At 69.7% G+C, this 111,705-nt stretch carries 101 protein-coding genes and 1 riboswitch (1 of these 102 only partly in view); of the genes, 47 read left to right on the plus strand and 54 right to left on the minus strand.

Annotation, left to right across the window (positions count from 1 at the left end):
* Positions 1–179: 179 nt before the first annotated feature.
* The 4 genes from obgE to rplU all read right to left on the minus strand — a co-directional run bounded on the left by obgE (position 180) and on the right by rplU (position 2,703).
* Positions 180–1,214, minus strand: a complete 1,035-nt coding sequence (gene obgE, locus J2S75_RS20270) for a GTPase ObgE (RefSeq protein ID WP_244450156.1) — start codon at positions 1,212–1,214, stop codon at positions 180–182.
* A 65-nt stretch (positions 1,215–1,279) separates the two neighbouring features.
* Entirely contained in the window at positions 1,280–1,951 is a 672-nt protein-coding gene (locus tag J2S75_RS20275) for a GNAT family N-acetyltransferase (RefSeq protein WP_307022692.1), read from the minus strand.
* Positions 1,952–2,095: 144 nt separating this feature from the next.
* Positions 2,096–2,365 (minus strand): 50S ribosomal protein L27, encoded by a 270-nt coding sequence (gene rpmA, locus J2S75_RS20280; protein ID WP_244450154.1) that lies wholly within the window; start codon positions 2,363–2,365, stop codon positions 2,096–2,098.
* Positions 2,366–2,394: 29 nt separating this feature from the next.
* Positions 2,395–2,703: a 50S ribosomal protein L21 gene (gene rplU, locus J2S75_RS20285; protein WP_307022695.1), complete on the minus strand. Its 309-nt coding sequence runs from the start codon at positions 2,701–2,703 to the stop codon at positions 2,395–2,397.
* A 274-nt stretch (positions 2,704–2,977) separates the two neighbouring features.
* Here rplU and J2S75_RS20290 point away from each other — a divergent pair, with 274 nt between their 5' ends.
* Positions 2,978–4,216 (plus strand): CaiB/BaiF CoA transferase family protein, encoded by a 1,239-nt coding sequence (locus J2S75_RS20290; protein WP_307022697.1) that lies wholly within the window; start codon positions 2,978–2,980, stop codon positions 4,214–4,216.
* 63 nt (positions 4,217–4,279) lie between these two features.
* Here the strand turns inward: J2S75_RS20290 and J2S75_RS20295 are convergent, their stop codons facing one another.
* From J2S75_RS20295 to ccoN, 15 genes are all read right to left on the minus strand, one after another.
* Positions 4,280–5,239, minus strand: a complete 960-nt coding sequence (locus J2S75_RS20295) for a hydroxymethylglutaryl-CoA lyase (RefSeq protein ID WP_307022699.1) — start codon at positions 5,237–5,239, stop codon at positions 4,280–4,282.
* Entirely contained in the window at positions 5,236–6,492 is a 1,257-nt protein-coding gene (locus tag J2S75_RS20300) for a CaiB/BaiF CoA transferase family protein (RefSeq protein WP_307022701.1), read from the minus strand. The genes J2S75_RS20295 and J2S75_RS20300 overlap by 4 nt, the downstream gene beginning before the upstream one ends.
* Before the next feature lie 124 nt (positions 6,493–6,616).
* On the minus strand, positions 6,617–7,294 hold the full coding sequence (locus J2S75_RS20305) for an energy-coupling factor ABC transporter permease (protein ID WP_307022703.1): 678 nt from the start codon (positions 7,292–7,294) through the stop codon (positions 6,617–6,619).
* Between the two features lie 35 nt (positions 7,295–7,329).
* A riboswitch (cobalamin riboswitch) is annotated at positions 7,330–7,562 on the minus strand.
* A gap of 29 nt (positions 7,563–7,591) precedes the next feature.
* Positions 7,592–8,437: a Crp/Fnr family transcriptional regulator gene (locus J2S75_RS20310; RefSeq protein ID WP_307022706.1), complete on the minus strand. Its 846-nt coding sequence runs from the start codon at positions 8,435–8,437 to the stop codon at positions 7,592–7,594.
* A 54-nt stretch (positions 8,438–8,491) separates the two neighbouring features.
* On the minus strand, positions 8,492–8,974 hold the full coding sequence (locus J2S75_RS20315) for a hypothetical protein (protein WP_307022708.1): 483 nt from the start codon (positions 8,972–8,974) through the stop codon (positions 8,492–8,494).
* Positions 8,975–9,199: 225 nt separating this feature from the next.
* Positions 9,200–9,892 carry a sulfite exporter TauE/SafE family protein gene (locus J2S75_RS20320; protein WP_307022710.1) on the minus strand — a complete coding sequence of 231 codons (693 nt, stop codon included), beginning with the start codon at positions 9,890–9,892 and terminating at the stop codon, positions 9,200–9,202.
* A 7-nt stretch (positions 9,893–9,899) separates the two neighbouring features.
* Positions 9,900–10,643, minus strand: coding sequence for a hypothetical protein (locus tag J2S75_RS20325; RefSeq protein WP_307022712.1), 744 nt, complete (start codon positions 10,641–10,643; stop codon positions 9,900–9,902).
* On the minus strand, positions 10,640–10,798 hold the full coding sequence (ccoS, locus tag J2S75_RS20330) for a cbb3-type cytochrome oxidase assembly protein CcoS (RefSeq protein ID WP_018388272.1): 159 nt from the start codon (positions 10,796–10,798) through the stop codon (positions 10,640–10,642). The genes J2S75_RS20325 and ccoS overlap by 4 nt, the downstream gene beginning before the upstream one ends.
* Positions 10,798–13,008 (minus strand): heavy metal translocating P-type ATPase, encoded by a 2,211-nt coding sequence (locus J2S75_RS20335; RefSeq protein WP_307022714.1) that lies wholly within the window; start codon positions 13,006–13,008, stop codon positions 10,798–10,800. The genes ccoS and J2S75_RS20335 overlap by 1 nt, the downstream gene beginning before the upstream one ends.
* On the minus strand, positions 13,005–13,481 hold the full coding sequence (locus tag J2S75_RS20340; protein ID WP_307022716.1) for a FixH family protein: 477 nt from the start codon (positions 13,479–13,481) through the stop codon (positions 13,005–13,007). Before J2S75_RS20340 ends, J2S75_RS20335 begins: the two co-directional genes overlap by 4 nt.
* Positions 13,478–14,992, minus strand: a complete 1,515-nt coding sequence (locus tag J2S75_RS20345; RefSeq protein WP_307022717.1) for a 4Fe-4S dicluster domain-containing protein — start codon at positions 14,990–14,992, stop codon at positions 13,478–13,480. The genes J2S75_RS20340 and J2S75_RS20345 overlap by 4 nt, the downstream gene beginning before the upstream one ends.
* Entirely contained in the window at positions 14,992–15,861 is an 870-nt protein-coding gene (gene ccoP / locus J2S75_RS20350; protein ID WP_307022719.1) for a cytochrome-c oxidase, cbb3-type subunit III, read from the minus strand. The genes J2S75_RS20345 and ccoP overlap by 1 nt, the downstream gene beginning before the upstream one ends.
* Complete coding sequence (locus tag J2S75_RS20355) at positions 15,848–16,015, minus strand: cbb3-type cytochrome c oxidase subunit 3 (protein ID WP_307022721.1); 168 nt, start codon at positions 16,013–16,015, stop codon at positions 15,848–15,850. The genes ccoP and J2S75_RS20355 overlap by 14 nt, the downstream gene beginning before the upstream one ends.
* On the minus strand, positions 16,012–16,755 hold the full coding sequence (gene ccoO, locus J2S75_RS20360; protein WP_307022724.1) for a cytochrome-c oxidase, cbb3-type subunit II: 744 nt from the start codon (positions 16,753–16,755) through the stop codon (positions 16,012–16,014). The genes J2S75_RS20355 and ccoO overlap by 4 nt, the downstream gene beginning before the upstream one ends.
* Positions 16,756–16,766: 11 nt before the next feature.
* Complete coding sequence (gene ccoN / locus J2S75_RS20365; RefSeq protein WP_307022726.1) at positions 16,767–18,242, minus strand: cytochrome-c oxidase, cbb3-type subunit I; 1,476 nt, start codon at positions 18,240–18,242, stop codon at positions 16,767–16,769.
* Between the two features lie 136 nt (positions 18,243–18,378).
* Between ccoN and J2S75_RS20370 the strand changes: the two genes are divergently transcribed.
* From J2S75_RS20370 to J2S75_RS20385, 4 genes are all read left to right on the plus strand, one after another.
* On the plus strand, positions 18,379–18,636 hold the full coding sequence (locus J2S75_RS20370; RefSeq protein WP_307022728.1) for a hypothetical protein: 258 nt from the start codon (positions 18,379–18,381) through the stop codon (positions 18,634–18,636).
* Between the two features lie 15 nt (positions 18,637–18,651).
* Entirely contained in the window at positions 18,652–18,999 is a 348-nt protein-coding gene (locus J2S75_RS20375) for a hypothetical protein (protein ID WP_307022730.1), read from the plus strand.
* Positions 19,000–19,313: 314 nt separating this feature from the next.
* On the plus strand, positions 19,314–20,594 hold the full coding sequence (locus J2S75_RS20380; protein ID WP_307022733.1) for an ATP-binding protein: 1,281 nt from the start codon (positions 19,314–19,316) through the stop codon (positions 20,592–20,594).
* Positions 20,591–21,133 (plus strand): response regulator transcription factor, encoded by a 543-nt coding sequence (locus tag J2S75_RS20385; RefSeq protein WP_307022735.1) that lies wholly within the window; start codon positions 20,591–20,593, stop codon positions 21,131–21,133. The genes J2S75_RS20380 and J2S75_RS20385 overlap by 4 nt, the downstream gene beginning before the upstream one ends.
* A gap of 19 nt (positions 21,134–21,152) precedes the next feature.
* On the opposite strand, the gene J2S75_RS20390 is transcribed toward J2S75_RS20385, so the two are convergent.
* Genes J2S75_RS20390 through J2S75_RS20400 form a run of 3 tightly spaced genes read right to left on the minus strand, consistent with a single transcriptional unit; the run spans position 21,153 to position 24,547 of the window.
* The gene (locus J2S75_RS20390) at positions 21,153–22,406 is read right to left on the minus strand and encodes an SAM-dependent methyltransferase (RefSeq protein WP_307022737.1); all 1,254 of its coding nucleotides are present in this window, start codon (positions 22,404–22,406) and stop codon (positions 21,153–21,155) included.
* Between the two features lie 12 nt (positions 22,407–22,418).
* Positions 22,419–23,201, minus strand: coding sequence for a DUF1365 domain-containing protein (locus tag J2S75_RS20395; RefSeq protein WP_307022739.1), 783 nt, complete (start codon positions 23,199–23,201; stop codon positions 22,419–22,421).
* The gene (locus tag J2S75_RS20400; protein ID WP_307022741.1) at positions 23,201–24,547 is read right to left on the minus strand and encodes an NAD(P)/FAD-dependent oxidoreductase; all 1,347 of its coding nucleotides are present in this window, start codon (positions 24,545–24,547) and stop codon (positions 23,201–23,203) included. Before J2S75_RS20400 ends, J2S75_RS20395 begins: the two co-directional genes overlap by 1 nt.
* Positions 24,548–24,753: 206 nt before the next feature.
* On the opposite strand from J2S75_RS20400, the gene J2S75_RS20405 reads away from it, so the two are divergent.
* Genes J2S75_RS20405 through J2S75_RS20420 form a run of 4 tightly spaced genes read left to right on the plus strand, consistent with a single transcriptional unit; the run spans position 24,754 to position 27,687 of the window.
* A complete protein-coding gene (locus J2S75_RS20405) occupies positions 24,754–25,317 on the plus strand; it encodes a sigma-70 family RNA polymerase sigma factor (protein ID WP_307022743.1) in 564 nt (187 codons plus the stop codon).
* On the plus strand, positions 25,314–26,000 hold the full coding sequence (locus J2S75_RS20410; RefSeq protein WP_307022745.1) for a ChrR family anti-sigma-E factor: 687 nt from the start codon (positions 25,314–25,316) through the stop codon (positions 25,998–26,000). The genes J2S75_RS20405 and J2S75_RS20410 overlap by 4 nt, the downstream gene beginning before the upstream one ends.
* A gap of 2 nt (positions 26,001–26,002) precedes the next feature.
* Positions 26,003–26,884 (plus strand): alpha/beta hydrolase, encoded by an 882-nt coding sequence (locus J2S75_RS20415; RefSeq protein WP_307022747.1) that lies wholly within the window; start codon positions 26,003–26,005, stop codon positions 26,882–26,884.
* A complete protein-coding gene (locus J2S75_RS20420) occupies positions 26,881–27,687 on the plus strand; it encodes a DUF1295 domain-containing protein (RefSeq protein ID WP_307022749.1) in 807 nt (268 codons plus the stop codon). Before J2S75_RS20415 ends, J2S75_RS20420 begins: the two co-directional genes overlap by 4 nt.
* On the opposite strand, the gene J2S75_RS20425 is transcribed toward J2S75_RS20420, so the two are convergent.
* Positions 27,677–28,078, minus strand: a complete 402-nt coding sequence (locus tag J2S75_RS20425; RefSeq protein ID WP_307022751.1) for a DUF2177 family protein — start codon at positions 28,076–28,078, stop codon at positions 27,677–27,679. The two genes, J2S75_RS20420 and J2S75_RS20425, sit on opposite strands and share 11 nt — an antisense overlap.
* Before the next feature lie 168 nt (positions 28,079–28,246).
* Here J2S75_RS20425 and J2S75_RS20430 point away from each other — a divergent pair, with 168 nt between their 5' ends.
* The 4 genes from J2S75_RS20430 (at position 28,247) to J2S75_RS20445 (ending at position 33,017) form a co-directional block, all read left to right on the plus strand.
* A complete protein-coding gene (locus tag J2S75_RS20430; protein ID WP_244450126.1) occupies positions 28,247–28,744 on the plus strand; it encodes a YciE/YciF ferroxidase family protein in 498 nt (165 codons plus the stop codon).
* A gap of 107 nt (positions 28,745–28,851) precedes the next feature.
* Positions 28,852–29,007: a hypothetical protein gene (locus J2S75_RS20435; protein ID WP_307022755.1), complete on the plus strand. Its 156-nt coding sequence runs from the start codon at positions 28,852–28,854 to the stop codon at positions 29,005–29,007.
* Positions 29,008–29,182: 175 nt separating this feature from the next.
* On the plus strand, positions 29,183–31,519 hold the full coding sequence (locus J2S75_RS20440; protein WP_307022757.1) for a glucose/quinate/shikimate family membrane-bound PQQ-dependent dehydrogenase: 2,337 nt from the start codon (positions 29,183–29,185) through the stop codon (positions 31,517–31,519).
* Positions 31,520–31,646: 127 nt separating this feature from the next.
* Positions 31,647–33,017 carry an NAD(P)/FAD-dependent oxidoreductase gene (locus J2S75_RS20445; RefSeq protein WP_307022759.1) on the plus strand — a complete coding sequence of 457 codons (1,371 nt, stop codon included), beginning with the start codon at positions 31,647–31,649 and terminating at the stop codon, positions 33,015–33,017.
* Positions 33,018–33,029: 12 nt separating this feature from the next.
* On the opposite strand, the gene J2S75_RS20450 is transcribed toward J2S75_RS20445, so the two are convergent.
* Positions 33,030–33,305: a hypothetical protein gene (locus tag J2S75_RS20450; protein ID WP_307022761.1), complete on the minus strand. Its 276-nt coding sequence runs from the start codon at positions 33,303–33,305 to the stop codon at positions 33,030–33,032.
* A 273-nt stretch (positions 33,306–33,578) separates the two neighbouring features.
* On the opposite strand from J2S75_RS20450, the gene J2S75_RS20455 reads away from it, so the two are divergent.
* Entirely contained in the window at positions 33,579–33,857 is a 279-nt protein-coding gene (locus tag J2S75_RS20455; protein WP_307022762.1) for a hypothetical protein, read from the plus strand.
* Between the two features lie 78 nt (positions 33,858–33,935).
* On the opposite strand, the gene J2S75_RS20460 is transcribed toward J2S75_RS20455, so the two are convergent.
* Positions 33,936–34,688: an outer membrane protein gene (locus J2S75_RS20460; protein WP_307022764.1), complete on the minus strand. Its 753-nt coding sequence runs from the start codon at positions 34,686–34,688 to the stop codon at positions 33,936–33,938.
* A gap of 360 nt (positions 34,689–35,048) precedes the next feature.
* On the opposite strand from J2S75_RS20460, the gene J2S75_RS20465 reads away from it, so the two are divergent.
* Positions 35,049–36,377, plus strand: coding sequence for an NAD(P)/FAD-dependent oxidoreductase (locus J2S75_RS20465; protein WP_307022765.1), 1,329 nt, complete (start codon positions 35,049–35,051; stop codon positions 36,375–36,377).
* A 45-nt stretch (positions 36,378–36,422) separates the two neighbouring features.
* On the plus strand, positions 36,423–37,718 hold the full coding sequence (locus tag J2S75_RS20470; protein WP_307022768.1) for an NAD(P)/FAD-dependent oxidoreductase: 1,296 nt from the start codon (positions 36,423–36,425) through the stop codon (positions 37,716–37,718).
* 42 nt (positions 37,719–37,760) lie between these two features.
* Here J2S75_RS20470 and J2S75_RS20475 read toward each other — a convergent pair whose 3' ends face one another.
* From J2S75_RS20475 to J2S75_RS20490, 4 genes are all read right to left on the minus strand, one after another.
* Complete coding sequence (locus J2S75_RS20475) at positions 37,761–38,588, minus strand: ABC transporter permease (RefSeq protein WP_307022927.1); 828 nt, start codon at positions 38,586–38,588, stop codon at positions 37,761–37,763.
* A gap of 5 nt (positions 38,589–38,593) precedes the next feature.
* Positions 38,594–39,850, minus strand: coding sequence for an ABC transporter permease (locus J2S75_RS20480; protein ID WP_307022770.1), 1,257 nt, complete (start codon positions 39,848–39,850; stop codon positions 38,594–38,596).
* A 167-nt stretch (positions 39,851–40,017) separates the two neighbouring features.
* Positions 40,018–41,064, minus strand: a complete 1,047-nt coding sequence (locus J2S75_RS20485) for an ABC transporter substrate-binding protein (protein ID WP_307022772.1) — start codon at positions 41,062–41,064, stop codon at positions 40,018–40,020.
* A gap of 61 nt (positions 41,065–41,125) precedes the next feature.
* A complete protein-coding gene (locus J2S75_RS20490; RefSeq protein ID WP_307022773.1) occupies positions 41,126–42,229 on the minus strand; it encodes an ABC transporter ATP-binding protein in 1,104 nt (367 codons plus the stop codon).
* Positions 42,230–42,938: 709 nt separating this feature from the next.
* On the opposite strand from J2S75_RS20490, the gene atzF reads away from it, so the two are divergent.
* On the plus strand, positions 42,939–44,705 hold the full coding sequence (gene atzF, locus J2S75_RS20495) for an allophanate hydrolase (RefSeq protein ID WP_307022775.1): 1,767 nt from the start codon (positions 42,939–42,941) through the stop codon (positions 44,703–44,705).
* A 17-nt stretch (positions 44,706–44,722) separates the two neighbouring features.
* Here the strand turns inward: atzF and J2S75_RS20500 are convergent, their stop codons facing one another.
* Complete coding sequence (locus J2S75_RS20500) at positions 44,723–46,165, minus strand: mannose-1-phosphate guanylyltransferase/mannose-6-phosphate isomerase (protein WP_307022777.1); 1,443 nt, start codon at positions 46,163–46,165, stop codon at positions 44,723–44,725.
* Between the two features lie 181 nt (positions 46,166–46,346).
* Between J2S75_RS20500 and J2S75_RS20505 the strand changes: the two genes are divergently transcribed.
* Entirely contained in the window at positions 46,347–47,705 is a 1,359-nt protein-coding gene (locus J2S75_RS20505; RefSeq protein ID WP_307022779.1) for a phosphohexomutase domain-containing protein, read from the plus strand.
* Between the two features lie 19 nt (positions 47,706–47,724).
* Here J2S75_RS20505 and J2S75_RS20510 read toward each other — a convergent pair whose 3' ends face one another.
* The 6 genes from J2S75_RS20510 to mdoH all read right to left on the minus strand — a co-directional run bounded on the left by J2S75_RS20510 (position 47,725) and on the right by mdoH (position 53,719).
* Positions 47,725–48,480, minus strand: coding sequence for a DUF2243 domain-containing protein (locus J2S75_RS20510; RefSeq protein WP_307022781.1), 756 nt, complete (start codon positions 48,478–48,480; stop codon positions 47,725–47,727).
* A 67-nt stretch (positions 48,481–48,547) separates the two neighbouring features.
* Positions 48,548–49,468: an alpha/beta hydrolase family protein gene (locus tag J2S75_RS20515; RefSeq protein WP_307022784.1), complete on the minus strand. Its 921-nt coding sequence runs from the start codon at positions 49,466–49,468 to the stop codon at positions 48,548–48,550.
* 182 nt (positions 49,469–49,650) lie between these two features.
* Positions 49,651–49,854: a hypothetical protein gene (locus J2S75_RS20520; protein ID WP_307022786.1), complete on the minus strand. Its 204-nt coding sequence runs from the start codon at positions 49,852–49,854 to the stop codon at positions 49,651–49,653.
* 151 nt (positions 49,855–50,005) lie between these two features.
* Positions 50,006–50,575, minus strand: coding sequence for a hypothetical protein (locus tag J2S75_RS20525; RefSeq protein ID WP_307022788.1), 570 nt, complete (start codon positions 50,573–50,575; stop codon positions 50,006–50,008).
* Positions 50,576–50,646: 71 nt separating this feature from the next.
* Complete coding sequence (locus tag J2S75_RS20530; RefSeq protein ID WP_307022790.1) at positions 50,647–51,708, minus strand: rhamnan synthesis F family protein; 1,062 nt, start codon at positions 51,706–51,708, stop codon at positions 50,647–50,649.
* Between the two features lie 190 nt (positions 51,709–51,898).
* Positions 51,899–53,719, minus strand: coding sequence for a glucans biosynthesis glucosyltransferase MdoH (mdoH, locus tag J2S75_RS20535; RefSeq protein ID WP_307022792.1), 1,821 nt, complete (start codon positions 53,717–53,719; stop codon positions 51,899–51,901).
* A 148-nt stretch (positions 53,720–53,867) separates the two neighbouring features.
* On the opposite strand from mdoH, the gene J2S75_RS20540 reads away from it, so the two are divergent.
* Genes J2S75_RS20540 through J2S75_RS20555 form a run of 4 tightly spaced genes read left to right on the plus strand, consistent with a single transcriptional unit; the run spans position 53,868 to position 57,150 of the window.
* The gene (locus J2S75_RS20540) at positions 53,868–54,851 is read left to right on the plus strand and encodes a zinc-dependent alcohol dehydrogenase (protein WP_307022794.1); all 984 of its coding nucleotides are present in this window, start codon (positions 53,868–53,870) and stop codon (positions 54,849–54,851) included.
* A gap of 8 nt (positions 54,852–54,859) precedes the next feature.
* Positions 54,860–55,261 (plus strand): 6-pyruvoyl trahydropterin synthase family protein, encoded by a 402-nt coding sequence (locus tag J2S75_RS20545; protein WP_307022796.1) that lies wholly within the window; start codon positions 54,860–54,862, stop codon positions 55,259–55,261.
* A gap of 9 nt (positions 55,262–55,270) precedes the next feature.
* A complete protein-coding gene (locus J2S75_RS20550; RefSeq protein ID WP_307022798.1) occupies positions 55,271–56,317 on the plus strand; it encodes a glycosyltransferase family 4 protein in 1,047 nt (348 codons plus the stop codon).
* Positions 56,314–57,150 (plus strand): methyltransferase domain-containing protein, encoded by an 837-nt coding sequence (locus tag J2S75_RS20555; RefSeq protein ID WP_307022800.1) that lies wholly within the window; start codon positions 56,314–56,316, stop codon positions 57,148–57,150. The genes J2S75_RS20550 and J2S75_RS20555 overlap by 4 nt, the downstream gene beginning before the upstream one ends.
* Positions 57,151–57,164: 14 nt before the next feature.
* Here J2S75_RS20555 and J2S75_RS20560 read toward each other — a convergent pair whose 3' ends face one another.
* Positions 57,165–57,734: a cytochrome b gene (locus J2S75_RS20560; RefSeq protein ID WP_307022802.1), complete on the minus strand. Its 570-nt coding sequence runs from the start codon at positions 57,732–57,734 to the stop codon at positions 57,165–57,167.
* Complete coding sequence (locus J2S75_RS20565) at positions 57,706–58,446, minus strand: RibD family protein (protein WP_307022804.1); 741 nt, start codon at positions 58,444–58,446, stop codon at positions 57,706–57,708. The genes J2S75_RS20560 and J2S75_RS20565 overlap by 29 nt, the downstream gene beginning before the upstream one ends.
* A 132-nt stretch (positions 58,447–58,578) precedes the next feature.
* On the opposite strand from J2S75_RS20565, the gene ribA reads away from it, so the two are divergent.
* From ribA to J2S75_RS20610, 9 genes are all read left to right on the plus strand, one after another.
* Positions 58,579–59,748, plus strand: coding sequence for a GTP cyclohydrolase II RibA (ribA, locus tag J2S75_RS20570; RefSeq protein ID WP_307022806.1), 1,170 nt, complete (start codon positions 58,579–58,581; stop codon positions 59,746–59,748).
* 163 nt (positions 59,749–59,911) lie between these two features.
* Positions 59,912–60,613, plus strand: coding sequence for an FCD domain-containing protein (locus J2S75_RS20575; RefSeq protein WP_307022808.1), 702 nt, complete (start codon positions 59,912–59,914; stop codon positions 60,611–60,613).
* 150 nt (positions 60,614–60,763) lie between these two features.
* Entirely contained in the window at positions 60,764–61,723 is a 960-nt protein-coding gene (locus tag J2S75_RS20580; RefSeq protein WP_307022810.1) for a tripartite tricarboxylate transporter substrate binding protein, read from the plus strand.
* Between the two features lie 153 nt (positions 61,724–61,876).
* Positions 61,877–62,365: a tripartite tricarboxylate transporter TctB family protein gene (locus tag J2S75_RS20585; RefSeq protein ID WP_307022812.1), complete on the plus strand. Its 489-nt coding sequence runs from the start codon at positions 61,877–61,879 to the stop codon at positions 62,363–62,365.
* Positions 62,362–63,858 carry a tripartite tricarboxylate transporter permease gene (locus J2S75_RS20590; RefSeq protein ID WP_307022813.1) on the plus strand — a complete coding sequence of 499 codons (1,497 nt, stop codon included), beginning with the start codon at positions 62,362–62,364 and terminating at the stop codon, positions 63,856–63,858. Before J2S75_RS20585 ends, J2S75_RS20590 begins: the two co-directional genes overlap by 4 nt.
* Positions 63,855–65,225 carry an MmgE/PrpD family protein gene (locus J2S75_RS20595; protein ID WP_307022815.1) on the plus strand — a complete coding sequence of 457 codons (1,371 nt, stop codon included), beginning with the start codon at positions 63,855–63,857 and terminating at the stop codon, positions 65,223–65,225. The genes J2S75_RS20590 and J2S75_RS20595 overlap by 4 nt, the downstream gene beginning before the upstream one ends.
* Positions 65,222–65,989, plus strand: coding sequence for an SDR family NAD(P)-dependent oxidoreductase (locus J2S75_RS20600; protein ID WP_307022817.1), 768 nt, complete (start codon positions 65,222–65,224; stop codon positions 65,987–65,989). Before J2S75_RS20595 ends, J2S75_RS20600 begins: the two co-directional genes overlap by 4 nt.
* Before the next feature lie 36 nt (positions 65,990–66,025).
* Positions 66,026–66,781 (plus strand): sulfite exporter TauE/SafE family protein, encoded by a 756-nt coding sequence (locus tag J2S75_RS20605; protein ID WP_307022819.1) that lies wholly within the window; start codon positions 66,026–66,028, stop codon positions 66,779–66,781.
* A gap of 101 nt (positions 66,782–66,882) precedes the next feature.
* Positions 66,883–68,406: an MFS transporter gene (locus J2S75_RS20610; RefSeq protein ID WP_307022821.1), complete on the plus strand. Its 1,524-nt coding sequence runs from the start codon at positions 66,883–66,885 to the stop codon at positions 68,404–68,406.
* An 18-nt stretch (positions 68,407–68,424) separates the two neighbouring features.
* Here J2S75_RS20610 and argE read toward each other — a convergent pair whose 3' ends face one another.
* Positions 68,425–69,579 (minus strand): acetylornithine deacetylase, encoded by a 1,155-nt coding sequence (gene argE / locus J2S75_RS20615; RefSeq protein WP_307022823.1) that lies wholly within the window; start codon positions 69,577–69,579, stop codon positions 68,425–68,427.
* Positions 69,580–69,688: 109 nt separating this feature from the next.
* Positions 69,689–70,888 (minus strand): aromatic ring-hydroxylating oxygenase subunit alpha, encoded by a 1,200-nt coding sequence (locus tag J2S75_RS20620; protein WP_307022824.1) that lies wholly within the window; start codon positions 70,886–70,888, stop codon positions 69,689–69,691.
* A 139-nt stretch (positions 70,889–71,027) separates the two neighbouring features.
* Between J2S75_RS20620 and J2S75_RS20625 the strand changes: the two genes are divergently transcribed.
* Positions 71,028–71,996, plus strand: a complete 969-nt coding sequence (locus J2S75_RS20625; RefSeq protein ID WP_307022826.1) for a LysR family transcriptional regulator — start codon at positions 71,028–71,030, stop codon at positions 71,994–71,996.
* Positions 71,993–73,243, plus strand: coding sequence for a Zn-dependent hydrolase (locus tag J2S75_RS20630; RefSeq protein WP_307022828.1), 1,251 nt, complete (start codon positions 71,993–71,995; stop codon positions 73,241–73,243). The genes J2S75_RS20625 and J2S75_RS20630 overlap by 4 nt, the downstream gene beginning before the upstream one ends.
* A gap of 178 nt (positions 73,244–73,421) precedes the next feature.
* Here the strand turns inward: J2S75_RS20630 and J2S75_RS20635 are convergent, their stop codons facing one another.
* The 4 genes from J2S75_RS20635 to J2S75_RS20650 form a co-directional block, all read right to left on the minus strand.
* The gene (locus J2S75_RS20635; RefSeq protein ID WP_307022830.1) at positions 73,422–74,153 is read right to left on the minus strand and encodes an ROK family protein; all 732 of its coding nucleotides are present in this window, start codon (positions 74,151–74,153) and stop codon (positions 73,422–73,424) included.
* Entirely contained in the window at positions 74,150–76,657 is a 2,508-nt protein-coding gene (locus tag J2S75_RS20640) for a glucan 1,4-alpha-glucosidase (protein WP_307022832.1), read from the minus strand. Before J2S75_RS20640 ends, J2S75_RS20635 begins: the two co-directional genes overlap by 4 nt.
* Positions 76,658–76,812: 155 nt before the next feature.
* Positions 76,813–79,644: an autotransporter domain-containing protein gene (locus J2S75_RS20645; protein ID WP_307022834.1), complete on the minus strand. Its 2,832-nt coding sequence runs from the start codon at positions 79,642–79,644 to the stop codon at positions 76,813–76,815.
* Between the two features lie 55 nt (positions 79,645–79,699).
* Complete coding sequence (locus J2S75_RS20650) at positions 79,700–80,737, minus strand: LacI family DNA-binding transcriptional regulator (protein WP_307022836.1); 1,038 nt, start codon at positions 80,735–80,737, stop codon at positions 79,700–79,702.
* Positions 80,738–80,901: 164 nt separating this feature from the next.
* Between J2S75_RS20650 and J2S75_RS20655 the strand changes: the two genes are divergently transcribed.
* The 9 genes from J2S75_RS20655 to xth all read left to right on the plus strand — a co-directional run bounded on the left by J2S75_RS20655 (position 80,902) and on the right by xth (position 90,949).
* Positions 80,902–81,960 (plus strand): sugar phosphate isomerase/epimerase family protein, encoded by a 1,059-nt coding sequence (locus tag J2S75_RS20655; protein ID WP_307022838.1) that lies wholly within the window; start codon positions 80,902–80,904, stop codon positions 81,958–81,960.
* Positions 81,957–83,108 carry a Gfo/Idh/MocA family protein gene (locus J2S75_RS20660; RefSeq protein WP_307022840.1) on the plus strand — a complete coding sequence of 384 codons (1,152 nt, stop codon included), beginning with the start codon at positions 81,957–81,959 and terminating at the stop codon, positions 83,106–83,108. Before J2S75_RS20655 ends, J2S75_RS20660 begins: the two co-directional genes overlap by 4 nt.
* Complete coding sequence (locus J2S75_RS20665) at positions 83,105–84,634, plus strand: sugar ABC transporter ATP-binding protein (protein ID WP_307022842.1); 1,530 nt, start codon at positions 83,105–83,107, stop codon at positions 84,632–84,634. The genes J2S75_RS20660 and J2S75_RS20665 overlap by 4 nt, the downstream gene beginning before the upstream one ends.
* Positions 84,627–85,637, plus strand: a complete 1,011-nt coding sequence (locus tag J2S75_RS20670; protein ID WP_307022844.1) for an ABC transporter permease — start codon at positions 84,627–84,629, stop codon at positions 85,635–85,637. The genes J2S75_RS20665 and J2S75_RS20670 overlap by 8 nt, the downstream gene beginning before the upstream one ends.
* Positions 85,638–85,663: 26 nt before the next feature.
* Complete coding sequence (locus tag J2S75_RS20675) at positions 85,664–86,629, plus strand: ABC transporter substrate-binding protein (RefSeq protein ID WP_307022846.1); 966 nt, start codon at positions 85,664–85,666, stop codon at positions 86,627–86,629.
* A 63-nt stretch (positions 86,630–86,692) separates the two neighbouring features.
* A complete protein-coding gene (locus J2S75_RS20680; RefSeq protein ID WP_307022848.1) occupies positions 86,693–87,253 on the plus strand; it encodes a DNA-3-methyladenine glycosylase in 561 nt (186 codons plus the stop codon).
* A 131-nt stretch (positions 87,254–87,384) separates the two neighbouring features.
* Positions 87,385–89,496 (plus strand): catalase, encoded by a 2,112-nt coding sequence (katE, locus tag J2S75_RS20685; RefSeq protein ID WP_307022850.1) that lies wholly within the window; start codon positions 87,385–87,387, stop codon positions 89,494–89,496.
* Between the two features lie 12 nt (positions 89,497–89,508).
* Positions 89,509–90,117, plus strand: coding sequence for a cysteine hydrolase family protein (locus tag J2S75_RS20690; RefSeq protein ID WP_307022852.1), 609 nt, complete (start codon positions 89,509–89,511; stop codon positions 90,115–90,117).
* A gap of 25 nt (positions 90,118–90,142) precedes the next feature.
* Complete coding sequence (gene xth / locus J2S75_RS20695) at positions 90,143–90,949, plus strand: exodeoxyribonuclease III (protein ID WP_307022854.1); 807 nt, start codon at positions 90,143–90,145, stop codon at positions 90,947–90,949.
* A gap of 6 nt (positions 90,950–90,955) precedes the next feature.
* On the opposite strand, the gene J2S75_RS20700 is transcribed toward xth, so the two are convergent.
* Genes J2S75_RS20700 through J2S75_RS20720 form a run of 5 tightly spaced genes read right to left on the minus strand, consistent with a single transcriptional unit; the run spans position 90,956 to position 94,418 of the window.
* Entirely contained in the window at positions 90,956–92,209 is a 1,254-nt protein-coding gene (locus tag J2S75_RS20700; protein ID WP_307022856.1) for an RNA polymerase sigma factor, read from the minus strand.
* The gene (locus tag J2S75_RS20705; RefSeq protein ID WP_307022858.1) at positions 92,206–92,577 is read right to left on the minus strand and encodes a YciI family protein; all 372 of its coding nucleotides are present in this window, start codon (positions 92,575–92,577) and stop codon (positions 92,206–92,208) included. Before J2S75_RS20705 ends, J2S75_RS20700 begins: the two co-directional genes overlap by 4 nt.
* Positions 92,578–92,602: 25 nt before the next feature.
* The gene (locus tag J2S75_RS20710; RefSeq protein ID WP_307022860.1) at positions 92,603–92,899 is read right to left on the minus strand and encodes a ubiquitin family protein; all 297 of its coding nucleotides are present in this window, start codon (positions 92,897–92,899) and stop codon (positions 92,603–92,605) included.
* A 5-nt stretch (positions 92,900–92,904) separates the two neighbouring features.
* Entirely contained in the window at positions 92,905–93,990 is a 1,086-nt protein-coding gene (locus J2S75_RS20715) for a WD40/YVTN/BNR-like repeat-containing protein (RefSeq protein ID WP_307022862.1), read from the minus strand.
* Positions 93,991–94,001: 11 nt separating this feature from the next.
* Positions 94,002–94,418 carry a VOC family protein gene (locus J2S75_RS20720; protein ID WP_307022864.1) on the minus strand — a complete coding sequence of 139 codons (417 nt, stop codon included), beginning with the start codon at positions 94,416–94,418 and terminating at the stop codon, positions 94,002–94,004.
* 153 nt (positions 94,419–94,571) lie between these two features.
* On the opposite strand from J2S75_RS20720, the gene J2S75_RS20725 reads away from it, so the two are divergent.
* Positions 94,572–95,015, plus strand: coding sequence for an SRPBCC family protein (locus J2S75_RS20725; protein ID WP_307022866.1), 444 nt, complete (start codon positions 94,572–94,574; stop codon positions 95,013–95,015).
* A 7-nt stretch (positions 95,016–95,022) separates the two neighbouring features.
* Here the strand turns inward: J2S75_RS20725 and J2S75_RS20730 are convergent, their stop codons facing one another.
* Together J2S75_RS20730 and J2S75_RS20735 are read right to left on the minus strand one after the other, a co-directional pair.
* On the minus strand, positions 95,023–95,661 hold the full coding sequence (locus tag J2S75_RS20730; RefSeq protein WP_307022868.1) for an NrsF family protein: 639 nt from the start codon (positions 95,659–95,661) through the stop codon (positions 95,023–95,025).
* Between the two features lies 1 nt (position 95,662).
* Positions 95,663–96,199: a sigma-70 family RNA polymerase sigma factor gene (locus J2S75_RS20735; protein WP_307022870.1), complete on the minus strand. Its 537-nt coding sequence runs from the start codon at positions 96,197–96,199 to the stop codon at positions 95,663–95,665.
* Positions 96,200–96,382: 183 nt separating this feature from the next.
* Here J2S75_RS20735 and J2S75_RS20740 point away from each other — a divergent pair, with 183 nt between their 5' ends.
* From J2S75_RS20740 to J2S75_RS20755, 4 genes are all read left to right on the plus strand, one after another.
* Complete coding sequence (locus J2S75_RS20740; RefSeq protein WP_244450065.1) at positions 96,383–96,670, plus strand: BufA1 family periplasmic bufferin-type metallophore; 288 nt, start codon at positions 96,383–96,385, stop codon at positions 96,668–96,670.
* 81 nt (positions 96,671–96,751) lie between these two features.
* Positions 96,752–97,627, plus strand: coding sequence for an MNIO family bufferin maturase (gene bufB, locus J2S75_RS20745; protein WP_307022872.1), 876 nt, complete (start codon positions 96,752–96,754; stop codon positions 97,625–97,627).
* A 3-nt stretch (positions 97,628–97,630) separates the two neighbouring features.
* The gene (locus tag J2S75_RS20750; protein WP_307022874.1) at positions 97,631–98,401 is read left to right on the plus strand and encodes an HvfC/BufC N-terminal domain-containing protein; all 771 of its coding nucleotides are present in this window, start codon (positions 97,631–97,633) and stop codon (positions 98,399–98,401) included.
* Positions 98,398–98,922 (plus strand): DoxX family protein, encoded by a 525-nt coding sequence (locus J2S75_RS20755; RefSeq protein WP_307022876.1) that lies wholly within the window; start codon positions 98,398–98,400, stop codon positions 98,920–98,922. Before J2S75_RS20750 ends, J2S75_RS20755 begins: the two co-directional genes overlap by 4 nt.
* Positions 98,923–98,934: 12 nt before the next feature.
* Here J2S75_RS20755 and J2S75_RS20760 read toward each other — a convergent pair whose 3' ends face one another.
* The 3 genes in view from J2S75_RS20760 to J2S75_RS20770 are tightly spaced (each overlapping or abutting the next) and all read right to left on the minus strand, a layout consistent with a single transcriptional unit that may run on beyond the window.
* The gene (locus J2S75_RS20760; protein WP_307022877.1) at positions 98,935–107,880 is read right to left on the minus strand and encodes a type I polyketide synthase; all 8,946 of its coding nucleotides are present in this window, start codon (positions 107,878–107,880) and stop codon (positions 98,935–98,937) included.
* Positions 107,867–110,011, minus strand: coding sequence for an AMP-binding protein (locus J2S75_RS20765; protein WP_307022879.1), 2,145 nt, complete (start codon positions 110,009–110,011; stop codon positions 107,867–107,869). The genes J2S75_RS20760 and J2S75_RS20765 overlap by 14 nt, the downstream gene beginning before the upstream one ends.
* On the minus strand, positions 110,008–111,705 hold the 3' portion of the coding sequence (locus J2S75_RS20770) for an ATP-binding cassette domain-containing protein (RefSeq protein WP_307022881.1). Its footprint extends 1,080 nt past the window's final position; the window shows 1,698 of its 2,778 coding nt (coding positions 1,081–2,778); the start codon falls outside the window, past its right edge; it ends in the stop codon at positions 110,008–110,010. The genes J2S75_RS20765 and J2S75_RS20770 overlap by 4 nt, the downstream gene beginning before the upstream one ends.

The following is a 111,705-nucleotide window of genomic DNA, read 5'->3' on the forward strand; positions in this document are numbered from 1 at the left end:
CCCCCCCCCCCCCCCCCCCCCCCCCCCCCCCCCCCCCCCCCCCCCCCCCCCCCCCCCCCCCCCCCCCCCCCCCCCCCCCCCCCCCCCCCCCCCCCAGGCCGCACAGGGCCGGCGCGCCGAGGGCCGGCGCGCAGCCCCCTCACCCCCAACCCTCTCCCCCGAGGGGAGAGGGAGCGGCGTCACGGGCGCCAGGGCTCCGGCACCACCTTGTCGGCCTCTTCCGCGCGGCCCTCGTCGATGATGCCGAGCAGCGCGCGCAGCGCCTCGCGCACGCCATCGCCGGTGGCGGCGGACAGCGCCAGCGGCTTCTTCTTCGCCGCGCGCTTCAGCCGGTCCATCTGCGCCTTCAGCGTCTCGGCGTCGAGCGAATCGATCTTGGTGAGGGCGACGATCTCCGGCTTGTCCTCAAGGCCGGCGCCATAGGCGTCGAGCTCGGCGCGCACGGTCTTGTAGGCCTTGCCGGCATGCTCGCTGGTGCCGTCGACGAGGTGCAGCAGCACGCGGCAGCGCTCGATATGGGCGAGGAAGCGGTCGCCGAGGCCGACGCCCTCATGCGCGCCCTCGATCAGGCCGGGAATGTCGGCGAGGACGAATTCGCGCCCGTCGACCTTTACCACGCCAAGGCCGGGGTGCAGCGTGGTGAAGGGATAGTCCGCCACCTTGGGCTTGGCGGCGGTGGTGGCGGCGAGGAAGGTCGACTTGCCGGCATTGGGCAGGCCGACGAGGCCTGCATCGGCGATCAGCTTGAGGCGCAGGATGATCCAGCGCTCCTCGCCCTCCTGGCCGGGATTGGCGCGGCGCGGGGCCTGGTTGGTCGAGGTCTGGAAATGCGCGTTGCCGAAGCCGCCATTGCCGCCCTTGAGGAAGCGGATGCGCTGGCCGACCTCGGTCAGATCGGCCAGAACGGTCTCACCGTCCTCCTCAAGAACCTCGGTGCCCGCCGGCACTTTTAGCACAACATCGTCGCCTTTGGCCCCGGCGCGGTTCTTTCCCATGCCGTAGCCGCCCTTTTTGGCTTTGAAGTGCTGTTGGTAGCGATAGTCGATGAGCGTGTTGAGCCCATCGACACACTCGATCCAAACATCCCCCCCCCTCCCCCCGTCGCCGCCGTCGGGGCCGCCGAACTCGATGAACTTCTCGCGCCGGAACGAGAGGCAGCCCGCGCCGCCATCGCCGGCGCGGACATAAATCTTGGCCTGGTCAAGAAACTTCATTGGTACGGCTCAACGTTGCGGACACCCACGGGGCGGGAGCCCTCCAAGACTAACAAAAGGCCGGCTCAATGCCGAACGGCTTCGAGCTCGTGCAACCGCGCCGGCTGGGTGGCACCCCAGGCACGCAGCGAGGTCCAAAGCCGCCGTTCCAGCCGGAAGCGATCGACCGGCACCGAGGCGCCGATCGCCCGCACCCGGGCCAGGCCGACGCCGGTCCACTGGAAGCCGCACTTCTCCAGCACGCCGCGCGAAGCCGGATTGACGACCCGGGCGGAGGCGGTGAGCGCCGTAAGCCGGCGGTCGCCGAAGGCGTGATCGATCAGCGCCCGCACGGCCTCGGTAGCGATCCCGTGGTCCCAATAGGGCTCGCCGAGCCAGTAGCCGATTTCCGGCACGTCCTCTTCGCGGCGGTTGAAGCCGCACATGCCGACCGGAATGGCCGGCCCAAAGGCCGGCTGCCCCGGCAGGCGCAGCGCCGCTTCGTTCTTGAGGAAGATGGCGAAGGTCGCCGCTTCCGGTCCACCCGGCAGATTGGCCACGAAGGAGGCCGCGTCCGCCATGCCGTAGGGATGGGGGATGTTCGCCGTCATCTCCGCCACCTTTCGGTTGTCGGCGAGCTCGGCGATCCACGTCATGTCCTCGATCCGGGGCACGCGCAGCAGGAGGCGGCCGGTTTCGAGGACGGCGGTACTGCTCTCGACAAGAGGTGACCCGAGGGTCGCTTCGACAATGGTCATCTGAGGGCTCCTGGGACCGGAACGACGAAGGGGAGGCGGTTTCCTCGCCTCCCCTGTCGGGTACCCCGGGTGTCCGTCACGGACGTTCGGGAAATCCTTCCGGTCGGGCGAGACCGGCGGGATTTCCAAGAACCCTCACCGGCTTTATTCGGCGGCCTCGGCGGCCGGAATGACGGATACGTAAGTGCGGGAATTCGCTTTGGCTCGGAACTCGACTCGGCCGTCAATCAGCGCAAAGAGGGTATGGTCTTTGCCCATGCCGACATTGGTGCCGGGATGCCAGGTGGTGCCGCGCTGACGCACGATGATGTTGCCGGCCACGACCTTCTCGCTGCCGAACTTCTTCACGCCAAGACGGCGACCGGCCGAGTCGCGACCGTTGCGGGAGGAACCGCCTGCCTTCTTATGAGCCATGTTGCTCTCCTATTTCCTAGCTGGCGGTCTCAGGCGCCGGTAATCGAGGTCACGCGGACGACGGTGAAGTCCTGCCGGTGGCCGATCTTGCGACGCGAATTCTGACGACGACGCTTCTTGAAGGCAATGACCTTCGCGCCGCGGGTGTGCTTGACAACCTCAAGGGTCACGGAAGCGCCATCCACGAGGGGAGCGCCGACCTTCGGGCTGTCGCCGCCGAGCATGAGCACCGGCAGGGTCACGGAGGCGCCAGCCTCGGCTTCGATCTTGCCGACGGTGACGAGGGCATCGGGGGCAACGCGATACTGCTTGCCACCCGTCTTGATGACCGCGAACATGTTTTGTCCTTTCGTTCGATGCCGGCCTCCGGCGTTGCCGCCTGGACCGGCTTCTTTCGGTCGGTTGAAGAAACGCAGGGGACACAGCATCCCACCACGCAGGCGCGGTCCTTACAAAGCGAGCCCTCCGCTGTCAAGGAAAAGCGCCTCTCGCCGGGTGGCGACAGGCCTGCGTAGCCCTCCCGCCACAGTGTCCGGGAGCCCGCAGGCCAATGGCGCAACCAAGGCGGCGCGGCTATCGTGCGCGCCCCGCGCCCAGCCCGAGGATGCTTGCATGACCGATGCCGCCGCCCCTTCGCCGTCCGCTCAGGCTCTCTGCGGCATCCGCGTGCTCGATCTGTCACGCGTCCTCGCCGGCCCGTGGGCGACGCAAGCCCTGGGTGATCTCGGCGCCGAGGTGATCAAGATCGAAAAGCCCGGTGAGGGCGACGACACGCGCGGCTGGGGCCCGCCCTGGCTGGCGGATGGTGAGGGCAACCCGACACGCGAGAGCGCCTATTTTCTCGCCGCCAACCGCAACAAGCGCTCGGTGACCATCGACATGGCGCGACCCGAAGGCCAGGCGCTGATCCATGCTCTGGCGCGCGAGAGCGACGTGCTGGTCGAGAATTTCAAGGTCGGCGGCCTGAAGCGCTACGGCCTCGATTATGACAGCCTCGCCGCGCTGAACCCGCGCCTCATCTATTGCTCCATCACCGGCTTCGGTCAGGACGGGCCGGAGGCGGGACGGGCCGGCTACGACTTCATGATCCAGGGCATGTCCGGCCTGATGTCGGTGACCGGCAGCCCGGAGACCGAGCCGCAGAAGGTCGGCGTCGCCCTGGTCGACATCCTCACCGGCCTGAACGCCACCATCGCCATACTCGCGGCGCTGGAGCAGCGCCACCGGAGCGGGCGCGGGCAGAGGATCGACATCGCGTTGTTCGATGTTGCGGTGGCGAGCCTCGCCAACCAGGCGCTGAACTTCCTTGTCGGCGGCACCGCGCCGCGCCGGCTCGGCAACGCCCACCCGAACATCGTGCCCTATCAGGCGTTCGAGACGGCCGACGGCCACCTCATCCTTGCGGTCGGCAACGACGCGCAGTTCGCCCGCTTCTGCCGCCTCGCCGACCTCGCGGTACTGGCGCAGGACGCGCGCTACGCCACCAATCGCGAACGGGTGGCGCATCGCGACACCCTCGTGCCATTGATCGCGGAGGCGCTGAAACGGCAGAGCACGGCCGAATGGCTCGCCATGCTGGACACCGCCGGCATTCCCGCCGGGCCGATCAACACCATCGCCCAGGCCTTCGCCGAACCGCAGGCGCTGGCGCGGGGGCTGGCGATGAACCTTCCCCACCCGCTCGGCGGCACCGCATCAGGGGTGCGCAGCCCGCTGCGGCTGGCGGATTCGCCGATGGACGGCGCTACCGCCCCGCCCTGGCTCGGTCAACATACGGATGAGGTGCTCGCAACGCGGCTCGGCCTATCACCGGCCGAGCGGGAGGCGCTGCGAGCGTCCGGAATCATCTGATACCGGGCGCGGGCCTTCGGCCAGGGCCACCAATGTGGGGCGTGCCCATCATGGCGGGCTCTCCTACTGCGCCGCGCCAAGATGCGCCGGCACGGGATGAAGGTCACTGCTGCGGCCCGCCTTGGCCACCTGGCCGGGAATGTCGTGGCCCACCAGCGCCGGCAGGCTTCGCGCCAGCGCCAGCAGGGCAGCGAGGTCGACATCCGTCGCGACACCCATCTCGCCCAGCATATGGGCGAGGTCTTCGGTCGAGATGTTGCCGGTCGCCCCGGGCGCGAAGGGGCAGCCGCCAATGCCGCCAAGCGACGCATCGAAACGGTCCGCGCCCGCCTCCAACGCGCTCAGGACATTGGCGAGGCCCATGCCGCGCGTATTGTGAAAATGCAGCGTCAGCGGCACGCCGGGGAAGCGCGCGCGGAAGGCCGAGACCAGCGCGCCGACTTGACGGGGATTGGCCATGCCCGTGGTATCGGCCAGCGTCAGCGAATGCAGGCCCGCCTCGAGCAGGGCCTCCGAGAGGTCAAGCACCTTCTCGGAGGACTGCCACCCCTCGAACGGGCAGCCGAAGGCGGTGGCGATAGAACCGTTGAGCGTCGCCCTGGTGCCAGCCGCCGCAGCGACGATGCGGCGGAAGCCCTCCAGCGACTGCGCCGGCGTCATCCGCATATTGGCGAGGTTGTGCGTTTCGCTCACGGAAAGCACGAGGTTCAGCTCGTCCATCCCCGCCTCCAGCGCCGCCTCCGCACCGCGTAGATTGGGCACCAGCGCGACATAGGTCACATCGGGCCTGCGGGTGATGGCACGCGCCACCTCGCGCGCATCGGCGAGGTTCGGCACCGCCTTGGGCGAGACGAAGGATGTCACCTCGATCTTGGCGACGCCGGTCTGGGACAGCGCGTCGATCAGGGCCACCTTATCCTCGGTCGGCAGGAAGCGCGGCTCGATCTGCAATCCGTCGCGGGTCACCACTTCCTGGAGGAAGACGCGCGGCGGAAAGCCGGCGCTGCAAGCCGGGGCGTTCACGGCGCATCTCCGCCGACCTCAACGGGCTCCCCGGCCGCGGCCACGGCGCCGCTCGCGACCAGCGCGGCAATCTCCTCGGCCCCATAACCCAACGCCGCCAGAACCGGCGCGGTGTGTTCGCCAAGCCGAGGACCCAGCCAGTTGACCGCGCCGGGTGTGGCGGAAAGCTTGGGCACGATGCCGGGCATCTTCACCTTCAGCCCGTCCGGCAAGGTGGAAGGCAGGATCATGTCGCGGGCGAGATATTGCGGGTCGCTCACAATGTCGGCGACCGAATAGATGCGCCCGTTCGGCACTTCGGCGCGGTCCAGCGCAGCGGTCACCTCATCGAGCGAGTGCCGGCGGGTCCAGGCGGTGATGGCGCCGTCGATCTCCTCGACATGGCGCACGCGCCCGTCATTGGAGGCGAGGCGCGGGTCGCCGGCGAGATCGTCGCGGCCGATCGCGCCCATCAGCCGGCGGAAGATGCCGTCGCCATTACCGGCGACGATGACATAGGTGCCTTCCTTGGTGGGGTAGGAATTCGACGGCGCGATGCCCGGCAGCGCGCCGCCCGAGCGGGAGCGCACGAAGTCGAAGACATCATATTCCGGGACGAGGCTCTCCATCATGTTGAAGACGCTTTCGAACAGCGACACGTCCACCACCTGCCCCGTGCCGCGCCCGGACTTGATGTGGAGCAGTGCCATCAGCGCCCCCATCACCGCGTGCAGCGCGGCCAGCGAGTCGCCGATGCTGATGCCGGTGCGGGCCGGCGGGCGGTCCGGCTCGCCTGTCGTGAAGCGCATGCCGCCCATCGCCTCGCCCACCGCCCCGAAGCCGGGCCGCTCGCGATAGGGCCCATCCTGGCCGAAGCCGGAGATTCGCACCATGACGAGATTGGGGTTGATCGCCTTCAGCGCGTCCCAGCCGAGCCCCCAGCGCTCCAGCGTGCCCGGCCGGAAATTCTCGATCAGCACATCCGCCTCGCGCACCAGGCGGCGCACCACCTCCTGCCCCTCGGGCAGGCGCATATTGATGGCGACGGACTTCTTGTTGCGCGACTGCAGGTACCACCACAGCGAGGTGCCCTCGTGCAGCTTGCGCCATTTGCGCAAGGGGTCGCCCTCACCCGGCGCCTCGACCTTGACCACCTCGGCGCCGAACTCCGCCATCAGCCGGGCGGCGAAGGGAGCGGCGATCAGATTGCCGAGCTCGATCACCCGGATACCGCTGAGCGGGCCCTCGGCGGGACCGGATTGCGACGCTTCCATGTCAGGCGCTCCTCACACGTCGTTTTTTCGATCTATCGACCGAAAGGACGCGAGGGTCCACCCTTCCTCGACGTGAACCACCGATAGAAATGCCGGGCGGCATGGCGCCACCCGGCCTGGAGCGTCACGCCGGATCGTAAAGGCGCCGCTCGAACAGCGGCGTCCCGCGCAGCCCGCTAAGCGCCTTGGCGGCGGCGAGCACCGCGAGGTCAACCAGAGGTTCCACAATGATAACAAGCATATAGGCGGCACCGAAGGAAACGATCGACGACGCGTTTTCCACCGTGAATCCGTGGCCGTAAAAGGCCCAGAACGCCACCCAGGCCACGATTCCCGCCTGATAGGTGGTGGAAAGCGCCAGCGCCTGCCGGTACTTCAGCTCCACATAGGGCGTGTTCGGCGCGACCAGTCGGGTGGACAGTGAGGCCAGTGCGAACAGTGGGACCAGCAGCGTGGTGACGTTCATGCCGTATTGCGGCAGATCGAACGGCGCGAAGAAAACGCCCTGGATCGCCAGCCCCGCCGCCAGCCCGATCGCCGCCGGCGCCACGCCGAAGATGAGGAACAGCGTCGAGCCGAGGATGAGATGCACCTCGGACACGCCCACCGGATGATGCGGCAGCACTTCGAAGAAGCAGAAAACGAGCGCCGTGGTGGCGAGGCTGCGGGCCGCGAGCGAGACGAGGCCGCGCTGGGCCACCGCCTCGGCGGCGAGCTTCAGCGTATAGGCGCCCGCGCCGGCCGCCGTCACATAGCTGAGCCAGATCTTTCCTTCGGCCACCAGGCCGGGTTCGATATGCATGATGTTCTCCTGTGCCGTCTCACCCGACGGCGCGCATGGGGTTCCTCCTCCTGGCCGGTCTCCTGACTCGCGGGTCACGGCATGCCTTCCGCCTTCCCGGACGGGCCCGAAGGCGCGTTCCAGTGGCTCGATGGAAGGCCGCTCGCCGCTCACAGTCGCGGGGGCGGTCGGGGCTTCGGGCGCGCAACCTTGCGGCGCAACGCCCTTCCCCGTTCCCGTTTCATCCGCGAGGGCTGGCCTCGCGGACACCATGAGGAATCGATGGGTGCATCGACCCGCGCATAGAACAGCGGGCGCTCACGGCGCGCAAGTCGCGGCGTTGGCGGAAGGCACAGGCCGGGAGGCCGGGCGCCCCGCCGGACGCCCCGCCGGACGCCCCTTGGCGGCATAGAGCGCCTCCACCTTGCGCGCGCCGACGGCGACGCGCGCGAGCGCGGCGGGGTCTTCAAGCACCAGCCGCCCCTCCCGGCCGAACGCGATCAGCCCCTCTTCGCGCAGGCGGCTCATGCAGCGGCTCACCGTCTCCAGCGTGAGGCCGAGCCAGTCGGCGAGGTCGCCCCGGCCGAGATGCAGGGGAAAGCCGACCGCCGGCCCGCGCGCCGCGCCGGCCTGCGCGAACTGCGCCGCGAGGTCGAGCAGTGCCGCCGCCACGCGCTCGCCCGCGCTCTGCCGGCCGAGCCGCGTGACGTGGCCGAGCGCCCGCACCAGCAGCAGTTCCTGGTTTTCCGCCCGCAGCCGGCGGCAGAGCTCGGGAGGCGCCTCCACCGGCTCAAGCTCCGTGGGCGCCAGCGTCACCGCCGTTCCCTCCAGCCGGGCGAGCACCGCCGCATCGAGGAGACGGCCGGGACCGAGAATGTCGAGGATCTGCCGCCGCTCGGCATCGAGCTGGCGCATCAGCGCCAGGCAGCCCTTGCCCACCCGGTAGAGCGGGGCCGCGTCCGCCGCCGGGGCGGGAAGGCCGACGGTGAGGCCCGTCGCCCAGGAAAGCGCTGGGCTGGCGGCACGCGGGCCGGCAGGCGATGGCAGCGGCACCCCGACGCCGAACGACGCCGGCTCCAAGGCTGGAAGGGGGCTGATCGGCGGCGCACTGATCGGCAACGGGCCGAGGGGCCGGGAGTCGACGGGAAGCGGGCTCATATACATGGAGGCACTCCGGCAAGGGGCCGGAAGCCCCTCAGGCGGGCCGTTCCGGCAGCGTCACAGCACTGGCAGGCGCCCGCCTGCCGCGAACAGGGCGGCACGGCCGGGCGCCGGCGGCCCGCGCGAGGAGAGGCGAGGAAGCGGGTCCGGCGTCGCGCGCCGGGCATCGGGCGCGATCGCCTGCACCAGCCGGCGGAAGAAAGCGCGCCTGAACAGACCCTCCGCCGGCCCCGGAAGGGCAGCGATGGCCTGGAGGCGGCAGGCCTCGCAGCTGGGGCGGTGAAGGGCGGTGAGCGGCGTGCCGGCCTCGCCCGCCCCGGTGAGGCAGAGATCGGGCACCGTGCCATCGGGCAGCGTGTACTGGGCGAGGTCGATCCCCTGCCCGGCCGGGCCCGCCACCGGCGGGCGGTGCAGGGCGAGCGCCAGCATCAGCGCCAGCGCGCACAGCAGCCGCAACCCGATTCCGCCGCCGCGCGTGACCGAGGACCGCAGGGGCAGGCCGGCGATCAGGCGGTCAGGGCGGAGATTCGGCTGTGCCATGGCGGCCCATGCGAGAGCAGAAGGCGCGACGGTACAGGCCCGGCGCGCAGGGCGAAGTCTAGAGCACGCGCCGATCAGCTTGCATCGCAAGCTGATCGGATAACGCGTCCTCTATCTTAGAGTTAGAGGGCGATTTACCGATCAGATTGGTTCAATCTGATCGGATCGCACTCTAGCACCGGGCCACGGCGCCGACAGTGGACAAGACGTCCTATCGCCGGCGCGTCAGCTCAGGCACAGCGCCTGCCACGCCGCCTCCGGCAGCAGCGCGCTGACCGTGGCGAGCATGAGAAGGCCGGTGCCGGCCAGCATGCGCAGGCGCGGCGCCCGCGCGCCATGGCGCAGGCTGGCGACGCCAAAAGCGGTGGCGGTAACGGCCGGCAGCGTGCCCAGCCCGAAGCCGGCCATGACCAGCGCCCCGCCCCCGCCGCTGCCGGCGAGCATGGCATAGAACAGCGCGCCATAGACCATGCCGCAGGGCAGCAGCCCCCAGGCGAGGCCGGAGAGGAAAGGACGCGCCGCCCCCGCCGCGCCGCCCCCCGACGCCCCCCGGAGCCACCGGGTGAGGGGAGCGGCGAGCCGGTCCACCGCCGTCAGCGGCGGGGCGAGGCCGAGCAGCGACAGGCCGATCCAGCCCAGCGCCACCGATGCCGCCCAGCGCAGCACGAGATGGGCGGCGCCGTGGTCGAACGCGCCGTAGAAGGCCGAGCCGACCACGCCGAGAAACCCGCCGGCCGCGACATAGGCGGCAATGCGGCCGGCCTGCGCGACCAGCAGCACGCGGGCGCGGGCACCCACGCCACGCCCCGGCTCGAAGGCGAGCAGCAGGCCGGAGGCGATGCCCCCGCACATGCCGGCGCAGTGCAGGCTGGAAGCGAGGCCCAGCAGCAGGCCGCCGAGAAAGCTGAGATCGACCATTTCCGCTTCAGTGCGCTGCCGCCCCCGCCGTGGCGGCTTCCCTCTCGGGAGAAACCGCCGCGAGGGAAGGGGCGGCGACGGAAAGGGCGGGAACGGGTGCCGCCGCCACTTGTGCCGACACGGGCACTGAGGCGGGCCCGTCCTCGGGTTCGCGGCTCGATTCCACCGCCAGCATCATCAGCGCGCAGATCAGCACCGGCACAGCGGCGAGCGCGACATAGAACGCCACCTGAATGCCGCCGAGGATGCAGCCAAGAACGAGAAGCAGCAGCGCATTGACCGCCGTCATCGGCAGATTGCCCGCCGCCAGCAGCCCGCCCAGCAGCGCCCACAATGTGCCGGCACGCCGCTGCAGCGCCGCGACGGCCGGCAGTTGCGGCGGGTTCAGCCGCCCCAATGTGCGCTGCCACGCCAGCAGCAGCAGGCTGGCGCCGATCGTCACCAGGGCGGCCGGCGGCAGCAGCACGAGGCCGAGCAGTGGACGCAGGACCGCAACCAGAGGCGCGGCGGCGCGGGCGAGCCGCGCCGAGAGCGGCGTCACATGCCGCGCCAGCGCCGGCCCCAGCACGAAGGCCGCCAGCAGCGCCGATAGCACCCCCGCCCCGGCCAGCGCCCCGGCCCAGCCGCCGAGGAAGCCACCCAGCGCGGCGGCGAGCGCCATGTTGAGCAGAAACGGCACGGCGCGCGGCATCGGCGCCGGACGAAGCGGCGCGGGGTCACGCAGGCAAGCAGGCGGAACGGGACGGGTCATGGAGCGGCCTCCGGGGAATCATCGTCGAGCAGGACACGGGCGGCGGCGCCGTCGAGATCGTCATACTGGCCGGCGCGCAGCGTCCAGAAGAACGCGGCGAGACCGAGCGTGCCGAGCGCGAGGGCGATGGGGACGAGAAACAGCAGCACGTCCATCAGCCCCGCTCCCGGTCGGGCGCCCCGGCCCGCAGCGCGTTGAGCGTGACGGTGAGCGAGGACGCCGCCATGGCGATGGCGGCGCCGAGCGGCGTCACCAGCCCCAGCACCGCGACGGGGATCAGCGCCATGTTGTAGAGCGCGGCGAGGATGAGGTTCTGAAGGATGAGGCCTCGCGCCCGCCGCGCCGTCCGCCAGGCCACCGGCAGCGCCGCGAGATCGCCCGAAGGCAGCACCAGATCGGCGGCGCTCTGGCTGGCGGGGGCGCCATGGGCGAAGCTGGCGGAGACGAAGGCGCCGGCCAGCGCCGGGGCATCGTTCAGCCCGTCGCCGGCCATCAGCACGCGCCGTCCCACGGCCCGCAACGCCTCCAGCCGCGCCAGCTTGTCCCCGGGCCGCCGGTCGGCCTGCCACTCACCGATGCCGACCGCCGCGGCGAGGCGGGCGACCGCGCCGGGGCGATCGCCGGAGAGCAGGGTCGCCGGCACGCCGGCGGCGGCAAAGGCCGCCACCACCCGCGCCGCCTCCGGGCGCGGGGCATCCTTGATGAGGAAGCGGACTGGTCGATGGCCGGGGCGGGTGAGCCAGACCTCGCTCGTCGCCGCGTCCAGCGGGGCGAGGCCGCAGAAGGCGGCGCGGCCGAGGCGGACCTCGCCGCCGTCGCACGGCGCCCGAAGACCCTCGCCGGGAATCTCCTCCACGCCCGCGAGCGGGCGTGCCTGCGGATGGCCCGCACGCAGCGCCCGCGCCACGGGATGCCGGCTTGCCGCCGCCAGTGCGGCGGCGAGGCGGATCGCCTCCGCGTCGTCCGGCCAGCTTGTGACGGTGGGCGCGCCTGACGTCAGCGTGCCGGTCTTGTCGAAGACGACATGGTCGATGCGGGCGAGGCGCTCCAGCGCATCCCCCGCGCGCAGCAGGATTCCGCGCTTCAGCAGGGCGCCGGTCGCCACCACCTGCACCGCCGGCACGGCGAGGCCGATGGCGCAGGGGCAGGCAATGATGAGCACGCTCACCGCGTGCAGCAGCGCGGCAGCAAAGCCGGCATCGGTCAAGAGCCACCAGCCGCAGAGCGTCGCCAGCGCGACGCCATGGATGACCGGCGTCCAGATGCGCGCCACGCGGTCGGCCAGCGCCACGGCAGAGCCGCGCGTGCGCTCGGCCCGCTCGACCAGACGGACGATATCGGCGAGATGGCTGTCCGCGACGCCGGCGCTGGCGCGGATGCGCAGCGGCGCGGTGAGGGCGACGCTGCCGGCGAGCACCAGGGCCCCCGGCGCCACCGCCTGCGGCCGGCTCTCGCCGGTGACGATGCCGACATCGAGGTCGGTTTTCCCTTCAAGCACAGTGCCATCGACCGGCACGCGCTCGCCGGCGCGCACCAGCACCACCATGCCGGACCGGATCGCGGAGGCCGGCAGCACCTCGACCGTGCCGTCCTCCCGGCACACCGCCGCGCCCTGCGCCTTGAGCATCAACAGCCGCTCCACCGCGCGGCGGGAACGGGCGCGGACGCGGAAATCGAGGGTGCGTCCCACCAGCAGCACGAAGAGCAGCGCGGTCGCGCTGTCGAAATAGACATCGCGGCCCTGGCGGGCGAGTTCGATCAGGCTGATGAGGACGGTGAGGAGGAGGCTCAGCGCGATGGGAACATCGATGTTGCTGCGCCCCGCCCGCAGCGCCCGCAGCGCCGAGCGGAAAAAGGGGCGCCCGGCGACCGCCACCGCCGGCACGGTGACGAGGGCGGCGAGCCACTGGAACAGCGCCTGCGTGCCCGGCGCCATGTCCTGCGCCTGCCCGGCCCAGACGGCGAGCGAGAGCATCATCACATTGGAGGAGGCGAAGGCTGAGATGGCCAGCGCGCGCAGCCATTCGCGCCCGGTGTCGCTGTCCAGACGGGCGAGATGCGCGGGGTCGAACGGCGCCACCTTGTAGCCCAGCGCTTCCACCGCCCCGGCCAGCGCATCCGCATGGCGCGCCTCGCCCTGCCATTCCAAGCTGAGCCGGCGCAAAGCGAGGTTGAGCCGGGCGCCGGTGACGCAGGGATCGGCGGTCAGCCGGCCCTCAATGGCGCCGATGCAGGCGGCGCAATGGGCGCCCTCCACCAGCAGGTGCAGCCGCCGGCTCGTTCCCTCGCTCTCGACGAAACCGTGGACGGAGCGCGGGCCGGACGCCTCCTCGACCGCGGCACCGGGCGCATAGGCGAGGCTCACGGCGCCACCTCCAGCGTCGCGATGCGCTCGGAGGTCGCGCCGGCCTGCGTCAGGGTGAGGCGGATCGCCCAGTCGCCGGCCAGCGGCAGGCGAAGCGGCGCCTCGAAGCGGCCGGGGCCGACCTCGTGCAGGGCGATGGGCACGAGCTGGGGAAAGCGCGTGGCGCGCTCGGCGGTGGCGACGAGCCGGTCTGGAGTCAGCGGCGCGCCGTTCGCCCCGGCGATCTCCACGCCGAGGGTGCCGGCGAGCGCCTCGCTCGGCACGAAGGCGAGCCGTGCGGTCCAGTCCGGCGCCCGCGCCGCAGCGTAGCGGCCGGCGGACGGGCGGGGATCGGTGACGAGGCCGGAAAAGCTGCGATTGGCCAGCAGCACGAACCAGAGCTGCAACGCGGCCAGCGCGATGAAGAACAGCACGAAGCCGGCCGGAATCCAGGCATCCCGGCGCCGGCGCGGCGAGGTGTCGGGGCGGCTCACCGCTCCGGTCCCCAGAAATAGCTCGGCAGCCGGGCGAGTTCGGCGCCGCTATCGGGATCGGTCAGCACGATTGCGATGTCGTGGCGCCCGGACGGCACGTCGGCGCGCGGCAGCTGCACCAGCAGGCGTTCGTCGAGGCTGCGGTCCGGGCCGATGGCGATGCGAAGCACTGGCGCGGGCGCGCCTTCCTGCGTGCCGAGCCGCAGCTGCGCCCCCTCCAGCCCTTCGACCCGCAGCGCCACCTCCGCCAGCCCGGCGCGGCGATGGGCGAGGCGCAGCGCATAGTCATTGCGCACGCTGCCATCCGAGAGCTGGACGAAGGGCGGGTTGCGCTGCGGCTCGGCATGGGCGCTCACCGGCGGCAGCGTCGCCATGCCATAGCCGGAAAAGCCGAGCGCCAGCAGCGCGGCGAGGCCGAAGGCCAGCGCCTTGGGCCGCAGCCAGTCCACGCGCGGCGGCGCGAGCAACGGCCGGAGCGGCGCGCTTTCCACATCGAAGCGGATCAGCCCTTCGGGCCGGTCGAGCTTCACCATCACCTCATTGCAGGCGTCGATGCACAGGCCGCAGCCAATGCAGCCCATTTGCAGGCCGCGCCTGATATCGACCCCGGTCGGGCAGACGGTGACGCAGCGCGTGCAGTCGATGCAGTCGCCGCGCAGCGAGGGGAAGGGTTCCGGCGCGGAGAAGGCCACCGCCTCTGCCACCAGCCCCATCAGGCGCGGCGCGGCGGGCGCCGGCCCTGTCGGTTGCGGCTCACCGAAGCCCTGCCCGGCGAGATCGGGGCGCAGCGGCGTGCGCCGGCGCCCGCGCGGCTCGCCGCGCCCGTGCTGATAGGTGACGACGAGGCTCTGCCGGTCGAGCAATGCCGCCTGGAAGCGCGGCCACGGGCACATGTGCAGGCATACGCGTTCGCGGGCATAGGCGGCGAGCAGCCAGGTGGTGCCGGTAAGCACCAGCACCGTGGCATAGGCGGTGGCGGGCGCCTGCCCGGCCAGCAGACGCCCCGGCAGGGTGGGCGCATCGATGAAATAGGCGGTGAAGCCGATGCCGGTCGCCAGCGCGATCAGCAGCCATGCCACGGTGCGCAGCCGCCGCTCCGCCGCCCCCTTTCCGACAAGGCGGACGATCAGCCGGTCGACAGCGAAGAACAGGTCCGACCACACGGTTTGCGGGCAGGCAAAGCCGCACCAGACCCGCCCGGCGAGCGTGGTGGCGAAGAACAGCGCCATGGCGCCGAACACCATCATCCCCGCCGCAATCGGCAGATCCTGCGGCCAGAATTCCAGGCCGAACACCATGAGCCGCCGGCCCGGCAGATCGAACAGCACCGCCTGCCCCGGCAGGCCGGGGCCGCGCTCCCAGCGCAGCCAGGGCGTGAGGAAATAGAGGCCGAGCAGGACCACGGTGAGCGCGGTCTTGAGGCGGCGGAAGCGGCCGCGCACCGCATGGGGAATGTCCGGCCGGGCAATGGCGCGGGAGGGGGCGAGACCTTGCAGCGTAGTCGCCGGCATCAGCGTTCTCCCCCGCCCAGCGAATGGACATAGAGCGCCAGCATGCGGATCGTGTCGTCGTCCAGCTTGCCGGCAAAGGCTGGCATCACGCCCATGCGCGGATTGGCGATCTGGTGCCGGATGGCGTCCCTGGTGCCGCCATAGAGCCAGATCGCGTCATTGAGCCGGGGGGCGCCCATGTCGCGACTGCCCTCGCCCGCCGCGCCATGGCAGGCGGCGCAATTGGCCGCGTACAGTTCCGCCCCCGGCAGGCGCGCGCGGGACGCCGCCGCCGAGGGATCGGAAAGGGTAAGTACATAGGCGGCAATGGAATCGATCTCGCCGGCGGACAGCATCTCGCCGAAGGCCGGCATCAGGCTCTGGCGGGTCTCGTCATGGCCGGAGCGGATGCCATAGCGCACGGTCTGGCGAATGTCGGCCAGCGAGCCGCCCCACAGCCAGTCATCGTCCACCAGCGCCGGAAACTGACCGATCTGCCCACCGGCGCCGACGCCGTGGCAGGGGGCGCAGTTCTCGTTGAAGGCGGCGCGCCCGCCGGCAATGGCGAAGCGGCGCAGATCGGCGTTCGCCTCCACCTGTTCCAGCGGTGTGTCGGTGAGCAGGCTACGCCAACCTGCCTGCGCCGCGCGGGCCTGCACCATTTCTTCCGCCAGCTGGCCATGGCTGGTCCATCCCAGCCGGCCCTTGAAGATGCCGGTCGTGGTGGCGAAGGAGGGGTACAGCCACATATAGAGCACCGCGACGAGGCACGAGCCGAGGAACACCGTGACCCACCAGTGGGGGATGGGAGTATTCAGCTCTTTGATCCCGTCCCACTCATGGCCGGTGGTGTGATAGCCAGTGAGGGAATCGCGTTCAGGCGCGGCCATCGCGGTCCTCCTCGAAGGCGAAGGGAATACGGGCGTGGCGGTCCATCTGCGCGCGGCTGCCGGGCCGGAACACTTGCCAGAGCAGGGCGACGAACAGCAGCACGGCGGCGACCAGCCAGTATTTCAGCGCGAAGACGATGAGAGCCTCGCTCATGGCTGGCCGCTCCCCGTCACGCGGCCGGCGGGGAACTCCGCCAGCGTGCCCAGCACCTGCAGATAGGCGATCAGCGCGTCCATCTCGGTGATGCGGCCGGGCTGGCCGTCGAAATCGCCGAGCCGGGCCTTGGGGTAGCGGGCGAGCAGCCCCTCCGCATCCTCCCCGCTCGCCTGCGCGCGGATATCGGCGGCGACCTGCGCGATCATGTCCGGCGAGTAGGGCACGCCGACCGCGCGCAGCGCCCGCATATGCGCGCCGAAGCCCTCCACGTCGATGTCGCGGTCTTTCAGGAAGGCATAGGCCGGCATGATCGACACCGGCACCACGCTGCGCGGGTCTTCCATATGGGCGAGGTGCCAGGCGTTGGAATATTTCGAGCCGACGCGGGCGAGGTCGGGCCCGGTGCGCTTGGAGCCCCAGAGGAAGGGGTGATCGTACATGCTCTCGGCGGCGACCGAGTAATGGCCGTAGCGCTCCACCTCGTCGCGGAACGGGCGGATCTGCTGGCTGTGGCAGGTGTAGCAGCCCTCGCGGGTGTAGACATTGCGGCCGATCTGTTCGAGCGGCGAATAGGGCCGCATGCCGGGGACCGGCTGCACCGTGGTCTCCAGCTTGAACAGCGGCACGATCTCCACCAGCCCGCCGATCAGCACGACGAGCAGGGTCAGCACGAAGAGCAGTGTGGTGGAGCGCTCGATGATCGCGTGGCCGGTGGGGTTCTCAGCGTTCGTTGCCATCTCCGCCTCCCTCACGACGCCGGCGTCGGCGCGGCCTGCGGCGCGCGGGCGGGATCGGGCTGGCGCAGCGGCTGGCGCAGCGTCATGGCGAAATTGACCGCCATCAGCACCCCGCCGGTGAGGTAGAGCACCCCGCCGATCAGGCGGATCACGTAATAGGGGTGCAGCATGGCGACGCTGTCGGCGAAGGAGTACTGCAGGAAGCCGAAGGCGTCATAGGCGCGCCACATCAGCCCCTGCGCGATGCCGGCGACCCACATGGCGGTGATGTAGAGAACGATGGCGATGGAGGCGATCCAGAAGTGCCATTCCACCAGCCGGTGCGACCAGAGCGGGCGCCGCCACAGCCGCGGCACCATGTAGTACAGCGCGCCGAAGCAGATGAAGGCGACCCAGCCCAGCGCGCCGGAATGGACATGGCCGACCGTCCAGTCGGTGTAATGGCTGAGCGAATTGACCGATTTCAACGCCATCAGCGGCCCCTCGAAGGTCGCCATGCCGTAGAAGGCGACGGCGACGACGAGGAAGCGCAGGATCGGGTCGGTGCGCAGTTTCCCCCACGCCCCCGAGAGCGTCATGATGCCGTTGATCATGCCGCCCCAGGAGGGCATCCACAGCATGATCGAGAACGCCATGCCGAGCGTCTGCGTCCAGTCGGGCAGCGAGGTGTAGTGCAGATGGTGCGGGCCGGCCCAGATATAAAGGAAGATCAGCGCCCAGAAATGTACGATGGACAGACGGTAGGAATAGATCGGCCGTTCCGCCTGCTTCGGCACGAAATAATACATGATGCCGATGAAGCCGGCGGTGAGGAAGAAGCCGACGATGTTGTGGCCGTACCACCACTGCACCATCGCATCCTGCACGCCGGAGAACGCCGAATAGCTCTTGGCGCCGACAAGGGAAACCGGCATCGCCAGATTGTTGACGAGGTGCAGCACCGCGACGGTGATGATGAAGGCGAGAAAGAACCAGTTGGCGACATAGATGTGCGGCTCGCGCCGGCGCATCAGCGTGCCGACGAAGATGGCGAGATAGGCGAGCCACACCACCGCCAGCCACAGGTCGGCATACCATTCCGGCTCGGCATATTCGCGGCTCTGGGTGATGCCGAGGACATAGCCGGAGAGCGCGATGACCAGGAACGCCTGGTAGCCCCAGAACAGGAAATTGGCGAGGCGCGGCCCGCCCCACAGCCCGATTTGGCAGGTGCGCTGCACCACATAGAGCGAGGTGGCGATCAGCGCATTGCCGCCGAAGGCGAAGACGACGCCTGAGGTGTGCACCGGCCGCAGCCGGCCGAAGGTGACATATGCGCCGAGATTGAGCTGGGGATAGGCGAGCTGCGCCGCCACCATCACCCCGGCGGAAAAGCCGAACAGCGCCCACAGCACCGTCGCCACGGTAAAGCGGCGGACGATGGCGTCGTTGTAACCGGGAATGGTGTGCGCGCGGATCGACGGCGCCAGGGAGAGAGCCGCATCCATGTCAGCTATCCCCTTCCAAGCATGTATTAATTAATTCGATAAAGTACAATGATTCTCTTTTTACGCATGAATATTGACTTATCGAAATATAACGTGAAATCATTTCGTCGCTTCTACGTATTACGGGAGAGCCGATATGACGAATGTCCATTTCCTTCTGCTGGCCGGTGCCCTCATCGCCGGTGCCTATGCCGCGCTGGGCCCGCGCGGGGAGACGGTGGGCTGGGCGATCGGCCTCGGCCATGGCGGCCTCGCGCTCCTCGCCCTGGCCGGATTCGCGGCCGCCGACGACCGTGGCTTCGCCGTTTTCACCGCGCTGCTGGCGGTCTATGCTGGCGGCATGTGCGCGGCCGAGGCCATCGGGCTGATGCGCCGGCCGGCCGCACGAACCTGAACGGGGAACGGCCCCATGCCCCTGCTCGTGCGCTTCCTCCTCCGTCACGCGCTGATCGGCGTCGGTCTCGGCGCGCTGTTCGTCGGCGCGCTGGTGCTGCTCGATGTCGGCCGGCTCGGCACGCTGGCCGGGCAGTCCGCCTCCGGCCTCATTGCGCTGACCGTGCTCACCTGCGCCGTCGGCATCACCTTCGGCAGCGTGCAGATGGGATTTGCCATCATGCTGATGGGCGAGGATGAGGACACGCCGCGCAAGGGCCGCCCGGCGCGCACCGGAAATCGGCTGGTGAAGCTGGCGCGGGTGCGGGTTGCCGCCCGCAGCGGCACCGACACGCACAGGTCGATCCGCGCCCCTTTCGCCTGATGCGCATGTATTTTGCGGACCGCGAAGGTTTTTCGTGCCGGTCGGGGACAGGCAATACATCAGCATTCCTCAAACTTGCGCTACTTGAGCGCACGAGGTCTTTGCCGCGCCGTCATCGAGACCGGCGCGTCCATGGGTTTCGTAGAACTACTTAACAGTGGACCGCCGCCTGCGCCCTTGGACAGAATGCCCAATCGGCCTCAAGGCGCACTCGCTCTAGAAGCCGCAGAAGGGTAATTCTGTGCCCGCGTCGCGCGCCGGCGGCGGGCAATGCCGCGGACGGCGCTGCAGAGGCGCGGCAGGAGGCGTGAGGATTGGTTTCCGATACGAGCGGCGATGCCAGCGACAGGAAAAACCTGCTGCTGCTGATCCAGCTGCGCTGGATCGCGGCGATCGGGCAGCTTGCCACCATCTGGTTCGTCCATGCCGTACTCGCCATTGCCCTGCCGCTGGCGGAGATGCTGGCCGTCGTCGCCTTTCTCGTCGGGCTCAATCTCGTCAGCCTGCTGCGCTACCGCCACCGCGACCGGGTGACCAATACCGAGCTGTTCCTCGAACTGCTGCTGGATGTGGGCGCGCTCACCGTGCAGCTCTCTCTCAGCGGCGGAGCGCTGAACCCGTTCATCTCGCTGTTTCTGCTGCAGGTCATTCTCGGCGCCATCCTGCTGGAGGCGTGGTCGGTGTGGACGCTGGTGGCGATCACCAGCACCTGCTTCGTCGGCCTCACCGCCTTCCACCGCGACATCAACATGCCGCACAGCCATGTGGGCGGGTTCTGGAACCTGCACATACAGGGCATGTTCATCTGCTTCCTGCTCTCCGCCTGCCTGCTGGTGGCGTTCATCACCCGCATCACCGCCAATCTGCGTCGGCGCGACGCAAGGCTGGCCGAGCTGCGCCAGCAATCGGCGGAAGAGGAGCATGTGGTGCGCATGGGGCTGCTCGCCTCCGGCGCGGCGCATGAGCTGGGCACGCCGCTCTCCACGCTTTCGGTCATTCTCAATGACTGGGAGAAGATGCCGGCGCTCACCCGCGACGGCGAGCTGGCGCAGGATCTGGCGGACATGCAGGCGCAGCTCGCGCGCTGCAAGGCGATCGTCACCGGCATTCTGCTCTCCTCCGGCGAGGCGCGCGGCGAAGGCACGATCCGCACCGGCGTGCGGGCCTTTCTCGACGAGACGGTGGCGGACTGGCAGGCGCTGCGCGCGCCGGCCGCCTTCGCCTATGACAATGGCTTCGCCCCGGACGAGCCGGTCATTTCCGATCTCGCGCTGAAGCAGGTGATCGTCAATGTGCTGGACAATGCGCTGGAAGCCTCCCCCGACTGGGTAGGCGTGGTGGCGCGCCGGCAGGGCGCGACGCTGTGCCTGGAAGTGACCGATCGCGGTCCCGGCTTTCCCGCCGACATCGCGGCGGCGCCCGGCAAGCCCTACCGTTCCACCAAGGGGCGGGCCGGCGCCGGACTCGGCCTGTTCCTCGTCGTCAATGTGCTGCGCCGGCTGGGCGGCGCGCTGGACATCGCCGCGCCCGCCGGCGGCGGCGCGCAGGTGCGGCTGACCCTGCCGCTGGCCGGGCTTTCGGGAGGCCGGCCGTGAGCGTGGCGCGGCCCATCCGGCCGCTGCTGATCGTGGAGGACGACGCCACCTTCGCCCGCACGCTCAAGCGCTCCTTCGAGCGGCGCGGCTATGAGGTGGCGAGCTGCGCCGGGCTGGAGGAGATGGCGCCCCTGCTGATCGCCGCCCGGCCCGCCTTTGCCGTGGTCGATCTCAAGCTCGCCGGCGAATCCGGGCTCGACTGCGTGAAGGCATTGCACGCCCATGACCCCGGCATGCGGATCGTCGTGCTCACCGGCTTCGCCAGCATCGCCACGGCGGTGGAAGCGATCAAGCTCGGCGCCTGCCACTACCTGCCCAAGCCCGCCAATGCCGACGACATCGAGAAGGCGTTCGAGCGCACCGAGGGCGATGTGTCGGTGCCGCTGGACGGGCGCCCCACCTCGCTGAAAAGTCTCGAATGGGAACGCATCCACGAGACGCTTGTCGAGACGGACTTCAACATTTCCGAGACCGCGCGCCGGCTCGGCATGCACCGGCGCACCTTGGCGCGCAAGCTGGAGAAGCGGCCGGTGCGGTGAGGCCGCCGGGCCGGAAGGTTCAGCCCTTCAGCCGGTACAGCCCGACATCGATGGCGCCGGCGCGGAAGCCGCCTTCGCAATAGGCGAGGTAATAGTCCCACAGCCGCCGGAACGCCTCATCAAAGCCGAGCGGTTCGATGCGCGGCCAGGCGTCGAGGAAGCGGGAGCGCCATTCGGCGAGCGTCTGCGCATAGCCGAGGCCGAAGCACTGGGTTTCCACCAGTTCCAGCCCGGCATGCGCGGCGTGCTCGGCTATATGGCTCTTGGTCGGCAGCATGCCGCCGGGAAAGATGTGGCGCTGGATGAAATCGGTGTTGCGGCGATAGGCCTCGAAACGGTCCTCGGCGATGGTGATGACCTGCAGCACCGCCGTCCCGCCCTCATTCAGGCAGGAACGCAGCTTGGCGAAATAGGTCCGCCAATACGCCTCCCCCACCGCTTCCAGCATTTCGATGGAGACGATGCGGTCATAGCGCGCGCTCACATCGCGGTAATCCTGCAGCCTGAGATCGGTGCGCCCGTCGAGCGCCGGGTCGGCGGCAATACTCGCCTGCGCATAGGCGAGCTGTTCGCGCGACAAGGTGATGCCGGTGACGCGCGCGCCCGCGCGCGCCAGCGCGGCGGCGAGCGCACCCCAGCCGCAGCCGATTTCCAGCACGCTCTGGCCGGGCTGCACCTCCAGCATAGCGACGATGCGGGCGAGGCGTTCCTGCTGCGCCTCCTCCAGCGTCTGGCCGGGGGCGACACCAATCGCCGACGAATAGCTCATGCCCGCATCGAGCCATTCCCGGTAGAATTCATTGCCGAGATCGTAATGGAAGGAGATGTTTCGGCGGCTGCCGGTACGGGAATTGCGGCGCAGCCCATGGCGCAGCCGGTTCCACAGCCGGACCGGGGCGAGCGCGTCGATGCGCCCGGCGAGAACGGGCAGATTATGGGCGGCAAGCTCGATGAGCGCCGGCAGGTCCGGGCTCGACCAGTCGCCGGCGATGAAGGCGTCGGAAAAGGCGATGTCGCCACCTGTCACCAGCCGGCGCACCGCCCGCCAGCGGTGCAGCACCAGCGTCGCCTCCGGTCCCGGACGGGCGCCCCGCCCCACCAGCCGCCGTCCTTCCGGCGTCACCACGGTCAGCGTGCCGATCGCAAGCTCGCCGATGAGACGCGCCAGCGCCGCCTCGCGCCAGCCAGTGCGGCCGGCCCGCGCGGCCGGCGCCTCATGCGCATGGGAGAGTTCGGTGGACGGATCGGCGAAGATGTCGGCGTCACGCGGCATGCGGCTCTTTCCTCAGTGTCGGTGCGCGGGCGAAACGGTGACCGGCGCGTCGGGCGCCTTGGGACGCGGGCGCAGGCCGATGCCCTTGGCCCAGATGAACAACGCTTCCCAATGGATGCCGGCGATCACCTTCAGCGTCAGCAGCGGATAGGCCAGTGCCGCGCGCAGCAGTTCGCGATCGTTCAGCGGGCGGCGGGTGGCGCTGTGCACCGCGCTCAGCACCGGCCCTTCGGCATCGCTGGCGAGAATGGCAATGCGCAGATCCTCGCCCGGCGGATGAATGCGGAAGGCATAGGTCAGGCCCATATCCATGAAGGGCGAGACATAGAAGCGCTTCTCCGCTTTCTGCCGCAGTGGCGTTCCCTCCCCCGGGGCGACGGGGATGAGATAGGAGTGGCGCTGGCCGAAGGTGTTGTTCACCTCATAGAGCAGCGCCAGCAGCGAGCCGTCGCGGCGGTGGCAGAAATACACGCTCAGCGGGTTGAAGGCGTAGCCGGCGAGGCGCGGCAGGGTCAGAAGGCGGATGGGCCCGCCATCGGGTTCGAGCCCTGCCGCGACGAGCAGGCGTTCCACCTGCGCCTTCAGCGGGCCGGCGGCGGGGTCGGCATAGTCGCGGTCGTGGAAGCTGAACAGGTTGAAGCGCCCGCGCGAGAACAGCCGCAGCCGGCGGTTGAGCCCGTCGATCTCGTCGAGGTCGAGCAGCAGGGAGAACAGGCGATAGGCCAGCCGGTGCCGGCGCGGCTTCAGCCGCACATGCATCACCTCGCCGGCATACAGCGCCGAGGCCCCGTCCATCACACCAGCTCCGCCAGAGCGGACGGGGCATAGCCGGGGGGAAGGGCGATGCGGCCGGATTCGTCCGCCACCGTCCAGGGGCGCCGTATCCCGCCCAGCGCTTCCGCCACCGCCAGCCCCGCCTGCAACCCGTCCTCGTGAAATCCCGCGCCGAAATAAGCCCCACAATACCATACACCGCCCTCGCCCTGCAGCGACCAGAGGCGCTTCTGCGCCGCCATGGCGCCGGTGTCGAACAGCGGGTGCTCATAGGAGGCGCGGTAGTGGACCGAAGCCTCGGCCGGCGGCTCCACCGGGTTGAGGGTGACGAAGAGCGGGCGGTCGGCGGGCAGGTTCTGCAGGCAGTTCATCCAGTAGGTGACGCAGAGCTTGGGGTCGGCGCGGCGGTCCGCGAGGTAGTTCCACGCCGCCCACGCCGCCCGGCGCCGCGGCATCAGGCTGGCATCCGCGTGCAGAATGGCTTCGTTGCGGCTGTAATGGAACGCGCCGAGCACGTCCCGCTCGCGCGCCGTCGGCCCGTCCAGCAGCGCCAGCGCCTGGTCGGCATGGGTGGCGATGACCACATGGTCGAAGCGCCGCACAACGCCGGAGGCGTCGGTGACGCTCACCCCCCTGGCGCCGCGCGTCACCGCCCGCACCGGGCCACCCGTCACTACCGCGCCGCCGAAATCCGCGCGCAGGCGGGCGACATAGCGCCGGCTGCCGCCGGTCACCGTGCGCCAGATCGGCCGGTCGGCCAGCTGGAGCAGGCCGTGATTGGCGCAGAAGCGGACAAAGGCCGCGACGGGATAGCGCCCGACCTCGGCCGCCGGGGTCGACCAGATCGCCGCCGCCATGGGGTAGAGGTGATCGTCGCGGAACGCCGCGCCATAGCGGTGGGCGTCGAGATAGGCGTCGAGGCTTTCCTCCCCCATGGTGGCGAGGTCGCGCGGCGCGCTGCGGTAGAACCGCAGCAGGTCGGCGAGCATGGAGGCGAAGCGCGGCGAGGCGAGATTGCGCGGCTGGGCGAACAGGCCGCGCAGATTGGCGCCGGAATATTCCAGCCGCCCGCCATCCAGCGACACGGCGAAGGACATGTCGGTGGCCTGCGTCGCCACGCCGAGATGGGCGAACAGGGCGGTGAGATTGGGATAGGTCCGCTCATTATAGACGATGAAGCCGGTATCCACCGCCAGGCCCGCCGCCTCCACCGTGTTGGAGTGGCCGCCGAGCCGGGCCTCGGCCTCGAACAGCGTCACATCGTGCCGCTTGCCCAGCAGCCACGCCGCCGACAGGCCGGAGATGCCGGCGCCGATGACGGCGATGGACAGCGCCGAACCGGGCGCGAAGTCCTGACGAATGTTCATGGCGCGAAAACCTGAGGCTGTGGAGCGGCGTACGAAGGTTGTCTAGTGTACGGGGGCGGTTCGGCGGCGGATCACTCGCGGGCGGAATGATCCAGCCGCCACGCCGGCGCGTAGAAGGAAGCATGAATGCCTCGCTCGACCATTCCCGCTCCACGGAGCCCGGCGCAGCCTCCCCCCCTCGGCGGAGGTCGGCGGTGACGCGGCTGATGAAAGATGACGGCGTGCCGGATGGCGACGAGCTGGCGCGGCTGATCGGCCAGGTCGCCACCGAGCGCGACCGGCAGGCCTATGCGCGGCTCTACAGCTATTTCGCGCCGCGGCTGAACGCCTTTCTGCGCCGCTCCGGCCTGCCGCCCAACACGGCGGAGGAGATCGCCCAGGAGGTGATGCTCTCGGTCTGGCGCAAGGCTTCCTATTTCGATCCGGCCCGCGCCGGAGCGGCGACCTGGATCTTCACTATCGCCCGCAATTTGCGGATCGACCATTTGCGGCGGCTGCGCACCGCCTCGGCGGGCGAAGAGGAGCCGGTCGAGGTTGAAACCGCCCCCTCGGGCGAAACATTACTGCTGACGGCGGAGCGTGAGGCGCGGGTGCGCGAAGCGCTGAAGACGCTCTCCGACGAGCAGGCGACCGTGCTGCGCCTCTCCTTCTTCAGCGAGAAGGCGCATTCGGAAATCGCCCGCGAACTGGGGTTGCCGCTCGGCACCGTCAAATCCCGCGTGCGCCTCGCTCTGGGGCGGCTGCGCGTTCTTCTGGAAGGCCACACATGACGATCCGCCACCACGCGAGCGACGAATCGCTGCTGCGCTACGCCGCCGGCCAGCTGCCGGCCGGGCCGGCGCGGGTGCTCGCGGTCCATCTCGCGACCTGCCCCTGCTGCCGGGAGCGCCTCGCCGCCTTCGAGGCGGTGGGCGGCGCGCTGCTGGAAGCGACCGCGCCCGCTCCCATGGCACCCGATGCCTTCGCCGCCGCCCTGCGCGCCATCGACCGCGAGGAGGCCGCCCGCGCCCCCGCCACCCCGGCGCCGACGCATCTGGAAGCGCGCGCCAGGCCCCGCGCCCCCGTGACGCTGCCCGGCGGCATTCCCCTGCCGGCGCCGCTGCAGGACTGTGAGATCGGCCCCTGGCGCTGGATCGGCCTTGGCGTGCGCGCCAGTACGGTGCGGCTGCCGGAAGACCCGGAGGCGCGGCTGACGCTGCTGCGCGTCGGGCCGGGGCGCAAGCTGCCGGAACACGGCCATGTCGGCACCGAGTTCACCCAGGTGATTTCCGGCTCCTTCTCCGATGGCTTCGGCCGCTATGGGCCCGGCGATCTCAGCGAGATGGACCAGGAGATCGAGCACCAGCCCATCGTCGACCGCGAGGGCGATTGCTACTGCCTGGCGGCGCTGGAAGGCAGCATGCGGCTGAACGGCTTTTTCGGCCGGCTGGTGCAGCCCTTCGTCCGGCTCTAGGCATGCGCGCGGCGCTGCTGCTCGCCCTCGCCTTGCTGATGATGGCCCCCGCCCGCGCCGCTGAAAGTCCCATCGCCCTGCTCAACGCGCTGTCGCGGCTGGACGCGGCACGGGTGAGCGCCGACCACGCCTATGCCGCCGGCCCCCGCCATGGGCTCGATGTCTACACGCCGACGACCGGCCGGAAACGCGACCTGCCGGTCGTGGTGTTCTTCTATGGCGGCAGCTGGGATTCGGGCGAGCGCGCCATGTACCGCTTCGTCGGCGCCGCGCTGGCGAGCCGGGGCATGGTCGTCGTCATTCCCGACTACCGGGTCTATCCGCAGGTACGCTTCCCCGCCTTTGTCGAGGACGGCGCGCGCGCCGTGCGCTGGGCCCGCGCCCATGCCTCCGCGTACGGCGGCGATCCGGAGCGCCTCATTCTGATGGGCCATTCCGCCGGCGCGCAGATCGCGGCGCTGCTCGCCTTCGATCCGCAATGGCTGGGGGCGGTCGGGCTCGACCCGGCGCGCGACGTGGCCGGGCTGGTCGGCCTCGCCGGGCCTTATGATTTCCTGCCCCTGCGCAGCGAAAGGCTGAAGACGATCTTCGGCCCGAAGGCGGAGCGCTGGCGCAGCCAGCCGATCCATTTCGTCACCGGCGCAGCGCCGCCCGCCTTTCTCGCCACCGGGGCCCGCGACACCACGGTCGATCCCGGCAACAGCACGCGGCTTGCCGGGAAGCTGCGCGCCAAGGGCGGCACGGTGGAGCTGAAAAGCTACGGGAATCTCGATCACCGGCTGATCGTCGGCGCCTTCGCCCCGCCGCTGCGCCTCCTCGCCCCGGTGCTCGGCGATGTCAGCGGCTTTATCGCGCGCCTGCCGGCGCAAGGAGCGACACGGTGACCCTGATCCTCTCTCTCGCCGCCGTCGCCCTGTCCCTCAGTCTCGCCATGGCGGGGGCGTGGTGGGTGGCGGAGCGCAGCGGCAATCATGGCTGGGTGGACACGATCTGGTCTTACGCGTCAGGCGCCGCCGGGGTCGCCGCCGCGCTGCTGCCGCTCGGCGGCGAGCCCTGGCTGCCGCGCCAGCTGCTCGTCGCGGGGATGGTGGGGCTGTGGTCGGCCCGGCTCGGCACGCATATCCTGCAGCGGACGATGCGCGGCCATGACGACCCGCGCTATGCCGATCTGCGCCGGCAATGGGGCGCGGCGGCCTCGCGGCGGCTGTTCCATTTCCTGCAGGTGCAGGCGCTCGCCGGGTTCGTGCTCGCGGTCGCGGTCGGGGCGGCGGCACATAATCCCGCCCCGTTCTGGCGGCTGGGCGACGGGCTCGGCGTCGCGCTGTTTCTCGGCGCGCTTCTCGGCGCCGGCCTTGCCGACCGCCAGCTGGCGCGCTTTCGCGCCGATCCGGCCAATCGCGGGCGGGTGTGCGATGCCGGGCTGTGGGGGGTGACGCGCCATCCGAACTACTTCTTCGAATGGCTGGGCTGGACCGCCTATCCCGCCATCGCCCTCTCTCTCGCCTATCTGCCGGGCGCCGCCGCACTGCTCGCGCCCGCCTTGATGTATGTGCTGCTGGTCTACGCCTCCGGCATACCGCCGAATGAGGCGCATATGCTGCGCTCGCGCGGCGACGCGTTCCGCGCTTATCAGCGCCGGGTCAACGCCTTCTGGCCCAGCCCGGCGCGGCGCGCCCCTAGGCCGTGAAGGCGCGGGTGATCAGCAGGCCGGCGGTGGCGGCCACGGCGGTGGCGAAGGTGCCCCAGGCGAGATCGATCGCCGTCATCGCCGCCGGCCAGTTGCGCAGCGTGGCGTGGTTGGTGAGGTCATAGGTGCCGTAGGCGAGCAGGCCGAGAAAGGCGCCGAGCATCAGCGCCGTGGTCCAGCGTCCGGAGGCCAGCGCCGGCTGCACCGCGAAAAACACCACGCCGGCGATATAGAGCAGATAGAACAGCACCGCCGGCGGCCAGTTCGGCTGCTCGGCCATCAGGTCACCGATCAGCGGCCGGTAGACGCGGCTCGCCATGAAGCCGAGCCAGAGCGCGTCAAGGGCGAGGAAGACCAGCCCTGTCGAGAGATAAGCGACGATGAACGGCATGAGCGCGCCTCTGGAGCGGTGACGGATGTGCCAGCGGGTACGGCGCGCCGCGCCGCGCGGATCATTCCGCGCCCGCCGCGCGAAAACCCCGCCCGGGATGTGGGAACGAAGCACGCCAGCCAAAGTTGTCGGCGCGAGGCTTGGGGACATCACGCGACGGAGACCGACATGGCCGAGAAGAACCTCGAAACCCTGTTTCACGAGACCCTGAAGGACATTTACTACGCCGAGCGCAAGATTCTGAAGGCGCTGCCGAAAATGGCGCGCGGCGCGCAGTCGCCGGAGCTGAAGGCGGCGTTCGAGAAGCACCGCGACGAGACCGAGGGCCAGATCGAGCGCCTGCAGCAGGTGTTCGAGCTGATCGGCAAGCGTCCGCAGGGCAAGACCTGCGCCGCCATTGAGGGCATTCTTGAGGAAGGCGAGGAAATCCTCGACGAGTTCAAGGGCCAGCCCGCGCTCGACGCCGGCCTCGCCGCCGCCGCGCAGGCGGTGGAGCATTACGAAATCTCGCGCTACGGCACGCTCAAGCGCTGGGCGCAGGTGCTCGGCATGAAGGACGCGGTGACGCTGCTCGACGCCACGCTGAAGGAAGAGTCGATGACCGACGACGCCCTCACCGCGCTGGCCGACAAGGTGGCCAACCAGAAGGCCCTCAAGGCCGCGTGACGCGACGCGGGCAGGAGGCGCCGGCACGCCCGGCGCCTCGTGACCTCCCCGCCGGCCAAAGATATCAATTGCCGGCAAATTGATCCGTTTATCCGAGAGGGGAAACCATGCCCCAGCGCACCGCCCTGCGCCTCGCGCTCGGCCTGATCGCCGCCCTTGCCGCGATCTGGTTCATCAGCTCCTTCTTCGTGCTGGAAGACGAGAATCCGCGCGGCAGCCTGGGCCAGCCGCAGCCTGCCTTCGCCCTGAGCACCGCGCGCTAGGCGGCGGATGAGCCGTAGGCGGCGGCGCGGGAACGCATCGCCCGCTCGCCCGTTAGCCCGGCATCCGCGCCGCTCCGGCGGCGCGGCCCCGTCGCGATGAGCGACGGCTCCGGTCGGTCTCGCCGTCCTGGGTCGGGCGCCTCGCACCCTCTCCCGGAACTCGGAAGGCTGGCCGATGCGCGTTTCCACCTCCTCCCTCGTCACCGCCCTCCTGCTGGGGCTGATCGGCCTGTTTCTGGCCGGGGGCGGAGGCTGGCTCGCGACGCTCGGCGGCAGCCCGTTCTACCTGGCACTGGGGCTCGGACTGATCCTCTGCGCCGTGCTGGTGTGGCGGCAACGGACAAGCGCGCGGCTGGTCTACGCGCTTCTGCTCGCGGGCACGCTCGGCTGGGCTTTTTGGGAGGTGGGGCTCGACTGGTGGCCGCTGGCCACCCGCGGCGGGCTGCTGGTGCTGCTCGGCCTGTGGCTGCTCACGCCTTGGGCGGTGGGCCGGCGCGGCTGGAATGCCGGCCGCACCGTGCTGGCACTGGTCGTGGTCGGCTGCGTCGGTGTCGCCAGCGCGGCGCTGCTGCGCGACCCGCATGTCATTGAGGGCCAGCTGCAGGCGCAGACCGGCGGCGCGACGGCTCCCGACGGGAATGTGCCCGATGGCGAATGGCATCATTACGGCCGCACCCTTGCGGGCCAACGCTACACGCCACTTGCCGAGGTGACACCGGCCAATGTCGAGGCGCTGGAAGTCGCCTGGACCTACCGCACCGGCGATGTGCGCGGCCCGGACGATGTCGCCGAGACCACCTATCAGGTGACACCGCTGAAGATCGGCAATCTGCTCTATCTCTGCACCCCGCACCACATCGCCATCGCCCTCGACGCCGAGACCGGTGAAGAGCGCTGGCGCTTCGATGCCAATGACGGCCTCGACCCCAACCGGCAGCACCAGACCTGCCGCGGACTTTCCTATTACCGCGACGACGCGGTGACCGAGGCCGATCTCGCCGAAGCCCCGGCCTGCACGGCGCGCCTGTTCCTGCCCACCTCCGACGCGCGGCTGATCGCACTCGACGCGCTCACAGGGGCGATCTGCCCGGGCTTCGGCGAAAACGGCACGGTCGATCTGTGGGCGAACATGCCCAACCAGCAGAGCGGCTTCTACTATTCCACCTCGCCGCCGACGATCGTGAACGACCGCCTCATCATCGGCGGCTCGGTGAACGACAATTACGCCGTGGAATCGCCCTCCGGCGTCATCCGCGCCTATGACGCGATGACCGGCGAATTGCTGTGGGCGTGGGATTCCGGCAATCCCGAGCGCACCACGCTGCTCGGGCCGGACGAGACCTACACCGCCAACTCGCCCAATAGCTGGTCGGTGTTCAGCGCCGACCCGGCGCTCGGGCTCGTCTATATCCCCCTCGGCAACGCGACGCCGGACCAGTTCGGCGCGCATCGCAGCCCGGCGGTGGAGCGCTTCTCTTCCTCGGTTGTCGCGCTCGACATCGCCAGCGGCGCCGTGCGCTGGGTCTTCCAGACCGTGCATCACGACCTCTGGGACATGGACGTGCCGGCGCAGCCGGTGCTGATCGACCTCGCCACGGCGCAAGGCACCACGCCGGCGCTGGTGCAGGCGACCAAGCAGGGCGACATCTATGTGCTCGACCGTCGCAGCGGCCAGCCTATTCTCCCGGTGAGCGAGGTGCCCGCGCCCGGCGGCGCCGTCGAGGGCGACTGGACCGCGCCGACCCAGCCGGTCTCGGCGCTGAGCTTCGCCCCCGAGCCGCTGCGCGAGACCGACATGTGGGGGGCGAGCCTGCTCGACCAGCTCGCCTGCCGCATCAAGTTCCGCCAGCTGCGCTATGAGGGCCGCTACACCCCGCCCTCGCTGCAGGGCACGCTGGTCTATCCCGGCAATTTCGGCACGTTCAACTGGGGCTCGGTGGCGGTCGATCCGGTGCGGCAGGTGATGTTCGGCATGCCGACCTATCTCGCCTTCACCTCGCAGCTGGTGCCCTCGGACGAGATCGACGCCGACGAGCAGGTGAATGCCGGCGAGGCCGGGCTGAACGTGAATGCCGGCGGCGAATATGGCGTGCGGATGGCCCCCTTCGTCTCGCCGCTCGGCCTGCCCTGCCAGGCGCCGCCCTGGGGCTATGTCGCCGGGGTGGATCTGCGGACGGGCACGAAGGCCTGGATGCACAAGAACGGCACCATCCGCGATGCCGGGCCCTTCCCGCTGCCGCCGATCCCGATGGGCGTGCCGGGCATTGGCGGGCCGCTGCTCACCGCGTCCGGCGTTGCCTTTCTGGCTGCCAGTATCGACGACTATATCCGCGCCTATGATGTCGCCACCGGCGCCCAGCTCTGGCAGCAGCGCCTGCCGGCCGGCGGGCAGGCGACGCCGATGAGCTATGAGGCGGGCGGACGCCAGTTCGTGGTGCAGGTGGCCGGCGGGCATGGCTCCATCGGCACGAAGGCAGGCGACTATGTGATCGCCTACACGCTGCCGCGCTGAGCGGGCCTGACGGCTTGCAGGGGTTGCGCCCGAGCCGTCGCCGATGCTTGGATGGCGCACCCTGGCATGCCGATCCCGACGGGAGACGTGCAGGGGGCGGGGGCGCCATCAAAGGGATGAGGATGCCATGCCCGCACAGGATTCACGCGACGAACCCCACGCGCCCGACCGGACAGGCAGCGACGGAGAACCCGGCGCCCCGGCGCCGGCGGCGCGCCCGCATGTCGTCATCGTCGGCGCCGGCTTTGGCGGTCTGCAGGTGGCGCGGGGCCTCGCCGATGCGCCGGTGAATGTGACGCTGATCGACCGGCACAATTACCATTGCTTCCAGCCCCTGCTCTACCAGGTGGCGACCGCCACCCTCTCCCCGGCGGATATCGCCTGGCCGATCCGCCATATCCTCTCGCGCCAAGCCAACATCACCATGCTGATGGCGCGGGCGGAAGGCGTGGACCGCGCGCGCCGCGAACTCCTGACGAGCGAAGGCCCGATCCGCTTCGATTTCCTCGTGCTGGCCACCGGGGCGACGCACTCCTATTTCGGCCACCCGGAATGGGCGCGCTTTGCGCCGGGGCTGAAGGATATCGAGGACGCCACCCAGCTGCGCCGGCGCATCCTTTTGGCCTTCGAACGGGCGGAAGTCGCCTCCGAGCCGGAAACCCGCCGGCGCCTGCTCACCTTCGCCATCATCGGCGGCGGGCCCACCGGAGTGGAACTTGCCGGCTCCATCGCCGAGATTTCCCGCCACGCGCTGGCGCCCGACTTCAAGCGCGTCGATCCCCGGACCGCGCGGATTCTCTTGATCGAGGCCGGCGAGCGGCTGCTGCCCGCCTTGCCGGAGCGGCTTTCCGCCCATGCGCGCGAGCGGCTGGAAGCGATGGGGGTCGAGGTGATGACCGGGCGCCCGGTGGTCGATATGGGCGCCGACCATGTGACGCTGGAGGGGGGCGAGACCATTGCGGCCGCGACCAAGATCTGGGCGGCCGGGGTGCGGGCCTCGCCGGCGGCGGAATGGCTCGGCGTCGCCCCCGACCGGGCCGGGCGCTGCCGGGTCGCGCCCGATCTCAGCGTGCCGGGCGCGCCCGATATCTTCGTCATCGGCGACACGGCGGCGGTCACCGATTCCAAGGGGCGACCGGTGCCGGGCATCGCCCCGGCCGCGAAGCAGATGGGCGACCATGTCGCCGCCGTCATCGCGGCGCGGCTGGCCGGCACCGCTGCGCCGGGCTTTCGCTACCGCCATGCCGGCGACCTCGCCACCATCGGGCGCAATGCGGCGGTGGTAAAGCTCGGGCGGATTGAGTTGACCGGCTTTCTCGGCTGGATGTTCTGGGGTGTCGTCCACGTCTATTTTCTGGTCGGCGCGCGCAACCGCATCACCGTCGCCATGTCCTGGCTGTGGAACTACCTCACCTATCAGCGCGCGGCGCGGCTGATCACCGGCGATGTCGAGCCCGCCCCGGCGCGGGAGATCGGGCCGCTGTCCCCGCCGGCGTGAACGGCCCGGCGCTCATCGGGCCAAGCTGCGGTTGAGCGTCGCCTCGTCATCGAGCACGCGGAAGGTGAGCAGGCTGCCGGTCATCTCCAGCGGGCGGATGGCGATCCAGCGGCCGGCTTCCGTCACCAGATTGGCGCGGCCGGCCGCCTTGGCCTCGGTGATGACGGCGAGTTCAGACCGCACCTCGCCGACAGCGCCGCCGCTTTCGAACCGGATTTCGAAATTGGCCGTGGCGGAGCCGAAGTCGCTGGCGCGGAGCCATCCCTTTGCTTGGATTGTCGTGACCATCTTCCTCGCTCACGCTGGAGGCTGCGCACCTTTACCTTAAGGGAAAGAATACGGACGGGGCGCTGTCATGGATCAAACCCACCATGAGACGGGAAGATCTGCGACGTAGCGACCCAACAATCGCCGCGGCTGCGCGCAAAGGTATCCACAACCCACCGAGGACGCGTAAGGCGTGTTACACTTGCACGTCGTCGGCGATCCTCAGCAGGCCGACGGGAGAGCGCGGGCCGGTCTCGTAGCTTTCGCTGAACTCCCGAAGCAAGGAGCCGGCGCGTGCCATTCGAGATGCCCGAAACCATCAGCCCTTTCGCCATCGACGAGGCCCTGGCCGGGGCCGCCTATGAGCCCGAGGATGTGGCGCTGCTCGACACGGCCTTTGCCCATGCCTGCAACGAGGCGTCCCAGCGCCTCCCCCTCGGCGACGGCATTCGCAGCCTGCTGGCCTTCGCCGTCCTCGAAGGGGCGAAATCCGGGCTGCGCGATCCCGAACACCTCACCTCCTTCGCCCTGCGCGCACTGCCGAGCTTCCGCGCGCAGGAATCGCGCCGCTAGCTCGTTTCCCAGGCATGAAGCCCAAGAAAAAGGGCCGCTTGCGCGGCCCTTTCAATGTACGCCCGAGGAGAAGGGCGCTCAGAACTTGTAGTTCAGGCCGGCCTTGACGGTGTGGAAGGTGGTCTTGGCATCCAGCGCGCCATAGACGCCCGGGGCCAGGAAACCGGCAATCGCCGTCGTCTCGCCGAGATCGACATAGAGATATTCGGTCTTCAGCGTCCAGTTGTTGTTGATGGCGTATTCGAAGCCGGCACCGGCAGTCCAGCCCCAATTGGTGTCGTCGGCGGATTCGCTGAACAGGAGGCCCGGAGCGGTGACGCCGATGCTGGACTTCACCTTGCCATAGGCCGCGCCGCCGGTGCCGTAGATCAGGAGATGGTCGAAGGCATAGCCGAGACGGGCGCGAATGGTGCCGAACCACTCGATCTCCGAGCCGGCCGAGGCCGACAGGCTGGCAGGGATCAGCGGAACGGACAGGCCGGCATTCGCCTTGCCTTCAATGCCCGACCACTGGAAATCCGCCTCGACGCCGAGCACGACATTGTTGATGAACTGATAGTTGTAGCCGATCTGCGCGCCGCCGAAGAAGCCGCTCGAATCCACCGTCGCCGAGCCGCTGGCGACGGGGAAGCCGTCGGACGTAACCGAGAACGGGTAGTCGAAATCATTGCCGCCAAAACCGACATTGGCGCCGAGATAGAAGCCGGTCCACGAGAACATCGGCTCGGCGACGATGACTTCAGCCTTGGTCGGATAGGGCAGATCCGCCGCCATCGCCGCCACCGGCATGGCGACGCTCATCAGGACGGCTCCCAGCAGTACATTCTTCATATCGCTTCCCCCAGGGTGATTACATGGCGGGGAATGTACCGATTTGAGGGGATTCGCGTAGTGCAAATGAGCAACACTCGGCTAGATTGAAACGAACTTGGCGCCGATACCGCACCATATTACGTTAAACACTACGATTACACCGTGCATTTTATCTTTGATTCCGTATCTGAAGACTCAGTTTGAGGTACTATGATATTTATTTCCTGAAGACTATTTTACCTTTCCTCAGCGGAAGGAATACAGAGGAGGCCATAAGGCTGCCGGATCGCGGCATCGCCTTGGCACTGGTTTTGCTAGCATTGGCGTCCCGTCCGGCGCATGAAAGCCGGACGTCCGTACCAGCGTGAACAGGCCATCATGGGACCCCAGGTCGTACCCGTCGCCTCCGACTCCTCCTGCCCGACCCATGCCGACGTGGTGATCGTCGGCGGCGGCATCATCGGCACCAGCAGCGCGCTCTATCTTGCCGAGCGCGGCCTCAAAGTGGTCCTGTGCGAGAAGGGCCACATCGCCGGCGAGCAATCGAGCCGCAATTGGGGCTGGTGCCGCCAGGCCAAGCGCGACCCGCGCGAATTCGAATTGATCCGCGAGGCGCTGCGGCTCTGGCGCGGCATGGACGCGCATATCGGCGCCGCCACCGGCTTCACCACGACCGGCATCCTGTTCGCCGCCAATGACGCGAAGAAGGAAGCCTCCTTCGCCGACTGGGTGAAGGAGGCCGCCGGCGCCGGCATCCATGCCGAAATGCTCAGCGGGTCCCGGCTGGCGGAGCAGATGCCCGGCGACACGAAGCCGCCGCCGGCCGCGCTCTGGTGCGCGTCTGACGGGCGGGCCGAACCGCAGAAGGCCGCGCCCGCCATCGCCGAGGCGGCGCGAAAGCGCGGCGCCATCATCCTCACCGATTGCGCGGTGCGCGGCGTGGAGACCGGCGGCGGAAAGGTCATCGCCGCCGTGACCGAGCGCGGGCGCATCGTCACGCCCAACGTCGTGGTGGCCGGCGGCGCCTGGACGCGGCGCGTGCTGCGCGATGTCGGCATCGACCTGCCGCAATTGAAGGTGCGGGCCAGCGTGCTGCGCACCTCGCCGGTGGAGGGCGGCCCGACCCCGGCGCTGTGGGACCATGATTTCGCCTTCCGGCGCCGGGAGGATGGCGGCTACACCATCGCCAATGGCCATGTGAACGTGGTGCCGATCGTGCCGGACAGTTTCCGCTTCGCCCTTCCCTTCCTGCCCGCGCTGCAGATGGAATTCGCCTCGCTGCGGCTGCGGCTCGGGCCGCGCTTCGTCACCGAATGGCGCGAGAGCGCGCCGCGCCCCTTCGACCAACCCTCGGTCTATGAGGCGGCGCGGGTGCTCGATCCCGCGCCCGACCAGGGCTATCTCGACCAGGCCTTCGCCGCGCTGAAGCGGCGCTTCCCGGCCTTTTCCGGGGCGCGGATCGTGCAGAGCTGGGCCGGCTTCATCGATGCGACGCCCGACGCGGTTCCGGTGATCTCGCCCGCCGACACGGTGTCCGGCCTCATCGTCGCCACCGGCTTCTCCGGCCATGGCTTCGGCATCGGCCCGGGCGCCGGCCATCTCGTCGCCGATCTCGTCACCGGCGCCACGCCGATCGCCGACCCCGCGCCCTACCGCCTGTCGCGCTTCTTCGACGGCTCACGGCCGCGCCCGATGGCGGGTCTCTGACCCGCCCGCGCCCTCGATCCGTCACCCCCCGAGCGGAACACGTCCATGGTCCAGACCCTCGCCCGCCGCCCCCTGCCGCGCTCGCTCTACCGGGAAACGGCCCCGCCCGCTCCGGACACCGCCGCGCTGGCGGGCGACACGGCCGCGCGGGTGGCGATCATCGGCGGCGGCTATACCGGCCTCTCCGCCGCGCTGCACCTCGCCGAGGCCGGCGTCGACGCGCTGGTGCTGGAAGCGAGCCAGATCGGCTGGGGCGCCTCCGGTCGCAATGGCGGGCAGGTCAATCCCGGGCTGAAATGGGACCCGGAGGAACTGGAGCGCGGTTTCGGTGCCGATCTCGGCGGGCGGATGGTGCGGCTCGGCGATGAGGCCCCCGGCCTCGTTTTCGAACTCATCGCCCGCCACCGCATCGACTGTGCGCCCAAGCGCGGCGGCACGCTGCGCGCAGCGCTGTCGGAACGCGCCGCCAAGGGCGTGCGCGAATTCCAGCGGCAATGGGCGGCGCGCGGTGCCGATGTGGTGATCGCCGAGGGCAAGGAAATGGCCCGCCTCACCGGCACCGGCTTCTATCCTCTCGGCGCGCATGACCGGCGCGGCGGACAGGTGAACCCGCTCGCCTATTGCCGCGGCCTCGCCCGCGCCGCGCTGAAAGCGGGGGCGCGCCTGTTCACCGACACGCCGGCGCTGCGGCTGGCGAAGGCGGGCAGTGGCTGGCTGATCGACACGCCGGGCGGCCGGGTGACGGCCGAGCGCGTCATTCTCGCCACCAATGGCTATAGCGACGACCTGTGGCCCGGCCTGCGGCGCAGCGTGGTCCCGGTCTATTCCTCCATCACCGCCACCGAGCCGCTGCCGGCCGAGCTCGCCGCGCCGATCATGCCGAACGGCGTGGTGCTGTACGAGATGTCGGCCTCCTATGCCTATTATCGGCTCGACGATGCCGGCCGCTTTGTGATGGGCGGGCGCAGCGTGCTGCGGCCGGCCACCGCGCCGGAGGATTTTCGCGCGCTCGTCCAGCAGGCGACGCGGCTGTTTCCGGTGCTCAAAGCCGTGGAATGGACGCATCGCTGGAACGGACAGGTGGCGGTGACCTGGGATCACCTGCCGCATCTGCACGAGCCGGAGCCGGGGCTCACCATCGGGCTCGGCTATAATGGGCGCGGCGTCGCCATGGCCACCGCCACCGGGCGCATGCTGGCCCGCCACGCCGCCGGGGGCGGGGTCGAGTCGCTCGACCTGCCCGTCACCCGCATCCGGCCGATCCTCGGCCATGCCGCCTGGCCGCTGGCGGTGAAGGCGCGGCTTAAATGGGACCGCCTGCGCGAGAGCTTCGGCAGCTGAGGCAAGGCCGCCCCGCCGCCTTGCCGCTCCGTCGGTCTCTTCTCAGCCGCCCGTGCCGCGCAGCCGCTCGGAGCGGCGGCGCAGCAGTTCCAGCGTCAGCATCAGCAGCGCGGCGAAAATGACCAGCAGCGTCGCGGCGGCGGTGATGGTGGGCGAGATCTGCTCGCGTATGCCGGAGAACATCTGGCGCGGAAGGGTGCGCTGGTCCGGGCTGGCGAGGAACAGCGCCACCACAACCTCGTCCCAGGAGGTGACGAAGGCGAACAGCGCCCCCGACGTGACCCCCGGCGCGATCAGGGGCAGGGTGATGGTACGGAACGTCGTCCAGGGCGAGGCGCCGAGCGAGGCGGCGGCGCGGGTGAGCGAGCGGTCGAAGCCGGTCAGCGTCGCGGTCACGGTGATGACCACGAAGGGCGTGCCGAGAATGGCATGGGCGAGGATCAGCCCGAGATAGGTATTGTTCAGCCCCACGGCCGCGAAGCCGAAGAACATCGCCACCGCGACGATGACCACCGGCACGATCATCGGCGAGATCAGGATCGACAGGATGAGCCCGGCGAAGGGCACGTTTCCGCGCGACAGGCCGAGCGCGGCGAGCGTGCCAAGGCCGGTGGCGATGAGGGTGGAGAACACCGCGACGATGCCGCTGTTCTGCAGCGCGATGCGCCAGCGCTCATCGGTGAAGAAATCGATGTACCAGCGCAGGCTGAGCCCCGGCAGCGGATAGGTGAACCAGGGCTCACTGGAGAATGAGAGCGGCATGATCACCAGGATCGGGCCGACGAGGAACAGGAACACCAGCGTGCAGAACACGGCGAAAAGGAAATAGGCCAGTTTCTCGCGCGGCGTTGCGTAGGACGGTGCCAGCATGTCGATCAACCCAGCTTTACCTTGTCGATGCCGACCACGCGGTTGAACACCGCATAGAGCACCAGCGTGATCATCAGCAGGATGCCGCCGAGCGCCGAGGCCTGGCCCCAGTTCATCTCGCGGTTGGTGTAGAGCGCGACGAAATAGCTGACCATCTGGTCCTGCGGCCCGCCGACCAGCGCCGGGGTGATGTAGTAGCCGAGCGACAGGATGAAGGTGAGCAGGCAGCCGGCGCCGACGCCGGGCAGGGTCTGCGGCACATAGACCGAGACGAAGGCGGTGAGCGGCCCGGCGCCCAGAGACCGCGCCGCGCGCAGATGCGAGGGCGGAATCGACTTCATCACCGAATAGATCGGCAGGATGGTGAAGGGCAGCTGGATATGGGTCATCGCCAGAACCGTGCCGAAGCGGTTGAAGATCAGCTGCACCCGCTCCGTCGTCAGGTGCAGCGCCAGCAGGATGTCGTTGAGCACGCCATTGCTCTGCAGGAGCACGATCCACGCCGTGGTGCGCACCAGAATGGAGGTGGTGAAGGGCAGCAGCACCAGGATCATCAGCACATTGGCGTGGCGAGGAGGCAGGATCGCCAGCAGATGCGCGACGGGATAGCCGAGCACGAGCGTTGCCAGCGTCACCACGAGGCTGATGGAGAGGGTGCGGATGAAGATGTCGATGAAGATGGACTGGTCGGCGAAATTCGTCGTCACCGCCCCGCCGGCATCCTGCCGCAGGTCGACCGAGGTGAGGAGATAATAGGGGGTGAGCGTCTGCCCCGCCCGCTTCATGATCGCCCAGAACTCGACCGATCCCCATTCGGCGTCGCTGGCGAGGAACTTCTCTTTCCACGGCCCGCCGCCGCCGGCATCGACGAGGCGGCCGGCCTTGAGGAAGCGCGAGCGGGCGCCCGGTACCTCGTAATTGATGCGCTTGCCCACCAGCGCGGTGGTGCGGTCCTTCTGCGTCTGCACGAGATCGGTGGCGAAGGCGGCGAACACCTCTTCGCCCGGCGTCTCCCGCCCGTCCCACGCGTCGAGCGCGTCGATGGTGCGGGGCATGGTCTCGCGCACCTCGGTGTTCTCCACCGCGCGCAGCAGCATCAGCCCGATCGGCAGCGCGAACACCGCCAGCACGAACAGCAGCAGCGGAGCGACGAGCGAGAAGGAGCGCAGGCGGTTCACCCGCTCGGCGCGCCGGAGCTTGGTCTTGAGCGAGGTGCGGTCCCCAGCGGGTCCGGCCTCGCCCGGAAGGGCGGCCACGGCCATGTCGAGAAATCCCCCTCGGTTGCTGCCGCGGCCTTGCCCCGGAGGGCGGCGCGGTCGGTCGGTGAGCGGCCGGGGCACCGAGAGCCCCGGCCCGCCTTCCGCCCGCCCCCAAAAGGAGCGGGCGTGTGGTCAGGACGCGCGGCGGCTAGCCGCCGGCGCGCCCGGGGTCACTGGGCGATCCAGGTGTTGAAGCGCTTCAGCAGCTCTTCCTTGTTGTCGCCCCAGAAGACCGGATCATTGGCGAGCGCGGTCTTGGCGTTCTCCGGCGCGGTCGGCAGGTCCTTGAGGATGTCGGGCGCGACCAGCGGCGTGGCGGCGAGCAGCGCCGGGCCATAGGAGATGTACTTGGTCTGCGCGGCCTGCGCCTCCGGGCTGGAGGCGAACTGGATGAACTTGTAGACCGCGTCGAGGTTCTTCACGCCCTTGGGGATCGCCCAGAGGTCATAGTCCATCAGCTGGCCGTCCCAGACGATCTTGAAGTTCTTCTTGTCGACCTTGTTGGCGTTGAAGATACGGCCGTTCCAGGCGGTCGCCATCACCACTTCGCCGGAGGCGAGCAGCTGCGGCGGCTGGGCGCCGGCTTCCCACCAGACGATGTCCTTCTTGATGGTGTCGAGCTTCTTGAAGGCACGGTCGACGCCTTCCTTGGTCTTCAGCGTCTCATAGACCTTGTCGGCCGGCACGCCATCCGCCATCAGCGCGAATTCGAGATTGCCGAAGGGGGTCTTCTGCAGCGCGCGCTTGCCCGGCCAGGTCTTGGTGTCGAACAGGCCGGCAATGGTCTTCGGGCCGTCCTTAATCTTGTCGGCGTCATAGGCGTAGATGGTGGAATAGATGATGGTCGGGATGCCGCACTCGAAGGTGGAGCCCTTCACGAAGGCACCCTCGCCGCCGAATTTGGAATAGTCGATCGGCGTCAGGAACCCCTCGTCGCAGCCCTGCTGCGCGGTGGCGGCGTCAACATCGACGGCATCCCAGGTGGTGTTGCCGGATTCGACCATGGCGCGGATGCGCGCCGCCTCGCCATTATACTCTTCCTGGGTGATCTTGGTGCCGGTCTTGGCGGTGTAGGGCTTGTAATAGGCCTCGTCCTGGCTGGTCTGATAGGCGCCGCCCCATGAGGTGATGGTGAGGCCGTCCGCCGCGAAGGCGGTGCTGCAGGCCGCCGCGAGGGCGAGCGCGGAGAGGGTCATCGTCAGCGACTTCAACTGCATGGTCATTCCCTTTGGGTCTAGGGGGCGAAAGTCTGGGGGCGAAAGTCTGGGGGCTGAGGTCTCAGGCCGCGTCGAGGGCGCGGCAATCCTGCGCGCGCCATGCCAGCGGGATGCGGGAGCCGACGGCGAGGACCGGGCGGTCCTCGACATTGCCGACCTTGACGACCATTTCGGCGCCGCCATCGAGCACGCAGCGCACGCGCACATGGTCGCCGAGATAGATCGTCTCGGCGATCACGGCCTCGAAATGATTGTCGAGCGAACCACCGGCCGGGGCGATCTGCACCCGCTCGGGCCGGATGGAGAGCAGGCAGTTCTCGCCCACCCCGGCCGCCTCGGTCAGGGTGGCGGTGACGACATCGCCATTGGCGAGCACCACCGAGCACAGCGCGCCATTGGCCGCCTCGATGCGGCCGGGCAGCCGGTTGTTCTCGCCGATGAACTGGGCGACGAAGGAATTGGCGGGGTATTCATAGAGTTCGGAGGGCGGCGCCACCTGCTGGATGATGCCGGCATTGAACACAGCGACGCGGTCCGACATGGTCAGCGCCTCGCTCTGGTCGTGGGTGACATAAACCACGGTGATGCCGAGCCGCTCGTGCAGATGGCGGATTTCCATCTGCATGTGTTCGCGCAGCTGCTTGTCGAGCGCGCCGAGCGGCTCGTCCATCAGCACCAGCTTGGGCTCGAACACCAGCGCCCGCGCCAGCGCGACGCGCTGCTGCTGGCCGCCGGACAGCTGGCCCGGCATGCGCGCGGCGAAGCTGCCGAGATGCACCATATCGAGCGCCTTGGCGACGCGGTCGGCGATCTCCGCCTTCGGCCGGCCCCGCACCTTCAGGGGATAGCCGACATTCTGGGCCACGCTCATATGCGGGAACAGCGCGTAGTTCTGGAACACCATGCCGATATTGCGCTTCTCCGGCGGCAGCGCGTCGATGCGGGCGCCGTCGAGCATGATGTCGCCGGAGGTCGGCGTCTCGAAACCGGCGAGCATCATCAGCGTCGTCGTCTTGCCCGAACCGGAAGGGCCCAGCATGGTGAGGAACTCGCCGCGCCGGATGCGCAGGCTGAGGTCCTTCACGACAAGCGTTTCGCCGTCATAGCTCTTCTGGACGCCGGCGAACTCGACGAAACTGTCATTGGCGCTGACCGCATGCTTCATGCTTCCTCCTCGGACGAGCCGCGCGGAACGGCCTGGAACGGCGACCTTCCATCGCCGGCCCGGGCTTCCGCCTCCCCCTGCTTCCGCAAAGGTCGTGCCAAGCGGAAGGGGAAGGACGCCGTAAGCGGCCAAACACATTTCTTGCTTTATTCCCCGTTGCTTAGCGCGACTTCGCCATGCTTGACGCAGCGGCAGTCAGATAGGCTGGCGGCCCCACCGCAGCGCGTCGCTCGGCCGGCGGAGCCGGGATGGGGAAGGGGGAAAGACGCCGCCGGGCAGCGCGCGGACGCTTCGACTGATGCGTAATTAGGCACGCCTCTTTTGCAGCCGTCGCTTAACCCGGCAGGCGACGAAAGGTCGGTCTTTAAACACCTTCCGCCCCGGCGGGTGCAGCATCCGGCATGGAATGCCGGGTGCATGAGCCCGGCGGGGCGCATGCCCGAGTCGTCATGCTGGCTGAACGTAGGCGACCTTCGCCTAAGCCGGCGGCGGGCCGCGATGAAGAATGAGCCTTTTCCGGCGCGTTCACGTCGCCCCACGGGGTGAATGGCCGGACCGCAGGGGTGGCAAGGCACCCCCGCGGCCGAAAGCACGCACCGCGCTCCTATCGCGCCTCTCATGTATACAATACCACCTAATCTGCTTACGGGCTTGGCGATGAGAAGCGCTCTGCCTATTATGACGCCCTCTCTCTTCCGGGGACCAGCCTATGCCGCGTGATCTCGCCTTCACCCTTGCCGGGCTGCGCGCCGCCTATGCGCGGGGACTGCAACCGGAAGCGGTGATCGTGGAAGCGTTCCGCCGGCTCGACGCGCTGGGCGATCCCGGAATCTTCCTGCACGAGGCGCGCGCGCAGGCATTGGCCGAGGCAAGGGCGCTGGGAGCGCCGGACGGGCGACCGCTCTGGGGCATTCCCTTTGCGGTGAAGGACAATATCGACGTGGCCGGAATGCCGACCACCGCCGCCTGCCCCGATTTCGCCTATGACGCGACGGCCGACGCCTTCGTCGTCGCGCGGCTGCGTGCCTTGGGCGCGATCTGCCTCGGCAAGACCAATCTCGACCAGTTCGCCACCGGGCTTGTGGGGGTACGCACGCCCTATCCGGTGCCGCGCAACGCCATCGACCCGGCGCTGGTGCCCGGCGGCTCCTCCTCCGGCTCGGCGGTGGCGGTGGCGCAGGGTCTGGTGGGGTTCAGTCTCGGCACCGACACCGCCGGCTCCGGCCGGGTGCCGGCGGCGCTCAACGATATTGTCGGGCTGAAGCCGAGCCTCGGCGCGCTGTCCTCCGCCGGCATGGTGCCGGCCTGCCGCACGCTCGACACCATCTCGCTCTTTGCCCAGAGCGTCGCCGAGGCATGGGAGCTGTTCACGCTCACCGCCGGCGTCGATCCCGCCGATGCCTGGTCGCGTCCTCTGCCGCCGCCGCGCCTCGCATCCCTGCCAGAGGCGGTGACCGTGGCGGTGCCCGATGCGGCCAGTCTGCGCACCTTCGGCGACACCGCGCAGGCGGCGCATTTCCACGCCACGGTTGAGCGGCTGCGCGCCCAAGGGGCGCGGGTGCGCGCGATAGACCTCTCGCCCTTCTACGCCGTGGCGGAGCTGCTCTATTCCGGCCCTTGGGTCGCCGAGCGCGTGGCGGCGGTAGGAAGCCGGCTCATCACCGCGCCAGAAACCCTGCATGAGGTCACGCGCGCCATCCTCGCGCCGGGGCTTGCCCTCTCGGCCGTCGATGCTTTCAACGGCCTGTACCGGCTGCAGGAATTGCGGCGGGTCTGCGCCCAGGCGCTGGAGGGCGCGGATGTCCTCTGCGTGCCGACCATTCCCTGCTTCGTCACGCGGGAGGAGATTGCCGCCGACCCGTTCGGGCCGAACAGCCGGCTCGGCACCTACACTAATTTCGTCAATCTGCTCGATCTCTGCGGCATTGCCGTGCCGACCGGGCCACGCGCCGACGGCCGGCCGGGCAGCCTCACCCTATTGGCGCGCAAGGGGGAGGATGGGCGCGCCGCCGCCCTGGCGCTGCGGGTCGAGCGCGGAGGCGCGGCGGTGCCGCTCCCGGCCGATGCCCCCGTCCATGCGCCGACGAGCGACGAGATCGCCCTCGCCGTCTGCGGCGCCCACATGGCCGGCCTGCCGCTCAATGGCGAACTGACCGCACGCAACGGCCGCCTGCTGCGTCCGGCGCGCACAGCGCCGCATTACCGGCTCTTCGCCCTGCCCGGCGGCCCGCCGGCGCGGCCGGGGCTGCACCGCGCCACCGAAGGCGGCGCGGCGATCGCGCTGGAAATATGGGCGCTCCCGCGCACCGCGCTGGGCGATTTTCTCGCCGGCATCCCCGCCCCGCTCGTCATCGGCACGGTGGAACTGGAGGATGGAAGCACGGTGAAGGGCTTCCTGTGCGAGCCGCACGGGCTCAGGGACGCGCGCGACATCACCGCCAGCGGCGGCTGGCGCGCGGCGCTGGCGGAGGCGTAGCGGCACCGCTGCGCGTTCTATCCCTTGGCGCCCTGCCCGCGGGCATAGACATCCTCGTAGCGGATGATGTCGTCCTCGCCGAGATAGGTGCCGGTCTGCACCTCGATCAGCACCATCGGCACCTTTCCGGGGTTCTCCATGCGGTGAACCGCGCCCAAGGGAATGTAGACCGACTGGTTCTCGGTGAGCAGCTGCGGCGTGCCGTCAATGGTGACGCGGGCGGTGCCGGAGACGACGACCCAGTGCTCGGAGCGGTGATAATGGCTCTGCAGCGACAGCGCCGCGCCGGGATGGACGACGATGCGCTTGACCTGGAAGCGCTCGCCCAGCGCCAGCGTCTCGAACCAGCCCCAGGGCCGGTGATCCCTGGGAAAATGCTCGGCCTGCCGCGCGCCGCGCGCTTTCAGCGCCGTCACCGCCTGCTTCACTTCCTGCGAGCGCGAGCGATCCGCCACCAGCACGGCGTCCGGCATGGCGACGACGAGCATGTCCTTTAGCCCGATGCCGACCAGTTCCAGCCCTTCCGCCTCCGAGCGCAGCAGCGAATCGGCGCAGTCTATGGCGGTGACGGGGCCATGGGCGACGACATTGGCGGCATCCGCCTCGCCCTCGCGCATGACAGAGGCCCAGTCGCCGAGATCCGACCAGTCGCCGCCGAAGGGCACCACGTCAAGATTATCCGAGCGCTCCATGATGGCATAGTCGATGGAGATGTCTTCCGCCTTCTGCCATGGCTCCGGGGCCAGGCGGAGGAAATCGAGGTCGCTGGCCGCCTCCTCCAGCGCCTGCCGCACCGGGGCAAGCATGGCGGGGGCATGGGCCTCGAACGCCTTCAGCGCGGTCTCCACCGAGAACAGGAAGATGCCGGCGTTCCAGAGATAATGCCCGTCGGCGAGCAGGGCGGCGGCGCGCGCCGCATCGGGCTTTTCCACAAAGCGGCGCAGCGGCACCGGCGCGGGCGTGGCGCCCTCCGGGGCATGGGCGAGTTCCAGCCAGCCATAGCCGGTTTCCGGCCGGGTCGGGCGGATGCCGAAAGTGACGATGCGCCCCGCTTCCGCCGCCGGCAGGCCGGCGCGCACCGCCTCGGAAAAGGCGGCGCTGTCCGGCACCACCTGGTCGGACGGCATGACGAGGAGGAGCGCCTGCGGGTCGCGTGCCGCCAGATACTGCACGGCGGCGAGAATGGCCGGTGCGGTGTTGCGCGCGCTCGGCTCGATCAGCACCGCGCCGGCCGGAATGCCGGCTTCGGCCAGCTGTTCGGTGACGATGAAGCGGAAATCGGCATTGGTGACGATGACCGGCGGGCGCACATCCGGCCCGGAAAGGCGCCGGGCGGCGGCCTGAAACAGCGTCTCACCTTCGCCAAGGGTAACGAACTGCTTGGGAAAACTCTTGCGCGACAGCGGCCACAGGCGCGTGCCGGAGCCGCCGCAGAGAAGAACGGGATAGAGATGAGCCATGGAGCCTTGAATGTCGCAGTGCGCCCTGTGGGCGCGGTGGGCCGTGCCGAGGCGCGAAGTGTGGGCGGGGCACGGCGGAAAGGCAAGGCGGCGCAAGCACCTTGATCTCTTCCCCCAGAATCCGTATCGCCGCGCTGGCGCGCCCGGCTCCTCCGCGCCCGCGCTCAGGAAAGGCCCGGCCATGCTCACCTGCTTCAAGGCGTACGACATTCGCGGCCGGCTCGGCGAGGAGCTGAACGAGGCGATCGCCCGCCGCATCGGCCGCGCCTTCGCCGAGGGTCTCGGGGCGAAGCGGGTGGTGATCGGCCGCGACTGCCGCGCCTCCTCGGAAGCGCTGGCGGCGGCCTGCAGCGCGGGGCTGGTGGCGGGAGGGGTCGAGGTGCTCGATCTCGGCCTGTGCGGCACCGAGGAGATGTACGCCGCCGTGACCGATCTCGACGCCGATGGCGGCATTGAAGTGACGGCCTCGCACAACCCGATGGACTATAACGGCATGAAGCTGGTGCGCGCCGGCTCTGCCCCGCTCGATACCGCAACCGGGCTGGCCGCGATCCAGGCACTGGCGGAGGGGCCCGACCTGCCGGACCTGCCGGGCGGAAGCCTCACGCCGGCGCAAGGCGCCCGCGCCGCCTATGTGCAGCGCGTGCTCTCCTTTGTCGACACGTGCGCGCTGCGCCCGCTCAGCATTCTCGTCAATGCCGGCAACGGCGCGGCGGGGCCGACCTTCGATGCGCTGGCCGGCGAACTGGAAGCGCGCGGAGCGCCGCTCACCTTCATCCGCCTGCACCATCAGCCCGACGGGCGCTTTCCCAACGGCATTCCCAACCCGCTGCTCACCGAGAACCAGCCGGTGACATCGCAGGCGGTGGTGGCGGCGGGCGCCGATATGGGCGTCGCCTGGGACGGGGATTTCGACCGCTGCTTCCTGTTCGACGAGACCGGCCGCTTCATTCCCGGCGAATACATTGTCGGCCTTCTGGCGCAGGTATTTCTCGCCAAGGAGAAGGGCGCCACCATCGTTCATGATCCCCGCGTGATCTGGAACACGCAGAACCAGGTGGCGCAGGCGGGCGGGCGGGCGGTGCAGGCGCGCACCGGCCACGCCTTCCTCAAGCAGGCGCTGCGCGACACCGGCGCGGTCTATGGCGGGGAAATGTCGGCGCACCACTATTTCCGCGACTTCATGTGCTGCGATTCCGGCATGATCCCCTGGTTGCTGGTGGCGGAACTTATGGGGCGCAGCGGGCAAAAGCTGAGCGACCTCGTCTCGGCGCGCATGGCGGCCTTTCCCTCCTCCGGCGAGATCAATTTCCGCCTCGACGATCCCGCCGGCGCGGTGGCGCGCGTGGAAGCGGCCTTCGCCGAACTCAGCCCGGCGCGCGATGAGACCGACGGGCTCTCACTGGATTTCGGCAACTGGCGGCTCAATCTGCGCCGTTCCAATACCGAGCCGCTGCTGCGGCTGAATGTGGAGGCCAAGGGCGCGCCCGAATTGGTGGCGCAGCGTGTGGCCGAGATCACCACCCTGATCAGGGGGTGAGCCCCCGCAGCCCGGCGGCTTACACCCGGCTCCAGCCGAGGCAGCCGGCGGGCAGCCCCGCGCCGCCGACCAGCCACGCCCCCTCGGCATAAAGGCGGAGCGCGCGCCCCGGCGGCGCCTCGACCACGACCACGCCCATCGCCGGATCGGCCCAGACGAGCCGCGCCTCATGCCGCGCCAGCGCCTGCGCCACCTGCGCCGGCGCGAGGCCCGGCCGGAAGACGACGGTGGAAAAGGGCTGATCGCCCGGCGGGCGCAGCGACCATGCGGCGGCGCCGAGCGTGCCAAAAGTCAGCGCGACCAGAGCGAGCCGCCCGGCCATGCGCCCTCCCTCTCCATTCCCCCGCAGCAGCCAGCCCGCGAGCAGCAGCGGCGCCACCCCGAAGCCGAAGAACCAGACGAGGTCCCAGAACAGCGGGTCGGGGCTGTCCACCCGGATGCGGTGGATGCCGAGCAGCCAATGCGAGAGCACGCTATCGACAAGGTGCCACAGGCCGAAGCCGATGAGCAGGGCGGCGGCGAGCGCGGCCCCGGCCGTTCGCGCGCCGCGCCGGTGCGCCCGCCACAGGCCGACCAGCGCCAGGACGGCAAGGCCATACATGAGGGCATGAAAATAGCCGTCCCACAGAACCTGAAGACGCAGATTGTCCATTCCCGGCACCAGGCTGAGCAGGTGATGCCATTGCAGAATCTGGTGCAGCAGAATGCCGTCGAAGAACCCGCCCAGGGCAAAGCCGAGCACGGCGCCCCAGCGCGGAAGGGGTGATGACCCCATGGCGCGCCTCCCTTTCCGGTCTCAACCCCGAGCGGCTGACGACGTTCCCGCCGCATGCCGCGCGGGCTCAGCGACAGGGGCGCTCCGGCCAGGTTTTCACCACATGCTCCGGCCACGGATTGCGCCCCTCGTGCAGGAAGGCGAGCGTATCGCGCCAGAAGCCTTCGGCGTGGCTGTCATGGAACAGGCTGAAATGCCCGATCGCCTCCCTTCCGTAATCATCGGGGGCAAGGCCGATCAGCGTGCGCCGGGCGCCGGTGTAGTAGCCGAGCGTGCGGGAGAGCGCCGGGACGGTGCCGAGCGGATCGTCGCTCATCGCCACGGCGAGGATCTCGGCGCGCACCGACGCCATGCGGGCGCGCACCTCTTCTCGCGCGGCCGGCGGATGGCTGGTCTCGAAACGCGGCCCGCGAAAGCTCCATTCATGGGCGACGCCGGCCGGCAGATCCTCCAGCCAGCCCAGCCGCTTGCCGGGAAAATAGCCGCACAGGGCGGTGAGCGCCGGCATGGCGACATGCCATTTCAGGAACAGGCCGGCGCGCTGACGCGGCGCGTAATCGCCCCACCACGCATATTGCGCGCCCATGGTGAGCAGCCGCGCGATCCGCGCACCATTCTCGGCCAGACCGGGCAGGAAGCCGCCAATGGAATGACCGACGACCATGAGCGGCGCCTCCGTGCGCGCCACCAGAAAGCCCAGCGCCGCGTCGACATCGCGCTCGCCCCAGTCGCGCCAGCGGTAGGGGCAGCCGCGCAGCCGCGCCGGCCGCGACAGTCCGATGCCGCGATAATCGAAGGTGAGCACCTCGAATCCATGGCCGGCGAGAAAGCGGGCATAGCGATGATAGTAACGCGCCGCGACGCCTGTGGCGGGATTGATCACCACCGCGCCCTGCACCGGGCCGGGCGCCGCCGCCCAGATGTGCCCGCCAAGCCTCACACCGTCCTGGCAGGTGATCGCCACCGCCTCGGGTTTTCTGCCGTCCATGCTCCTGTCTCCCGGCCCCCCCAGGCAGCAGGTGGACGGTTCACTGCCGCCCCCGATTTTGGGACAGTATAGCTGGCCGACGGCCCCCGAAGGCAATCTCAATGACGGCGCGCCACGGGGAGGGAAAAGCGTTCGGCCCGGTCAGGGACCGGGCCGACGGTATCAGTAGCGGCGCGCCCCGCTCAGTGGGTGGAGCGCATATTGCCTTCGGCCTGCTCGCGGATCGCGGCGGCGCCGTTCTGGGCGGCGAAGCTCTCGGTCATGTTGCGGCCTTCGACCACCGTCTGGGCGGAAGCGGCCGCCGGACGGGTGGCCGCCGCTTCGGCCGAGACGGCGCCGAGCACGAGCGTGGTGGACAGAACGGCGAGGGTGAGGAACTTGTTCATGGCGGTTCTCCTGATTTCCGGCCCGCTCCATGCGGTGCCGATGACCAGGAAAGGGTAGGCCCGCGCCCAGCCGGCCTCTATCACGCCTGCGCTTAGCCGGATCACCATTGAATGTGGTCGACCCCATCCCTTGGGATGACGTTCCCCACCCTCAGCGCCACAGCCGCGCCAGCGAGCGCCGCACCTCGCGCACACGGCGGCGCAGCGCGGTCTTGAGGCGATCGAGCCGCAGCGCCGTCACGACCCGGTCGCGCAGGCCGGAGAGGGTGACGATCACCCATGCCATCCAGGCCACCGTCATCAGCTTGGCTCGGCCGGCGGAATAGATGCGCTCGATTATGACGAAGCTGACGAGATAGGCGAGCAGGAAAAGTACGGTGCCGGCCCTGGCCCAGCCATCGGCGATCCACACCAGCGCGACGATTTTAAGCGGCTCAATGGTGACATAGGGAACGACCAGAAGCACCAGAATCGTCGACACCGAGCGGGCCGCGATCCAGCGCTCGAAAGCGTGCATGATCCGGAGCGCGGCAAGGCGGGCAATGAGCGGCCGGTAGAGCGGACGCACCAGCTCGTCGAGCAGGATCAGCGGCGTGCAGAGCAGGCGGAAAAGAAAGCCGAGAACCCGCCAGAGCGGAGAGGCGCGGCGCGCGGCGCCGGCACGCGCGCGGCGGGAGTGCGACAGGGAAGGCGGCGTGGGGGGTGGAACGGGAGGCACCATTCCCTCCATATCGGCGCCCCGCGGCGCCATGGCTAGAGAACGTTTTGCCGATCTCCGGCGGGGCGGTGGCGTTAGAGGTCGAGCAGAAAGCGCTGGCGCGCCCGGCCGCGCAGATGGAAGCCGATGCCCTTGGCGCGCATTTCGGTGATGATGTCGGCCGTGTGGCCTTCCGCGCCGATGATGTTCAGCAAGCTCTCGATCTCATGCAGATGGTACTGCTGGCGGAACAGAATATCGCGCTTGATCAGCGGCGCCCCGAGGAAGCGGCGGTAGAGAAAACCGCCGCTGTGGATCTGCGAGCGGGCGACGACCGCATCCGTCAGCTGGCGCATTACGGTTTCCTGCCGCAGCCGCGGCCCACCGGGGTCCGGCCGCAGGTCGATCGGCAGATGGCCGAAGAGATCCTGCAGGCCCATGGAATCAACGTCGGCCAGCGCCTCGCGCAGCTTGACCGGGTTGAACAGAACCTCGCTGGAGCGGGCGAGGCTCACCATAAGGCGCGAACTGCCGACCTCGCCCTTTTCGATGGCCCAGGGCCGGGCATTCACCGGAAGATAATCGCGCCAGAACTGCTGGAACGCCGGCTGCTCCAGCATGTAGCGCGAAATCGAATAGCAGAAGGACTGGAAATGGTGATGATATTCCCAGTTCTCATACGCCGCACAGACATCGCAGGGGGAGGTGGCGAGCCTCTGCACCATCTCGGCCAGACCGGTGCGGAAGTAATAGACGCTGTCGTTCATTAGCAGCAGCCGCTCCGGCTCCCGCCCGGCAAAGGACAGGATGGCGTCGCGGTAGCCTCCCATGTCGCGGCCGGAATTGTCGCGCAGCATGATCCGGTCGGCAAAGGGCCTCAGCTCCGCCAGCCGCGCCTCGCTGAGCGGGTGATTGACCACCAGGGTCACATTGATCCCCGCCTCGGCCAGCGCTTCCAGCGCGTTGGTCACATACCAGGCGGTCGCCTGCGGCTGCCAGATGAGGAAAACAGCATGCACATTGCCGGGATGATGCCGTTCGCCGGGCACAATGACCGGCGTGGATTCGAGACCGAACCTGCGGGTGAGTTGGGCGCGCAGGATCGGCATCCGGTATTCAGCCAGATACACATAGGTCTTGCCGAACCGGATCTTCATGAATCTTCCGTCTTGGGGCTCACGTCGGCGTGTTCTCCACGCAGGATAGGCCAGCGGACGGAGGGCTTGGCAAGCCTATCGGGGCGAAGAATGTCCGCCTCACTTGCGCACGACATTCTTACCGTCAAGAAGCCACGCTGTCGCGGCGGAGACTCATCCGCAGATTATGCCGGCACGCGACGCGTGAAACTCACCGTCCTGCGGTCGCCCGCTGCGCCTCAAGGGAGGCCAGGCTCGTCGTGGGGAACACCTCTTCCGGTATGGCGCACAGGCCGGTTCGGCCCAGCCATCGGCCGAGCGCCGGCTCGGCGGTGAGCACGGCGAAGGGCACGGCGACGAGCAGGGCGACGAGCACCGGCAGCGCCCAGGGCAGCGCGCCCGGCGCGAAGCCGGCGAGCAGCCCGGCGAGCGCCGCACCGAACAGGAATTGCGGCCACAGCCCGGCAAGCGCGGTGCGCCAGGACAGGCGCTCGGCATCGCGCGCCTGCGCCTCCCAGGTCACGGTGCGGCCGAAGGCGAGGCCGATCATGAACAGCGCGATGCGGAAGGCCACGACCGGCCCCAGCAGCACGGAAAAGACGAACTCCGCCAGCGCGCCCCCGGCCAGCCGGGCGCCGCCGCCATAGCGCGCGCGCTCGCCCGCCCGCAGCAGCACGTCGAGCAGACCCGCGACCTTCGGCGCGAGGCTCATCGCGAACATGGTGGCGAACAGGGTGAGCCCCAGCGCGGCGGGAAAGGGCGCGTCCGCCCGCTCCGTGTCGAAAACCTTCAGCGCGGCGAGGGCGACGAAGGCCATCCAGGCGAAGGCGCCGAGATACATCAGGATCGCCCAGGCGATCTGGAACCGGCTCATCGGCCTGAGGCCGGGCAGAGCCAGCAGGCGCCAATACTGCATGTTGCCCTGGCACCAGCGCAGATCACGCCGGGTGAATTCGGTGAGGTGCGGCGGGTTTTCCTCGAAACTGTCCATCTCCTCCGGCAGCACCCGCACCTCATAGCCGGCGCGGCGCATCAGCACCGCCTCGATCTGGTCGTGCGAGAGCATATGGCCGGCAAGCGGACCCTTGCCCGGCAGGACGGGGAGCTGGCAATGCGCCTTGAACGGGGCGATGCGGATGACGGCGTTGTGCCCCCAATAGGGTCCGCAGTCGCCCGCCCACCAGGACGCTCCCATGGTGTAGGACCGCATGCCATGGCGCATGCCGAACTGGAAGATGCGGGCGAAGGGCGAGCGGGAGGGCAGGCCGACCACCAGACTTTGCAGGATGCCGAGGCGCGGATGCGCCTGCATGATGCGCACGAGGCGCAGCGTGGCACTGGCGCCGAGGAAGCTGTCGGCATCGAGCACCAGCATGAAATCATGCGCGTCGCCCCAGCGCTCCAGGAAATCGCGGATATTGCCGGCCTTGAAGCCTTCATTGCTGGTGCGGCGGCGGTAGTGAAGCGAGGTGCCTGCGCCGCGTTCCGCCTGCCAGGCGGCGAACAGGTCCTCCTCCTGCGCCGCGATCTCCGGCCGGGTGGTGTCCGACAACACGAACCAGGCAAAGGCGTCGCCCGCACCGCTGGCGGCGAGTTCGCCCTCCATGGCACGCAGCCGGGCGAAAGCCCGGGCGGGGTCCTCGTTGCGCAGCGTCATCACCATGGCGACGCGGGCGGTGATCGGCGCCTCCTCCGCCGCCCGCGTGGCATAGGGATAGACCGAGCGGCGGGCGTCGCCGGGCCCGTGCAGGAGCCATAGACCGATAAGGGCGTTCCAGAAGCCGAGAATGGTCCAGGGCGTGGAGAGGCAGAAGGCCGCCAGCAGCAACCCGTCCAGCAGGGTGAACCCGCCATGGGCGAGGAGATGGGCGAACAGCGCCACGAGGGCGGCATAGGTCGCTGCGATGAGGGTGAAGACGACCACGCGGCGCTGCGTGAGCTGCCGGGCGGACTGCACGCCGGTGGGCGTGCGGCGCTCGGCGCGACCGGCGGAAATGAAGCGTCCTTCGGCGAGATTCTCGTCCAGACTCATGCGATCCTCGGCTCGGCGCGGGCGCGCGGCCACCATGGCCGCACCCGGGGCTTGTACGCGCCCCGTCGTGGGCGGTTCACGCGCATGTGGGATCTAACCGCACCGTGATGCTGTTATGCACGCGAATAAGGGCAGGGGGTGACGGTTGATGGGCGGTACGGCGGAGATCGGCACACAGCTCTGGTGCGTGGCGCCGGGGCGCTACGAGCTGCGCCGCGCCACGCTGCCCCCGTCGGGCGATGACGGGCTCCTCATTCGCAGCCTCGTCTCGGCGGTGAGCCGGGGGACGGAGCGGCTGGTGCTGGAAGGTGCGGTGCCGCCAAGCGAGCATGAGCGCATGCGCGGCCCGTTCCAGAACGGGGATTTCCCGTTTCCGGTGCACTATGGCTATCAGAGCGTCGGCGTGGTCGAGGCCGGACCGGCGGAATGGGTCGGCCGCACGGTCTTCGCGCTCTTTCCCCATCAGGACCGCTATCGCCTGCCCGTGGCGGCGGCGATGCCGGTGCCGGAGAGCCTGCCGCCGGAGCGCGCCGCTCTCGCCGCGAATATGGAAACGGCGCTCAACGCGATCTGGGATTCCGGCACCGGCCCCGGCGACCGGATCACCATTGTCGGCGGCGGGGTGGTCGGCCTGCTGCTGACCGCGCTCGCCGCCCGGCTTCCCGGCGCGGAGGTAACGCTGGTGGATGTGAACCCGGCCCGGACCGCGCTGGCGCGCGCGCTCGGCGCCGCCTTCGCCCAGCCCGACGCCGTGACCGACGATGCCGATGTCGTGTTCCATACCAGCGCCACCGCCAGCGGCCTCGCCACCGCGCTGGCGGCAGCCGCGTTCGAGGCGAAGGTGGTGGAGGTGAGCTGGCATGGCGGCCACGCCCCCGCCGTGCCGCTGGGCGAGGCTTTCCACAGCCGGCGCCTGCAACTGATCGGCTCGCAGGTGGGTTCCGTATCTCCATCACGGCGCCCACGCTGGCCGCATGCGCGCCGGCTGGCCAAGGCGCTCGCCTTGCTCGACGATGCGCGGCTCGACCATCTGGTCACGCATGTCGTCGCTTTCGAAACGGCGCCGCAACGGCTGCCGCCACTTCTGACCGGGGGCGAGGACGCGCTGGCGATCCTGCTCGATTACCGATGAGGGATGCCATGTACTCTGTCGAAGTCCGCGATCGCATCATGATCGCCCATTCGCTGCCCGACCCGTTCTTCGGCCCGGCCCAGGGCCTGCACGGCGCGACCTTCGTGGTCGATGTCGCCTTTTTCCGCGAGACGCTGACGGCGCAGAATGTCGTGGTCGACATCGGCGCTGCGCTCGACGTGCTGAAGAAGACGCTGGCGCCGCTCGCCTACCAGAATCTCGACACGCTGCCGCAGTTCGCCGGCACGCTGACCACCACGGAATTCCTCGCCCGGTATATTTTCGACGCGATCGCCGCCGCTGCGAAGGCCGGCGCGCTGGGCGAGGACGGGCAGGGGCTGACCAAGATCCGCGTCACCCTGCACGAGACCGACCTTGCGCGCGCCAGCTTCGAATCCGGCCTTGGCTGAGGCGCGGGCGTGAACGACTTCGCCTTTGCCATACCCGGCGACCTCGAGCTGCCGACCGGTGGCTATGCCTATGACCGCCGGGTGATCGCCGAAGCGCCCGGCGCCGGGGGCATGCTGACCCATGTCGCGCTGCCCGGGGGCTTTCCCTTTCCCTCGCCGGCGGAACTGGAGACCAGCGCCGCGCGGCTGCGCGCCTTGCCGCCGGGCCAGCCCGTGCTGATCGACGGGCTCGCGCTCGGTGCCCTGCCGGCATCGCTCTTGCGCGGGCTTGGACGGCCGCTGGCGGCGCTGGTGCATCATCCGCTGGCGCGGGAAGCCGGGCTGAGCGAGGACCAGCGCGCGCGGCTTTGCGCCAGCGAAAAGGCGGCGCTGGCGGAGGCCGCGGCGGTGATCACCACCAGCCACGCCACCGCGCGCGACCTGATGCGCGATTACGGCGTGCCGGAAAGCCGGCTCCGCATTGCCCTGCCCGGCACGGACCCCGCCCCGCGCGCCACCGGCACGGGCCGGCCGCTGCGGCTGCTCGCCGTCGGCTCGGTGATCCCGCGCAAGGCGCATGGCCTGCTGGTGGAGGCGCTGGCAGACCTGAGCGCGCAGGACTGGCAGTGCCATATCGTCGGCGCCACCGACCGCGATCCCGCCGAGGCCGAACGGGTCGCGGCGCTCATCGCGACCCATGGGCTCGGCGCCCGTGTCCGGCTGACCGGCGCGCTGTCGGCCGGGGCGCTGGCCGGCGAATTCGATGCCGCCGACCTGTTCGTCACCGCCTCGCTGTTCGAGGGCTATGGCATGGGGCTGACCGAGGCGCTGGCGCGCGGCCTGCCCATCCTTGCCACCCGCGCCGGCGCCATTCCCGATACCGTGCCGGCGGAGGCCGCGCTGCTGGCCGAACCCGGCGATGCGACGAGCTTGCGCGACGCGCTGCATGTTCTGCTCGCGGATGCCCCCCGGCGCCGGCGGCTCGCCGACGCGGCGTGGCGTCACGCCCAAACCCTGCCCAGCTGGACCGAGACCGCCGCGGCGCTGCTTGCCGCCCTGAAGGAGATGCCCCGATGAGCGGCTTCGCTGCCGACTGGCTCGCTCTGCGCGAACCGGTGGACCACGCCTCCCGCAACCCCACGCTCGCCGCGCGGGTGCGGGCGCATTTCGGCGGGCGTGACGCGCTCACCATTGTCGATCTCGGCTGCGGCACCGGCTCAAACCTGCGCGGCCTCGCCGCCGACCTGCCGCCGCGCCAGCACTGGCACCTGATCGACGGCGACGCGGCGCTGCTGCGGCGGGCACGCGAAAGCCTTGCCGATTGGGCCGAGGCGTCCCACGAGGATGGCGAGCGGCTGCGGCTGCGGCGCGACGGGCGGGAGATCGTGGTGAGCTTCGAACGCGCCGACCTTACCCGCCGCGACCTTGATTTCACCGCCCTCGGTGCGGAGCTGGTGACGGCCGCCGCGCTGCTCGATCTCGTGTCGGAAAGCTGGCTGGAGCGCCTCGTCGCGGCGCTGGCCGTGGCCAAGCTGCCGCTCTATGCCGTGCTGAACTATGATGGCGAGGCGGAATGGCAGCCCGCCGACCCGCTGGACGGGCGCGTGATCGCCGCCTTCAACCGCCACCAGCGCGGCGACAAGGGGTTCGGGCCGGCGCTTGGGCCAGCCTCAAGCGAAGCTTTGGCGCAGCTGCTGCGCCAGCACGGCTACCGCTATGGCTCGCTGCCCAGCCCGTGGGTGCTCGGTCCCACCGAGGCCGACCTCATCGGCGCGCTGACCGACGGCTTCGCCCAGGCGGCGGGAGAGATCGAGCCTGAGCGACAGGCCGCCTTCGCCGCCTGGGCGAAGGTGCAGGCGGGGGCGCACATGGTGCGGATCGGCCATCGCGACGTGTTCGGCCATTTCTGACCGCAGCGCACCGCTCAGAAAGGCGGCCACATCCGCGCCATCACCCCGTCGCGCTTGAGAAAGCGGTGGTAGAGCGCCGCGGCGATATGGGCCAGCGCCAGCAGGCCGAGAAGCTGCGCCAGCAGCCCGTGCAGGCCGAGAATCCGCTTGGCCAGCGCCTCATTGGGCGCCAGCAGCGCCGGCAGGTCGAACAGGCCGAACACGTTCAGCGCCGGATAGGCCGAGACCCCGGCCCAGCCGAGCAGCGGCACGACGAGCAGCAGCAGATAGAGCGCGGCATGCACGGCGGCAGAGGCGATCCGCTCGAACGGGGTCAGCGGCACCACCCGTGCCGGCTCCCCACGACGCAGCCGCACCAGCACACGCAGCACCACCAGCCACAGCACGAGGAAGCCGACAAATTTGTGCAGGCTGTAGAGCGAGCCGGTCAGCGCATCGAAGCCGGTCGCTTCCCCGCGCGCCACCATATAGAGCCCGAGCGGGATGAGGCCGATCACCAGAAGGCCGATCACCCAGTGCAGGGCGCGGGCGGTGGGGCCGTAGCGAAAGCGCGCCTCAGGCAGGTTCCGATCCGAAGCCGACATACGTCCCTCCCTCGCCGGTTCCGCGCAGGTCACAGTCGCAGAGAATATTGCCGTCGTCGAGAAGATAGGTATCGACGCGCGGGCGCAGCGCCCCTTCCAGCCCGTCGATGGGCCGCAATGCGAGGCCCGGCCGGCCGGAGCCGAGAATGATCGGCGCCACGCACACATGCAGCCGGTCGACCAGCCCGGCATCGATGAAGCGCGAGACGGTGGAGGCGCCGCCCTCGACCAGAATGGTGCGATGGCCGCGCGCCGCCAGAGCGGCAACGAGCTTAGCCGGCTCGAAGATGTCGGGCTCGTCCGGCGGGCCGATGCGCTCGACCGCCTCCGGCCAGCCGGCTTCATTATGGGTGAACACGATTCTGTGACAGCCGTCCGCGTCGAGCCATTTGGCGTCGCGCGGCGAGCGGCCGCTGCGGTCGATCACCGCCCGCGCCGGGCTGCGGCCGGGGACGCGGCGGGTGGTCAGGCGGGGGTTGTCGGCTACCACCGTGCCGACGCCGACCACCACCACATCGACAAGGGCGCGCAGGCGGTGGAGATGGTCAAGGCCGCTCAGACCGTTGATATCGCGCGACTTTCCCGTCGGCGTCGCGATCCGCCCGTCCAGAGACTGGCCGAGCTGGGCGATGACATAGGGCGTGGCGCGGGGCCGCAGCAGCGGTTCGTAAAGCCCCGCCAGCGGGTCAATCGGTGTTTCACGGCGATTCACGCAAAGCCCCACGGTCTGTGCATCTCGATCCTCTGAACGATCAAGGGCCGCCGGCGTTGCTGGTCCGTTGGCGCCCTATATCCGTAGCTACTACGTCCAAGACACGGAAATGGTGCAGCGGGAGAGATTTCAATGAGCAGCAGCGCGACGACCGCCGGCACGATTGCGAGCCTCTTCGGCGACGCCACCCTGACAGAGGCGGAGCGCGCCATCGCCGAGATGCGCGCCGGGCGGCCCGTCATCCTCGCCGAAGGCGGTCGGCTCTTCCTGGCGGCGAGCGCGGAATTCGCCGATGCGGAGCGGCTCGCGGCGCTGGACGGGCTCGTCGGCGGCGCGCTGCAATTGGTGCTCACCCCCGCCCGGTTGCGGGCGCTCGGCCGGCCGGAGGAAGCGCGCCCCATGGCCCTGCCGGTCTCGCAACTGGGGAGCGCGCGGGTGCGGGCCTTGAGCGCGCAGGACCTGGCCGGCGCCAAGGGCGAGGGCGCGAAAGGCGAGACGCTCGGCGCCGAGCTGGTCGAGGCGCACGCGGCCGGCGCGGCGGCGCTGCATCTTGCCACCCTCGCTCTGATGCTGCCGGCCGTGCTCGTCGGGCCCCTTGCGCCAGCGGCACTCACCCTGCCGGCGCTGACCGTGCGCGCCGAGGCGATCACGCGCTATGGCGAGGACCGCGCGACGCGGGTGGAGATCGTCTCCCGCGCCCCGGTGCCGCTGCTCACCGCGCGCAATTGCGAATTCGTGGTGTTCCGCGGCGGCGAGGGCATGCGCGAGCAGGTGGCGGTGGTGGTCGGCACGCCGGACCCGGCGCGGCCCGTGCTGGTGCGGCTGCATTCCGCCTGCCTCACCGGCGACCTGTTCGGCTCGCTGCGCTGCGACTGCGGCGACCAGCTGCGCACCACGGTCGCCACCATGGCGCAGGCGGGCGGCGGCGTGCTGCTCTATCTCGATCAGGAAGGACGCGGCAACGGCATCGCCAACAAGATGCGCGCCTATCGCCTGCAGAGCGACGGGCTCGACACGTATGAGGCGGACGAGACGCTCGGCTTCGGCCTCGACGCGCGCCGGTTCGACTTCGCCGCCGCCATGCTGCGCCAGCTCGGCTTTGAGCACGTGGTGCTGATGACCAACAACCCCGAAAAGATCGCGGCGCTGAGCCGGGCGGGATTGCAGGTCTCGGGCGTCGAGCGGCTCTATGGCCGGCGCGGTGCCGACAATATCCGCTACCTCGCCGCCAAGCGCGACCGCGCCGGCCATTTCCTCGATCTCGAAGCGCTCGACCATCACGCCCCTGCCTCCTGCGGCTGAGGCGCCCCCCGTTCCCCAAGGCCTTCGGCCCCGAAGGCCTCCCCTCGACCCCGGCGCCCCCCGCGCCGGGGTTTTTTTTGCGCGTGGGAATGAGCAGATGTCGAATGCAATATGGCAACATTAAATTGTTGACACTTTGAACGAGAGGCGTAGGCTTCTGTTCATGACCTCTTCCGCCGCCCATGATGTCAGCTTCCTGCGCCTCACCTCGCTGCCCATGCTGCTGGAGCGCGAGATCGAGAGCATGATCCTCGACGGGCGGCTGAGCGAGGGCGGGCGGATCAACGAGAACCAGCTCGCCGCCACCTTCGGCGTCAGCCGCGGCCCGGTGCGCGAGGCGCTGCGTTCGCTGGAAGCGCTGGGGCTGGTGGAACTGCTGCCCAATCGCGGCGTGTTCATCCGCAGCCTCGATATCGCGCAGGTGGTGGAGATGTATGGCGTGCGCGCCGCCCTGTTCGGCTATGCCGCGCAGCTTCTCGCCACCCGCGCCGAGCCGGACGTGATCGCCCGGCTGCGCGCCCTGCTCGACGAGATGGGCGAGGCCGCGCAGGCACATGATTTCGACCGCTACTACCCGCTGAACTTCGCCTTCCACGATTTCATCGTCGAGCGCGCCGGCAATGGCGTGCTCACCGCGCAGTATCGTGGGCTGGTGAAGCAGCTTCGGCTCTACCGCGCCGGCAATCTGATGACCGGCAACACGCTGGAGCTTTCCAACGAGGAACATGCCCGCATCGTCGCGGCCATAGAGGGCCGGGACGCGGCGAGCGCCTACCAGACGAGCTTCGACCATGTCGAGCGCGGCAAGGAGCGGCTTCTCGCCCGCTCCGCGTCGGCCGGCCGGGCCGAGGAACAAAGCGCCTGACCTGAAGCGTTCAAGGAGAGGCGCCCGGCCAAGGGCGCCCGAAGCCCGGCGATGCACGCCCGCGCCAAGGGGCGCGTGCCGCCGCAACCGTCACATCATCATCGGGAGATCGCCCGGCAGAGGCGGCCCCGCACTCCTGGGAGGAAATCCATGCGCAAGACCCTGACCGGCTTTCTGAGCGCCGTGCTGGCCGTGGGGCTCGGCACGCTCAGCCTCAAGGCCGAGCCCCTCGCCTATCCGCACAAGGTCGTCACCCTCGTCACCCATTCCAGCCCCGGCGGCGGCAGCGACGTGTTCCTGCGTGAATTGTCGAAATATCTCGGCAAATATATCGGCGCCACCTTCATCGTTGAGAATGTGCAGGGCGGCAGCGGCGCCAAGGCGGTGGCGCGTGTCGCCGCCGCCCCGGCCGATGGCAGCGTGTTCTACGCCACCACGCCGACCTATATCTACACCTCGCTGCTCTCCAAGCCCTCCGCCACCTATAAGGATCTGGAGCCGCTGGTGAATCTGTTCGCCGACAGCGAGGTGATCTACACCCGCGCCGACGGCCCGTTCAACACGCTGCAGGACGTGATCGACAAGGCCAAGAAAGAGCGCGGCCGCTGGGGCGCCGCCAACCCGGCCTCGCTGGAGCGCCAGGCCGCCGAACAGCTCAAGCGCGCCGCCGGCGTCAACGCCGCCATCGTCACCCATGAGGGCGGCGGCGACATGATGCTCAACGTGATGAACGGCACGCTCGACATCGGCATCGGCGAAATCCAGGAACTGCGCTCCCAGCTCGCCGCCGGCAAAATCCGCCTGCTCGCCACCTTCAATCCCGAGCGCATCCCCGAAAAGCCCGAAGTTCCCACTGTCAAGGAAAGCGGCTTCAACGTCTCGCTGGTGAAGTTCCGCGGCCTCGCCGGTCCCAAGGGCCTGCCGGACAACGTCACCAAGGTGTGGGACGAGGCGATCAAGAATGTGCTCGCCGACCCCGAGTACAAGGCGCGCTACACCGAAGAGGTGCTGGTGCCGAACTACATCCCGCACGCGCAGTACCAGGCCTTCATCACCAATTTCGCCGACACGACCGAGGCGTTCCTGAAGGAAACCGGCGCGGTGAAATAACCGCCGAGGCGACGCCGGCCGCCCTGCGGCGCCGGCGAAGCCCCGGCGCCGTGACCGGGACGCCGCGCGCAGGCGTCGCCCCTTGCCGCAACGCCCGCCCCGCACGCCTGCGCGGGCCGGCGCCGTGCCCCCTCCGCCCCCGAGGAACGCACCATGAAACGGGATTTCCTGAGCGGCGGCGTGCTCATCGCCCTCGCCGCCGCCTATTACATCGCCACCGGCACCATTGCCGAGAGCACGCTGTCGGACGAGATCGGCGCCACCGGCCTGCCCCGGCTGCTGGCTATGCTGCTCGCCTTCATCGGGCTGGCGCTGATCGCCCGCACGGCCTTCGTCGCCCTCGCCGCCCGCCGCGCCAATGTCCCGCAGATCCCGGCCGAGGAAGAGGAAGGCGCGCCGCTGCCGCGCGCCGTCGGCCTGCTGCTGATCGGCGGCGCCTATGTGCTGCTGCTGCCGTTCCTCGGCTATTTCCTTTCCGTGGCCCTGCTGATCGGAGCGGTGGCCTTCTATGAGGGCGCCGCCCGCAGCTGGGTGCTGCCGACCGCCGCGCTGGGCGGGGCGACGCTTTACTGGGCGATCTTCGTCAAGCTGCTCGGCGTGCACCAGCCCGCCGGCTCCCTCTTTCAGGGTTGGCTGTCGTGACGACCTTCTGGGACATTCTGCATCTTCTCACCGCCACGCCGCTGGTGCCGGTCGCCATTCTCGGCCTGACCTGGGGCATTCTCGGCGGCGCGCTGCCGGGCATTTCCGCCTCGATCACCATGGCGCTGGTGCTGCCCTTCACCTACACGATGGACCCGGCGATGGCGATCGCGCTGCTCGCCTGCGTCTATATCGGCGCGGAATATGGCGGCTCGATCCCCGCCATCCTGATCCGCACCCCCGGCACCAATTCCTCCGCCGCCACCGTCATCGACGGCTATGAGCTGAACCGCCAGGGGCGGGCCGGCGAGGCGCTGGGCATTTCGCTGATGTCGGGCGTGGTGGGCAGCCTGTTCGGCCTCGCCATGCTGGCGCTGCTGACCGAGCCGCTGTCCTGGCTGGCGCTGGCCTTCAAGCCGACCTCCTATTTCGCCCTCGGCATTCTCGGCCTCAGCGTCATCGCCTCGATGGGCGGGGATTCGCTGCTCAAGGGCCTCGCCTCGGCGGTGGTCGGGCTGATGATCGCCACGGTCGGCACCGACCCGATCTCCGGCGTCACCCGCTTCACCTTCGATGTGGCGGACCTGCTCAGCGGCGTCGAACCCGTGGTGGTCATGGTCGGCCTGTTCGCGCTCACCGAATTGATGAGCCAGTCCGGCTCCACGTCAGTCACCCAGCTTGGCGGCTCGATCCGCATCCGCCTGCCGGGCTGGGCGATGATGCGCAAGCTGCGCCGCTCGCAGGCGATCGGCTGCTTTCTCGGCCTGTTCGAGGGGTTGACCCCCGGCGGGGGCGGCTCGGTCGCCGCCTTCATGTCCTACAATGAGGCGCGGCGCTGGTCGAAGACCCCGGAGCAGTTCGGCAAGGGCTCGGAAGAGGGCATCGCCGCGCCCGAGGCGGCCAACAACACGGTCGCCTCCACCGCGCTGATCCCGCTGCTGAGCTTCGGCATCCCCAGCTCCAACTCCACCGCCGTGCTGCTCGGGGGCCTGCTGATGCACGGGCTGCTGCCAGGCCCGCGCCTGTTCGAGCAGAACCCGCAGGTGATCGACAGTCTCTATGTCGGCTCGCTCATCGCCATCATCGCCCAGATCGGCGTCGGCGTGCTCATCCTGCCGGCCTGCATCTGGCTGGTGAATCGGCCGCGCCCCTACCGCGCCGGCTTCATCCTCGCGCTCATCCTTTCCGGCCTGTTCACCCTCAACAACAGCCCGTTCGATCTCGGCCTCGCTTTGGCGCTTGGGCTGATGGGCTATCTGATGCGGCTGGCCCGCTTCCCGGTGCTGCCGATGATTCTCGGCGTGGTGCTCGGCCATATGGTGGAATCGAGCTATCGCCGCTCGCTCGTGCTCTCCGGCGGCGACTTCCACATCTTCATCGAGGACCCGATCGCCGTCGGCCTGCTCGGCGCCGCCTTGTTCTTCATCGTCTTCTCCCTGGCGCGCGAATACCGCGACGCACGCCGGACCCAGCTGCAGGAAACCCATTCGTGAACCAGCACCGCGCGCTCTCCGAGGACACCGTCGCCGGCCGTCTGGCACGCTTTGCCGCCAGCGCCGCCCCGCCCCCGGCCGCCGAGGCGGTGAGCCGGCGCCTGCTGCTCGACATTTGCGGCCTCGCCTTCGCCGCCCGGCAGGAGCCCTATACCACAGCCGCGCTCGCCAGCGCCGCCGGCACGGGGCCCTGCACCGCCATCGGCCATACGCAGGGGCTGAACCTCTACGACGCCGCGCTGGTCAACGGCACGGCGGCGCATGGCGAGGATTATGACGACACCTTCGAGGGCGGGCCGGTGCATGCCGGCGTGGTGGTGGTGCCGGCCGCGCTCGCCCTCGCCCAGCATCGCGGGCTCGACGGTGCCGCCGTCATGCGCGCCATCGCCATCGGCGCCGAACTGATGAGCCGGCTCAGCCTCGTCGCACCGCAGGCGATCCACAAGGCCGGCTTCCACCCCACCGCGGTGATCGGCGCCATGGCGGCGGCGGCCTCCGCTGGGGCGGCGATCGGGCTCGACCGCGCCCGGCTCGCCAACGCGCTGGGCATCGCCGGCAGCCTCGCCTCCGGCATCATCGAATATCTCGCCGACGGTTCCTGGACCAAGCGGCTGCACCCCGGCGCGGCGGCGCAGGCGGGCCTGCGCGCGGCGCTGCTGGCGGAGGGCGGCTTTGTCGGGCCGGCGAGCGTGTTCGAGGGCGACCACGGCTTCTTCCGCGCCTTCGCCCCCTCGAAGACGGCGAATTTCGCGCCGCTGCTGGACGGGCTGGGCGAGGACTGGATCATGCCGACCATCGCCTTCAAGCCCTATGCCTGCGGAACCATGACCCAGCCCTTCATCGACTGCGCCATCGCCCTCGCCGGTCAGGGGGTGCGGGCGGAGGAGATCGTCAGCCTCGTGTGCAAGGTCGGCGAGGGCACGGTGCACCGCTTGTGGGAACCGCTCGCCGCCAAGCAGGCGGTACCGAACGGCTATGCCGCCAAATTCTCCACCCCCTTCTGCATGGCGGTCGGCTTTCTCGACGGCGCGGCCGGGCTGGTGCAGTTCACCGACGCGCAGACGCGGCGCGGCGACGTGCGGGCGCTGGCGGCGAAGATTTTCTACGAGATCGACGCTGACGACGAATATCCCCGCAACTTCACCGGCCATCTGCGGGCGACGCTGACCGACGGCTCGGTGCGCGAAATCCGCCAGCCGCATATGCGCGGAGGTGCGCGCGAGCCACTCTCGGACGCCGAACTGCTCGCCAAGTTCAACGCCAACATCGCCTATGGTGGCGGCGACGCGGCGGCGGCGGCGGCGTTGCACGCCGCTATCGACGCCATCGCCGCCGGCGGGAAGGTGCAGCTGGGAGAGAGCGCATGAACACGTCTGCTCCGGACAGCACCTCACGCCCCGTCGCCATCGTCACCGGCGGCTCGCGCAATATCGGCCGCGCCATCGCCCATGCGCTGGGGGCGGCGGGCATGGCGGTGGTCGTCGTCGCCCGCTCGGACCGCGACGCCGCCGAGCAGGTGGTGCATGAGCTGGAGGCGCTGGGCGCCCCGGCGACGTCCGTGCTGGCCGATGTCGCCCGCGAATCCTCGGCCGATCTCATCGTCGAGCATGCGTTGGAGCGCTTCGGCCGGCTGGACGTTCTGGTCAACAACGCCGCTATCCGCCGCGAGAAGCCGGTGGAGGCGATGAGTCTCGCGGAATGGCGCGAGATCACTGGCATCTGCCTCGACGGGGCCTTCCTGCTCTGCCGCGCCGCCATCCCGCATCTCGCCGACTCTCCGGCGGGCACGATCATCAATATTGGCGGGCTCACCGCCTATACCGGCGCCCCGAACCGCGCCCATGTGGTCGCCGCCAAGGCGGGGCTGGACGGGTTGACCAAGGCGCTGGCGGTGGAGCTTGCGCCGCGCCGCATCACGGTGAACCTCGTCTCGCCCGGACGGATCGGCACCGACCGCAGCCATGCCGGCGCAGAGAAGAATCCGGCCCACCATGCCCGCAACCAGACGCTGCTGGGGCGGGAGGGAACGGCCGAGGAGGTGGCGGCGATGGTCGCCTATCTCGCCAGCCCGCAGGCGCGCTTCCTCACCGGCCAGACGATCCACGTCAATGGCGGCGCCTTCCTGCCGTGATCCCGGCGGTCCTCCCCAAACCGACTGGGTGCCGCCATGTTCGGTGATGTGAGCCTGTGGCACTACCTGCTGGTCGCCGCCGTCGCCTTTGTCGCCGGCGTGGCCGGCGGGATCACCGGCTATGGCCCCGGCCTGCTGATGCCGCCGATCCTGCTGCCGATCATCGGCGCCGAGGCGGTGGTGCCGGTCATCGCCGTTTCCGCCATGCTCTCCAACACCAGCCGGCTCATCGCCTTCCGCCGCGCCTTCGACCCGCGCCGCGCCGGGCTCATCGTCGCGGCGGCGCTGCCGACCGCGGCGCTCGGCGCCTATGGCTATACGCGCCTTTCCGGCGCCGGTGTGTCGGTGGTGATCGGCACCGTGCTGATGCTGGCGATTCCCACCCGCCACTGGCTGGCGCGGGTGAAGGGGCATCTCTCGGGCTCCGGCCTCACTGTAGCGGGCGCCGGCTTCGGCCTCCTGATGGGCGGCACGGCGGGAACCGGCGTCGTGCTGCTCTCCATCCTGCTGGCGGCGGGGCTGAACGGCGCGGCGGTCATCGCCACCGATGCCGGCATCTCGCTGGTGCTCGGTGTCGTGAAGGTGGGCGTGTTCCAGGCGGCGGGGGCCCTGCCGCCCGCCTCCTGGCTGATGGCGGTGCTGATCGGGGCGGCGGCGACGCCGGGCGTGTTCCTCGCCAAACGACTTGTCGGCACGCTTTCCGAAGGCGCGCATTTGCGCGTGCTCGACGCCGTGGTGGTGCTCGGCGGGCTGGTGCTGATCGCACAGGGGCTGCGGGCGCTGGCGCTGTAGGGGCGCGCGGCGGAACTGGCCGTCCGGCATGCGATCGGCTATTCACTCCGGCCCGCCGCGGGCAGAGGCCTGCGGCTCTCAGTGCCGGGCAGGACCGTACCATGACGCTTGCGCCATCTCCCCCGCTTCACCGCGCCCGCCCGCGCGACTGGGTTGCGCTTGGCGTCATCGCCCTGCCCTGCGCGGTCTATGCGATGGATCTCACGGTGCTGAACCTCGCCGTGCCGCATCTCGCGCTCGATCTCGCGCCATCGGCGGCGCAGCTTTTGTGGATCATCGACATTTACGGCTTCATGGTCGCCGGCGCGCTGATGCTGATGGGCACGCTGGGCGACCGCATCGGCCGGCGCAAGCTGCTGCTGATCGGCGCAGCGGCCTTCGCGCTCGCCTCGATCGCCGCCGCCATGGCGCGCAGCGCCGAGCAGCTCATCCTCGCCCGCGCCCTGCTCGGCCTTGCCGGGGCGACGCTGGCGCCCTCGACGCTCTCGCTCATCCGCAACATCTTCCTCGACGACCGCGAGCGCACCTTCGCCATCGGCGTGTGGATCGCCTGTTTCTCCGCCGGCGCAGCGCTGGGGCCGCTGGTGGGCGGGGTGATCCTCACCTATTTCGGCTGGGGCGCGGTGTTTCTCGCCGCTGTTCCCGTCATGCTCGCCCTGCTGGTCGCCGGGCCGCTGCTGCTGCCGGAATATCGCGATGAGAAGGCGGGCCGGCTCGACATTGTCAGCGCCGCCCAGTCGGTGATCGCCGTGCTGGCGCTGGTCTATGGCATGAAGCGCGTCGCCGAACAGGGGCCGGGACTTGAGGCGGCCGCAGCGCTGGCGCTGGGGCTCGTCGTCGTCGGCTTCTTCCTCGCCCGGCAGAAGCGCCTCGCCGACCCGATGATCGACCTCGCTCTGTTCGCCCATACCGGCATCGGTGCGGCGCTGGCGATCAATGTGCTGGCGATGATGGGGGTGATGGGCATCTTCGTCTTCATCTCGCAATATCTGCAGTTCGTGCTCGGCATGAGCCCGCTGGAGGCGGGGCTGTGGACCGCGCCCTCCGGCCTGTGCTTCGCCCTCGGCTCCATGGCGACGCCGCGCCTGGTGCGGCGCTGGCGGCCGGTGGACGTGCTCTCGGTCGGGCTCGTCTGCGCCATTCTCGGCTTCCTGCTGCTCACGCAGCTGCGGGCGGAGCCTTCCATGGGGTTGCTGATGGGCGCCATCGTGCTGATGTGCCTCGGCCTGTCGCCGGCCGGCACCCTCACCACCGATCTGGTGATGCGTCTCGCCCCGCCCGAGCGCGCGGGGGCGGCCTCCGGCATTTCCGAAACCAGCTTCGAATTCGGCGGCGCCATGGGCATCGCCGTGCTTGGTAGCTTGGTGGCGGCGAGCTACCGGCTGGGCATGGAGGCCGCGCCGCTGCCGGAAGGTATTCCCCCCGCGCTGCTGGAGCCGGCGCAGCGCACGCTGGACGCCGCCGTGTTCGGCGCGACCAAGCTGCCGGAGCCGCTGGCGACGCCTTTGCTGCATGCCGCTTTCGGTGCCTTCTCCCACGCCGTCGACCTCGCGGCGCTCACCTGCGCCGCCTCGGCGCTGCTGGCGCTCATCGTCGCCCGCGCCCGGCTGACGCGGGTGCGGTAGGCGCCCCGAAGCGCCCGCTCAGACGCTGATCTCGTCGACGAGGCGGGCCAGCATCACCTCGCAGCGGGCGAGCTGGTCGCGGCTGACATATTCGTCCGGCTTGTGCGCGTCGCGTATGTCGCCCGGCCCGCACACCACGGTGGGAATGCCGAGCTTTTCCCGGAACAGCCCACCTTCCGTACCGAAGGCAATCTTGCGCAGCGGGCCGGGCCCGTTGAGCCGGCGCAGCAGCGCCACCACCTCGGCCTCCGGCGGCGTTTCCAGCCCGGGATAGGCGTTGACGATGTCGATGGAGACGCCGGTGCCGGGGAAGCGCGCCTGCGCCTCCCGCGTCAGTTCCGCCGCCTTGTCGAACAGCCGGTCCATCAGGAGGGCGGGATCGTCGGTCGGCAAATTGCGGATCTCGAACTCTACCGTACAGGCATTCGGCACGATGTTGAGCGCCGTGCCGCCCTGGATGGTGCCGGCGTGGACGGTGGTGAAGGGAACGGCATAGGCGTCGTCCTGCGGGCCCGCCGTGAGTTCGTCCTGCAGCGCCCGCATCTCGCACAGCATGTCGGCGGCGAGGTGGATGGCGTTCAGCCCTTCCGGCGCGTGGCTGGAATGGCATTCCCGCCCCCGGCAGGTGAGCCGGGCCGCCAGCTTGCCCTTATGCGCGACCACGGTGTCCAGCATTGTCGGCTCACCGATGACGCACAGCGCCGGCAGGTCGGGCGCGCCGACGAGCCGCTCGATCAGCCCGCGCACGCCGACGCAGCCGATCTCCTCGTCATAGCTGAAGGCCAGGTGCAGCGGCCGTTCGAGCCGCCGCGTCGCCGCCCGCTCGGCCGCCGCCAGCGCACAGGCGAGAAAGCCCTTCATGTCGCAGCTGCCGCGCCCGAGCAGATCATCGCCGCGCGCGGTGAGGCGGAACGGATCAGTGCTCCACGCCTGCCCCTCGACGGGAACCACATCCGTATGGCCGGAGAGCAATATCCCGCCGCCGCCGGAGGGGCCGAGCACGGCGTGGAGATTGGCTTTCGTGCCGGCCGCATTGTGCACCAGCGTCAACCGGGCGCCGAGAGGGGCGAGCAGCGCGCGCACATAATCGATGAGCGCGAGATTGGACTCGCGGCTTATGGTGGGAAAGGCGATGAGCCGTTCCAGAATCTCGATCGGGCGTGAAGCGTTCATTAGCGGCCGGCGCAAGCAAGACGGGACGCCGGCAGGGTGACGCCTCGGCGCCGCGCGGCAAAGCATGAATTTCCAAGTTGCTGGATAGGAAAAACCGAAGCCGGCGCCCTCACTCGGCCGCAGCGGCGAAACGGCGCTCGAAGCCGGCGGTGCGCGCGGCGATGTACTGCATGAAATCGTAGATCGGCCGTTCCAGATAGGAGAGATGGCCGGCGCGGGCGCGGTCCGCCTTCATGCCGCGAAACACCTTCTCCGTGCAGCCGCGGTCCTCGACATTCACCTCGTCGAGCAGACCCTTCAGCGTCGCGACATACTCGTCCGCGCGGGGATCGGCCATGAACTCCGGCGAGAGCCCGCCGCCGAACAGCAGCGACACCTTGTCGGGCCCCTGCGGGTGCAGCGAAAGATACCAGAAATAGCCCGGCGTCAGGGTGATGAGGTGGCTGGGATAGAGCGCCAGCAGCGCCGTGGTCTTGCGCCAGCGTCCCTCCAGCCGCGTATTGGTGGGGTGAGCATTGCCGATCGGCAACGAGGCTTCCTTGGTGATCCAGTGATAGTTGAACGCCGGCAGGCCAGGCGGGCACTCCATCTCCTCCAGCTTGGAATGGCCGCCCACAGTGGCGGCGTGGCAGACCGGCAAGTGGTAGCTCTCCATGAAATTCTCGGCGAGCACCTTCCAGTTCGTGTCCCACACATGGGTCTCGCGAAAGCACTCGACATAGGCTTCCATCTGGTAGGGCGCGATCATCGCCTCCAGCGCCCCGAGGCTTTCCGCGACGCCGGGCCGACCTTCGTCCAGCGTGACATAGATCCAGCCGAGCCATTCCTCGCAGCGAATGGAGGGGAGAGAATAGTCCTCCTTACAGAAGCCGGTGGTCTGCGCCATGAACGGCGCCCCGCGCAGCCGGCCATCGAGACCGTAGGTCCAGGCGTGGTAGGGGCAGACGATGGCTCGCCGGCTGCCGGCACCCTCCAGCAGGGTCGACATGCGGTGCAGGCAGACATTGGAGAAGGCGCGCAGCCGCCCTTCGCCGTCGCGCAGCACCATCACCGGCTGGCCAGCCAGCTCATAGGTCAGATAGTCGCCGGGCTTGGCCAGCGAACTTGCCCGCCCGACGCACATCCATTCGCGGGCGAAAACGGTCTCCAGCTCGCGGGCGAGAAAATCCGGGCTGGTATAGACGCCCGGCGGCATGGCGACGGCGTCCTCGAAAGGGCGGGCGGCGGCGGCGAGCAGCGCAGCGACGGGCGACGTGTCAACCGGAGACGTGGCAACGGGAGATGTGTCAGCGGACGGCTGAAGGCTCATCAATGTCATCCTCGGCTGGCGTTCGGCTCCGCTCCGCCGCGACGGCGGCCGCCGCCCGCGTCAAAGGCTTGAACCCCAGGGTGCAACGCTCCTAACATAGATAAAAGCTCAATTATCCGAGCATCGAGACAGCTAGAATATGGTTCGCTACACGCTCCGCCAGATCGCCTATTTCCGCGCGGTGGCCGAGCAGGGCGGGATCGCCCAGGCGGCACGGGTGCTCAACATTGCCCAGCCCTCCATCGCCCAGGCGCTGGCGAAGCTGGAGCAGGCGCTGGGCCTCACCCTGTTCGAGCGCCACCATGCCCGTGGGCTGACGCTGACTCTGCAGGGGCGGAGTTTTCTCGGCCACGCCACCGCGCTGGCGCTGGCCGCCGAACAGGTGGAGCGCGAGGCGCGGGCGCTGGCGGCCGAGACCACGGGAGAGATCCGGCTCGGCGTGTTCTGGACGCTGGCGCCATTCTATGCCGCCGACCTGATGCGGGATTTCGCGCGGCAGGCGCCGGGCGTCGTCATCCGGCAGAAGGAAATGGCGCTGACCCCGCTTGCCGAGGCGTTGCGTAGCGGCGAGATCGACCTCGCGCTGACCTATGACCGCGGCGCCGATCTGTCCGACCTTCCCCGGCTCGAACTCGCCGCGCTCCAACCCAGCGTGGTGGTGGCGGCCGACCACAGGCTGGCGCGGCGCCGCGCGGTCTCCTGGCACGAGCTGGCGGACGAACCCTATGTGATGCTCGACGGCCCGGGCAGCCGGGCCTATTTCGAGGAATTGCTGGCGGAAGGCGGGATCGCCCCGCCCATCGCCCATGTCTCGACCTCGCTGGAAGCGGTGCGTAGCGCGGTGGCGGCGGGCTTCGGCTTCACCCTGCTGGTGATGCGCCCGCCCTCCGCCACCACCTATGACGGGCGCCGGGTGAAGACGTTGCGGATTGCCGGGCCGGTGCGGCCGCTGCGCATCGTGCTCGCCTCGCGCTACTGCGCCCGCGACGGCCTGCTGCGGCGTTTCGCCGATCATGCCACCGCCTATTTTCAACGCGCCAACGGGCGCGAAGCCGGCTATGAGCCAGACGACGGACCGCATTCGCGCAACGGGAGAACACCAGCATGAACCAGCAGATCGGCAATATGCGCGTCGATGGCGGGCGGCTCTGGGACAGCCTGATGGCGATGGCTGAGATCGGCCCCGGCATTGCCGGCGGCAATAACCGGCAGGCGCTGACCGATACCGACCGCGAGGGGCGCCTGCTGTTCCAGCGCTGGTGCGAGGAAGCCGGGATGGTGGTCGGGGTCGACGCCATGGGCTCGATGTTCGCCCGCCGCGAGGGGACAGAGGCCGACGCGCTGCCGATCCTCATCGGCTCGCATCTCGACACCCAGCCGACGGGCGGCAAGTTCGACGGCGTGCTCGGCGTGCTGGCGGCGCTGGAAGTGGTGCGCACGCTGAACGATCTCGGCATCCGCACGCGCCGGCCGGTGGAGGTGGTCAACTGGACCAATGAGGAAGGCTCGCGCTTTCCCCCCGCCATGGTCGCCTCTGGCGTCTATGCTGGCGTGCACACGCTGGACTGGGCCTATGACCGCACCGACGCCGCCGGCCTGCGCTTCGGCGACGAATTGGAACGGATCGGCTTCAAGGGCGAGGAGCCGGTCGGCCAGCGCAAGGGCCACGCTTATTTCGAGCTGCATATCGAGCAGGGGCCGATCCTCGAAGAGGAAGGGGTCGATATCGGCATCGTCACCCATGGCCAGGGTCTGCGCTGGGTGGAGGTGACGCTCACCGGCAAGGAGACCCATACCGGCACCACGCCGATGGACCGGCGGCTCAATGCCAGCCTCGGCGCCGCCCGCATCATCGACCGCATCGAAGCGATCACCCGCGCCCATGGGCCCAAGGCTGTGGGGGCGGTGGGGCAGCTGGTCTTCGCGCCGAACTCGCGCAACATCCTGCCGGGCAAGGTGGTGTTCACCGCCGATCTGCGCCATCCCGAACTCGCCGCGCTGAACTCCATGGCCGAGCAGGTGAAGCAGGCGGCGCGGGAGGTGGCGGCGGAACTCGGCATTGGGGTGGCGATCGAGGAAGTCGGCGCCTTCGACCCCACCGCCTTCGACGAGGATTTGCTGGCCGGGCTGCGCGCGGCGGCGGCGCGGCTCGGCTATTCCCACCGCGACATGGTGTCGGGCGCCGGGCACGATGCGTGCTGGGTGGCGAAGACCATGCCCTCCGCCATGATCTTCTGCCCCTGCGTCGACGGGCTCAGCCATAATGAGGCGGAGGAGATCACGCCCGAATGGGCCGGCGCCGGCACCGATGTGCTGCTGCAGGCCGTGCTGCAGGCGGCCGAAGTGGTGGAATAGGGGGAACCCCGCCCTCATGCCCGGGCTGGACCCGGGCACCCAGACACAGAGCGACGGGAATGCCGCTTGGCGGTCAACAGCGCGGGCCGGGGCTCACCTCCGCCACCGCGTCCGTGAGAAGGCTGGATCCCCGGGTCAAGCCCGGGGATGAGGCCGTGCGAGAGGGATAGGCCCCCGCTCAGCCCTTGCGCCAGAGCGCGGCGCCGCCGGTGAGGCCTGCATCGTTGCTGGCGAGGCTGACATTGGCCGGCAGCTCGATCTCGACATGCTTGGCATTGCCGCCGCCGAGATAGAGATGATCGTAGTGCAGCAGCACGTAAAGCAGCTCGATCACCCGTTTCACATGGTGATTCCAGTGGTGCTTGCCGTGTGATTCATAGGCGGCTACGCCGAGATATTCGTCATAGGTCAGGTTGTCGTGCACCGGGTGGTGCGCCAGCTCCATATGCGGCATGAGATCGCCGTCGCGGAACAGGGCGGTGCCGCAGCCGGTGCCGAGCGTCATCACCAGTTCCAGCCCCTTGCCGGAAATGATGCCATAGCCCTGCATCTCGGCGTCGTTGATCAGCCTTGCCGGCACCTTGAGGCGTGCCGCCATCGCATCCGCCAGCGCGAAGCCCGCCCACAACTCGGTGCCGAGATTCGGCGCGGTGAGCACCCGGCCGTTGCGCACCACGCCGGGGAAGCCGATGGAGATACGGTCGAAGGCCGGCAGCTTGGCCGCCATGCCGGCATAGGCATCGAGCAGCGCCTCCGGGTGGCAGGGATGGGGCGTGTCGACCCGCTCCCGCTCCGAGAGCATGGTGCCGTGCTCGTCGATGACCGCGCATTTCAGCCCGGTGCCGCCGACATCCACCGCCAGAATGCCGGGCTTTGCCGCCGCGCCTGCCGTGCTCGTTGCGTCCGTCATGCCTGCCCTCCCTCGACATCGCTGCGCGCGGGCTCCGCGACCCGCCGGCTCACTTCCGGCTCGTCCGCCGCCGCGTGGAACAGCGTCCCGTCGCCATCGACGACGACGCTGTAATCCTCGCCTTCCCACTTGTCCGCTTCAGGCCAGAAGAAGGTGAAGCGCAGATGACGGCCATGGTGGCGCAGCGTGGTCGGCAGATCGACGATGTGCAGGCCAAAGCTGGTGGGCTGCGTCGGCGTGTCCTGGCTCGTCGTCCAGCCGTCGAGCGACCAGTGGATAACGGCGGGCGCCGGCAGCTCGATGCGCAGGGCAAGGCCCGCGGGCAGCGAACGGAGCTTCTGGTTGAAGTGCCAGAGCCGGCGCGGCGAGGTGACCTTGTCGACGAGATAGCGCTGCACCGTCTGCGGCGGGGTGTCGAACACCTTGCCGTCATGCAGCGAGCGCATCAGCTTGATGTGCTCGGCATGGGCCCAGACCAGCGGCATGGCGCTACCCGAGGGCCGGCCCTTGTAGAGCTCGCGCTCGGGAATGTCGTCCTGGTCCCACACCTGCTCGGGCAGCAGGCCGCCCGGGCCGGCGCTATCCTCCAGCGTCACCAGAAGCTGGCCGGCGCGCACCAGATTGCCGGCGGCGATCTCGTAATGCGCCCGCTCGCCGGTGAGCAGCGGCCAGGCACGGCCGATGCCGGTGCCGTCGAAGGGCGAGCCGTCCTCATGCTCGCCATAGCCGTCGCCATTGTAGCGGTACCAGACCGGCCCCTGCGGCAGCTCCACCTTGAGAATGGCGTCGATGGCCTTGATGGTGTCGAGGATGCGCGGATCGTCCGGCGCGCGCAGTCCGAAGCGCACCAGCGCCAGCGCGTCCGGCGAGATCAGCTGCGCCGCCGGCCGGTCGGTATCGGCCGGCGGGCGGTTCTTCACCGGCACGAAGCCGTCGAGCGGGGAGGCCGCGTCCGCCGTCTCCGGCGGGGCGATGCGCACATAATAGCCTTCCACACCGAGCCGGTCGGCGAGGTCGGTGCCGGTGGCGAAGGTCCAGTGCTCGATGGAGTCGTTCCAGGCATCGGCCTTCTCGCGCAGATAGCGCGCATCCCCCTTCCGGCCGGCCAGATCCATCATGTCGGCGGCGGCAAGCAGGGCGGAAATTTCCGCCGCAAGGGTGAAGGGCGAATAGCCGGCATCCTCCTCCCAGCGGTCCTGGCCGGTGACGGGGCCGTTGAGGACGATGAAGCGCGCGGCGCGCGTGATCATGTCCATATAGCTGTCGAGTTCGCCATGGGCGAAATGGCCGCTGCGGCGGATCATGTCGGCGAGCAGGATGGGGAAGGCGCATTCGTCCATCTGCACGCCGCCCCAATAGGGCACGCCATCCAGCCAGACATTCTGCGACCAGTGGCCATCCGCCTCCTGTATGGCGCGGAGATAGCCGAGCACCGACTTGGCCTCGTCATAGGCGCCCGCCGCCAGCAGGCCGCCGGCATTCTCGACGAGATCGCGCGGCCAGACGAGGTGATAGCCGCCGAGATCCTCATCGCCCTTGTTGAAGCCCCAGGGAATGGAGAGGCTGGCGATGATCGCGCCCGGCATCGAATAGGGCTGGTGGGTGGCGAGCACGATGGTGCTGGCGCGGTAGGCATTGATGTTGGAGCGCCCCTGCGGATGGTCGAGCGGCATGAGCGTGCTCTGCCAGTTGCGCCAGCCCTGCACATAGGTGCGGCGCAGTTCCTCGAAGCCTTCCTGCAGGCTGCACACGGCACGGAAGCCGGCTTCCTCCGGCCGGGCGCCGAAGCCCAGCGCCACCAGCATCTCGCCATTGCAGGCGGCAAGGTCGATCTCAGCGCTGAGCGCGACATTGCCGGACTCGGCGCGGCGGTAGCGCTCTTCCAGCTCGCCGTGGCGGCTGAGCTGCTGCCAGCCATCGGAGGTGCCGACATAGCCGACCGAACGCGCCTTCCACGGCACCGAGCAGGCGAGCGCCAACGACTGGCCCCGCCGGCCGGAGGCGAACAGCATCGACGTGCCCTTATAGTCACCGACCCAGCCGGTGTTGTCCGCCCCGGCATTGATGAGATGCGGCGCCAGCAGCGCGAACAGGCGATAATCCGAGATGTCGCCGATCAGCGCCTCGAAGGTCACCTTCTGGATCAGCACCTCGCGGCGCGGATCGGTGAGGATCTGCTTCTGGATGCGCCAGCGCCCGTCACGGGCGGTGTTGAGCAGGTGGTAGGCCGGCACGCCATGTTCGAGCACGCCGACCTCATGGTCGGCGTCGCGCTTCTCCTCGGCGAAATAGCCGTCCGGCCCGGTGACGAGGAAGCCGAAATCGCGGGTGCAGGCGGTGTCGACGCGGGGATAGTAGATCTCGTTGAGAATGCCGTGGCTGAGGGTGAACCACAGCCGGCTTGCCGCCGTGCGCGCCGTACCCACGCCCACCTTGGCGCTCGAGGTCCAGCGTGCCGGGCCGCCGGGGCCACCGGGCGGTATCAGTTCTCCATCGTCGCTCATGGCGTACCCCCCAACTCACGTCCCTTGAGGGACGATCTTTCCAACGGACGTACCGGATCGGTCCGGCGCGCCTGTCTCCCTGTGCCCCACCGGGGAACCTGCGGGGAATTTCCGGTCCGGTCAATCGCCATGGCGCGCGTGGCACGGACCGCCGCCTAGAAGCGCAACCGCAGGCTGGCCTGAAAGCCGTTGTCGCGCAGCCCGTCGCCGAACTGGCCGGTGTAGCGCAGGCCGAGCTGCAGGTCGGTGCCGGCCTGGGCGACCAGCCCGGTCTCCAGCAGCGCCGTGTCCTGGGCCGGCGGTGCCCCGGTGACGACGAAAGCCGGCCCGCCGGCGAGGCCGCCGGACGGCGCCCCGGCAAAGGCGGCGACGAGCGTCGGGGTGCCGCCCCACACATGCTGCCAGGCGGCGGAGGCGTCGATCCGCAGCCTCACCCCCGCCGGCGCGGCGAGCGGCAACGAGAGGCGCGCGCCGAGGGTGCCGAAGCTGGCCTCGGCGTCCACCCCGGACATCGCCAGCGCCGCCGCGCCGCCCGTCTCGCGAAAGCGGCCGCCTTCCAGCGCGACATAGGCGAGACCGGCGAAAGGCTCCAGCCGCGCCCCGGCGAGCGCGATCTCATAGCCGATCTCGCCGAAAAACTGCGCCGCGCCGGTACTGAAATCGGCGGTCAGCGTCTGCGGGAGGCCGGGCAGGGCAAGGCTGCGGCTGGCGGACACCTCGTTCCAGCCATAGGCGCCGCCCAGGCTGAGCGCGAGCGGCCCCCAGCGGCGCCCGCCATAGAGGCCGAGCGTGTAGGTATCGACCCCCCAGGAGTCGGCGAAGCCCCCGGCGCTGAGCGCGCTGTGGCTGTAGCCGCCAAAGGCCCCGAGCCGCCAGTCCTGGACGAACAGCCGGTCAAGCCCGGCATAAAAGCCGCCAATGTCGCGCGACAGGCCGGCGCCGGCGCTATCGAGCCTGCCGAAGGCACCGAAACCCTGCAGCCACAGCGCCGTTCCGGTGCCCGATGCCGCATCGGCGATCCGCGTGCCGTCATCGGCATAGCTCGCCACCTGCGCCCCCGACCCGCCGCCTCCGGCGCCGGAAGCTGGCCGCAGCCTGTCGAGCGCCGCCGCGCGGGCGAAGCGGGTATCCTGCAGCAGCAGCGTTTCCAGCGAGGCATAGCTCTGGCCCGACAGCCCGTCGAAAGCCTCGCGCGCGGCGGCGAGGCTCGGCAGCCAGGCGGCGGAGGCGACCAAGGGCGCGCCGGGATCGAACGCGTCGAGCGCGGCGCCGAGCGCGCGCTGATTGGCGGTGAGGCCGGCGGAAGCGAAGGAACGGGACTGGGTGACCGCCAGACGGAGTTCATGCGCCCCGGCCACCGCGCTGACGGCGGCGAAGGCCGAGGCCGGTCCCTCCAGCGTGGCGAAGGCGCCCTCGATCCCCTCGCCAGCGGTGAGCACGGTGTAGCTGCCGAAGGGCGCGGGATCGAACAGGCGATAGGCGAGCGTCCCGCCAAGGCTGGCCGTGCCGCTCACCGCCAGCCGGTCGGCGCCCGCCGCCCCGAGCCGCACATCGAGCCGGGCGGCTGCATCCGCCGCGTGGTCGCCGGTGAGGGCCAGCGTGCCGAGCGCACGCGAAGCACCCGGCGCCAGCGTACCGCCGGTCTGGACATAGCCGCCCGCCGCGCCGAGCGTTCCGGTGCCGGAGACCACGCCGCCGGCCTGCAGCAGGCGGGCCGTCGTCAGCGTACCGTCAATATGCAGCCCTCCGCCGGCGAGCGCCGTGTCGAGCAGCACGTCCAGCCGATAGCCCGCCGCGATATCGAGCGCGGCGCCGACATGGGCAACGGTCAGCCGGTCAAGGGTCGGCGACATGTCGAGGCGAATCTGCGAAGGCTGCGCGAGCGTTACCTCATAATAGCGGCCCAGCGTTCCATAGCCGGCGAAGTCGCCATCCGCATTGTCCGGCGTCTCGTGGCGGCCGAGCGTGTCGGTCCAGCGGGCCGCCTCGCTCCAGGCGAAGGCGCCAGCGGCGGCGGTGGTGGTGCGCAGCGGGTTGGCGGCGGCGAGCCAGTCCGCATGGTCGGCAACGGCGCCATAGGTGGCGAAGGTTCCATAGGTGTAGATGTACTGGCCGGGATTGTCGGGGTCCGGGATCCCTCCGGTCGAGGTTACGCCGATCTGGATCAGCCCGCCATCCGGCCCGACCGCGAACAGCGGTCCGCCGCTGTCGCCCGGCGCCGTGATGCCTTCCCAGGCCGGAACCGGAGCGTCGAGATTGAAGTAGTTCGGATCGTCCGGGTTCAGCGGGTCGCGAAACTGGAGATGGAAGAGATAGCTCCCATCCGGCAGGGTCTCGATTTCGCCGAGCGTGTTGGTCACGGCGCGGCGGCGGTCGTCATAGCCGAGATTGTTCTGGGTGCCGGTGCCGATCTCACCATAGCCGGCCACCCAGACCAACTCGCCGATGCCGGGCAACTGGTCGGGCGAGGTGGCCAGCGTCACCGGCGCGACCTCGGATACCGGCCGGGCCAGCGAGATCAGCGCGACGTCATTATTGGGATAGCCGGCGGGAGCATAGGCGGGATTGACCGCGACGCCGCTAACGGCGCGGTCATTGGCGGTCGGCTGCGTCGAGTCGGGGGAAAAGCGGACCTCCACCTCATCGAACCAGCTGAGCACCACGCCTGTCACGTCGCTCAGCGCGCAGTGGCCGGCGGTGAGCACGGTGCGGGAGTTGATCAGCGTGCCGGAACAATGCGCGAGGCCGTCAATCGAGACCGCGACGACATTGGAAAACTGGTTTTCGTTGTCGTACCAGTTCTGCACCCCTCCGACGGCGGCGGCATCGACATCGTTGAGATAGATCGCGCCCGCCGGCGCGGCCGCGAGCGAGGCACAGCCCGAGGTGAGCAGAGCCGCAAGGCGCCTCCCGGTCCGTCCCGTCCGGCCACCAGCGCGCCGCCGGAAGTGGGTTTTCGCCGCCGATCGCCCGCCTTTTGTCCCCACGCCGCCTCCCCTCGCCGTGACACCTTCCGCAGCGATAGCCCGGATTCCGCCGCGCTCACAAGCGCGCCGGGCCCGCCTCGTGGCTCTTTATGGCAGGGGTGGTAACGGGCGGGGCTGTGCTGGCGCGCAGCACCAGTTCGGTGGGCAGCACGATGTCGCCCTCCGGCGCTTCGCCGCCGATCATTGCCAGCAGGCACTCAGCCGCGCGACGGCCGATCGCCTCGCGCGGCTGGCGGATGGTGGAGAGCGCCGGCGTCATGTGCGAAACCAGCTCGATATCGTCGAACCCCATCACCGACACGTCGCGCGGCACGGCAAGGCCGCGGTGCTGCACCTCGCCGATGAAGCCGCAGGCCATGGCGTCGCTGGCGAGGAACACCGCCGTGGGGCGCTGCTCCGCCGGCAGAGCGAGCCAGGCCGCACCGGCGACGCGGCCGGAATCGAGGCTGAAATCGCCGGGAAGCACGAGGGGCGGCGGCAGGCCGCGCGCCGCCAGCGCCTGCTCGGTGCCGGCGAGGCGCGCCTCGCTCAGCACATTGCCCGGCGGCCCCATCACATGGCCGATGCGCCGGTGGCCGAGGCCGATCAGGTGCTCCACGGCCACCCGCGCCGCCGCGCGATTGTCGATCTTCACCCGCGGCGCCTCAATGCCCGGTATCCATTCGCAGGCGAGCACCACGGGCACGCGGCGCCTCAGGCCTTCGGCGGGCAGCGAGCCGTCGAGCACAATCAGCCCATCGGCACGGCTCGGCTCGGCATAGGCGAGCAGCGCCTCGCCACCCATGACGCAGCTGTCGGCGATGAGCAGATTATAGCCCGCCCCTGCCAGTACCGCCGCCATGCCGGCGAGTATCTGCGAGAAGAACGGGTTGGAGAGATTGGGCACCAGCGCCACCACGCCGCCGGTGCGCCGGTGGCGCAAATTGCGCGCCGCGTGGTTGAGACGGTAGCCGGTCTGGCGGATGGCTTCCTCGACGCTGCGGCGCGTCTCGGCGCTCACCACGTCGGGGTTGGAGAGCACGCGGCTGACCGTGGCGGTGGAAACGCCGGCGAGCCGCGCCACGTCCACGATCTTCGGTCTCTGGTGCTGCATGGCCACTCCATAGACGCGCCGGCCCCCCGCTGGCAATCGCCTCGCGATGCCGTTACGGAAACCTCCACCCGACCCCCTTGCAATCGATTACAGGGCTCCGCTAGGCTGAATGCAACCGATTACAAAAACCTAGGGTTGGCCGGCACGCCGGTCGGGAGGAAACCATGCGGACCATCAAGGGACCGGGCCTGTTTCTGGCCCAGTTCATCGGCACAGACGCGCCCTTCGACAGCTGGCACAACATCACGCGCTGGGCCGCCGATTGCGGCTATGCCGGCGTGCAGGTGCCGACCAACGACCCGCGCATCCTCGATCTCGACCAGGCGGCCGCCTCGCGCGACTGGTGTTCGGAATGGGCCGGAAAAGGCTCGCAGAACGGCGTCGTCGTCACCGAGCTGTCCACCCATCTGCAGGGCCAGCTCGTCGCGGTGCATCCCGCCTATGACGCGATGTTCGACGGTTTCGCCGCCCCCGCCGTGCGCGGCAACCCGAAGGCGCGGCAGGAATGGGCGATGGATCAGATGCGGAAGGCGCTCACTGCCTCCAAGCATCTCGGTCTCACCGCGATGGTGACCTTCTCCGGCGCACTCGCCTGGCCCTATGTCTACCCTTGGCCGCAGCGCCCCGCCGGGCTGGTCGAGGAAGCCTTCGACGAACTGGCCCGCCGCTGGCGCCCGCTGCTCGACTATGCGGATGAGTGCGGCGTCGATCTCTGCTTCGAGATCCATCCCGGCGAGGATCTGCACGACGGCGATACGTTCGAGATGTTCCTGGAGCGGGTGGACAACCACCCCCGCGCCAAGATGCTCTACGACCCCTCGCACTATGTGCTGCAGCAGCTCGATTATCTCGACCATCTCGACATCTATGCCGAGCGCATCGGCATGTTCCATGTGAAGGATGCCGAGTTCAACCCCACCGGGCGCAAGGGCGTGTATGGCGGCTACCAGCCCTGGCTGAAGCGCGCCGGGCGCTTCCGCAGCCCCGGCGACGGGCAGGTGGACTTCGGCGCCATCTTCTCGAAATTCGCGGCGATGGATTTCGACGGCTGGGCGGTGGTGGAATGGGAATGCTGCCTCAAGCACCCCGAGGACGGGGCGCGCGAGGGGGCCCAGTTCGTCAAGAACCACATCATTCGCGTCACCGAGAAGGCGTTCGACGACTTCGCCGCCGGTGCCACGGACCGCGCCGCCAACCGCGCACTGCTGGGGCTGGAGCGATGAGCGCCCCCGTCCCGAACCGACCGCTGCGGCTCGGCATGGTCGGCGGCGGGTCCGGCGCCTTCATCGGCGCCGTGCACCGCATCGCCGCCCGGCTCGACGGCGAATACACCCTCATCGCCGGCGCCCTCTCCTCCACGCCGGAGAAATCGCGCGCCTCGGGCGAAGCGCTCGGGCTTTCGCGTGTCTATGACGACTACCTCGCCATGGCCAAGGCCGAGGCGCGGCGCAAGGACGGCATCGAGGCGGTGGCGATCGTCACGCCGAACCACATGCATGCCGGCCCGGCGATCGAATTCCTCAAGCGCGGCATCCATGTGATCTGCGACAAGCCGCTGACCGCGACCATGGCCGAGGCGAAGAAGCTTGCGGCAGCGGCGGCGAAGGCCGACGCGCTGTTCGTGCTGACCCACAACTACACCGGCTACCCCATGATCCGGCAGGCCCGCGCCATGGTGGCGGCGGGCGAGATCGGCCGCGTCCGGCTGGTGCAGGTGGAATATGTGCAGGACTGGCTGACCGAGGCGGCGGAGAAATCCGGCTCCAAGCAGGCGGAATGGCGCACCGACCCGGAACGCTCCGGCGCGGGCGGGGCGACGGGCGATATCGGCACCCATGCCTATAACCTCGCCTGTTTCGTCTCCGGCCTGACCGCGGAGGCGCTGGCCGCGGACCTCTCCATCTTCGTGCCGGGCCGGGCGCTCGACGACAACGCCCATGTGCTGCTGCGCTTTGAGGGCGGGGCGCGCGGCATGCTCTGGGCGAGCCAGGTGGCGCCGGGCAATGAGAACGGCCTGCGCCTGCGCGTCTATGGCGACAAGGGCGGGCTCGAATGGGCGCAGGAGGACCCGAACTATCTCTGGTTCACCCCCTTCGGCGAGCCGAGGCGTCGCATCACCCGCAACGGCGCGGGGGCGAGGCCGGAGGCGGGACGCATGTCGCGTATTCCGCCCGGCCATCCGGAAGGCTATCTGGAAGGCTTCTCCAATATCTATGCCGAGGCGGCGCGCGCCATCCGCGCCCATCAGGCCGGTGAGAAGGTGCCCGAGGGTGTGCTCTACCCGACCCTGGCGGACGGGCTGGCCGGCATGCGCTTCGTCGAGGCCTGCGTGCAGTCCTCGCGCCGCAATGCCGGCTGGGTGACGCTGTGAGCGCCGCCCCGGAGCGCGCGGCCGCCCCGGTGCTCGAACTCGTCGATGTCCGCAAGAGCTTCGGCCCGATCGAAATCCTGCATGGCATCGACTTCGCCCTCCACGCCGGCGAGGTGCACGCGCTGATCGGCGAGAACGGCGCCGGCAAATCGACGATCATGAAGATTCTCGGCGGCTTCCTCGCGCCCTCCTCCGGCGCGGTGCGGCTGGACGGAGCGCCCGCGCCCTATGCCAGCGGCGCGCAGGCGGAAGCTTCGGGCGTGGTGGTGATCCACCAGGAGTTCAACCTCGCCCCCGACCTCACCGTCACCGAGAACATCTGGCTCGGGCGGGAGAAGGGCGGTTTGTTTCTCGACCACCGCGCCATGCGCGCGGGCACGCAGGCGCTGCTCGACGAACTCGGCAGCACGATCCGCCCGGAGGCGCGCATCCGCGACCTGCCCGTCTCCGACCGGCAGATGGTGGAGATCGCCAAGGCCCTGTCACGCCAGGCGCGGGTGCTGATCATGGACGAGCCCTCCGCCGTGCTGACGCACAGGGAGGTGGAAGTGCTGTTTCGCCAGATCGAGCGGCTGCGGGCGCAGGGCGTGGCACTGCTCTATACCTCGCACCGGCTGGAGGAGATCACCCGCCTCGCCGACCGCGTCACCGTGCTGCGCGACGGGGCGGTGGTGCGGAAGGCCGGGCGCGGCGAACTGACCGAGGACGGCATGGCGACCGCCATGGTCGGGCGCAAGCTGGAGGACATCTATCCGCCCAGGCGCCACCAAGCCGGCACGGTGGCGCTGGAGGTGCGCGGCTTTTCCGTGCCGCCGCTGGTGAAGGACGTTTCCTTCACCCTGCGGCGCGGCGAGGTGCTGGGCATTTCCGGCCTGGTCGGCTCCGGCCGCACCGAACTCGCCGAGGGACTGGTGGGCCTGCGCCCGGCGACGGGCGAGATTTTGCGCCACGGCATACCGGTCGCCATCGGCTCGGTGCGCGACGCTGCCGCCAGCGGCATCGCCTATCTCACCGAGGACCGGAAGGAGCGCGGGCTGCTGCTCGACAAGAGCCTGACCGAGAACCTCACCCTCTCCACCCTCGCCCGCTTCGGCGCGCTGTTCATCGATGGCCGGCGCGAGGAGGCGGCGCTCTCCCGCGCCATCGCCGAATTCGACATCCGCGCCCCGCGCCGCGACATGAAGGTGGGCAATCTCTCCGGCGGCAACCAGCAGAAGCTGCTGCTGGCCAAAACCATGCTGGGCGACCCGGAAGTGGTCATCATCGACGAGCCGACGCGCGGCATCGATGTCGGCACCAAAAGCCAGATCTACGCCTTCATCGACGCGCTGGCCGCCGAGGGGCGCAGCGTCATCGTCATCTCCTCCGACATGCCGGAAATCCTCGGCCTTTCCGACCGGGTGCTGGTGATGCGCCATGGCCGGATCGCCGGCGAGCTGGAAGGCGCGCGGGTGACGGAGACCGATGTGGTGCGCCTTGTCATGGGCACCAATGAACAGCCGACAGGGAGCGCCTCGCATGTCTGACCTCACGCGCTCCGATGCCCCGCGCCCGTCCGTCGCCGCACGTCTACCGGGCCTCTCCGCGCTCGGCCCGCTGCTGGCGCTGATCCTGCTGGTGGCGCTGGGGGCCACTCTCAACGAGAATTTCCTCTCCGCCGGCAACATCACCAATGTGCTGGCCCGCTCCGCCTTCATCGGCATGATCGCGGTGGGCATGACCTTCGTCATCACGTCAGGCGGGCTCGACCTCTCGGTCGGCTCGATGGCGGCGTTCATCGCCGGGGTGATGATCCTTGGCATGAACGCGCTGCTGCCCTCCATGGGCGTCGGCCTGCCTTTGGTGCTGGCCGGCATGGGCATCGCGCTCGGCGTCGGGCTGCTGGCCGGGCTCGGCAACGGGCTCCTGGTGACGAAAGCGCGTATCGAACCCTTCATCGTCACGCTCGGCACCATGGGCATCTTCCGCTCGCTGGTCACGTGGCTCGCCGATGGCGGTACGATCAGCCTGGATTTCGGCGTTCGCCAGTTCTACCGGCCGGTCTATTATTCCGGCCTGTTCGGCATCGCCTGGCCGATCATCGTCTTCGCCATCGTGGCGGTGGCCGGGCAGATCGCCATGCGCCACACGCGCTTCGGCCGCTATTGCGAGGCCATCGGCTCCAACGACAAGGTGGCGCTGTATTCGGCGGTGAATGTCGAGCGCATCCGGCTGATGACCTATGTGCTGCTCGGCCTGCTCGTCGGCCTTGCCACCATCATGTATGTGCCCCGCCTCGGCTCGGCCTCCGGCTCCACCGGCATGCTGTGGGAGTTGGAGGCGATCGCCGCCGTCATCATCGGCGGCACGGCGCTGAAGGGCGGCTATGGCCGCGTCTGGGGCACGGTGATCGGCGTGCTGATCCTCAGCCTGATCGACAACATCCTCATCCTGGCGGACCTCGTCTCCCCGTATCTCAACGGGACGATCCAGGGCGTCATCATCGTGCTCGCGGTGGTTCTCCAGCGCGGCAAATCATCATCCGCCTGAGAGCGGAGACCATGGGAGAAACGACAATGGAACGCAGGACCTTTCTCACCACCGCCGCCATCGGCGCCGCCACCGCCGCGACAGGCGTCTCCGTGCCCGCGCTCGCGCAGGGCAAGAAGGCGGTGATCGGCGTCTCGATCCCCTCCGCCACCCATGGCTTCATGGGCGGGCTGAACTGGCACGCGCAGGAAACCATCAAGCGGCTGAAGACGACCTATCCGAACCTTGAATTCGTGCTCGCCACCGCCGGCGCGGTGGGCAAGCAGGTGAACGACATCGAGGACATGGTAGCGACGCGCAACATCGACGCGCTTGTGGTGCTGCCCTTCGAGTCCGAACCGCTGACCAGCCCGGTCAAGGCGGTGAAGGATGCCGGCAAATGGGTGACGGTGGTCGATCGCGGCCTCTCCCAGCCCGGCATCGAAGACCTCTATGTCGCCGGCGACAACACCGCCTTCGGCCGCGTCTCCGGCGAGTATTTCAAGGCCAATCTCAAGCCCGGCGCCAAGATCGTGGTGCTGCGCGGCATCCCCACCACGCTCGACAATGAACGCGTCGACGCCTTTCAGGCCGCCATTGCCGGCTCCGGCATCGAAATCCTCGACATGCAGCACGGCAATTGGAACCGCGACAAGGCGTTCCAGGTCATGCAGGATTATCTGTCCAAGCACAAGAAGATCGACGCCGTGTGGGCGGCGGACGACGACATGGCCATCGGCGTGATGGAAGCCATCTCCCAGGCCGGGCGGCAGAAGGAGATGTGGATCGTCGGCGGCGCCGGCATGAAGGAGATCATCAAGCGGGTGATGGACAAGGACCCGCAGATCCCGGTCGATGTCTCCTACACCCCGGCGCAGATTTCCACCGCGCTGGAAGTCACCGCGCTACGCTTCGTCTCCAATACGCCGGTCTATGGCCGCTTCATCATCGGCTCGACGCTGATCACGGCGGAGAACGCCGCGCAGTTCTATTTCCCCGACAGCCCGTTCTGACCGGCCGACGGCGGAGGGGGCTGCGCGCCCCCTCCTGCGCGTGGCTCATGATATCCTCGCGCCATGATTCCGTTTGAAGGCGACGCACTCGCCCTCGCCCCTCGACTCATCGGCGTGACGCTGCTGGTCGACGGCGTCGGCGGCATCATCGTCGAGACCGAGGCCTACCGGCGCGACGACCCTGCCTCGCACAGCTTTTCCGGCCCCACGCCGCGCAACGCGGCGATGTTCGGCCCTGCCTTTCGGGCCTATGTCTACCGCTCCTACGGTCTGCACTGGTGCTTCAACATCGTCGCGGAACGCCACGGGGCGGTGCTCATAAGGGCGCTGGCGCCGCTTGTCGGACTGGAGCGCATGGCGGCGCGGCGCGGCGGCCCGGCCTTTCTCTGTGCGGGTCCCGGCCGGCTCACCCAGGCGCTCGCCATCACCGGCGCCCTCGACGGCGCGCCGCTCGACCGCCCGCCCTTTGAATGGCGCGAGCGCGACGGCGTGCCCGATATCGTTGCCGGCCCACGTATCGGCATCACCAAAGCGGTGGAAGCGCCCTGGCGGTTTGGCCTGTGCGGCTCGCCCTTCCTCAGCCGGCGCTTCCCCGGAACCTCCCCCGGATACCCACGGCGGTAGCCGGCGAAGCACAGGCAGCGGCGGACACAAATCCGCGCCGCGAATGCGCGCTCGCCGGCAACGAATGGCTGCCCCTGCGGTTAGTGAGGCGACGCCGGATCACCGGGCACACGCCGAGGGAGCGCAGACACATGGCACGCAAATCCAAGGGGGCCGCCGGTTCGACCGCGCGGATTCACGACCAGACGCTGACGCGCGGCGCGGGCGGCGAGCTGCACCAGTTCGCGGAAGGCGACACCCCTGTATTGACGACCGCTCAAGGCGGCCCGGTGGCGGACGACCAGAACACGCTGAAGGTGGGTGCGCGCGGCCCGGCGCTGATCGAGGACTTCCATTTCCGCGAGAAGATGTTCCATTTCGACCATGAGCGCATTCCCGAGCGCGTGGTGCATGCCCGCGGCTATGGCGCGCATGGCTATTTCGAGACCTATGAATCGCTGGCCGAATACACCCGCGCCGACCTGTTCCAGCGCCCGGGCGAGAAGACGCCCGCCTTTGTCCGCTTCTCCACCGTCGCCGGCTCCAAGGGCTCCTTCGATCTCGCCCGCGACGTGCGCGGCTTCGCGGTGAAGATCTACACGAGGGAAGGCAATTGGGACCTCGTCGGCAACAATATTCCGGTATTCTTCATCCAGGACGCCATCAAGTTTCCCGATGTCATCCACGCGGTGAAGCCGGAACCGGACCGCGCCTTTCCGCAGGCGCAGTCGGCGCATGACAATTTCTGGGACTTCATCTCGCTGACCCCGGAATCCATGCACATGATCATGTGGGTGATGTCCGACCGGGCGATCCCGCGCTCCTTCCGCTTCATGGAAGGTTTCGGCGTCCACACCTTCCGACTGGTGAACGCCAAGGACGAATCCACCTTCGTCAAATTCATCTGGAAGCCCAAGCTCGGGCTGCAATCCGTGGTCTGGAACGAGGCGGTGAAGATCAACGGAGCCGACCCCGATTTCCATCGCCGCGACCTCTGGCAGGCGATCCAGTCCGGCGATTTTCCGGAATGGGAATTGTGCGTGCAGCTGTTCGACCAGGAATTCGCCGACAGCTTCGATTTCGACGTGCTCGATCCCACCAAGCTGATCCCGGAAGAAATCATCAAGCCGATCCCCGTCGGCCGGCTGGTGTTGGACCGCATGCCGGATAATTTCTTCGCCGAGACCGAGCAGGTGGCGTTCATGACGCAGAACGTGCCGCCGGGCATCGATTTCTCCAACGACCCGCTGCTGCAGGGGCGCAACTTCTCCTATCTCGACACCCAGTTGAAGCGGCTCGGCAGCCCGAACTTCACCCATATCCCGGTCAACGCGCCGAAATGCCCCTTCGCGCATTTCCAGCAGGATGGGCATATGGCGATGCGCAACCCGGTGGGGCGCACCAATTACCAGCCCAATTCGCGCGGCGAGGGCCCGCGGCCCGACCCGGTGCGCGGCTTCCGCTCCTTCGCGGAAGTGATCGAGGCGCCCAAGGTGCGGCTGCGGCCGGAGAGCTTCGCCGACCATTACAGCCAGGCCCGTCAGTTCTTCAACAGCCAGACCGCGCCGGAGCAGAAGCACATCGCCATGGCGCTGACTTTCGAGCTTGCCAAGGTGGAAGAGGTGGTCATCCGCGAGCGCATGGTGGCGCATCTGCTCAACATCGACGAGGCGCTGGGCGCGACGGTCGCCGACAAGCTCGGCATCGACACGCTGCCCAAGCCCGCCGATACGGCCGTGACCCCGCGCGACGACCTGCCCGCCTCGCCCGCGCTCAGCATCATCGAGAACGGCCCGAAGAGCTTTAGGGGTCGCAAGGTCGGCGTGCTGGTGAGCAATGGCTGCGACGGCACGCTGCTGACGGCGCTTCAGGCGGCGCTGGCGGCGGAGGGTGCGATGATGGAGCTGGTGGCGCCGAAAGTGGGCGGCGTGGCGACCGCCGACGGCAGCAAGCTGCCCGCCCATCGCATGATCGACGGCGGGCCCTCGGTGCTGTTCGACGCGGTGGCGCTGCTGCTGTCGGAGGAAGGCGCGGAACGGCTCGCCGGCGAGGCGGCGGCGCGCGATTTCGTGGCGGACGCCTTCGCCCATTGCAAGTTCATCGGCTTCACCGCCGCCGCCCTGCCGCTGCTGGCCAAGGCCGGCGTCGCCCCGGATGAAGATGAGGGACTGATTGCGCTGCAGGATGGCGCCTCGGTGGACGCCTTCGTTGAGAGCTGCCGCGCGCTGCGCCTGTGGGCGCGGGAAGCGGCGGTCAAGCTCTGAGCGGGGCCGATCATGGCAGCCCACGGCCTCGTCCACGGTCCGCTCGGCGCGAACTGCCTGCATCTGTGCGTCGACATGCAGCGCCTGTTCGCACCGGGCTCGCCCTGGGCTGTGCCGTGGCTGGAAAAGGTGCTGCCGGCGGTGGAGGCGCTGTGTGCGCACCGTCCCGAACGGACGGTGTTCACGCGCTTCGTGCCGCCGCAGCGGCCGGGCGAGGCCGTCGGCAGCTGGGCGCGCTATTATCAGCGCTGGGAGTGCGTCACCGGCGAGGCATTGGGTCCGGAGGCCGTGCGTCTGGTGCCAATTCTGGAGCGCTTCGTGCCGCCGGCGCAGGTTGTCGACAAGAGCGTCTATTCGCCCTGGACCGAGGGACGGCTCGACGCCTTGCTGGCCCCCGCCGGGGTCGAGGCCCTGGTCATCAGCGGCGGCGAGACGGATGTCTGCGTTCTCGCCACCGCACTCGGCGCCATCGACCGCGGCTTTCGCGTCATCCTGGCCACCGATGCGCTGTGCAGTTCCTCCGATGCCACCCATGACGCGCTGATGGAGCTCTACACCCGCCGCTTCAGCCAGCAGGTGGAAATCGCCCGCACCGAGGAGGTGCTGGCGCACTGGCGCTGAACCGTTTCCGCAACGGACGCCACCGATGAAGATCGCCACCTTCAACGTCAACGGCATCAATGGCCGCCTCCCGGTGCTGCTGCGGTGGCTGGAGGAGGCGCGGCCGGACGTGGTGTGTCTGCAGGAACTTAAAGCTCCCGACGCCCGCTTTCCCGTTCGCGCCATCGAGCAGGCTGGCTATGGCGCCATCTGGTACGGCCAGAAGAGCTGGAACGGCGTCGCCATTCTCGCCCGCGGCCGCGAGCCGATCGAGACGAGACGCGGCCTGCCGGGCGAGGCGGAGGACACGCAGGCGCGCTATATCGAGGCCGCGGTCGAGGGCCTGCTGATCGGTTGCCTCTATCTGCCGAACGGCAACCCGGCGCCGGGACTGAGATACGACTACAAGCGGCGCTGGTTCGCGCGGCTGCTGGCGCATGCAGCGGAATTGCGGGCACTCGACGTGCCTGTCGTGCTCGCCGGCGACTACAATGTGATGCCGACCGAACTCGACGTGCACAAGCCGGAGCGCTGGGTGGATGACGCGCTGTTCCGGCCGGAGGTGCGCGAGGCCTTCCACACCCTCACCGCACAGGGCTGGACCGACGCGCTGCGCGCGCGGCATCCCGGTGAACGCCTCTACACCTTCTGGGATTATCTCCGCCGCGCCTTCGCGCGCGATGCCGGGCTGCGGCTCGACCACCTGCTGCTGAGCCCCACGCTGGCGCCGCGCCTCACCGCCGCCGGGGTCGACCGTGCCGTGCGCGGCTGGGACAAGGCGAGCGACCACGCCCCGGTCTGGATCGAACTCGACCCCGCCCGCCCAGCCTGGCGGCGGAAGCCGAAGGCCTAGCGACCCTCATTTCAGCCCGTCGAGATGGCTGCGTATATGCGCGGCCTCGGCCGGCGTCGTGGCGAGGCTGATGGCGGCCATGAAGCCTTCGCGCGCCTCACCGGTGCGGCCGAGCTGCATCAGCAGCGCGCCGCGCAGGCCGTGATAGTGGAAATAGCCGGAAAGCCGCTCGCCCAAAGGCTCCACCATGGCGAGCGCGGCTTCCGGGCCGCGCAGTTTGGAAATCGCCACCGCACGGTTCAGCGTTACGACGGGCGAGGGGGTCATGATTTCGAGCGTGCCGTAGAGCAGGTCGATCTGCGCCCAGTCGGTCTCTTCCGCGGTGGAGGCGCGCGCGTGCAACGCGGCGATGGCCGCCTGCACCTGATAGGGGCCGGGCCGGCGGTGGCGCATCGCCTTGTCGAGCAATGCCAGCCCCTCAGCGATGAAGGTGCGATTCCACAGGGCGCGATCCTGGTGCTCCAGCAGGATCACCGTGCCGTCAGCGGCGAAGCGGGCCGGGGCGCGGGCGTGCTGCAGCAGCATCAGCGCCGCCAGCCCCATGATTTCGGGTTCGGCCGGAAACAGCCGCAGCAGCAGCCGGGCGAGGCGGATCGCCTCCTCGCACAGCGGCGCGCGTGCCGCCGCCGCGTCGCCAGCCGTGGAATAGCCCTCGTTGAAGACGAGATAGAGCATGGCGGCGACGGCGCCGAGCCGCTCCGCCCGCTCCACCGCGCCGGGCGGCTCGAAGGGCACGCCGCCTTCGCCCGCCTGCGCACGGGCGATGCGCGCCTTGGCGCGGGTGATGCGCTGCTCCATCGCCGTCTCGCTCACCAGGAAGGCGCGGGCGATCTGGCCGATGGAGAGGCCGGAGACGATGCGCAGGGCGAGCGCGATCTGCTGCGTCGCCGGCAGTTCGGGATGGCAGCAGATGAAGAGCAGCCGCAGCACGTCGTCGCGGTAATGCGCGCCATCGATCCGCGCCGCAACCGCCGCCTCGGCGTCCTCCGTATCGGAAAAGGCATCTTCCGGCGGCAGCTCAACCTGCCTCGCCCGGCGCCGCACGCTGTCGAGCGCGACATTGCGGCCGACAAAGATGAGCCAAGCGGCCGGATCGCGCGGCGGGCCGTTCTGCGGCCAGCTCTTCAGCGCCCGGAGGCACGCCTCCTGAAACGCCTCTTCGGCGAGGTCGAGATCGCGGAAATAGCGCAGCAGCGCCGCGACCGCCTGCGGGCGCGCCGCCGTGAGCACCGGGCCGAAGGCGCGCGCCTCCTCGCTCATGGCCGGGCGCCGCCATCCATGAACAGGCCGACCGGGCGAATCTCGTAGGAACCGCCGGGATTGGCCGCGCCGAGTTCGCGGGCGATGCCGAGTGCCTCTTCGAGGTCGGCGCAGTCGAGTATGTAGAAGCCGAGCAATTGCTCCTTGGTCTCGGCGAAGGGCCCGTCGAGCACCAAAGGCGGGTCTTGATCCTTGCGCAGGGTGGTGGCCGCCGTGGTCGGCAGCAGTCGCGCCACCGGGCCGAGCTTGCCGTCCCTGGCGAGCCGTTCCTGCACCACGGCGAGCTTCTGCATCACCGCGTCGTCCTCTTCCCTAGTCCAGGCGCAGACGACGTCTTCCTGGTGGTAACAGAGCAGGGCATAGAACATGAGAGACCTTTCGCGAGAGACAGGATCAGCCACCGCTGATCGCGGTGATGACGAAGACATCGGCGCCGGGGGGGAGCGGGGTGGAAAGCCGCGCCCGCCTTCCGTCGACGAAGATGTTGATGTGGCGCCTTATCGCCGGCGTTTCGTCGCAGATACGCTCGCGCATGCCGGGCCACAGCGCATCCAGCCCGTCCACCAGTTCGGCGACGCTGGCGGCGGGTAGCGCCACCTGCCGCGCGGCGCCGGGAAACAGCACCACGAGATGGGGCGGCAGGCGCACCAGCACCGGCGCCGGCATGTCGGCCGGCCGCTCCCCCGCCATCGGCCTCACCGCTCGATCACCAGCGTTTCGACCGAGGTGATGGTCGGTAGATGCGGGGCGATGCAGTGCCAGCTTTCGCCCTCGTCGGCGCTGGCATAGAGCCCGCCGGCATTGCTGCCGAAATACACCCCGGCAGGTTCCAGCGTGTCGGTGGCCATGGCCTGGCGCAGCACGTTGAAATAGGCGCCGCCCTGCGGCAGGCCCGCGCGCTGCGCCCGCCAGCTGGCGCCGGCATCCCCTGTGCGCCAGACGGCGGCATTGCCCTCCGGCATGAAGCGGCCCTTGATGTCGCCATTCAGCGGGATGAGATAGAGCCCGTCCGGGTCGCGCGGATGCACGGCGGCCGGAAAGCCGAAGGAGGAGGGCAGGCCCTCCTCGATGCTCTCCCAGCTGCGGCCGCCATCGTCGGAGCGGTACATGCCGCAATGGTTCTGCTGGTAGAGCCGCCCGCGCCCGCCCGGCGCCATGACGAGGCAGTGCACGCATTGGCCGAATTCCGGGTAGTTCTGTCCCTCCGGCATGAAGTCGGCGCGGGTGCCGCGGTTGCGGGTCTCCCAGGTGAGGCCGCCATCCTCGCTGGCGAACACGCCGGCGGCGGAAATGCCGACCCAGATCTTGTTCGCATCGGCGGGGTCGAGCACCAGCGAATGCAGGATCAGCCCGGCGCCGCCGGGGTGCCATTCCGGCCGGGTGGGGTGTTTCTGCAACCCATCGAGATGGGTCCAACTGCCCCCGCCATCGGTGCTGCGGAACAGCCCGGCCGGCTCGACGCCGGCATAGAGCGTGCCGTCCGCGGCCACCGCGAGGCTCCAGACGGATTTCACCGGCGCCTGCCCGGCTTCATAGGCGAGGCCCTGGCTCGAATGGGTCCAGCTGGCGCCGAAATCGCTCGATTTCCACACTGCCGGGCCGAACCATTCATTGCCGCCGCCGGCATAGAGCGTGCCGCTGGCGGGATCCGCGACCACGTGGTTGGTCGGCCATGTCTCGCAGAACGGGCCGCGCAACTGCCACGAGCGGCGCGCCGCGTCGCTTTCCGCCAGGAAGGCGCCCTTGCGGGTGCCGACGAGAACGAGAACCTGCTGAGCCATCGCGCCCTCCCTTAATCCGTCGCCACCACAACCAGCCAAGCCACGCCGAAGCGGTCGGTGAGCGTGCCGAAGGCCGGGGCGAAGAAGGTGGGGCCGAGCGGCATCGTCACCTGCCCGCCCTCGGCGAGCGCGGCGAAGCGCTGCTCCGCTTCCTGCGGCGAGCCGACGGAGAGGGCGAGCGAGATGCCGGCGAAGCCCGCATCGCCCGATTGGCAGCCATCAGAGGCCATCAGCTCGGCCTCACCGATACGGAAACTGGAGTGCATCACCTTGTCGTCCCAGCCCTCCGGCACCATGCCGGGCGGCGGCGGCTCGGGTGCCTCGCCAAAGCGCATCAGCGCCGTCACCTCTGCCCCAACGGCGTGCGTGTAGAACGCCAGCGCTTCCTCCGTCCGGCCGTTGAACATCAGATAGGCCTGCACGTTCATTGCGGTTCTCCCTCTGGTCGCCTCGATCCTCCAAGGACGAGAAGCGGGGCGCGGAACCGACAGGGCGTCGAGACTTTTTTCGCGGCCCTGTCGGCAGGGGGCCGGGTCGCACGTCCTTGGGGCATCACCGGCAGATCAGGAGGCTCAAGCGCCATGCCCAGCACGATACGCCTGCACCGTGTCCTCGCAACCCGCCCGGAGAAGGTCTATCGCGCCTTCATCGAGGCGGACGCGCTGGCGAAGTGGATTCCCCCGCACGGCTTTACCTGCACCGTGCACCATCTCGATGCCCGGGTTGGCGGGACATTCCGCATGGCGTTCCGCAACTTCACCACCGGCGCCAGCCATGCCTTCGGCGGAACCTATCTGGAATTGAGCCCCGGCAAGAGTCTGCGCTACACCGACCGCTTCGACGACCCCGCCTTGCCCGGCGAGATCGTGGTGAGCGTGAACTTGCGCGAGGTGTCGCTCGGCACCGAGCTGGAGATCGAGCAGGCCGGCATACCCGACGCCATCCCGCCCGAAGCCTGCACGATCGGCTGGCAGCAATCGCTGGAAAATCTGGCCCGTCTGGTAGAGCCGGAGATCGCCGGCTGAGCGGCGCCTACCAGCGCGCCACGCGCGGGGCGAGGATCGCCCCCGCCACCGCCAGCCCGGCAATGGCAAGACTGTACCAGGTGGCGACGAAGAGCGGGGAATCGTCCGGACAATGCGCGGCGTAGAACGACGCCGCCAGCCCGCCGGCCAGCAGCCCCGCCACCGCGCCCGCGAGCGCCGGCCGCGCGGGGGCGCCATGGCGCAGCACGGCAAGGAAGAGCACGAGCGGCGCCGCGCCGATCAGCGGAATGAAGGTGAGGCAGACCCTCGCATTGATGCCGACAAGCCTTGCCCACCAGTCGGCGGCAGGGACGGCGAGCAGTTCCAGGCCCACGCCGGCGAGCAGCAACGCCGGCCCGGCCAGCAGCCAGCCGAGCGGGGCGTGCGCCTCCGCCCCCGGCCGCACCAGCCGGCGCAGCAGGAGGAAGGCGCTGCCGGCCAGCGCCAGCGTCACCACGAATTTGAACAGGAAGCGCAGCGTTTCCAGCGCCGCCACGGCATCGGGACGCGGGCCCAGAGCGAGCACGAACACCACCCCCGCCGCGACGACGGCCAGGACCAGCGCCACACGCCAGGCGGTGCGCAGCGGCAGGGGCCGGCGGCCCGTATCGGCCGCCATGGCGCGGATGAGGTCTTGCGTATCCATGTCACTCACGTCCAAAGCGCCGCGCGATGGCGGCGAGGCCCCGGTGCAGCGCCACCCGCACCGCGCTTTCCGTCATGTCCAGCGTGCGCGCCGTCTCCTCGACCGAGCGGCCCTCGACCGAAATCGCCGCCACCACCGAGCGCTGCCCCGGGGCGAGCCCTTCCAGCGCCCGGCCGATGTCGCGCGCGCTCACCGTTTCGACCTCCGGCTGGGGAACCGTCTCGGCGATGTCGTCCAATTCGACCTCCACCCGCCGGCCGCGCCGGCGGAAGGCGTCGATCAGCTTGAAGCGGGCAATGGCATAGACCCATGGCAGCACGGGGGCTTCCGGCAGCCATGTATGCCGCTTCAGGTGAATCGCCAGCAGCACCTCCTGCACCACATCCTCCGGGTCCACCCCGCCATGGCTGATCTTGCTGCGCGCATAGGCGCGGACAAGACCGGCGACACGGTCGAGAAACAGCGCATAGCTGCGCGCATCACCGGCGATGGCCGCCCGGAGCAGATCGGCAAGTTCGCGCTCGTTCCGGCCGCTCAACGTCGGCTTCTCCTGTTCGCACGCCCGAGGCGACTTGTTACGGGAGGGCGCAAAGAACGGCCAAGAGCCGCCGCGCACCGATCACGAATTCGTGTCAGGCAGCAGCGTAACACCTTCCCTGCGACGGTCGAATGGACAATCGCACGGCCGAGCTGGGCCGCGCCATGCCACAGGAGATCACCCATGAACCGCTCGACCCTCGCTCTCGCCCTTGCCGGCTCGCTCACCGCGGCTCTTGCCGGCGCCGCCTTTGCCGCGCCGCTGGCGCCGGAAAAGATGGCCGGCAATGAGAAGTGCTACGGCATCGCCCTGAAGGGGCAGAATGACTGCGCCGCCGGCCCCGGCACCAGCTGCGCCGGCACCTCGACCATGGACTATCAGGGCAATGCCTGGAAGGCGGTGCCCAAGGGCACCTGCGTGACCATGAAGGGTGGCAGCCATATGGGCTCGCTGACTCCGATCAAGAGCTGAGCCGGCTCAAGGAGGCCCGTCACCGGGCCTCCTCCCCTTCCGGCCGCCGGATCAAGCTCCTTGTCTGACGCGAGATGTCCCATGCCTCTCACTCCCGACCGCCTGCCGGCCCGTGCCGGGCTCGGCCTCAAGCCCGAGCATTACCGTGATGTGCTGGAAACCCGGCCCGATATCGGCTTCTTCGAAGTCCACGCCGAGAACTACATGGGCGCGGGCGGGCCGCCACACGCCTATCTCGAAGCGGTGGCCGCCCTGTACCCGCTGTCGCTGCACGGTGTCGGCCTGTCCATCGGCGGGGCGGGGCCGCTCGACACCGCGCATCTGCGCCGGCTGCGGGCGCTGATCGACCGTTACCGGCCGCACAGCTTTTCCGAGCATCTCGCCTGGTCGACGCACGACACCGGCTTTCTCAACGACCTCCTGCCCCTGCCCTACACGCCGGAGACGCTGGCGCGGGTGAGCGCGCATGTCGAGGAGACGCAGCAGGCGATCGGGCGGCAGCTGCTGCTGGAGAATCCCTCCACCTATCTCGTCTTCGCCGAGAGCACGATCGATGAGATTGATTTTCTGGAGGCGGTCGCCTCCCGCACCGGCTGCGGCCTGCTGCTCGACGTCAACAATGTGATGGTGTCCTGCGTCAATCACAGGCTGGACCCGCATCTCTACATCGACCGCTTTCCGGTCGGGCGCGTGGGTGAAATCCACCTCGCCGGCTATGACGAGACGACGGACGGCGCCGGCGACCGGCTGCTGATCGACGCCCATGGCTCACCGGTCCGCACCGATGTGATGGCGCTCTACGACCATGCGCTCTCCCGCACCGGCCCGGTACCGACGCTGATCGAATGGGACAATGACGTGCCCGACTTCGCCACCCTGCACGCGGAGGCGATGCGGGTGGAAGCACGGATCGCGGCCGAGGCGGCGCGGCGCGCCCCGCTGCGGCGGACGGGGTGAGCCATGGACAGCGCCACCCGCCAACACGGTTTCGCACAGGCCCTTCTCCATCCCGGCGCCCTGGTGCCGCCCGGCCTCACCGGCGCGCGCGGTACGGCGGATGCCGCCCGCTTCGCCGTCTATCGCAACAATGTCCATGTCGGGCTGACGCGGGCGCTGGCGCAGCGCTTCATTGTTACCGAGCGGCTGGTGGGGGCGGAATTCTTCGCCGGCATGGCCCGCGCCTATGTCGGTGGATGCAAGCCCGCCTCGCCCTTGCTCATGCACTATGGCGATGATTTCCCCGATTTCATAGCCGACTTCGCGCCGGCCGCGACCCTGCCCTATCTCGCCGATGTCGCCCGGCTGGAGGCGGCGTGGACGCGGGCCTATCACGCCGCCGACGCGGCACCGCTGGCGCTCGCGCGGCTCGCCGGCCTGGCGCCGGAAGAGATGGCGGGCCTCACCCTGCGTGCGCACCCTTCCGCGACCTTGCTGCACTCCGCCCATCCCGTCGGCGCGATCTGGGCGGCGCATCAGGGCGCCACAGTCACTCCCGTCGAAAGCTGGAACGCGGAAACGGTGCTGGTGGTGCGGCCGGACATGGCGGTGAGCGTGCATGTCCTGCCGCCCGGCGACGGGCCCTTCGCCGCGCGCCTCTTGGCCGGCCACGCGCTGGGCGAGGCGGCGGAGGCGGCGCTTGCCGTCGACCCCGGCTTTGATTTCGGCACCGCGCTCGTCGGCCTTCTCACACTCAGTGCCTTCTCCGACATGCAACAGGGAGACGTGCCATGACGTTCGACATCCGGGACGCTGCGCGCGGACGGCAGCAGCGTCGGCCTCTTTCGTTCCTAACCCCGATCGCCCGGGCGGAGGCGCTGCTGGCGGCGATCCCGCCGGCTCTGCCGCTGCTCGCGCTGCGCGTCGCGCTGGCGGTGCCGTTCTTCCTGTCGGGCCTCACCAAATGGGACGGCTTTCTCACCCTCTCGGCCGGGGCGCATTTCCTGTTCGAGGAGGAGTTCCGGCTGCACCTTTTCGGCGCCGCCTATCCCTACCCCTTCCCCACGCTGATGGCGGCGGCGGCCGGGACGGGAGAGATCGTGCTGCCGCTACTACTCCTGTTCGGCCTCGCCACCCGCTTTGCCGCGCTCGGCCTGCTGGCCATGACGGCCATCATCCAGCTCACCATTCCCGAGGGCTGGGCGAATTTTCACCTGCCCTGGGCGGCCATGGCTTTCGCGCTGGTGGTGTTCGGCGGCGGCCCGCTGGGGCTGGACGGGCTGTGGCGGCGGCTCTTTCCCGCACCACAGCCCTGAACCGGCCGCCGCTCAGGTGAAGGCGATCAGCGTGTCGAGATCGTCCTGGCTCAGGGCGAGCCCGGCGAAGTCGCTCGGCGAATAGCGCCGGGCGGACTGGGCCGCCACCACCCGGCAGGCCTCGGCCTCGGCGCGCACGGCGTCGAGCAGGCGCTCGATGGTCGCGGCGTCATGGCCGGCGCCGAATTCGCAGCGCAGCACGAGCGCACCGCCTTCCTGCCAGCAATTGAAGGCGAGGCGGTGCGGACGGGCCGCTTGCGCCGCCCGCTCGCGCCCCGCGCCGAGCCGCACAAGCGCCAGGCCGGCATGGCCGAAACGGCTGATATCGCCGAGGAAGTTAAACGACACTTGCGGCCGCGACCCGGTGAGCGGCGGGGTGGCGGCGCGCAGCAGGCCATAGCCCATGGCCCGGCCGGCGGCCGCGCGCGCGCGTTCCTTCACCGCCAGCAGCCAGGCCGGCAGGTCGCCCGTCTCCGCCGGCAGTGCCACGGGATAACGGGTGGTGAACCAGCCAATGGTGCGCGACAGGTCGATGGCGCCATCGCCCGTGTCGCGGCCATGGCCTTCCAGCTCCAGTTGCAGCGCACCGCCGGTCCAGGCGATGAGCGGGCGGGCGATGAGGGCGAGCGCACTCTCCTGCGGCTGGTGGCCGAAACGCTCGGCAAGATCGGCGAGCAGCGGCTGCGACAACGCCGCCTCCAGCCGCAGATCGCGGGTGCGGGCGCTGCCCTCCACATCCGGCGCGGCGGGATGGTCGAGCGGCACGGCGGTGGGCGCGAGCGCCACCGATTGCCAATAGGGCCGGTCGGCCTCGAAGGCGGCACCGGCCCCGGCCTGGTGGCGGCACCACCACGACCAGGCGGTGGGCGGCGCCAGCACCGGCTGCGGAGGATCGGACAGCGCCCTGGCGAGATCGTCGGCGAGGATCGCCCAGGACACCATGTCGAAGACGAGGTGATGCACCGCCACGACAAGGCGCAGAACCGCGCCAGCCTCGATCATGCCGGCGGCGAGCGGGCGCCCGGCCAGCGGGTCGATCGTCGCCACAAGACGGTCGGCCATGCGGTCTTCGCGCGGGGAGACATCCTGGCCGACGGCCACCTTCTCGCGCAGCAGAGCCGGCAGGCCCGGCGCATCCACCACCTGCTGCAGCGGCGGCGCCCCTTCCTGCAGCCGAATCCGCAGCCCGTCATGACGGGCAACGGAAGCGGCCAGCGCCGCCTCCACCGCTGCGGGCGCGGTGCCGGGGGGCAGATCGAATACGGCGGTGAGCGCCCAGTGCCGGCGGTCGGGCATGGCGAGCCCCATGAACCAGTTCTGGATCGGGGTCAGCGGCACCGGCTCGGCGACCGGCCCGCGGGCCTCCACCGTGTCCGCAGCGGCCGGCTTCATCAGCGCCGCCAGGGCGCGCGGGGTCGGCGCGGTGAAAATCTGCGCCGGGGAGAGCAGCCACCCCGCCGCCCGCGCCTTGCCGGCGAGCTGGATCGCCATGATGGAATCGCCGCCGAGAGCGAAGAAATCATCGTCCGGGCCAAGGCTGGCCGCCGTGCCGAGCGCGGCGAAAAGTTCGCGCCACAGCGCAAGGACCGTGGCGAGCGGATCGCCCGTGCCGGAAGCCTCGGCAACGATGGCGGCGTCGCCGGCCATGGGCGCGGCGAACAGCGCGCGCAGCGCCGTACGGTCCAACTTGCCATTGACGGTGAGCGGCAGCGCCTCGACGAGAATGAGGCGCGAGAGGCGCTGCGCCTCTGGCAGCTTGTCCTTGAGCTGGGCGTCGAGACGCGGCGCGTCCTGCCCCGGCGCCACCGCCGCGCCGACGAGGCGCACAGTGCCGTCGTCCTCGCGCAGCGCCAGCACCGCCGCGTCGCGCACGCCGGCGCAGGCGCGCAGCTGCGCCGCGACGCCGTTGGGATCGACGCGGTGACCACGCACCTTCACCATGTCGTCCTTGCGGCCGAGGAAGCGAGTGAGCCCATCGGCGTCACGGCTGCCGAGATCGCCGGTGAGATAGGCACGCGTGCCGTCATCGAGGCGAATGAAACCGGTCGCGGCCTCGCCGGCCGGCATCGGCTCCGCCTCGGCTTCGCCGACATAGCCAAGTGCCACACCCGCCCCGCTCACCCGGATTTCCCCGGTCTCGCCGGCGGGCAGCACCGCGCCCTCGGCGTCGACAATGTCGATCTGCACCCCGTCGAGCGCATAGCCCACGGGCACGCGGTCCGGCGCCTGCGCCCCGGCGGCCAGCGTCGGCGTGACCTCCACCATGGTGCAGCCTATGGTGGTTTCGGTCGGGCCGTAATGGTTGAACAGGCGCAGCTCCGGCCGCAGCGCCCTCAGTTTTTCGACGAGGCCGAAGGTCAGCACATCGCCGCCGCACACCAGCGCCCGGCGGGGTAGAAGCGCGGCGGCTTCCGGATGCGCCATGAGTGCGGCGAGATGGGTGGGGACGATCTTGAGCACATCCGCCGGGTGCCGCGTCATCCAGTCGATGAAGGCGGCGGGGTCGCGGGCGGTCGCCGCGTCCAGCACGTTGAGCGTGCCGCCGGAGGCCACGGCGCCGATCACGCTGGTATAGCCGAGATCGGCAGCGAAGGAGGTGGCGATGGCGAAGACCTGCGGGCCGGAAAGGTCCAGCCGGCGCAGCAGCGCCCGCGCATAGGCATCGAGCCCGCCGCAGGACACGCGCACGCCCTTTGGCCGGCCGGTGGAGCCGGACGTGAACAGGACATAGGCGAGATCGTCGGCAGCGCGTTCCGCATGCGGCGGGGTCTCACCCGGCTGCGGGTCGCGGTTCCAGCCCAGCACCGGCACGGCGACGGGTTCGCCGGCGGTCGCGGCATCGGCCACCACCACCCGCGCGCCGCACGCCGCCAGCAGCGTGGCGCGGTAGGTGGCGGGATAGTCGGGATCGAGCGGGACGAAGGCCGCGCCGAGATGGCTCGCCGCCGCCATCGCCACCAGCGGGCCAGCGCCGCGCGCGAGGCAGAAGGCGACCCGGTCGCCACGCTCGACGCCCTGTGCCGCCAGACGGGCGGCGAGATCGCCGCTGGACCGTGCAAGCTCCGCCCAGCTCAGCGTGCCGTCGCGGTCGACCACCGCAGGCGCGTCAGGCGTCGTGGCGGCCCAATGCGCGACATGATCGGCGAGGCTGGTGGGCAAGGGCGCGGATTCGGGCGGCGCCGGGACCACCGGCGCCTCCGGCTCGGCCGGCGCCGTGCCGACCGCCTCCAGCAAGGTACGGTAGCGGGCGACCCAGGCTTCGACGCGGGCGGCGTCGAACAGGTCGGTGTTGAAATTGGCTTCGATCGCGAGGCCTTCCTCGCTGGATTCGAGGTTCCAGTTGAGGTCCCAGCGCACGCGGCCATGGGCGTTAGCGCGCGGTGTCGGGGCCAGGCCGCCGAAGGGGGCAAGCGGCTCCACTCTGTCGAGATTGAAGGACACGCTCGCCAGCGGCGGGCGGGACGGGTCGCGCCGCACGCCACTGGCCTTGACGATGGCGGAGAGCGGATAGGCGGGATAGGCCATGGCCTGCGCCATGGCGGCACGGGTAGCGGCGAGCGCATCGCCCTTGAGCCCCTCAAGGCGCACCGGCACGGTGGAGATGCAATAGCCGGTCAGGCCCGGCTCGCCCACCAGCGGCTGGCCCGCGGCGAAGATCGCCACGACGAGATCGTCCGCGCCGGAGAGCTCCGCCAGCAACTGTCCATAGGCGGCGAGGCACAGGGTGAACAGCGAGCAGTCGAGCGCCCGCGCCCGCGCGGCGAGTTCGGCGGCGAAGGCGGGCGGCAGCAGCGCACGCACCGTGCCGCCTTCATAGGTTTGGAGCGGCGGGCGCGGCCGGTCTGTGGGGAGCGCCAGCGCCGCCGGCGGCTGGGCGAACACGCTTTGCCAATGCGCCGCGGCTTCCGCATCGGCTGCGGCGTCGCGGGCGAAGCCGGCGAAGCGCTCATAGGCGGCCGGGGCCGGCAGCGCGGGCTCGGTGCCGGCAAGGCGGGCGGTGTAGAGCTGGCCGAGTTCGTTGGCCAGCACCTGCAGAGACCAGCCATCGGTAACGATATGCGGCTGGACCAGCACCAGCGCTGTCTGCGTGCCGCCGCTCAGCAGCGCCACGCGCAGCATGCCGGCGCGCGACAGGTCGAAGGGCCGCGCAGCCATCTCCCGCACGAAGCAGTCCAGCTCCGCCGCGTCGGCGAACGCGGCCTGTTCCAGCGCCACGCGGGCCTCCGGCTCGATGACCGCCATGGCGCCATCGTTCTCGAAGCGCATGCGCAGGCTGTCATGGCGGGCGACAAGATCGGCCAGCGCCGCGCTCAGCGCCGCCACGTCGAGCGCGCCGGGTAGGCGCAGCACCAGCGACTGGTTATAGGCCGCCGCACTTTCCGGGCTGAAGGCGGCGAGCGTCCACAGCGCCTGCTGGCCCGGCGCGGTGGCGAAGCGGCGGGGCACCGCCGAAGGCGGCGGCAGCGCCGCGCCGCCCATGAGGCCGGCAGTGGCGAGGGCGCGGGCACTCTCCCGCACCGCGCGGGCGACGTGGGCGAGGTCGTCCTCGCTATGGGCGGTGGAAAGGAAGCAGGTGCGCCCCTCCCAGACATAGACGCCGCGCGAAATGAGCTGGCTATAGAACAGGTCGCTGGCGCCGGTGAAACGCAGCACGGAGGAGAAGTGCTCCACGCGCAGCGGGCTGCCGTCTTCCTCCAGCGCGGCGTTCAGCGTGGCGCACAGCGCCTGCGTGCGGGCGTTCAGCCGCTCCTGCAGCGCCGGGCCGGACGCGTCGAGATGGCCGAGCATCGCCGTGGCCGCCGCCATGGCGAGCGGGTTCTTGTTGAAAGTGCCGGCAAAGAAGGTGCGCTCGGCCTTGGGGCCGCCGGCGCCGTCCAGCGGCCAGACGCCGCCGTCGATGCCGTCGAGAAAGGCACTGCGGCCGGAGACGACGCCGATGGGCAGGCCGCCGCCGACGATCTTGCCATAGGTGACGAGATCGGCCCGCACCCCCGCCCAGGCCTGCGCCCCGCCGGCGGCGACGCGGAAGCCGAGCAGCACTTCGTCGAAGATCAGCGCCGCACCGGCGCGGGCGGTGAAGCCGCGCAGCCAGTGCAGGAAATCGCGCGGCTGCAGGCCCGGGCGGCGGCTCTGCACCGGCTCGACAATAACCGCCGCCAGCCGGTCGCCCAGCGCTTCCAGCGCCATCTGGCTGCCTTCGGGGTCGGCATAGTCCAGCACCACCACATCCGCCAGCATGCCCGGCGGGGTGCCGCTGGCGAGCGGCAGGCTGGCGCCATCGCTGCCGGAACGGGCCAGCGTGCCGTCGAAATGGCCGTGATAGGAGCCGGCGAACATCGCCACCAGCGAACGGCCGGTAGCATGGCGGGCAAGGCGCAGCGCGGTCATCACCGCTTCCGTGCCGGTGTTGCAGAACACCGACCGCTCATTGCCGGTGAGCTTCGCGATCAGCGCGGCGGCCTCGCCGGCCTTTTCCGCCTGCGGGCCGAGAAACAGCCCCTGCTCGGCGATCTGGCGCTGGATGGCCTCCACCACCATGGGCGGGCTGTGGCCGAGCAGTTGGACGCCGAAACCCATGGTGAGGTCGACATAATCATTGCCGTCGGCATCGACGACATGACTGCCCTGCCCCTTCACGCCAATGATCGGGTAGAGCAGCGATTTGGTCTCCGGCCGGAATCCCGCCACCGCCCGGCTGTCGGCCAGCACCGGCCCGAAGGCTTCGCGCTGGTGGCGGGAGGCGCCGTGGCTCGCGCCGTAGCGGGCGGCGAAATCGGCGATGAAACCCGCCGCCTCCGGGCTCAGCGCCTCGGTCGGTGTGGCAGGCGGGGGGCTGGCAGGCGGGAGAGTGGGGCTGGACACGCGAGCCTCCGTCGCCGCCGAGAGGGCGGCCATGGTCGGAATGGCGGAAAGCGGGGCGATGGCGGCAGCTGCGGCGGCGGGGTCGGGGGCTTTCGCCTCCACCTCGCGCAGCACCCGCTCCAGCAGCGCCCGCGGCGTGGTGAGGGTTGTGAACAATTCGCGCCGGGGAATCGCGACTTTCCACCGCCGCTCAAGCGTGGAAAGCGCCTCGGCGAGGGCAAGGGAATCCACCCCAAGGGTGAAGAAGCCGGCATCGCCCGCCAGTGCCGCTTCGCTCAGCTGCAGGCTGCGCCGCAGGCTGGTGGCGAGGGCGGCGCGGATGTCCTCGCGGTTCAAGGCCGGTGCGGCGGGCACGGGAACCGCAGCAGGCATCGCGGAGACCGGCGGAAGGAGCGCAGCCGCGTGCCGGCGCGGTGCCTCGACCCAGTGGCGGTCGCGCGCGAAGGGATAGGGTGGCAGGCGCGCCGGGACGGCGCCGCTCGCCGGCCATGTCACGTCGAGGCCGGCGACGAACAGGCGGCACAGCGCCAGCGCCAGCGTTTCGCCCGCCGCCCGGTTGCGGCGCATGGTGGGGATGAAGCGGGTGTCGCGGCCCTCAAAACCCGCGGCGCGCTGGGCGAAGCCAACCAGCGTCGCGGCCGGGCCGATCTCCACCACGACATTCACGCCCTCGCGCGCCAGGGTGTCGAGCCCGGCGCCGAAGCGCACGGGCTGGCGGATCTGCCGGCCCCAATAGGCCGGATCGCACAGATCGACCGAAAGATCGCCGCTGACGTTGGAGACGACCGGCAGGCGCGGCGCGGCGAGCATCGCCGCGCGCACCCGCTGCTCGAAGGGCTCGACGGCGGCGTCCATCAGGTGCGAATGAAAAGCGTGGCTGGTGACGATGCGCTGGCTGCGGATGCCTTCCGCATCCAGCGCGGCGAGCACTTGCGCGATCGCCTCGCCCGGCCCGGACAGCACGACTTCCTCCGGCGCGTTCAGCGCCGCGATATCGAGGCGCCCCTCGACAGCGTGCAGCGCCGCTTCGAGCTGTTCCAGCGGCGCGAACACCGCCACCATCTCGCCGCCCGGCGGCAATGCCCCCATCAACGCACCGCGCGCGGCCACAATGTCGAGCGCCGCCTCGAAAGGCACCACGCCGGCGAGGCAGGCGGCCGACCATTCGCCGAGACTGTGGCCGGCGACGAGGTCCGGCGTGATGCCGCAGGCGGCGAGCCGTTCGGCCAGCGCCATTTCCAGCGCGAACAGAACCGGCTGCACCTCGGCGGTGTCGGTCAGCGGCGGGCCTTCCCTGTCGAACATCCGCGCGGCGAGGTCGCGCCCCATCTGCAGCCCAGCCGCGTCGATCCGCGCGCGAAAGGCCGGGTCGGCGGCGTAGAGATCCGCCGCCATGCCCGGCCACTGGCTGCCCTGCCCGGAAAACAGGAAGGCAACCTTCGGGATATCCGGCAGAGCCTGCCCGACGGCGCCGACCTGCGGCGCCTCGCCGGCGGCAATGGCGCGCAGGCCCGCCAGCGCTTCCTCAGGACTGCGGGCGAGACAGGCGGCGCGATGGGCGAAGCGTCCGCGCCCCCGGTTCAGCGCCGCAGCGATGCCGGCGAGCGGAATCTGCGGGTCGGCGGCGAGATGATCGGCAAGCCCCGCCGCCACGCGGCGCAGGGCCTCGGCATCGGGGGCGGAAAAGGCGAGGACGGCAGGCAGCGGCGGGGCGACCGGCACCTCCGGCGCGGGCGGGGCTTCTTCCAGAATGAGATGGGCGTTGGTGCCGGAAAAGCCGAAGCTGCTCACCCCGGCGCGGCGCGGCGCGCCGGCGGGCCATTGCATCGCTTCGGCGACGACGCGAACGGGAAGTTCGTCCCAGGCGATGCGCGGATTGGGCTGGGTCTGGTGCAGCGTCGCCGGCAGCCGGCCGGCTTCCAGCGCCAGCACCATCTTGATCAGCCCGGCAATGCCGGCGGCGGCTTCCAGATGGCCGATATTGGTCTTTACCGAGCCCAGCAGCAGCGGCTCGGTGCGCAAAAGGCCATAGGCGGCGGCGAGCGCCTGCACTTCGATGGGATCGCCCAGCGGCGTGCCGGTGCCATGACATTCCACCGCCTGCACATCGGCCGCTGACAGGCCGGCATCGGCGAGCGCGCTCGCAATCACCGCCCGCTGCGCCGCTCCATTGGGCGCGGTGAGCGCGCTGGAATGGCCGTCATGATTGAGCGCGGAGCCGCGAATAACCGCACGGATGGCATCGCCGTCGCGCAGCGCATCGGCGAGGCGCTTCAGCACCACCAGCCCGCCGCCCTCGCCGCGCACATAGCCATCGGCGGCGGCGTCGAAGGTGCGGCAGGCATGGCGGGGGCCGAGCATGCCGGCGGCGGCGAGGGCGGCGGTCACATCGGCGTCGAGCGTGAGATTCACCCCGCCCGCCAAAGCGAGGTCGCATTCGGCGCTGCGCAGCGCACGGCAGGCGGCGTGCACGGCGACCAGCGAGGAAGAACAGGCGGTGTCGAGCACCAGCGCCGGGCCGGTGACATCGAGCCAGTGGGCGATGCGGCCGGCGGCGATGGAGCCGGCATTGCCGAGAATGGCGGCGGGGGAGAGCGAACCGGTTGCCTGAAAGCGGGACTCGTACTCATTGGCGCCGAGGCCGAGAAACACGCCGGTGGCGCGGGAACGCCGCGCCGCATCCGCATAGCCGGCGTCTTCCAGCGCCTGCCAGGCCAGCATCAGCGCGAGGCGGTGCTGCGGGTCCATGGCGTCGGCTTCGAGCGGGCGCAGGCCGAAGAAACCGGGGTCGAAGGTCTCCACCCCCTCGACATAGCCGCCGGGCGGCAGGCCGTCGCGCTCCGGCCGGTCGGCGGGAGCGGGGCGCACAGCGTCGCGGCCCTCGAACAGCAGACGGCCATAAGCCAGCGCCGAGTCGACATCGGCGAAGCGGGCGGCGAGGCCGATGATAGCCACGGGCGCACGGGCGCGGGCGGTCTCGGCCCGCAGCGCGTCGATGCGCCCTTCCAGCGCCAGCATCAGATCGGTGACCTGTTCGGGGTGCAGCCGGCTCAGCCGGGCGAGCAGGCCCGCGCGCCGCTCCTCACTGCTCGCCACGGCCGCCTCCCTCAATCATCGACAGAAGTTCTTCGAGGTCGCCGCCCGCGCCGGGCGGCGGAGCCGGTATCGACGGCGAGGCTTGCGCCGGCATTACCTGGGGTTGTCCCGTCAGATACGCCACGAGCGCGTTGACGGTTGGATGGTCGAAGGCCAGCGTTTGCGGCAGGGCACGGCCGAGATGGGTGCCGAGGGCGCCAGCGAGATCCACCGCGTCGATCGAGGTGAAGCCGAGTTCGCCAAGCCCGCGATCCACCGCGACGGCCGAGACCGGAAGGCCGAGCCGGCCTGCCAGCCAGTCGCGAATCCAGCGCTCCAGCGCCGGCACGGCAAGGGGCGTCGCCGGCGCGTGCGCCGCCGCGCGCGCCGTGTCCGATGCGGCATCCAGCCTCTCCTGCCGCGCGCTGCGCCACTCCGCGATAACGGGCAGTTCGCCTGCCCGCCAGGCCTGCCGGTTGGCGGCCCGCTGGATCTTGCCGCTGGAGGTGCGCAGCACCGCACCGGGCTCGACCAGCACGATGCGCGAGAGCTGGAGTTCCAGCATCTGCCACACCGAAGCGCTGATGGCGCTGAACAGCGGCGCGGGATCAGTGCGCCGCTGCGTGCGCTCCAGCTCCTGCACCAGCACCACCTGTTCGCCACCGGCCTCGCCGATGAGGCCGAACGCTGCGCCGCCGCCCGCGCGCAGCGCCGGATGCGCCGCCTGCGCCACGCGCTCAATATCCTGCGGGTAGTGGTTCGAGCCGGAGAGAATGATGAGGTCCTTGATGCGGCCGGTGACGCAGAGTTCGTCGCCGATCATCGCCCCGAGATCGCCGGTGCGCAGATAGCCCGTCGGGTCGTCCTCGCCCTCGATGCGCACGCCGAAGGTGGCGGCGCTTTCCTCCGGCCGGCGCCAATAGCCGCGCGCGATGGTCGGCCCGCCGAGCCAGATTTCACCGACGCGGTCGGCCGGCTGGCGGCGCTTTGTCTCGGGATCGACGATGGCGACGCGCACATCTTCCAGCGGCGCGCCGCAGCCCGGGATGAGGGTCGTGCGGGCCGATGCGCCAGCCTCGACGATGCGGCCCTGTTCCAGCGCCGCGGCATCGAGCGAGAACAGCCGAGGCGCCGCGCCCGTGGGGCTGGCGGTGACGGCCAGCGTCGATTCCGCCAGCCCATAGGCCGGGGCGAAGGTCTCGCGGCGAAAACCGTGCGGGGCGAAAGCGGCGATGAAATCCTCCATCACCTGCGGGTCGATCGGCTCGGCGGCGTTCATCGCCATGACGAGGGAGGAGAGGTCGAGGCCTGCCCGCGCCTCGGCCGGGATGCGGCGGGCACACAGATCATAGGCGAAGCTCGGGGCCGCCGTGTGGGTGCCGCCGAAGCGGCTGATCGCCTCCAGCCACAGCAGCGGGCGCTGCAGGAAGCTGTTCGGTGCCATCTGCACGACCGGGCAGCCGGAGTACAGCGTCTGCAGCAGGCCGAAGATCAGCCCGAGATCGTGAAAGGCCGGCAGCCAGGTCACCATCGTGCTCGCGGGCGAGAGACCCCAGGCTGCTTCCATCCGCGCCATGTCGGCCATGAGATTGGCATGGCTCACCTCCACGCCCTTGGGCAGGGCGGTGGAACCCGATGTGTACTGGATGAAGCAGGTGGCCGAAGGATCGACCTCTCGCAGGGGCGCGGGTGCGATGTCCTGCGCGTCGAGATCGCCGACATCCTGCCAGCGCAGGGCGGCCAGCTCCGCGCTGTCGGCCTGCCAGAGGGTCGATTGTTCGGCGACGCCGCCGCCGGTCAGGGCGAGAGCGGCGCCACTGTCGACGGCCACCGCCTGCAGCCGCTGGATCAGCCGGTGCCGGCGCGGCGGGTTGATCGGCACGGCGAGGCGCCCCGACCACTGGCAGGCGAGAAACGCGACGAGAAAGTCGACGCAGGGCTGGAACACCAGCAGCACCGGTGCGCCGGGCGTGCTCGCCCGTTCGAGGAAACCGGCGACACGGGCGGCGCGGGCCGCCAGTTCGGCCGCGCCGCAGCGCTCGGCCACCGCGCCGGAACTGTCGAGGAAGGTGATGGACCAGCGTGCGTCCGGGCTCTCCGCCAGCGCGGCGAGGCGGGTGGCGACGGTGCCGGTCGGGAGAACGGGGCTCATTGAGAGGGCACCTGCAGCTTCAGCCAGGCATAGTGCTTCATCATCGCCTCATAGCGCGGGGCGAAGGTGGAGACGATCTTCTGCTCGACGTCGGGATGCGCCGCGAGCAGCGCGCGCAGCGTCGCCCGGTCGATGGTCAGCAAATGGCAGGGCTTGCGCGTCACCACACGGGTGAACTCCTCCGCATGTTCCAGCACCGTATTCTCGCCCAGCGCGTCGCCGGCTTCCAGTACCTCCACCGACATGAAGGTGCCGTCCGGAAGGCGCACGCTCTGCTGGGCTTCGCCCTGTGTGATGAAGATCAGCCGATCGGCCGGCCGGCCGTCCTCGATCAGCACGGTGTCCGGCCCCACCGTCTCGACGCTCATGCGGGCGAGCAGGTTTTCAAGGAAGCCCGGCGCCAGTCCCTGCAGCAGCGGGCGCTTGCGCAGCCGTTCCAGAAGCTGCTCGCGCGGCACGACGCCTTCCGCACCGGCGATGACACTGCGCTCCCACAGATCGGCATAGACGCCCTCGGCTTCCAGCAGCGCGGCATGGGTACCGCTTTCCACCACCCGGCCGGCTTTGACGACATAGACGAGGTCGGCATGCTCGCACTGGGTGAGGTCATGGGTGACGGCGACCACGGTGCGTCCCTTCGTGACCTTGCGCAGCGTCTCTTCCACCGCGACGCGGCTCGCCGGGTCGAGCGCCGAGGTGGCTTCGTCCAGCAGCATGATCTGCGGATCGTGAAGAATGGCGCGGGCGATGGCGATGCGCTGGCGCTGCCCGCCCGAGAGCTTGCTGCCGCCCTCGCCGACATCGGTGTCGTAGCCATCGGGCAGCGCCATGATGATCGGGTGAATGTCGGCAGCCTTGGCCGCCGCCTCCACCTCGGCATCGCTGGCACCCAGCTTGCCCATGCGGATATTCTCGCGCACCGAGCCCTGAAACAGGATGGTCTCCTGCGGCACCAGCGAAATGAGGGAGCGCAGCTGCGCCTCCCCCAGCATCCGGATATCCACCCCGTTCACCCGGACATGGCCGCTGCGGGGCGAAAACTGGTTCTCGATCAGCCGCAGAATGGTCGATTTGCCGGAGCCGGACGGACCCACCACCATCACCCGCCGCGGACAGTCGATGGAAAGCGACACCTTGTCGAGCGTCGTGGCGGTGCCGTCATAGCTGAAACTCACCTCATCGAAGGTCAGCGAGTGCACCTTGCCGCCAATATTCTCCGGCCGCTCCGGGTCGGGGGCCGCGTCCGGCTTGCCGAGCAGGGCCTGCACCCGCTCCAGCCCGCCGACGCCCTGGATGAGCAGCGGCAGCTGGGCGCCGATGAAGCCGGCGGCGCCGCCAATGGTGAGCAGCAGGGTGATGAAGGCAACGATCGTGCCCGAGGACACGTCGCCATGCACCGATTGCAGAGCGCCGAGCCCAATGACAAGCAGCTGCGCCGCGCTGACGCCGAAGCTGGTCATGCGGCCAACGAGACCGGAGGAGAAATACTGATGGTAGCTCGCCTTGAACAGACGGGCGAGCTGGGTGGTGAACAGCTTCGACTGCAAATCGTGCAGGCCGAAAATGCGGATCACCCGCTGCATGAGCAGCGTTTCCTTCACCACATGGGCAACCTTGGCGTCCTCCGCCCCGCGTTCGTAATTGTAGCGCACCGCGCGTTTGCTGAAGCCTCGCGGCAGCCAGAAGGCGATCAT

Source organism: Ancylobacter polymorphus, from assembly GCF_030813495.1.
GTDB lineage: Bacteria > Pseudomonadota > Alphaproteobacteria > Rhizobiales > Xanthobacteraceae > Ancylobacter > Ancylobacter polymorphus.

What these genes read in the sequence shown, in the direction of transcription:
- J2S75_RS20425 (WP_307022751.1), bottom strand. Translation starts at nt 28,078, where the DNA reads ATGCCGTTCATCGTCGCTTATCTCTCGACAGGGCTGGTCTTCCTCGCC.
- J2S75_RS20585 (WP_307022812.1), top strand. Translation starts at nt 61,877, where the DNA reads ATGAAACGGGATTTCCTGAGCGGCGGCGTGCTCATCGCCCTCGCCGCC.
- J2S75_RS20325 (WP_307022712.1), bottom strand. Translation starts at nt 10,643, where the DNA reads ATGACCCGTCCCGTTCCGCCTGCTTGCCTGCGTGACCCCGCGCCGCTT.
- ccoP (WP_307022719.1), bottom strand. Translation starts at nt 15,861, where the DNA reads ATGGCCGCGCCTGAACGCGATTCCCTCACTGGCTATCACACCACCGGC.
- J2S75_RS20765 (WP_307022879.1), bottom strand. Translation starts at nt 110,011, where the DNA reads ATGAGCCCCGTTCTCCCGACCGGCACCGTCGCCACCCGCCTCGCCGCG.
- J2S75_RS20650 (WP_307022836.1), bottom strand. Translation starts at nt 80,737, where the DNA reads ATGCAGCACCAGAGACCGAAGATCGTGGACGTGGCGCGGCTCGCCGGC.
- J2S75_RS20635 (WP_307022830.1), bottom strand. Translation starts at nt 74,153, where the DNA reads ATGACGGACGCAACGAGCACGGCAGGCGCGGCGGCAAAGCCCGGCATT.
- J2S75_RS20445 (WP_307022759.1), top strand. Translation starts at nt 31,647, where the DNA reads ATGCCCGCACAGGATTCACGCGACGAACCCCACGCGCCCGACCGGACA.
- mdoH (WP_307022792.1), bottom strand. Translation starts at nt 53,719, where the DNA reads ATGAGTCTGGACGAGAATCTCGCCGAAGGACGCTTCATTTCCGCCGGT.
- J2S75_RS20700 (WP_307022856.1), bottom strand. Translation starts at nt 92,209, where the DNA reads ATGAGCGAGGAGGCGCGCGCCTTCGGCCCGGTGCTCACGGCGGCGCGC.
- J2S75_RS20625 (WP_307022826.1), top strand. Translation starts at nt 71,028, where the DNA reads ATGGTTCGCTACACGCTCCGCCAGATCGCCTATTTCCGCGCGGTGGCC.
- J2S75_RS20310 (WP_307022706.1), bottom strand. Translation starts at nt 8,437, where the DNA reads ATGTATATGAGCCCGCTTCCCGTCGACTCCCGGCCCCTCGGCCCGTTG.
- katE (WP_307022850.1), top strand. Translation starts at nt 87,385, where the DNA reads ATGGCACGCAAATCCAAGGGGGCCGCCGGTTCGACCGCGCGGATTCAC.
- J2S75_RS20515 (WP_307022784.1), bottom strand. Translation starts at nt 49,468, where the DNA reads ATGGACGGCAGAAAACCCGAGGCGGTGGCGATCACCTGCCAGGACGGT.
- J2S75_RS20435 (WP_307022755.1), top strand. Translation starts at nt 28,852, where the DNA reads ATGCCCCAGCGCACCGCCCTGCGCCTCGCGCTCGGCCTGATCGCCGCC.
- J2S75_RS20460 (WP_307022764.1), bottom strand. Translation starts at nt 34,688, where the DNA reads ATGAAGAATGTACTGCTGGGAGCCGTCCTGATGAGCGTCGCCATGCCG.
- J2S75_RS20400 (WP_307022741.1), bottom strand. Translation starts at nt 24,547, where the DNA reads ATGAACATTCGTCAGGACTTCGCGCCCGGTTCGGCGCTGTCCATCGCC.
- J2S75_RS20315 (WP_307022708.1), bottom strand. Translation starts at nt 8,974, where the DNA reads ATGGCACAGCCGAATCTCCGCCCTGACCGCCTGATCGCCGGCCTGCCC.
- J2S75_RS20465 (WP_307022765.1), top strand. Translation starts at nt 35,049, where the DNA reads ATGGGACCCCAGGTCGTACCCGTCGCCTCCGACTCCTCCTGCCCGACC.
- J2S75_RS20715 (WP_307022862.1), bottom strand. Translation starts at nt 93,990, where the DNA reads ATGGCTCAGCAGGTTCTCGTTCTCGTCGGCACCCGCAAGGGCGCCTTC.
- J2S75_RS20500 (WP_307022777.1), bottom strand. Translation starts at nt 46,165, where the DNA reads ATGGCTCATCTCTATCCCGTTCTTCTCTGCGGCGGCTCCGGCACGCGC.
- J2S75_RS20555 (WP_307022800.1), top strand. Translation starts at nt 56,314, where the DNA reads ATGAGCGGCTTCGCTGCCGACTGGCTCGCTCTGCGCGAACCGGTGGAC.
- rplU (WP_307022695.1), bottom strand. Translation starts at nt 2,703, where the DNA reads ATGTTCGCGGTCATCAAGACGGGTGGCAAGCAGTATCGCGTTGCCCCC.
- J2S75_RS20755 (WP_307022876.1), top strand. Translation starts at nt 98,398, where the DNA reads ATGACGTTCGACATCCGGGACGCTGCGCGCGGACGGCAGCAGCGTCGG.
- J2S75_RS20470 (WP_307022768.1), top strand. Translation starts at nt 36,423, where the DNA reads ATGGTCCAGACCCTCGCCCGCCGCCCCCTGCCGCGCTCGCTCTACCGG.
- J2S75_RS20725 (WP_307022866.1), top strand. Translation starts at nt 94,572, where the DNA reads ATGCCCAGCACGATACGCCTGCACCGTGTCCTCGCAACCCGCCCGGAG.
- J2S75_RS20320 (WP_307022710.1), bottom strand. Translation starts at nt 9,892, where the DNA reads ATGGTCGATCTCAGCTTTCTCGGCGGCCTGCTGCTGGGCCTCGCTTCC.
- J2S75_RS20345 (WP_307022717.1), bottom strand. Translation starts at nt 14,992, where the DNA reads ATGCCGGCGACTACGCTGCAAGGTCTCGCCCCCTCCCGCGCCATTGCC.
- J2S75_RS20375 (WP_307022730.1), top strand. Translation starts at nt 18,652, where the DNA reads ATGCCCCTGCTCGTGCGCTTCCTCCTCCGTCACGCGCTGATCGGCGTC.
- J2S75_RS20540 (WP_307022794.1), top strand. Translation starts at nt 53,868, where the DNA reads ATGGGCGGTACGGCGGAGATCGGCACACAGCTCTGGTGCGTGGCGCCG.
- J2S75_RS20620 (WP_307022824.1), bottom strand. Translation starts at nt 70,888, where the DNA reads ATGAGCCTTCAGCCGTCCGCTGACACATCTCCCGTTGCCACGTCTCCG.
- J2S75_RS20490 (WP_307022773.1), bottom strand. Translation starts at nt 42,229, where the DNA reads ATGAAGCATGCGGTCAGCGCCAATGACAGTTTCGTCGAGTTCGCCGGC.
- J2S75_RS20480 (WP_307022770.1), bottom strand. Translation starts at nt 39,850, where the DNA reads ATGGCCGTGGCCGCCCTTCCGGGCGAGGCCGGACCCGCTGGGGACCGC.
- J2S75_RS20640 (WP_307022832.1), bottom strand. Translation starts at nt 76,657, where the DNA reads ATGAGCGACGATGGAGAACTGATACCGCCCGGTGGCCCCGGCGGCCCG.
- J2S75_RS20405 (WP_307022743.1), top strand. Translation starts at nt 24,754, where the DNA reads ATGAAAGATGACGGCGTGCCGGATGGCGACGAGCTGGCGCGGCTGATC.
- J2S75_RS20545 (WP_307022796.1), top strand. Translation starts at nt 54,860, where the DNA reads ATGTACTCTGTCGAAGTCCGCGATCGCATCATGATCGCCCATTCGCTG.
- J2S75_RS20710 (WP_307022860.1), bottom strand. Translation starts at nt 92,899, where the DNA reads ATGGCGGGGGAGCGGCCGGCCGACATGCCGGCGCCGGTGCTGGTGCGC.
- J2S75_RS20580 (WP_307022810.1), top strand. Translation starts at nt 60,764, where the DNA reads ATGCGCAAGACCCTGACCGGCTTTCTGAGCGCCGTGCTGGCCGTGGGG.
- rpmA (WP_244450154.1), bottom strand. Translation starts at nt 2,365, where the DNA reads ATGGCTCATAAGAAGGCAGGCGGTTCCTCCCGCAACGGTCGCGACTCG.
- J2S75_RS20440 (WP_307022757.1), top strand. Translation starts at nt 29,183, where the DNA reads ATGCGCGTTTCCACCTCCTCCCTCGTCACCGCCCTCCTGCTGGGGCTG.
- J2S75_RS20740 (WP_244450065.1), top strand. Translation starts at nt 96,383, where the DNA reads ATGAACCGCTCGACCCTCGCTCTCGCCCTTGCCGGCTCGCTCACCGCG.
- J2S75_RS20355 (WP_307022721.1), bottom strand. Translation starts at nt 16,015, where the DNA reads ATGAGCGAGGCTCTCATCGTCTTCGCGCTGAAATACTGGCTGGTCGCC.
- J2S75_RS20605 (WP_307022819.1), top strand. Translation starts at nt 66,026, where the DNA reads ATGTTCGGTGATGTGAGCCTGTGGCACTACCTGCTGGTCGCCGCCGTC.
- ccoN (WP_307022726.1), bottom strand. Translation starts at nt 18,242, where the DNA reads ATGGATGCGGCTCTCTCCCTGGCGCCGTCGATCCGCGCGCACACCATT.
- J2S75_RS20730 (WP_307022868.1), bottom strand. Translation starts at nt 95,661, where the DNA reads ATGGATACGCAAGACCTCATCCGCGCCATGGCGGCCGATACGGGCCGC.
- J2S75_RS20575 (WP_307022808.1), top strand. Translation starts at nt 59,912, where the DNA reads ATGACCTCTTCCGCCGCCCATGATGTCAGCTTCCTGCGCCTCACCTCG.
- J2S75_RS20525 (WP_307022788.1), bottom strand. Translation starts at nt 50,575, where the DNA reads ATGGTGCCTCCCGTTCCACCCCCCACGCCGCCTTCCCTGTCGCACTCC.
- J2S75_RS20690 (WP_307022852.1), top strand. Translation starts at nt 89,509, where the DNA reads ATGGCAGCCCACGGCCTCGTCCACGGTCCGCTCGGCGCGAACTGCCTG.
- J2S75_RS20660 (WP_307022840.1), top strand. Translation starts at nt 81,957, where the DNA reads ATGAGCGCCCCCGTCCCGAACCGACCGCTGCGGCTCGGCATGGTCGGC.
- J2S75_RS20750 (WP_307022874.1), top strand. Translation starts at nt 97,631, where the DNA reads ATGGACAGCGCCACCCGCCAACACGGTTTCGCACAGGCCCTTCTCCAT.
- J2S75_RS20610 (WP_307022821.1), top strand. Translation starts at nt 66,883, where the DNA reads ATGACGCTTGCGCCATCTCCCCCGCTTCACCGCGCCCGCCCGCGCGAC.
- J2S75_RS20675 (WP_307022846.1), top strand. Translation starts at nt 85,664, where the DNA reads ATGGAACGCAGGACCTTTCTCACCACCGCCGCCATCGGCGCCGCCACC.
- J2S75_RS20630 (WP_307022828.1), top strand. Translation starts at nt 71,993, where the DNA reads ATGAACCAGCAGATCGGCAATATGCGCGTCGATGGCGGGCGGCTCTGG.
- J2S75_RS20680 (WP_307022848.1), top strand. Translation starts at nt 86,693, where the DNA reads ATGATTCCGTTTGAAGGCGACGCACTCGCCCTCGCCCCTCGACTCATC.
- J2S75_RS20655 (WP_307022838.1), top strand. Translation starts at nt 80,902, where the DNA reads ATGCGGACCATCAAGGGACCGGGCCTGTTTCTGGCCCAGTTCATCGGC.
- J2S75_RS20670 (WP_307022844.1), top strand. Translation starts at nt 84,627, where the DNA reads ATGTCTGACCTCACGCGCTCCGATGCCCCGCGCCCGTCCGTCGCCGCA.
- J2S75_RS20600 (WP_307022817.1), top strand. Translation starts at nt 65,222, where the DNA reads ATGAACACGTCTGCTCCGGACAGCACCTCACGCCCCGTCGCCATCGTC.
- obgE (WP_244450156.1), bottom strand. Translation starts at nt 1,214, where the DNA reads ATGAAGTTTCTTGACCAGGCCAAGATTTATGTCCGCGCCGGCGATGGC.
- J2S75_RS20530 (WP_307022790.1), bottom strand. Translation starts at nt 51,708, where the DNA reads ATGAAGATCCGGTTCGGCAAGACCTATGTGTATCTGGCTGAATACCGG.
- J2S75_RS20510 (WP_307022781.1), bottom strand. Translation starts at nt 48,480, where the DNA reads ATGGGGTCATCACCCCTTCCGCGCTGGGGCGCCGTGCTCGGCTTTGCC.
- J2S75_RS20520 (WP_307022786.1), bottom strand. Translation starts at nt 49,854, where the DNA reads ATGAACAAGTTCCTCACCCTCGCCGTTCTGTCCACCACGCTCGTGCTC.
- J2S75_RS20485 (WP_307022772.1), bottom strand. Translation starts at nt 41,064, where the DNA reads ATGCAGTTGAAGTCGCTGACGATGACCCTCTCCGCGCTCGCCCTCGCG.
- J2S75_RS20370 (WP_307022728.1), top strand. Translation starts at nt 18,379, where the DNA reads ATGACGAATGTCCATTTCCTTCTGCTGGCCGGTGCCCTCATCGCCGGT.
- atzF (WP_307022775.1), top strand. Translation starts at nt 42,939, where the DNA reads ATGCCGCGTGATCTCGCCTTCACCCTTGCCGGGCTGCGCGCCGCCTAT.
- J2S75_RS20560 (WP_307022802.1), bottom strand. Translation starts at nt 57,734, where the DNA reads ATGTCGGCTTCGGATCGGAACCTGCCTGAGGCGCGCTTTCGCTACGGC.
- xth (WP_307022854.1), top strand. Translation starts at nt 90,143, where the DNA reads ATGAAGATCGCCACCTTCAACGTCAACGGCATCAATGGCCGCCTCCCG.
- J2S75_RS20705 (WP_307022858.1), bottom strand. Translation starts at nt 92,577, where the DNA reads ATGTTCTATGCCCTGCTCTGTTACCACCAGGAAGACGTCGTCTGCGCC.
- J2S75_RS20505 (WP_307022779.1), top strand. Translation starts at nt 46,347, where the DNA reads ATGCTCACCTGCTTCAAGGCGTACGACATTCGCGGCCGGCTCGGCGAG.
- J2S75_RS20390 (WP_307022737.1), bottom strand. Translation starts at nt 22,406, where the DNA reads ATGCCGCGTGACGCCGACATCTTCGCCGATCCGTCCACCGAACTCTCC.
- J2S75_RS20410 (WP_307022745.1), top strand. Translation starts at nt 25,314, where the DNA reads ATGACGATCCGCCACCACGCGAGCGACGAATCGCTGCTGCGCTACGCC.
- J2S75_RS20275 (WP_307022692.1), bottom strand. Translation starts at nt 1,951, where the DNA reads ATGACCATTGTCGAAGCGACCCTCGGGTCACCTCTTGTCGAGAGCAGT.
- J2S75_RS20430 (WP_244450126.1), top strand. Translation starts at nt 28,247, where the DNA reads ATGGCCGAGAAGAACCTCGAAACCCTGTTTCACGAGACCCTGAAGGAC.
- J2S75_RS20450 (WP_307022761.1), bottom strand. Translation starts at nt 33,305, where the DNA reads ATGGTCACGACAATCCAAGCAAAGGGATGGCTCCGCGCCAGCGACTTC.
- J2S75_RS20300 (WP_307022701.1), bottom strand. Translation starts at nt 6,492, where the DNA reads ATGGAAGCGTCGCAATCCGGTCCCGCCGAGGGCCCGCTCAGCGGTATC.
- J2S75_RS20720 (WP_307022864.1), bottom strand. Translation starts at nt 94,418, where the DNA reads ATGAACGTGCAGGCCTATCTGATGTTCAACGGCCGGACGGAGGAAGCG.
- J2S75_RS20475 (WP_307022927.1), bottom strand. Translation starts at nt 38,588, where the DNA reads ATGCTGGCACCGTCCTACGCAACGCCGCGCGAGAAACTGGCCTATTTC.
- J2S75_RS20415 (WP_307022747.1), top strand. Translation starts at nt 26,003, where the DNA reads ATGCGCGCGGCGCTGCTGCTCGCCCTCGCCTTGCTGATGATGGCCCCC.
- ribA (WP_307022806.1), top strand. Translation starts at nt 58,579, where the DNA reads ATGAGCAGCAGCGCGACGACCGCCGGCACGATTGCGAGCCTCTTCGGC.
- ccoO (WP_307022724.1), bottom strand. Translation starts at nt 16,755, where the DNA reads ATGGCAACGAACGCTGAGAACCCCACCGGCCACGCGATCATCGAGCGC.
- ccoS (WP_018388272.1), bottom strand. Translation starts at nt 10,798, where the DNA reads ATGGACGTGCTGCTGTTTCTCGTCCCCATCGCCCTCGCGCTCGGCACG.
- bufB (WP_307022872.1), top strand. Translation starts at nt 96,752, where the DNA reads ATGCCTCTCACTCCCGACCGCCTGCCGGCCCGTGCCGGGCTCGGCCTC.
- J2S75_RS20290 (WP_307022697.1), top strand. Translation starts at nt 2,978, where the DNA reads ATGACCGATGCCGCCGCCCCTTCGCCGTCCGCTCAGGCTCTCTGCGGC.
- J2S75_RS20395 (WP_307022739.1), bottom strand. Translation starts at nt 23,201, where the DNA reads ATGGACGGGGCCTCGGCGCTGTATGCCGGCGAGGTGATGCATGTGCGG.
- argE (WP_307022823.1), bottom strand. Translation starts at nt 69,579, where the DNA reads ATGAACGCTTCACGCCCGATCGAGATTCTGGAACGGCTCATCGCCTTT.
- J2S75_RS20305 (WP_307022703.1), bottom strand. Translation starts at nt 7,294, where the DNA reads ATGCATATCGAACCCGGCCTGGTGGCCGAAGGAAAGATCTGGCTCAGC.